Annotated in this window: 89 protein-coding genes and 5 pseudogenes (2 of these 94 running past the window's edge); 50 read left to right on the plus strand and 44 right to left on the minus strand. The window is 74.0% G+C overall.

Annotated features, from left to right (window positions below):
- From GA0070606_RS06680 to pseI, 4 genes and pseudogenes are all read left to right on the plus strand, one after another.
- Positions 1 to 859 carry the 3' portion of a polysaccharide pyruvyl transferase family protein gene (locus tag GA0070606_RS06680; RefSeq protein WP_091096016.1) on the plus strand. The gene continues 467 nt to the left of window position 1, outside the view, so the window shows 859 of its 1,326 coding nt (coding positions 468-1,326); its start codon lies beyond the left edge, outside the window; the stop codon is at positions 857 to 859.
- A gap of 89 nt (positions 860 to 948) precedes the next feature.
- Positions 949 to 2,022: pseudogene (locus GA0070606_RS06685) on the plus strand (glycosyltransferase family 2 protein); the annotation flags it as partial.
- Between the two features lie 299 nt (positions 2,023 to 2,321).
- A complete protein-coding gene (locus tag GA0070606_RS06690) occupies positions 2,322 to 2,855 on the plus strand; it encodes a GNAT family N-acetyltransferase (protein ID WP_091096018.1) in 534 nt (177 codons plus the stop codon).
- On the plus strand, positions 2,852 to 3,904 hold the full coding sequence (gene pseI, locus GA0070606_RS06695; protein ID WP_091096020.1) for a pseudaminic acid synthase: 1,053 nt from the start codon (positions 2,852 to 2,854) through the stop codon (positions 3,902 to 3,904). Before GA0070606_RS06690 ends, pseI begins: the two co-directional genes overlap by 4 nt.
- 57 nt (positions 3,905 to 3,961) lie before the next feature.
- Here the strand turns inward: pseI and GA0070606_RS06700 are convergent, their stop codons facing one another.
- From GA0070606_RS06700 to GA0070606_RS06720, 5 genes are all read right to left on the minus strand, one after another.
- The gene (locus GA0070606_RS06700; RefSeq protein WP_091096022.1) at positions 3,962 to 5,185 is read right to left on the minus strand and encodes an acyl-CoA reductase; all 1,224 of its coding nucleotides are present in this window, start codon (positions 5,183 to 5,185) and stop codon (positions 3,962 to 3,964) included.
- Positions 5,182 to 6,234, minus strand: a complete 1,053-nt coding sequence (locus GA0070606_RS06705; protein ID WP_091096024.1) for a LuxE/PaaK family acyltransferase — start codon at positions 6,232 to 6,234, stop codon at positions 5,182 to 5,184. The genes GA0070606_RS06700 and GA0070606_RS06705 overlap by 4 nt, the downstream gene beginning before the upstream one ends.
- Positions 6,228 to 7,622, minus strand: coding sequence for an AMP-binding protein (locus tag GA0070606_RS06710; protein ID WP_091107384.1), 1,395 nt, complete (start codon positions 7,620 to 7,622; stop codon positions 6,228 to 6,230). The genes GA0070606_RS06705 and GA0070606_RS06710 overlap by 7 nt, the downstream gene beginning before the upstream one ends.
- Before the next feature lie 140 nt (positions 7,623 to 7,762).
- Positions 7,763 to 8,533 (minus strand): SDR family NAD(P)-dependent oxidoreductase, encoded by a 771-nt coding sequence (locus tag GA0070606_RS06715; RefSeq protein ID WP_091096026.1) that lies wholly within the window; start codon positions 8,531 to 8,533, stop codon positions 7,763 to 7,765.
- A complete protein-coding gene (locus GA0070606_RS06720) occupies positions 8,514 to 8,756 on the minus strand; it encodes an acyl carrier protein (protein WP_091096028.1) in 243 nt (80 codons plus the stop codon). Before GA0070606_RS06720 ends, GA0070606_RS06715 begins: the two co-directional genes overlap by 20 nt.
- 246 nt (positions 8,757 to 9,002) lie before the next feature.
- Between GA0070606_RS06720 and pseB the strand changes: the two genes are divergently transcribed.
- The 6 genes from pseB to GA0070606_RS06750 all read left to right on the plus strand — a co-directional run bounded on the left by pseB (position 9,003) and on the right by GA0070606_RS06750 (position 15,796).
- Complete coding sequence (gene pseB / locus GA0070606_RS06725) at positions 9,003 to 9,986, plus strand: UDP-N-acetylglucosamine 4,6-dehydratase (inverting) (protein ID WP_091096029.1); 984 nt, start codon at positions 9,003 to 9,005, stop codon at positions 9,984 to 9,986.
- Positions 9,983 to 11,140, plus strand: a complete 1,158-nt coding sequence (locus tag GA0070606_RS06730) for a DegT/DnrJ/EryC1/StrS family aminotransferase (RefSeq protein WP_091096031.1) — start codon at positions 9,983 to 9,985, stop codon at positions 11,138 to 11,140. Before pseB ends, GA0070606_RS06730 begins: the two co-directional genes overlap by 4 nt.
- A 9-nt stretch (positions 11,141 to 11,149) precedes the next feature.
- A complete protein-coding gene (locus GA0070606_RS06735) occupies positions 11,150 to 11,986 on the plus strand; it encodes a hypothetical protein (RefSeq protein WP_091096033.1) in 837 nt (278 codons plus the stop codon).
- Positions 11,983 to 13,902, plus strand: coding sequence for a hypothetical protein (locus GA0070606_RS06740; protein ID WP_091096034.1), 1,920 nt, complete (start codon positions 11,983 to 11,985; stop codon positions 13,900 to 13,902). Before GA0070606_RS06735 ends, GA0070606_RS06740 begins: the two co-directional genes overlap by 4 nt.
- A 122-nt stretch (positions 13,903 to 14,024) precedes the next feature.
- A complete protein-coding gene (locus tag GA0070606_RS06745) occupies positions 14,025 to 14,747 on the plus strand; it encodes a glycosyltransferase family protein (RefSeq protein ID WP_281191067.1) in 723 nt (240 codons plus the stop codon).
- Positions 14,744 to 15,796 (plus strand): PseG/SpsG family protein, encoded by a 1,053-nt coding sequence (locus GA0070606_RS06750; protein WP_091107389.1) that lies wholly within the window; start codon positions 14,744 to 14,746, stop codon positions 15,794 to 15,796. The genes GA0070606_RS06745 and GA0070606_RS06750 overlap by 4 nt, the downstream gene beginning before the upstream one ends.
- A gap of 10 nt (positions 15,797 to 15,806) precedes the next feature.
- On the opposite strand, the gene GA0070606_RS32400 is transcribed toward GA0070606_RS06750, so the two are convergent.
- Complete coding sequence (locus GA0070606_RS32400; RefSeq protein ID WP_176737255.1) at positions 15,807 to 15,980, minus strand: hypothetical protein; 174 nt, start codon at positions 15,978 to 15,980, stop codon at positions 15,807 to 15,809.
- Positions 15,977 to 16,195, minus strand: a complete 219-nt coding sequence (locus GA0070606_RS06755; protein ID WP_091096036.1) for a hypothetical protein — start codon at positions 16,193 to 16,195, stop codon at positions 15,977 to 15,979. Before GA0070606_RS06755 ends, GA0070606_RS32400 begins: the two co-directional genes overlap by 4 nt.
- A gap of 456 nt (positions 16,196 to 16,651) precedes the next feature.
- On the opposite strand from GA0070606_RS06755, the gene GA0070606_RS06765 reads away from it, so the two are divergent.
- The gene (locus tag GA0070606_RS06765; protein ID WP_425413030.1) at positions 16,652 to 18,088 is read left to right on the plus strand and encodes a helix-turn-helix domain-containing protein; all 1,437 of its coding nucleotides are present in this window, start codon (positions 16,652 to 16,654) and stop codon (positions 18,086 to 18,088) included.
- On the opposite strand, the gene GA0070606_RS06770 is transcribed toward GA0070606_RS06765, so the two are convergent.
- Both GA0070606_RS06770 and GA0070606_RS06775 read right to left on the minus strand, forming a co-directional pair.
- Positions 18,089 to 18,655, minus strand: coding sequence for an NUDIX hydrolase (locus GA0070606_RS06770; protein ID WP_091096039.1), 567 nt, complete (start codon positions 18,653 to 18,655; stop codon positions 18,089 to 18,091).
- Positions 18,656 to 18,720: 65 nt separating this feature from the next.
- On the minus strand, positions 18,721 to 20,682 hold the full coding sequence (locus tag GA0070606_RS06775; protein ID WP_141721603.1) for a hypothetical protein: 1,962 nt from the start codon (positions 20,680 to 20,682) through the stop codon (positions 18,721 to 18,723).
- A 193-nt stretch (positions 20,683 to 20,875) separates the two neighbouring features.
- On the opposite strand from GA0070606_RS06775, the gene GA0070606_RS06780 reads away from it, so the two are divergent.
- The 4 genes from GA0070606_RS06780 (at position 20,876) to GA0070606_RS06795 (ending at position 26,308) form a co-directional block, all read left to right on the plus strand.
- On the plus strand, positions 20,876 to 21,484 hold the full coding sequence (locus GA0070606_RS06780) for an alpha-ketoglutarate-dependent dioxygenase AlkB (protein WP_091107393.1): 609 nt from the start codon (positions 20,876 to 20,878) through the stop codon (positions 21,482 to 21,484).
- Between the two features lie 380 nt (positions 21,485 to 21,864).
- Positions 21,865 to 23,544 carry a glycosyltransferase family 39 protein gene (locus tag GA0070606_RS06785; protein ID WP_091096044.1) on the plus strand — a complete coding sequence of 560 codons (1,680 nt, stop codon included), beginning with the start codon at positions 21,865 to 21,867 and terminating at the stop codon, positions 23,542 to 23,544.
- On the plus strand, positions 23,486 to 24,709 hold the full coding sequence (locus GA0070606_RS06790) for a glycosyltransferase family 2 protein (protein ID WP_091096046.1): 1,224 nt from the start codon (positions 23,486 to 23,488) through the stop codon (positions 24,707 to 24,709). The genes GA0070606_RS06785 and GA0070606_RS06790 overlap by 59 nt, the downstream gene beginning before the upstream one ends.
- A 252-nt stretch (positions 24,710 to 24,961) precedes the next feature.
- Positions 24,962 to 26,308, plus strand: coding sequence for a uracil-xanthine permease family protein (locus tag GA0070606_RS06795; RefSeq protein WP_091096048.1), 1,347 nt, complete (start codon positions 24,962 to 24,964; stop codon positions 26,306 to 26,308).
- A 376-nt stretch (positions 26,309 to 26,684) separates the two neighbouring features.
- On the opposite strand, the gene GA0070606_RS06800 is transcribed toward GA0070606_RS06795, so the two are convergent.
- From GA0070606_RS06800 to GA0070606_RS06810, 5 genes and pseudogenes are all read right to left on the minus strand, one after another.
- Positions 26,685 to 29,174, minus strand: a complete 2,490-nt coding sequence (locus GA0070606_RS06800) for a DNA gyrase/topoisomerase IV subunit A (RefSeq protein ID WP_091096050.1) — start codon at positions 29,172 to 29,174, stop codon at positions 26,685 to 26,687.
- Between the two features lie 29 nt (positions 29,175 to 29,203).
- Positions 29,204 to 29,839 (minus strand): annotated as a pseudogene (locus GA0070606_RS33850) (toprim domain-containing protein); the annotation flags it as partial.
- Positions 29,840 to 29,848: 9 nt separating this feature from the next.
- A pseudogene (locus tag GA0070606_RS33855) lies at positions 29,849 to 31,300 on the minus strand (Hint domain-containing protein); the annotation flags it as partial.
- Positions 31,295 to 32,713, minus strand: a pseudogene (locus tag GA0070606_RS33860) (ATP-binding protein); the annotation flags it as partial. The pseudogenes GA0070606_RS33860 and GA0070606_RS33855, both read right to left, overlap by 6 nt.
- A 208-nt stretch (positions 32,714 to 32,921) precedes the next feature.
- Positions 32,922 to 34,487, minus strand: a complete 1,566-nt coding sequence (locus tag GA0070606_RS06810; protein ID WP_141721604.1) for a hypothetical protein — start codon at positions 34,485 to 34,487, stop codon at positions 32,922 to 32,924.
- A gap of 847 nt (positions 34,488 to 35,334) precedes the next feature.
- Here GA0070606_RS06810 and GA0070606_RS06815 point away from each other — a divergent pair.
- Together GA0070606_RS06815 and GA0070606_RS06820 are read left to right on the plus strand one after the other, a co-directional pair.
- Positions 35,335 to 35,994 carry a class I SAM-dependent methyltransferase gene (locus tag GA0070606_RS06815; protein ID WP_091096056.1) on the plus strand — a complete coding sequence of 220 codons (660 nt, stop codon included), beginning with the start codon at positions 35,335 to 35,337 and terminating at the stop codon, positions 35,992 to 35,994.
- A 250-nt stretch (positions 35,995 to 36,244) separates the two neighbouring features.
- Positions 36,245 to 37,504, plus strand: a complete 1,260-nt coding sequence (locus GA0070606_RS06820) for an SGNH/GDSL hydrolase family protein (RefSeq protein WP_091096057.1) — start codon at positions 36,245 to 36,247, stop codon at positions 37,502 to 37,504.
- A 187-nt stretch (positions 37,505 to 37,691) separates the two neighbouring features.
- Here GA0070606_RS06820 and GA0070606_RS06825 read toward each other — a convergent pair whose 3' ends face one another.
- Positions 37,692 to 38,180 (minus strand): RrF2 family transcriptional regulator, encoded by a 489-nt coding sequence (locus GA0070606_RS06825; protein ID WP_091096059.1) that lies wholly within the window; start codon positions 38,178 to 38,180, stop codon positions 37,692 to 37,694.
- A gap of 101 nt (positions 38,181 to 38,281) precedes the next feature.
- Between GA0070606_RS06825 and GA0070606_RS06830 the strand changes: the two genes are divergently transcribed.
- The 11 genes and pseudogenes from GA0070606_RS06830 (at position 38,282) to GA0070606_RS06880 (ending at position 51,168) form a co-directional block, all read left to right on the plus strand.
- Entirely contained in the window at positions 38,282 to 39,562 is a 1,281-nt protein-coding gene (locus GA0070606_RS06830; protein ID WP_281191068.1) for a globin domain-containing protein, read from the plus strand.
- Between the two features lie 140 nt (positions 39,563 to 39,702).
- The gene (locus tag GA0070606_RS06835) at positions 39,703 to 41,355 is read left to right on the plus strand and encodes a carbamoyltransferase family protein (RefSeq protein WP_091096063.1); all 1,653 of its coding nucleotides are present in this window, start codon (positions 39,703 to 39,705) and stop codon (positions 41,353 to 41,355) included.
- Entirely contained in the window at positions 41,352 to 42,353 is a 1,002-nt protein-coding gene (locus GA0070606_RS06840) for a glycosyltransferase family 2 protein (RefSeq protein ID WP_091096066.1), read from the plus strand. The genes GA0070606_RS06835 and GA0070606_RS06840 overlap by 4 nt, the downstream gene beginning before the upstream one ends.
- On the plus strand, positions 42,350 to 43,990 hold the full coding sequence (locus GA0070606_RS06845; RefSeq protein ID WP_091107396.1) for an HAD-IIIA family hydrolase: 1,641 nt from the start codon (positions 42,350 to 42,352) through the stop codon (positions 43,988 to 43,990). The genes GA0070606_RS06840 and GA0070606_RS06845 overlap by 4 nt, the downstream gene beginning before the upstream one ends.
- Positions 43,991 to 44,044: 54 nt before the next feature.
- On the plus strand, positions 44,045 to 45,031 hold the full coding sequence (locus GA0070606_RS06850; protein WP_091096068.1) for a glycosyltransferase: 987 nt from the start codon (positions 44,045 to 44,047) through the stop codon (positions 45,029 to 45,031).
- A complete protein-coding gene (locus tag GA0070606_RS06855) occupies positions 45,016 to 46,233 on the plus strand; it encodes a glycosyltransferase (RefSeq protein WP_091096070.1) in 1,218 nt (405 codons plus the stop codon). The genes GA0070606_RS06850 and GA0070606_RS06855 overlap by 16 nt, the downstream gene beginning before the upstream one ends.
- Positions 46,233 to 46,862, plus strand: a pseudogene (locus GA0070606_RS33165) (D-sedoheptulose-7-phosphate isomerase); the annotation flags it as partial. The gene GA0070606_RS06855 and the pseudogene GA0070606_RS33165, both read left to right, overlap by 1 nt.
- Positions 46,863 to 47,185: 323 nt before the next feature.
- On the plus strand, positions 47,186 to 48,586 hold the full coding sequence (locus GA0070606_RS06865; protein WP_176737520.1) for a PfkB family carbohydrate kinase: 1,401 nt from the start codon (positions 47,186 to 47,188) through the stop codon (positions 48,584 to 48,586).
- Positions 48,583 to 49,278, plus strand: a complete 696-nt coding sequence (locus tag GA0070606_RS06870; RefSeq protein WP_091096074.1) for an SDR family oxidoreductase — start codon at positions 48,583 to 48,585, stop codon at positions 49,276 to 49,278. The genes GA0070606_RS06865 and GA0070606_RS06870 overlap by 4 nt, the downstream gene beginning before the upstream one ends.
- A complete protein-coding gene (locus GA0070606_RS06875) occupies positions 49,275 to 50,282 on the plus strand; it encodes a glycosyltransferase family 9 protein (RefSeq protein ID WP_091096075.1) in 1,008 nt (335 codons plus the stop codon). Before GA0070606_RS06870 ends, GA0070606_RS06875 begins: the two co-directional genes overlap by 4 nt.
- A 22-nt stretch (positions 50,283 to 50,304) precedes the next feature.
- Entirely contained in the window at positions 50,305 to 51,168 is an 864-nt protein-coding gene (locus GA0070606_RS06880) for an alpha/beta hydrolase family protein (protein WP_091096078.1), read from the plus strand.
- 113 nt (positions 51,169 to 51,281) lie between these two features.
- Here GA0070606_RS06880 and GA0070606_RS06885 read toward each other — a convergent pair whose 3' ends face one another.
- Positions 51,282 to 53,057 (minus strand): SpoIIE family protein phosphatase, encoded by a 1,776-nt coding sequence (locus tag GA0070606_RS06885; protein ID WP_091096081.1) that lies wholly within the window; start codon positions 53,055 to 53,057, stop codon positions 51,282 to 51,284.
- Positions 53,058 to 53,125: 68 nt separating this feature from the next.
- Complete coding sequence (locus GA0070606_RS32410) at positions 53,126 to 53,296, minus strand: hypothetical protein (protein WP_176737257.1); 171 nt, start codon at positions 53,294 to 53,296, stop codon at positions 53,126 to 53,128.
- Positions 53,297 to 53,537: 241 nt separating this feature from the next.
- Here GA0070606_RS32410 and GA0070606_RS06890 point away from each other — a divergent pair, with 241 nt between their 5' ends.
- Positions 53,538 to 54,161, plus strand: a complete 624-nt coding sequence (locus GA0070606_RS06890; RefSeq protein ID WP_091096082.1) for a hypothetical protein — start codon at positions 53,538 to 53,540, stop codon at positions 54,159 to 54,161.
- Between the two features lie 313 nt (positions 54,162 to 54,474).
- Positions 54,475 to 54,780 carry a hypothetical protein gene (locus GA0070606_RS06895; protein WP_245724593.1) on the plus strand — a complete coding sequence of 102 codons (306 nt, stop codon included), beginning with the start codon at positions 54,475 to 54,477 and terminating at the stop codon, positions 54,778 to 54,780.
- Positions 54,781 to 54,825: 45 nt separating this feature from the next.
- Here GA0070606_RS06895 and GA0070606_RS06900 read toward each other — a convergent pair whose 3' ends face one another.
- From GA0070606_RS06900 to GA0070606_RS06910, 3 genes are all read right to left on the minus strand, one after another.
- Complete coding sequence (locus GA0070606_RS06900; protein ID WP_091096084.1) at positions 54,826 to 55,356, minus strand: DinB family protein; 531 nt, start codon at positions 55,354 to 55,356, stop codon at positions 54,826 to 54,828.
- Positions 55,357 to 55,462: 106 nt separating this feature from the next.
- On the minus strand, positions 55,463 to 55,651 hold the full coding sequence (locus tag GA0070606_RS06905) for a hypothetical protein (protein WP_091096086.1): 189 nt from the start codon (positions 55,649 to 55,651) through the stop codon (positions 55,463 to 55,465).
- A gap of 154 nt (positions 55,652 to 55,805) precedes the next feature.
- Entirely contained in the window at positions 55,806 to 56,720 is a 915-nt protein-coding gene (locus GA0070606_RS06910; RefSeq protein WP_091107398.1) for a DUF72 domain-containing protein, read from the minus strand.
- 129 nt (positions 56,721 to 56,849) lie between these two features.
- On the opposite strand from GA0070606_RS06910, the gene GA0070606_RS06915 reads away from it, so the two are divergent.
- The 4 genes from GA0070606_RS06915 (at position 56,850) to GA0070606_RS06930 (ending at position 60,355) form a co-directional block, all read left to right on the plus strand.
- A complete protein-coding gene (locus tag GA0070606_RS06915; protein ID WP_091096087.1) occupies positions 56,850 to 57,353 on the plus strand; it encodes a DinB family protein in 504 nt (167 codons plus the stop codon).
- A 119-nt stretch (positions 57,354 to 57,472) separates the two neighbouring features.
- Complete coding sequence (locus tag GA0070606_RS32415) at positions 57,473 to 58,285, plus strand: hypothetical protein (protein ID WP_176737258.1); 813 nt, start codon at positions 57,473 to 57,475, stop codon at positions 58,283 to 58,285.
- Between the two features lie 484 nt (positions 58,286 to 58,769).
- Positions 58,770 to 59,816 (plus strand): NAD(P)-dependent alcohol dehydrogenase, encoded by a 1,047-nt coding sequence (locus tag GA0070606_RS06925; RefSeq protein ID WP_091096091.1) that lies wholly within the window; start codon positions 58,770 to 58,772, stop codon positions 59,814 to 59,816.
- A 23-nt stretch (positions 59,817 to 59,839) separates the two neighbouring features.
- On the plus strand, positions 59,840 to 60,355 hold the full coding sequence (locus GA0070606_RS06930) for a 2'-5' RNA ligase family protein (RefSeq protein WP_091096093.1): 516 nt from the start codon (positions 59,840 to 59,842) through the stop codon (positions 60,353 to 60,355).
- Here GA0070606_RS06930 and GA0070606_RS06935 read toward each other — a convergent pair.
- On the minus strand, positions 60,315 to 61,280 hold the full coding sequence (locus GA0070606_RS06935) for a DMT family transporter (protein ID WP_091096095.1): 966 nt from the start codon (positions 61,278 to 61,280) through the stop codon (positions 60,315 to 60,317). The genes GA0070606_RS06930 and GA0070606_RS06935 overlap by 41 nt on opposite strands.
- A 102-nt stretch (positions 61,281 to 61,382) precedes the next feature.
- On the opposite strand from GA0070606_RS06935, the gene GA0070606_RS06940 reads away from it, so the two are divergent.
- The 3 genes from GA0070606_RS06940 to GA0070606_RS06950 all read left to right on the plus strand — a co-directional run bounded on the left by GA0070606_RS06940 (position 61,383) and on the right by GA0070606_RS06950 (position 65,234).
- Positions 61,383 to 62,282 (plus strand): LysR family transcriptional regulator, encoded by a 900-nt coding sequence (locus GA0070606_RS06940; RefSeq protein ID WP_091096097.1) that lies wholly within the window; start codon positions 61,383 to 61,385, stop codon positions 62,280 to 62,282.
- A 217-nt stretch (positions 62,283 to 62,499) separates the two neighbouring features.
- The gene (locus GA0070606_RS06945) at positions 62,500 to 64,242 is read left to right on the plus strand and encodes an exo-alpha-sialidase (RefSeq protein ID WP_176737259.1); all 1,743 of its coding nucleotides are present in this window, start codon (positions 62,500 to 62,502) and stop codon (positions 64,240 to 64,242) included.
- Between the two features lie 146 nt (positions 64,243 to 64,388).
- A complete protein-coding gene (locus GA0070606_RS06950; RefSeq protein ID WP_091096101.1) occupies positions 64,389 to 65,234 on the plus strand; it encodes a S1 family peptidase in 846 nt (281 codons plus the stop codon).
- A gap of 49 nt (positions 65,235 to 65,283) precedes the next feature.
- Here GA0070606_RS06950 and GA0070606_RS06955 read toward each other — a convergent pair whose 3' ends face one another.
- The gene (locus GA0070606_RS06955) at positions 65,284 to 66,369 is read right to left on the minus strand and encodes a PIN domain-containing protein (RefSeq protein WP_091096102.1); all 1,086 of its coding nucleotides are present in this window, start codon (positions 66,367 to 66,369) and stop codon (positions 65,284 to 65,286) included.
- A gap of 163 nt (positions 66,370 to 66,532) precedes the next feature.
- Here GA0070606_RS06955 and GA0070606_RS06960 point away from each other — a divergent pair, with 163 nt between their 5' ends.
- The gene (locus GA0070606_RS06960) at positions 66,533 to 67,726 is read left to right on the plus strand and encodes an endonuclease (protein WP_091096105.1); all 1,194 of its coding nucleotides are present in this window, start codon (positions 66,533 to 66,535) and stop codon (positions 67,724 to 67,726) included.
- 69 nt (positions 67,727 to 67,795) lie between these two features.
- On the opposite strand, the gene GA0070606_RS06965 is transcribed toward GA0070606_RS06960, so the two are convergent.
- Positions 67,796 to 68,683, minus strand: a complete 888-nt coding sequence (locus GA0070606_RS06965) for an ion transporter (protein WP_245724594.1) — start codon at positions 68,681 to 68,683, stop codon at positions 67,796 to 67,798.
- 412 nt (positions 68,684 to 69,095) lie between these two features.
- Positions 69,096 to 69,728: a CG0192-related protein gene (locus tag GA0070606_RS06970; protein WP_091096107.1), complete on the minus strand. Its 633-nt coding sequence runs from the start codon at positions 69,726 to 69,728 to the stop codon at positions 69,096 to 69,098.
- Positions 69,729 to 70,018: 290 nt separating this feature from the next.
- Between GA0070606_RS06970 and GA0070606_RS06975 the strand changes: the two genes are divergently transcribed.
- The 8 genes from GA0070606_RS06975 to GA0070606_RS07010 all read left to right on the plus strand — a co-directional run bounded on the left by GA0070606_RS06975 (position 70,019) and on the right by GA0070606_RS07010 (position 80,939).
- Complete coding sequence (locus GA0070606_RS06975; protein ID WP_091096109.1) at positions 70,019 to 72,277, plus strand: catalase; 2,259 nt, start codon at positions 70,019 to 70,021, stop codon at positions 72,275 to 72,277.
- Positions 72,278 to 72,473: 196 nt separating this feature from the next.
- Entirely contained in the window at positions 72,474 to 72,866 is a 393-nt protein-coding gene (locus GA0070606_RS06980; RefSeq protein ID WP_091096111.1) for a hypothetical protein, read from the plus strand.
- A 110-nt stretch (positions 72,867 to 72,976) separates the two neighbouring features.
- The gene (locus tag GA0070606_RS06985) at positions 72,977 to 74,284 is read left to right on the plus strand and encodes a helix-turn-helix transcriptional regulator (RefSeq protein WP_091096113.1); all 1,308 of its coding nucleotides are present in this window, start codon (positions 72,977 to 72,979) and stop codon (positions 74,282 to 74,284) included.
- A gap of 243 nt (positions 74,285 to 74,527) precedes the next feature.
- Positions 74,528 to 75,142 carry a TIR domain-containing protein gene (locus tag GA0070606_RS06990; protein WP_176737260.1) on the plus strand — a complete coding sequence of 205 codons (615 nt, stop codon included), beginning with the start codon at positions 74,528 to 74,530 and terminating at the stop codon, positions 75,140 to 75,142.
- 185 nt (positions 75,143 to 75,327) lie between these two features.
- Entirely contained in the window at positions 75,328 to 77,472 is a 2,145-nt protein-coding gene (locus GA0070606_RS06995) for a hypothetical protein (RefSeq protein WP_091096116.1), read from the plus strand.
- The gene (locus GA0070606_RS07000; RefSeq protein ID WP_091096118.1) at positions 77,459 to 78,325 is read left to right on the plus strand and encodes a hypothetical protein; all 867 of its coding nucleotides are present in this window, start codon (positions 77,459 to 77,461) and stop codon (positions 78,323 to 78,325) included. Before GA0070606_RS06995 ends, GA0070606_RS07000 begins: the two co-directional genes overlap by 14 nt.
- A complete protein-coding gene (locus tag GA0070606_RS07005) occupies positions 78,322 to 79,548 on the plus strand; it encodes an OmpA family protein (protein ID WP_091096120.1) in 1,227 nt (408 codons plus the stop codon). Before GA0070606_RS07000 ends, GA0070606_RS07005 begins: the two co-directional genes overlap by 4 nt.
- Positions 79,549 to 79,568: 20 nt before the next feature.
- Positions 79,569 to 80,939, plus strand: a complete 1,371-nt coding sequence (locus tag GA0070606_RS07010; protein WP_091096121.1) for a hypothetical protein — start codon at positions 79,569 to 79,571, stop codon at positions 80,937 to 80,939.
- 49 nt (positions 80,940 to 80,988) lie between these two features.
- Here the strand turns inward: GA0070606_RS07010 and GA0070606_RS07015 are convergent, their stop codons facing one another.
- From GA0070606_RS07015 to GA0070606_RS07035, 5 genes are all read right to left on the minus strand, one after another.
- Positions 80,989 to 81,465 (minus strand): macro domain-containing protein, encoded by a 477-nt coding sequence (locus GA0070606_RS07015; RefSeq protein WP_245724595.1) that lies wholly within the window; start codon positions 81,463 to 81,465, stop codon positions 80,989 to 80,991.
- Positions 81,466 to 81,514: 49 nt separating this feature from the next.
- Positions 81,515 to 82,183 carry a M23 family metallopeptidase gene (locus GA0070606_RS07020; RefSeq protein WP_091096123.1) on the minus strand — a complete coding sequence of 223 codons (669 nt, stop codon included), beginning with the start codon at positions 82,181 to 82,183 and terminating at the stop codon, positions 81,515 to 81,517.
- Between the two features lie 109 nt (positions 82,184 to 82,292).
- Positions 82,293 to 83,534: an RNA polymerase sigma factor gene (locus GA0070606_RS07025; protein ID WP_091096125.1), complete on the minus strand. Its 1,242-nt coding sequence runs from the start codon at positions 83,532 to 83,534 to the stop codon at positions 82,293 to 82,295.
- 61 nt (positions 83,535 to 83,595) lie between these two features.
- Positions 83,596 to 83,961 (minus strand): YciI family protein, encoded by a 366-nt coding sequence (locus tag GA0070606_RS07030; protein ID WP_091096127.1) that lies wholly within the window; start codon positions 83,959 to 83,961, stop codon positions 83,596 to 83,598.
- Positions 83,962 to 84,003: 42 nt separating this feature from the next.
- Entirely contained in the window at positions 84,004 to 84,639 is a 636-nt protein-coding gene (locus GA0070606_RS07035; protein ID WP_091096129.1) for a DUF998 domain-containing protein, read from the minus strand.
- A gap of 152 nt (positions 84,640 to 84,791) precedes the next feature.
- On the opposite strand from GA0070606_RS07035, the gene GA0070606_RS07040 reads away from it, so the two are divergent.
- Positions 84,792 to 85,217, plus strand: coding sequence for a hypothetical protein (locus GA0070606_RS07040; protein ID WP_091096131.1), 426 nt, complete (start codon positions 84,792 to 84,794; stop codon positions 85,215 to 85,217).
- 132 nt (positions 85,218 to 85,349) lie between these two features.
- Here GA0070606_RS07040 and GA0070606_RS07045 read toward each other — a convergent pair whose 3' ends face one another.
- Positions 85,350 to 86,027, minus strand: coding sequence for a macro domain-containing protein (locus tag GA0070606_RS07045; RefSeq protein ID WP_091096133.1), 678 nt, complete (start codon positions 86,025 to 86,027; stop codon positions 85,350 to 85,352).
- Between the two features lie 262 nt (positions 86,028 to 86,289).
- On the opposite strand from GA0070606_RS07045, the gene GA0070606_RS07050 reads away from it, so the two are divergent.
- The gene (locus GA0070606_RS07050; RefSeq protein ID WP_091107404.1) at positions 86,290 to 87,906 is read left to right on the plus strand and encodes an ADP-ribosyltransferase domain-containing protein; all 1,617 of its coding nucleotides are present in this window, start codon (positions 86,290 to 86,292) and stop codon (positions 87,904 to 87,906) included.
- Positions 87,907 to 87,997: 91 nt separating this feature from the next.
- Here the strand turns inward: GA0070606_RS07050 and GA0070606_RS07055 are convergent, their stop codons facing one another.
- The 3 genes from GA0070606_RS07055 to GA0070606_RS07065 all read right to left on the minus strand — a co-directional run bounded on the left by GA0070606_RS07055 (position 87,998) and on the right by GA0070606_RS07065 (position 99,942).
- On the minus strand, positions 87,998 to 89,062 hold the full coding sequence (locus GA0070606_RS07055) for a GlxA family transcriptional regulator (RefSeq protein ID WP_091096135.1): 1,065 nt from the start codon (positions 89,060 to 89,062) through the stop codon (positions 87,998 to 88,000).
- Positions 89,063 to 89,261: 199 nt separating this feature from the next.
- Positions 89,262 to 95,504 (minus strand): RHS repeat-associated core domain-containing protein, encoded by a 6,243-nt coding sequence (locus GA0070606_RS07060; protein ID WP_091096137.1) that lies wholly within the window; start codon positions 95,502 to 95,504, stop codon positions 89,262 to 89,264.
- A 52-nt stretch (positions 95,505 to 95,556) separates the two neighbouring features.
- On the minus strand, positions 95,557 to 99,942 hold the full coding sequence (locus GA0070606_RS07065; RefSeq protein ID WP_245724915.1) for a LamG-like jellyroll fold domain-containing protein: 4,386 nt from the start codon (positions 99,940 to 99,942) through the stop codon (positions 95,557 to 95,559).
- A 662-nt stretch (positions 99,943 to 100,604) separates the two neighbouring features.
- Here GA0070606_RS07065 and GA0070606_RS07070 point away from each other — a divergent pair.
- A complete protein-coding gene (locus tag GA0070606_RS07070; RefSeq protein ID WP_141721609.1) occupies positions 100,605 to 101,315 on the plus strand; it encodes an HAD family hydrolase in 711 nt (236 codons plus the stop codon).
- A gap of 43 nt (positions 101,316 to 101,358) precedes the next feature.
- On the opposite strand, the gene argS is transcribed toward GA0070606_RS07070, so the two are convergent.
- The 10 genes from argS to GA0070606_RS07120 all read right to left on the minus strand — a co-directional run bounded on the left by argS (position 101,359) and on the right by GA0070606_RS07120 (position 113,876).
- Positions 101,359 to 103,077, minus strand: a complete 1,719-nt coding sequence (gene argS / locus GA0070606_RS07075; protein ID WP_091096142.1) for an arginine--tRNA ligase — start codon at positions 103,075 to 103,077, stop codon at positions 101,359 to 101,361.
- A 492-nt stretch (positions 103,078 to 103,569) separates the two neighbouring features.
- A complete protein-coding gene (gene pdxY / locus GA0070606_RS07080) occupies positions 103,570 to 104,421 on the minus strand; it encodes a pyridoxal kinase PdxY (protein ID WP_091096144.1) in 852 nt (283 codons plus the stop codon).
- Positions 104,422 to 104,509: 88 nt separating this feature from the next.
- Positions 104,510 to 105,520: an acetylxylan esterase gene (locus GA0070606_RS07085; RefSeq protein WP_091096146.1), complete on the minus strand. Its 1,011-nt coding sequence runs from the start codon at positions 105,518 to 105,520 to the stop codon at positions 104,510 to 104,512.
- A 74-nt stretch (positions 105,521 to 105,594) separates the two neighbouring features.
- Positions 105,595 to 106,281 carry an N-acetylmannosamine-6-phosphate 2-epimerase gene (locus tag GA0070606_RS07090; protein ID WP_091096147.1) on the minus strand — a complete coding sequence of 229 codons (687 nt, stop codon included), beginning with the start codon at positions 106,279 to 106,281 and terminating at the stop codon, positions 105,595 to 105,597.
- A complete protein-coding gene (locus GA0070606_RS07095) occupies positions 106,278 to 107,222 on the minus strand; it encodes an ROK family protein (protein ID WP_091096149.1) in 945 nt (314 codons plus the stop codon). Before GA0070606_RS07095 ends, GA0070606_RS07090 begins: the two co-directional genes overlap by 4 nt.
- A gap of 2 nt (positions 107,223 to 107,224) precedes the next feature.
- The gene (locus tag GA0070606_RS07100) at positions 107,225 to 108,163 is read right to left on the minus strand and encodes a dihydrodipicolinate synthase family protein (RefSeq protein WP_091096151.1); all 939 of its coding nucleotides are present in this window, start codon (positions 108,161 to 108,163) and stop codon (positions 107,225 to 107,227) included.
- A complete protein-coding gene (locus tag GA0070606_RS07105) occupies positions 108,160 to 109,236 on the minus strand; it encodes an oligopeptide/dipeptide ABC transporter ATP-binding protein (RefSeq protein WP_091096153.1) in 1,077 nt (358 codons plus the stop codon). The genes GA0070606_RS07100 and GA0070606_RS07105 overlap by 4 nt, the downstream gene beginning before the upstream one ends.
- Complete coding sequence (locus GA0070606_RS07110) at positions 109,233 to 111,191, minus strand: dipeptide/oligopeptide/nickel ABC transporter permease/ATP-binding protein (RefSeq protein WP_091096154.1); 1,959 nt, start codon at positions 111,189 to 111,191, stop codon at positions 109,233 to 109,235. Before GA0070606_RS07110 ends, GA0070606_RS07105 begins: the two co-directional genes overlap by 4 nt.
- Positions 111,191 to 112,147, minus strand: a complete 957-nt coding sequence (locus GA0070606_RS07115; RefSeq protein ID WP_091096156.1) for an ABC transporter permease — start codon at positions 112,145 to 112,147, stop codon at positions 111,191 to 111,193. The genes GA0070606_RS07110 and GA0070606_RS07115 overlap by 1 nt, the downstream gene beginning before the upstream one ends.
- A 103-nt stretch (positions 112,148 to 112,250) precedes the next feature.
- Positions 112,251 to 113,876: an ABC transporter substrate-binding protein gene (locus tag GA0070606_RS07120; protein WP_091096158.1), complete on the minus strand. Its 1,626-nt coding sequence runs from the start codon at positions 113,874 to 113,876 to the stop codon at positions 112,251 to 112,253.
- 141 nt (positions 113,877 to 114,017) lie between these two features.
- Here GA0070606_RS07120 and GA0070606_RS07125 point away from each other — a divergent pair, with 141 nt between their 5' ends.
- Positions 114,018 to 114,749, plus strand: coding sequence for a FadR/GntR family transcriptional regulator (locus GA0070606_RS07125; RefSeq protein ID WP_091096160.1), 732 nt, complete (start codon positions 114,018 to 114,020; stop codon positions 114,747 to 114,749).
- Between the two features lie 124 nt (positions 114,750 to 114,873).
- On the opposite strand, the gene GA0070606_RS07130 is transcribed toward GA0070606_RS07125, so the two are convergent.
- Positions 114,874 to 115,343, minus strand: the final stretch of a protein-coding gene (locus GA0070606_RS07130; protein WP_091107406.1) for an AraC family transcriptional regulator. It continues 511 nt past the right edge of the window; the window shows 470 of its 981 coding nt (coding positions 512-981); its start codon lies beyond the right edge, outside the window; the stop codon is at positions 114,874 to 114,876.

Below are 115,343 nucleotides of genomic sequence, written 5' to 3' on the forward strand. Positions count from 1 at the left end.
CCTGGGCTTCTCCGCCGTCGACGTGATCGGCTGCCCGTCGATGTTCCTGCACGGCGACAGCCTGCGGGTGGAGAAGCGGAAGGCGGCGCTCGCGCCGGAGGACCGGATCGCGCTCACCGTCTCGCCGTACGTCAAGTCGATGGCGAAGATCATCGCCCGGCACCACGAGCGGTACCCGAACCTGCGCTACCTGCCGCAGGACCTCAAGACGCTCGGCACCCTGCTCTACGGCGACGCCCCCGAGGACCGGGGCAGGTCCAGCGCCATCCCGATCCACACCTCGCACCCCCTGTTCACCGAGGACAAGGTGCGGATGTTCGTCGACCCGTGGACCTGGATGGACTACCTGTCCCGGTTCGACTTCGCGTTCGGCACCCGCATCCACGGCACCATCACGGCGCTGGTCGCCGGCACGCCCGGCTACCTGTTCGCGCACGACTCGCGCACCCTGGAGCTCGCCCGCTACTTCGACATCCCGCACCGGGTGATGAAGGAGGTGCCGGCCGACGTCGACGCCGCCCAGCTCTACGGGGAGGCGGACTACACGGCGCTGGTCGAGGGTCACAAGGCGCGCTACGAGACGATGCTCGCCTTCCTCGCCAGGCACGACCTCGGCAACGCCTTCGCCGACGGCGACAGCGCCGCCCGGTTCGACGCGCGGGTGCGGGCCACCACCTTCCCGCCCGCCGTGCGGCCGGCCGCCGCGACGCCACCGGACGTGCTGCTGGAGCGGATCCAGTGGCTGCACGACCGCAACACCCAGCTGCGCGAGGACGCGGAGACGCTGCGTGAGCAGCGCCTGCGCTCCCGGGTCAAGCGGGCCGTGGGCGGCCCGGTGCGCCGCATGCTGAACCGTTAACCCGACGCTGGGCGGCTGTTCAGGGACTTCACCTTCGCCGGCAACGTGAGGTTCCGGGGCCGTCCATCCACGCCGTCGATGGTGTCGGCGTGGTCATTGAGCCGACGCAAGCACCGCTGCTGAGCATCGTCGTGCCCGTGTACGGCGTCGAGCCGTACCTCTACCAGTGCCTCGAGTCGATCCGCGCCGACGTCCCGGCCGGCGAGGCCGACGCGGTGGAGGTGATCGCGGTGGACGACGCCTCCCCCGACCGCTGCGGGGAGATGCTGCGGTCGTACGCGGCCGGGCGGGCCGGGGTCCGCACGGTGCACCTGACCGGGAACGTCGGCCTGGGCCCGGCCCGCAACGCCGGCCTCGACGTGGCCGCCGGCGCGTACGTCTGGTTCGTCGACAGCGACGACTGGCTGCCGCCGGGCACGATCCCGGCGGTGCTGGACCGGCTGCGCCGGGCCCGGCCCGACGTGCTGATGCTGGACCACCTGCGGGTGCACGAGGGCGGCCGGCGGGAGGTCGACGCGAGCAGCCACCTGCTGCGCGGCGTGCCGGGCGTGGTCCGCCTGGCCGACCGGCCGCAGCTGCTGCGGGTACAGCACACCGCCTGGAACAAGGTGGTCCGTCGCGGGTTCATGGCCGAGCTGGGGCTGCGCTTCCACCCCGGCTGGTACGAGGACATCCCGTTCAGCCACCCCCTGCTCATCGGCGCCGAGCGGATCTCCGTGCTGGACCGGGTCTGCTACCTCTACCGGCAGGGCCGGCTCGGCGCGATCACCTCGACCCGCAGCCGGCGGCACTTCGACGCCTTCGACCAGTACGAGCGGCTCTTCGACTGGCTGGACCGGCACGCCCCCGACGACCGGCTGCGGGCCGAGCTGTTCACCCTGATGATCAGCCACTACCTGGTGGTGGCGGGCAACGACGGCCGGCTGCACCCGCGGCTGCGCCGCGCCTTCTTCCGCAGGGTGGCGGAGCACTACCGCCGCTACCTGCCCGGCGCCGGCTACTCGCCGCCGGCCGGGGTCGCGGGGCTCAAGCACCGGCTGGTCGGCCGGAACAGCTACCTCGCGTACGCGACGCTGCGCCGGGCCCACCGGGCCGCCGGCCGGGTCCGGGGCAACCGGCCGACCCCGCCGACCTCCCCCGCCCCGGAGCCCGCCCTCGCCCCGGAGCCCGCCCTCGCCCCGGACGCCGGACCGCCCACCGACGCCGCGCACGCCGGCACAGCTACCGACGCCGGGCACGCCGGCAGGGCCACGGACGCCGGGCACTCCGGGCCGCCCACCGGCACCGCGCACGCCGGACCACCCACCGACGCCGGGCGCACCGGGTCGGCCACCGACGCCGGGCGCTCCGAGGAGGCCGCGCACGGCGGGTCGGCCGCGCAGGCCGGGCCGGCACCGGAGGCCGGGCGAACCGCGACCGGGACGACGGCGACGGACCAGGCCGCCGCGATGGCGAGCCGGCGATGACCGGGTCGCCGACGGCCGGGCCGAGGGCGACCGGGCCGCTGCGGCCGGCCGACGACGGGGACCTGCGCCGGATGCTGCGCTGGCGTAACCACCCGCAGGTGCGCGCGGTGAGCCTGACCAGCCACGAGATCGGCCCGGCCGAGCACGCCGCCTGGTGGTCGCGGGTCCGCGTCGACCCGGACCGCCGGGTGCTGGTGCACCTGCACGACGGCGAGCCCGCCGGCGTGGTCACCTTCGCCGGGTTGACCTCCCCGGACCGCGCGCTCACCTGGGGCTTCTACCTCGACATCGCCGGGCTGGACGCCCGGGGAGAGCTGCTGCCGGCGTGGCTGTCGCTGGAGCGGGCGGCCATCGCGTACGCCTTCGACACCCTCGGGGCGCGGACGCTGGGCGGCGAGACGCTGGCCGCCAACCGACCGGTGCTGGCCCTGCACCGGCGCTTCGGGTTTCGCGAGGTCCGGCGCTACGAGCGGGACATCGACGGCACGCCGCACCAGGTGGTGTGGACGGAGAAGAGCAGAGGAAGATGACGGCGACAGTCAAGATCGGACCGCACGCGGTCGGCCCCGGCGAGCGGCCCCTCGTGGTCGCCGAGATGTCCGGCAACCACAACGGCAGCCTGGACCGGGCGCTCGCCATCGTGGACGCGGTGGCGGCCAGCGGGGCGCACGCGCTCAAGCTTCAGACGTACCGGCCGGACACCATCACCATCGACGTGGACTCCCCCGCGTTCCGCCTCTCCGACGGGCACGACCTGTGGGGCGGCGAGCGCCTGTGGCAGCTCTTCGAGCGGGCCCACACCCCGTACGAGTGGCACGCGCCCATCTTCGAACGGGCCCGGCGGCACGGCCTCACCGTGTTCTCCTCGCCCTTCGACGCGACCGCGGTGGAGCTGCTGGAAGGGCTGGACGCGCCCGCGTACAAGATCGCCTCGTCGGAGCTGGTCGACCTGCCGCTGATCCGGCTCGTCGCGGCCACCGGCAAGCCGCTGGTCATCTCCACCGGGATGGCCACCGTCGGCGAGATCGACGCGGCCGTGCGCGCCGCGCGGGAGGGCGGCGCCGGCGGCATCGTGCTGCTGGCCTGCACCGCGTCCTACCCGGCGCCGCCGCAGGACAGCAACCTGCGCCGGCTGCCCGTCCTGGCCGACACCTTCGGCCTGCCGGTGGGCCTGTCCGACCACACGCCGGGCATCGGCGTCCCGGTCGCCTCGGTGGCGTTCGGCGCCTGCCTGATCGAGAAGCACGTGACGTTGCGCCGGGCCGACGGCGGCGTCGACTCCGACTTCTCGCTGGAGCCGGCGGAGCTGACCGCCCTCACCGTCGAGTCGGAGCGGGCCTGGGCGGCACTGGGCGGCACCGCGATCGGGCCGACCCCGACCGAGCGGGAGGGGCTGCGGTTCCGCCGGTCCCTGTGGGTGGTGGAGGACGTCCGGGCCGGCGATCCGGTCACCCCGGCGGTGGTCCGCTCGATCCGGCCGGCCGGCGGGCTCCCCCCGGCCGACCTCGACCGGGTGCTCGGCCGCGCGTTCGCCCGGGACGTGCCGAGGGGAACACCGCTGAGCTGGGACCTCGTCTGACCGACGGGCGACGCGAGGGGGCCCGGTCCGCGCGGACCGGGCCCCCTCTTCGGCGCGTCAGTCGGCGACCGTCACCAGCCGGACGAACTCGTGGAGCAGGTCGTAGCCGTCCCAGACCGGGGCGAAGGTCAGCGCCGCACCGAACGGCACGATCCGGTCGATGCCCCGGCCGCCGAGCCGCCGGGCGAGGTCGAGCAGCTCGGCGCGGGCGAAGCCGAAGTGGGTCAGCGTCTGGTCCCGGCGGCGCACGAACGGCGTCAGCTCCGCCAGCTCCGCCAGGGTGACGAAGCCGAACGTGCCGGCGCCGAGCCACTGTCGGGGCGCCGCCGCCGGCCCGTCCAGCTCCAGCGTGGCGACGAGGTTGTCGTGGAACGCCATCCGGGCGACTCCCCCGTCTGCGGCCAGCCCGTACGCGCCGACCCGCTTCTCCACCGCCATCGCCGCGTCCACGTCGAAGCCCCGCTCCCGGACGGCCACACCGAGCAGGGCGACGAACTCGGCGCGGACGGCGTCGGCCCGGCGGGCGTCGCCGACGAGGAACACCGCCCGGGGCGACGAGCACGCCGCCTGGTCGAACCAGTAGGCGTCGTTGGCGAAGCGGGCCACGGCGTCCCGCCGCGCGGCGAGCGGGGCGGCCTCCCAGCCGGCCACCGACAGGGCCGCGAAGGACGACCGGTCGGGAAAGGTGAGGTCGCGGGCGGCGGGGGCCAGCGGGTGCCGGCGCACGGCGGTCACCGCCCGGTCCCCGCCCCAGATGACCCGCACGTCGCAGCCGGCGCTGAGCCGGGCGGTCACCGCGTCGTCGTGGCCGTAGGTGACCATGCGCTGGGTGCGGGCAACGACCGGGTCGGCGGCGTCCAGGCTGTCGTTGAGCACGTCCAGGATCGCGTCGGCGGCCGCCGCCGAGCGGGGCGAGATCCGCACGACGTTGGTGTTGCCGGCCAGCGCTGACAGCGCCCAGGAATAGACGAAGACGGTGTCCACGTTGGCGGGCGGGATGTGGAACGCCACGCCCCGGGGGAAGGCGAGCACGCCGTCGTCGAGCCCGGCGTGCAGCCGCTGCACGCCGCGCACCAGCTCCCGGCGGCGCAGGAAGAAGCCGAGCGAGCCCAGTTCCGGGTGGCGGCGGGCGAGCGCCGGGGCCAGCAGCCGCCGGGAGACCGAGGTCAGGAAGTCCACGATCCGTTCGTCGCCGACGGTCAGCGGCGGATCGGCGGCCGGGGGCAGCAGGTCGTCCACCGGCACCTCGGGGCCGGCGGGGAAGCGCATCCGTACCGTCATGCCCGACCTCCGACGTAGGTGTCGCTGCAACCCCGGGCCTCGGCGCGGGGCAGCCGGCCCAGGACGCTGAACCGCTTGCCCGGCCAGTGCCCGTCGTCGATCCCGTGCACCACGCCGAGGTCCTCGGTGAGCAGCACGTTGCCCGGGTACGAGGTGGGCAGGGTGCTGAGCACCTCGATCACGCCCGGCGTGCCGACCGGGGCCTCCGCCCAGGTGACCGGGTCGCGGACGATGACGTCGGCGAAGTCCGGGCAGTAGAGGGAGCCGCCGTCGGGCCCCTCCAGGAAGACCGTGCCGATCTGCTCGACCATGCCGTAGAAGTTGTGGATCCGCTCCAGGCCGGTGTCCGCGCCGAGCCGGCGCCGGAACTCGGCGTTGTCCACGGCCTGGTCGGCGAGCTTCTTCCAGCCGCCGGAGTGCACCAGGATCCCCCGGGACAGGTCGAGGCCGTGGTCGCGGGCCACCTCGTAGAGGTAGCGCCACACCATGAAGGTGAAGCCGAAGACCAGGAACGGCGCGTCACCGTGGCGGGCCAGGAAGTCCTTGAGCGCCGCCACGTCGGGCCGGTCGTCGGCGTCGAGCAGCCACAGGTGGTCGCGGCCGAAGTTCACCATGCCGAGCGCGCCCGCCCCCCGGGCGGAGTAGGAACGCCGGTCGCCGACCACACCGGCCCGGTCCACCACCACCATCGGCAGCCGGCGCGGGCCCAGCACCGTGCCCAGCGTGCGGGCCAACATCCGCGACTGGGTGGCCGCCGCCGCCCGGTCCAGGTGGATCCGGCTGACCTCGCCCGTGGTGCCGCTGGAGGTGAGCACCCGGATCACCTCGTCGTCGGGCACGCTGGCCAGCTTGCGGGTCTTGAACAGCCGCACCGGCAGCCACGGCAGGTCGGCCAGCGTCGCGGCGTCGCCGTCCGCGCCGCCCAGGGCGTCCAGGATCCGCGCGTACGGCGGGCAGTGCCGCCGGTGGTGGGCCAGCAGCCCGAGCAGCTCGGCGCGGAGCCGCTCCTCCTTCTCGGGCTGGGTGAGCGTGAACACGTCGGTCAGCACTGTGCCTCCAGCGCGCGGTAGTCGGGCTTGCCGGCCGCCGTCAGCGGCAGGGCGTCCACGCCGCGCACCTGGACTCCCGAGGAGTGGGTGCCCAGCGCCTGCGCCACCTCGGCACGGATGCGGGCCAGCCGGTCGGCGTCGGCGCCCTCGGCCACCACCACCAGCCGGTCCGCTCCCGCGATCGCGGCGACGGGCCCGTGGTGGCCGAGCGAGCGTTCGACGTCGTCGAGGTTGACCCGGACGCCGAAGACCTTGGCGATCCGCTTGAGCCGGCCGGTGACGTGCAGGAAGCCGTCGGCGTCCAGCCGGCCCAGGTCGCCGGTGGCGAGCACCCCGCCCAGCTCGTCGGGGCGGGCGAGGTCGGCCGCGGTCTCGGCGTAGCCCATCATCACGTTGGGTCCCCGGTAGACGATCTCGCCGGTCCGCCCCGGCGCGGTCGTCTCCATGCCGTCGTCGGCGCGCACCGACAGCGCCCCGCCGGGCACCGGCGGCCCCACCGAGCCGAGCTTCTCCGGCAGCCGGTCGGGCGGCAGCACCGTCATCCGGGCGGTCGCCTCGGTCTGCCCGTACATGACGAAGAGGCGGCCGTCGACCCCGGCCATCCGGGCGTGGAAGTCGGCCACCAGCTCCGGGCGCAGCCGGCCGCCGGCCTGGGTGAGGGTACGCAGCCGGTCGTGCCGGGCCGGGTCGAAGCGCAGCCGGCGCAGCATCTCGTACTGGTAGGGCACGGCGGCCAGGGACGTGACCCGGTGCCGATCGACGGCCGTCCAGAACTCGCGGGAGGTCAGGCCGGAGCGCTCCAGCAGCACGGTGGCGCCGGCGTGCAGGTGGCTGGTGAGCACCGACAGCCCGTACGTGTAGTGCAGCGGCAGGGTGGTCGGCGCCACCTCGTCCCCGTCGATGCCCAGCGCGGTGGTGATGGCCGCCGCGTTGGCCCGCACCGCCGTGCGGGAGAGCCGGACGAGTTTCGGGTTGCCCGTCGAGCCGGAGGTGGTGAGCAGCAGCGCCAGGTCGGGGTGGGGCGCGGGCCCGGCGGGCCCGGTGCGCCGCCACGCCGCGCCGAGGCCGACCGGGGCCGGCTCGTAGCCGTCGACCGGCTCCGGGCCGGTGAGCAGCACGGCGGGGCGGAACCGGTCGACCAGTTCGCGCAGCGCGCCCGGCGCCACCTGCGGTTCGACCAGCGCGACCGGGCGGCCGGCCTGCCAGGCCGCGAGGATCCGCAGCACCGCGTCGATCTCGGCGGGGGCGGCGGCGAGGACGACGCCCGGCGGCTCCCGGTCGAGCAGGGCGGCGAGGTCGGCGACCCGGGTGGCCAGTTCCGCGCCCCCGACCTGCCGGCCGGTCGCCGCGTCCACCAGTCGGGCGTCGGGGTGCGGCACGAAGGGCACGTCGGAGTCCGGCGGCGCGACCTGGTCGGAATGCGGCACGAAGGGTGCGGCGGGGTGCGGCGACGCGGCCCGGTCCGATCGCGGCACGAACGGCCCGTCGGAATGCGGCGGCGCGGCCCGGTCGGCGGGCGGCAGGCCGGTCACAGGGTCAGCCCGCCGTCCACGCCGACCACCTGACCGGTGACGAAGGCCGCGGCCGGGGAGAGCAGGAACGCGACCACCTCCGCCACCTCCGCCGGCTCGCCGAGCCGGCCCAGCGGGGTGGCCTCCGCGCGGGCCCGCCGGCCCGGCTCGTCGAGGCCGGTCAGCAGGTCGGTGCGGATGAAGCCCGGGGCGACCGCGTTCACGCGGATGCCGGCCGGTCCGAGTTCCTTGGCTGCGGACCGGGTGAGCCCCTCGACGGCGGCCTTGCTCGCCGCGTAGACGGCCTGGCCGGCGGCGCCGGCCGAGCCGACCAGCGAGGCGGTGAGCACCACCGCCGGCCGGTCGCCCCGGCGCAGCAGGCGGGACCCCTGTTGCAGGGTGTGCGCCGCGCCGGCCGCGTTGACCGCGAACAACCGGGTCACCGTCTCGTCCGGCACCGAGCCCAGCAGCCCCGCCTCGTGCGCCCCGGCGTTGACGACCAGCGCGTCCAGGCCGCGCCAGCGCGCGAAGACCGTGCGCATCGCCGCCCGGACCTGCTCGGGCTCGGCCACGTCGCCGTGCACCGCCAGGTGCGGCCCGCCGGGCAGGTCGGCGGCCACCTCGTCGGCGACGCCGGGCGACCGGCCGTGCACCGCGACCGCCCAGCCCCGCTCGGCGAGCAGTCGGGCGACGGCCCGGCCGATGCCCCGGGTCGACCCGGTGACGAGGACCCGGCGGGCGGTCGCGTCCCGGCCGGACGCCGCGGCGTCAGTCGGTGAGGACGACACCGTGCTTCTCCAGGATCTGCCGCGCGCGGTCGAAGGAACTGAGGTCGATCACTTCGTCGGTGTCCAGCATGACGCCGAACTCGTCCTCGACGGCGGCCACCAGGGACATGTGCGCGAGCGAGTCCCATTTCTCGATTCCGCGATATTCGAGACCGTCCACAACGGCGTCGTCGGACAGTTCCAGTGCCGTGCGGAAGACGACTCTCAGCCGCTCAAGTTCCACCGCTTTTTCCTCCGTGTCTGGTCCGCACGCCTCGACGTGCGGGCCGAGTGTAGCCGAGGTGAAAGGGCTTTCAACCTGGCCCTGAGCAGGCGAAAAGTGTTTGCCTGCAAGGCGTTTCGCATTCACTCCACGCGCGGCGACCGTTCACCGAGGGGCGTCGGGGTGTTAACCCGGCCGGTCTAGCGTCTCGATCCGGCCGACCGGGCAAGGTCGCCACGGAAACGACCACGACCATGGGAGCACCAATTGAGCGAGTTGAATGGGTCTTCCATTCTGATCACGGGTGGGACCGGTTCCTTCGGCAGGACCTTCCTCCGTCACGTCCTCGCCGAGGCGGACCCGGCCCGGGTGGTGGTGTTCTCCCGCGACGAACTCAAGCAGTACGAGCTGCGCCAGCAGCTCGGCGACGACCCGCGGCTGCGCTGGTTCATCGGTGACGTCCGGGACCGGCACCGGCTCACCCGCGCGATGCACGGGGTCGACCACGTGGTGCACGCCGCCGCGCTCAAGCAGGTGGACACCGCCGAGTACAACCCGTCGGAGTTCATCGCCACCAACATCACCGGCTCGCAGCACGTGGTCGACGCGGCGATCGAGGCCGGCGTCAAGAAGGTCATCGCCCTCTCCACCGACAAGGCGTCCAGCCCGATCAACCTGTACGGCGCGACGAAGCTGGTCGGCGACAAGCTGTTCATCTCGGCCAACCACTACGCCGCGCAGCACCCGACCCGGTTCGCGGTCGTCCGCTACGGCAACGTGGTCGGCAGCCGCGGCTCCGTGGTCCCGCTGTTCCGCCGGCTGGCCGCCGAGGGCAGGAGCCTGCCGGTCACCGACAAGCGGATGACCCGGTTCTGGATCACGCTGGAGCAGGCCGTCCAGTTCGTCATGGACTCGTTCGACCAGATGCAGGGCGGCGAGCTGTTCGTTCCGCGGATCCCGAGCATGCGCATCCTCGACCTGGTCGAGGCGGTCGCCCCCGACGCCACCACGCACGAGGTCGGCATCCGCCCCGGCGAGAAGCTGCACGAGGAGATGATCGCGCCGGACGACAGCCGCCGGACCCTGCGCGCGAAGGACCGGTTCATCGTGCAGCCGACCATCGCCACCTGGGGATACCAGCCGCCCGTCGGCTGCGAGCCGGTGCCGGACGGGTTCGCGTACCAGTCGGACAGCAACGACGAGTGGCTCAGCGTCCAGCGGCTGCGCGACATGCTCGGCGTCACCGCATGACGGGGCTGCTCCCGTACGGCCGGCAGTCGGTCACCGACGACGACGTCGCCGCCGTGGTCGCGGCCCTGCGCAGCGACTGGCTCACCACCGGCCCGCAGGTCGACGGCTTCGAGGCCGACCTGGCGCGCTGGACCGGCGGCGCCGGCTGCGCGGCGGTCTCCAACGGCACCGCGGCGCTGCACGTGGCGTACGCGGCGGCCGGCGTCGGCCCCGGCGACGAGGTGATCGTGCCGCCGATGACGTTCGTGGCGACCGCCAGCAGCGCGGTCGCCCTCGGCGCGAAGATCGTCTTCGCCGACGTCGAGGACGAGACGTTCACCCTCGACCCGGCGGCGGTCGCGGCGGCGACGACCGGCCGGACCCGCGTGGTGTCCGCGGTGGACTACGCCGGCCACCCCGCCGACTACGACGCGCTGCGGGCCGCGACGGCCGGCACGGACGCCCTGCTGCTCGCCGACGCCGCGCACTCGATCGGCGCCACCTACCGGGGGCGGCCGGTCGGCTCGCTGGCCGACCTGACGACGTTCTCGTTCTTCCCGACCAAGAACCTCACCACCGCCGAGGGCGGCGCGGTCGCCGCCACCGACCCGCACCTGCTCAAGCGGGCCCGCCGGTTCCGCAACATCGGCCTGGTGCGGGAGCGCGACGAGCAGCGCTGGCCCGACGAGGGCGGCTGGCACCAGGAGGTGCACGAGTTCGGGCTCAACTACCGGCTGCCCGACGTGCTCTGCGCGCTGGGCCGCAGCCAGTTGCGCCGGCTCGGCGACTTCCTCGCCGCGCGGGCCCGCCTGGTCGCCCGCTACGACGAGGCGCTGGCCGACCTGCCGGGCGTGCTGACCCCGGGCCGACGGTCCTGGGCCGCCCCGGCGTGGCACCTCTACCCGATCCGGGTGCTCGACGGGCGGCGCCGCGAGGTGTACGACCGGATGCGCGCAGCCGGCATCGGGGTGCAGGTCAACTACATCCCGGTGCACTGGCACCCGGCCTTCGCCGACCTGGGCTACCGGCGCGGCTCCTGCCCGGTGGCCGAGTCGTTCTACGCCCAGCAGCTGTCCCTGCCGCTCTTCCCGGACCTCACCGAGGCCGACCAGGACCGCGTCGTCGACGCCCTCGGCACGGCGCTGCGCGCCGCCACGGCGCGATCCGCCGCCTGAGGGGACCCGATGCACCACGCGAACCACTTCTACGGCCACGCCCACGTGCTGGCCCGCTACGCCGGGCTGGGCGACGGCCACCCGCCCCGGATCAACGGGTACGTCCAGCACGGCTGGAACATCGGCGACGGCCTCGCCCCCGGCCACCCGTACGCCGAGCGGACCCCGAGCCTGCTCTGGTCGGAGCAGACGCGGCGGCGCGCCTGGTCGGTGGGGCGACGCAACGTCACCGTCATCGGCGCGCCGTTCGCGTACCTGCTGGCGATGCGGCCCGAGCAGCCGGCGGCGGCGCGGCGGGAGGGCACCATCTGGTACCCGTTCCACGGCTGGGAGGGCCAGCACGTGCGGGGCGACCACCGGGAGCTGATCGCCCGCATCCGGGACACCGAGCCCGGCCCGGTCACCGTCTGCCTCTACTGGCACGAGTACGGCATGCGCCGCGTGCGCCGGCTCTACGAGAACGCCGGCTTCCGGGTCATCTGCCACGGCTACCGCGGCCACTGGTGGAAGGACACCGACCCGCTCTTCCTCGACAAGCAGCTCACCGAGCTGCGCCGGCACCGCCGGGTGGCGTCGAACCGGCTGACCAGCGCCATCTTCTACGGCATCGCGGCGGGCTGCGAGCCCGCCGTCTACGGCGACCCGATGGTGCTCGCGGACGAGGACCCCACCTTCGGCGGGACCGCCCGGATCCGCCGCCAGTGGCCGGAGCTGCACGGCGAGCGGGTGGATCTGCCCACCGCCGTGGAGATCGCCCGCGCCGAGCTGGGCACCGACCACCGCTGCACGCCCGCCGAGCTGCGCGAGCTGCTCGGCTGGGCGAACCTCCAGGAGGAGACGAGTTGACCACTGAGACGGCGCCCCGGATCGCGCTGCCGGGCGGGGAGATGCTGGCCTGGTCCGACCTGCCGGAGGAGCGCCTGGCCGAGGGCGGGCCGCTGGCGGCGCTGGCCGCCCACGCCGTGCCCGCCGGCGCCCGGGTGCTGCTGGCCGGCCCGCACGACCCCGCGCTGCTCGACCGGCTGGCCCACGCCGAGGTGACCTGCCTGCTGCGCAGCCACCCCGACGCGGTCGCCCTCGCCGACCGCGCCGCGCGCGTCGTGGTGGCCGGGCCGGCCGGCCTGCCGGCCGACGAGCGGTACGACGTGGTGATCGCCGGCGCCGGCCTGGACGCGGTCGAGTCGGTGGAGGGCGCCCGGCTCGGCTGGGCCGGCGTGCTGGACCGGCTGGCGGCGGCGCTGCGCCCCGGCGGCACGCTGCTGCTGCGCCTGGACAACCCGCTCGGCCTGCACCGGCTCGTCGCCGCCTCCCCCTGGTACGCCCGGCGCGACGACGCCGCCTGGACGATCGGCGGAGTGCTGGACGCGGACCGCCCGGCCAACCTGGAGCAGTTGCGCGGCCGGCTGGGCGACCTGGGGCTGCGCGCGGACGCCTGCTTCGCCGCGTACCCGCACCCGGCGACACCGACCGCGCTGGTCGACGCGGACGCGCTGGCCCGGCGGACCACCTCCGGCTTCCTCGACGCGGCGCTGCACGGGGCCTGCTCCGGCCCCGCCGCCCGGGGCACCGTGCTCCAGGACCCGGCCCGGCTCGCGGTCGACGCCCTGCACGCCGGCCGGGCCGCCGAGCTGGCGCCCGCCTGGCTGGTCCTCGCTCACCGGACGGGCGACCCGGCCGGCCCGGACCCGGCTGCCGCCGGCCGGACCCACGCGGCCCCGGCCGGCGTGCGCCAGGCCGCCCCCCGGCCGGCCGCCGCGGCCGCCGCGGACGGCACGGCCGGCGACGCGGCCGCCAGGTCGTCCGGCGGCCTGCCCGTGGCGCTGGTGCAGACCGGGCCGCCCGGGGCCGGCGTGGTCGAGGTGGTCGACGGCCCGGACGGCTGGCGGTGGCGGGCCGAGACGTCGGAGGTACGCGGCGGGGCGGCGGCGCCGTTCGCCAGCCGGCTGGCCGCGTACCGGGACCCGGGGGCGCTCGCCGGGCCGGTGCCGGAGGGCCGGCTGCTGCGCACCCTGCTGCTCGACGGCTGCCTGCGGCGGGACACCGACACGCTGCGCCGACTGCTGCGCGGCTACGCCCGCTGGCTCGCCGGGCAGGTCGACGCCGACGGTCGACTCGCCGGCCCGTACGGGCTGGCCAGCGTGGACAACGTCGTCGTGGCCGGGGACGCCTACGCCGTGCTCGACCCGAGCTGGCGGGCCGCCGAGCCGCTCGCCGTCGACGTGGTGCTCGCCCGGGGCCTGTGGCGCTTCGCCGCCGAGCTGCTCACCGGCGGGTACGCCCACCCGTGGACCTCCACTCTCGACGTGGCGGGCCTGACCGTGGTGCTCGGCGGGGTCGCCGGCCACGACCTGGACCGCCCCACCGTCGCCGCCGCCGTGGAGGCCGAGGCGGCCATCGCCGCCGCCCTGCACGGGCTGGACGCCGACGGGCGGGTCGCCCTCGCCACCGAGCTGCGCGCCGTCGAACCCACCGACCCGCCCCGGGGCAGCCGCAGCTACCAGCAACTGCGCGAGGCGTGGCTGCGCCAGCGCGAGGAGCTGACCCGGCTGGCCGCGCTGCTGAAGTGGACCGAGGAGCTGCTCACCTCCCGCGAGCGGGCGCTGCGCCGCGCCGACGCGACGATCAACCTGCTCAGCGGCTCGCTGAGCTACCGGGTGGGCCGACTGGCCATCGCCCCGGCGCGGATCGCCAAGCGGGGCGCCCGGGCCGCCAAGCGACGGGCCCGGCAGGCCCTCGCCCCGAAGCCGGAGGAGACCCGGTGACCGACACACCGACCGCCGGCAGCCCGCCGGCACCCGACCGGGCCGCCGCCGGCACCCGACCGGCGTCCGGCCCGACCGACCCGGGCCACCGACCGACGGAACCGGCCGGCACCGGCCCCCGGATCGTCGGCGTCGTGCAGGCCCGGATGGGCTCGTCGCGGCTGCCCGGCAAGGTGCTGCGTCCGCTGGCCGGGCGCAGCGTCCTCGGCCGGGTGGTGCGGGCCGCGCGGGAGAGCGGCGTACTCGCCGATCTGGTGGTCGCCACCAGCACCGAGGCCGCCGACGACGCCGTGGTGGCCGAGTGCGACCGGCTGGGCGTGGCGTGGCACCGGGGCCCCGTCGACGACGTGCTCACCCGCTTCGTCGGCGCGCTCGACGCCCACCCCGGCGACGCGGTGATGCGCTTCACCGCCGACTGCCCGCTGCTCGACCCCGAGATCATCGCGCTGGTCGCGGCGGTCTGGCGCGCGGTGCCCGGCCTCGACTACGCCAGCACGTCCATCGCCCGCACCCTCCCCCGGGGCCTGGACGTCGAGATCGTCCGGGCGGAGACGCTGCGGACGCTGGACCGGCTCGCCACCGAACACCACCGGGTGCACGTGACCTCCTACGCGTACTCCCGCCCGGAGCTGTTCCGGGTGCTCGGGGTGACGCTCACCCCGGACCGGTCGGACCTGCGGCTCACCCTCGACACCGAGGCGGACTGGACCCTGGTGCGGGCGGTGACCGACCATTTCGGGGACGTCAGCGTGCCGCTGGCCAAGCTCGCCGACTGGCTCGACGGGCAACCGGCGCTGCGCGCCGTCAACGCCGGCGTACGACAGAAGCGGCTGGAGGAGTCCTGAGCACCCTACGCGTCGGACTGCGCTGCGACGCCGGGCCGCGCCGCGGCGTCGGTCACCTCGTCCGCTGCCTCGCCCTCGGCGAGGAGTTCCTCGCCCGGGGGGCCTCGGTCGAGGTGTTCGGCACCGTCGAGCGGGTCGGCTGGGCGGGCGCCCAACTGGCCGCCCGCGGCATCCCGCTGCGCCCCGGCCCGCAGACCCCACGGGACCTCGCCGGGACCGCGCGCCGGCACGCGCTGGACGTGATGGTGCTCGACTCCTACGAGCTGGACCCGGCCGGGGCGGGCGCGCTGCGGCAGGCGGGCGTGCTGACCCTGGCCGTCGTCGACGGAGACACCCGGGGGCAGGACGCCGACCTCTACCTCGACCAGAACTTCGGCGCGTCGACCGCCGCGCCGGCCGGGCGGCTGCTCGCCGGCAGCGCGTACGCCCTGCTGCGGGACTCGGTGGTGGCCGCCCGGCCCGCGGCGCCCCGGCCCCCGACGGCGGTGCGGCGGCCCCGGGTGCTGGCGTTCTTCGGCGGCACCGACGCGGTCGGCGCGGCCCCGGTGCTGACCCGGATGCTGCTGGCCACCGGGCACCCGATGGACCTCACCGTCGTCGTTGGCCGGCCCGAGGTGGAGGCGGAACTGGCGGCCGTGCCGCCGGGGCGGGGGCAGTCGCTGCGCCCGGTGCCGCCCACCGACGAGCTGCCCGCGCTGATCGGCGCGGCGGACCTGGTGGTCAGCGCGGCCGGCACCTCCACCTGGGAGCTGTGCTGCCTCGGCGCGCCGTCGGCCCTGGTCTGCGTGGTGGACAACCAGCGCGAGTCGTACCGCCGGGTGGTCGAGGCCGGCCTCGTCGCCGGCCTCGGCGAGCTGCCGGAGCTGGCCGCCGCCGGGATGCCGGGGCGGGCGGCGCGGGCCGCCGCCGCCCGCACCCTCACCGGCCTGCTCTCCTCCCCCGAACGCCGCACCGCCCTCTCCGCCCGCGCCTGGTCCACCGTGGACGGGCTGGGCCGGGGCCGGGTGGTCGACGCGGTGCTGGCCGCCCTCGCCGCCGCGCCGGCCTGATCCGCCGGGCTCAGACCAGGCGTCGGACGCGCACCCTGGGCTGCTCGTTGCGCAGGTGGCCCAGCTTGTGCTGGCGGACCTGCTCGTCCCACACCTCCTGGTCGTAGTCCGGGTCCGGCGGGATCCACCTGTGGGAGCCGTCGCTGTAGTGGAACTTCTCGTCGCCGGCCCGCAGGATGCTCACCGCAGCCAGCCGAGGAAGCGCCGGTGCAGCGTGCCGGCCGGCGCCCAGGTCAGGTCCTCGGCGGCGCGCACGAACTGCGCGCCCATGTAGAGCGCCAGCGACATCGGCGCTCCCGCGAACTCCGCCCGCAACTCCTGCCGGCGGGTCCGGCAGGGCCAGGGCGCGCCGCACCCACCGCAGCTCCAGACCGGCAGCACCGGGCCGTGGGCGGTCACCGTGGACCACTGAGCAGAGGTACGTAGTGCGCCCGCTTCCGGATCCATTGCCGCCGTTCGGGGCAGGGGTGGAGCCGGCCGCACCCGCACAGGCCCAGCCCCACCTCGACGTGACGGGCGAGGATCGCATCGGCGGTCTCGACCTGGACCTGGGCGTACCTGATGAGGGCGGTCACGCCGTGGCTGACGCCCGCGGTCAGCCCGCCGCAGCTCTGTGGTGGCGAGTGACGGCTTTCCCGCCATGCGCGGAACAGGCGCCGCAGCAGCCCGTGGCTGCGGCCTCGGGCCGGCTCGACTGGTGGGTCCTCGGGGTCGAAAAACATGCCCGAGACGATCCCGGCGACCGTGGCCTGGCGGCCATGTCGGCTGGCCATGTCACTGTGCCATGAGCGGGCTCGACCTGCACGGATACCACTTCTAAGCTCCTGACCGAGCACCATGGGTAGTCACGTCACGATGCTGAGGGCTGCTGTGCCGCTCGATCATCTTCGGATTCCCGGCGAGTTCTGGTCGCGCGAGCGCGTCCGTGACGTGCTACGGGTCCGCGACATCGGCGTCCTGTTCCGGCTCCTCAGCCGGCACACCGGGGCAAGCCAGACGCGAATCGGAGCCGCCGTCGGTTTGGAACAGGGCTACGTCAGCCGGATCATCGCCGGACGAAAGGTGACCTCCATCGACGTGCTGGAACGGATCGCCGACGGGTGCGGCATGCCCGACGAGGCCCGGATGATGCTCGGCCTCGCGCCCCGTCAACGTTCATGTCACCGGGACATGGCCGTCGGCCCCAATGGTCGAGAGAGTGACGTGCCGGTCAACCAGTCCTGGCGCGAGGACATCCGCGCCGCCATGCAGCTGTGGGAAGGCGACGTGAACCGCCGAGACATGCTCCGTCAGGCAGTGTTCAGCTCCGCCGGTTACACCCTCCCGGCCCTACGTTGGTTCACAGCCCCTACCTCGCAGCCCGTCGCGCAGAACGGCCGGCGGACGGTCGGTCAGCCTGACATCGACACTATCCAGGAGATGGCCACCACCTACCGGCGACTCGACAACCAGTACGGCGGCGGCCACAACCGCGATACCGTTGCCCGCTACCTCCACCACGAGGTGACGCCTCTGGTGACCGAAGGCCGCTACGACCCGACGACCGGCCGCAGGCTGCTCGCCGCCGTCGTCGAACTGGCTCAGCTCGCCGGCTGGCAGGCGTACGACATGGCCGAACACGGTCTCGCCCAGCGCTACCTCACCCACGCCCTTGACCTCGCTCGGGCTACCGAAGACGTTGGCCTGGGTGCTGAGATCCTCGCCGCCATGAGCCACCAAGCCACCTACCTCGGCCACACCGCAACCGGCGTTGACCTCGCCCGTGCCGCCCGGCAGACGGCACACCGCGCCGGCCTCACCGTGCTCGCAGCCGAGGCGCTGGTCATGGAGGCCCACGCCCACGCCGCCGCCCGCGACGAACGCGCCTGCGCCACTGCACTGCACCACGCAGAACGAGCCCTTGACCGGGCCGACCGCAGCAGCGACCCGCAATGGCTGGGCTACTTCGACGAGGCGTATCTGTTCGCCAAGTTCGGCCACTGCTTCCACGCCCTCGGCCAAAATCAGCGGGCCGAACGTTTCGCCGCCCGCTCCCTGCGCATGGACGAGCGCTACGTACGCGGCAAAGCCTTCAACCTGGTCCTTCTCGCCTCCATCCACGCTCAACAGGGAGAGCCGGAACGCGCCAGCGCCATCGGAACCGAGGCCCTCACCCTGACCTCGCAGCTACGGTCGGCCCGGGCCGTGCGCTACCTGCGCGACCTGCAAACCCAGCTCACGACGCATCGTCGCCTGCCGGCGGTACGGCACTTCGTCACCCGCGTCGACGTGGTCCTTGGCCATCGTCGCTGATCACAGCTCGCCCCGAGCTTTGCGCGCGACCAGCTCCAACACCGCCATCACCGTGCCGGCACCCACGATCTCACCCCGGGACACCAGATCCCGCGTCTCCTCCAACGGGATCCAGGCCACCCGCTCGGCCTCGTTGACATCCACCGGAGCGCCGACGTGCACCGCGTCGCGGGCCAGGAACAGCAGGTTCTCCGCGTCCGCCGTGGCCACCCACGGTTGGAACGACAGCAACGGTTCCACGGCAACCGGACGCCAACCGGTCTCCTCCTCAACCTCCCGGATCGCGCAAGCCGCCGGCTGCTCACCATCGTCGACATAGCCACCCGGCAACTCCCAGACCCACCGGTCGAACACGAACCGATGCCGGCGCATCAGCAGCAGACGCTCCCGCTCGTCGAGCACGGCGACCATCGCCGACCGGGGTGCCCGGATCACGTACTGCTCGAATCTGACGCCGTCCGGCAGCTCGACGTCGGCGATGCTCAACCGCGCCCGGCGGCTGCCGTCCACCACCCGCTCGCCGTGAATCGTCCACCGGGTCGACTCGTTAACCTGCTCCTCCGCCACTCGACCAGTATCCCGATCACCCGGCCCGCTGCACCGTCCTTCGTGGTCGGCGGTGACGGACGTCGTCAGGGCAGGAGTTCGAGGGTGACGCGGGAGCGTAGCTCCGGGCGTTCGGCGAGGAGCCGCTCGACGACCGCCGCGGCCTCCGGCCCGGTGGCGAGGAAGCGGATCGGCCGCCGCTCCCGTTCCATCAGGGCCGCAGAGCGGGCCGGCTCGGCCAGCGGCATGTTGTAGAACGCGGGCGCGGAGTCGCCGTGGGTGCCCTGGAGGGTGGCGAGGAAGAGCGTCTCCAGGTAGCCCTCCCGCCGGTGCTCGCTGACCACGACGGTGACCGCGCCGGCGCGTACCGGCGCGTGGGCCAGCGCGCGCACGGTCACGTCGGCCTGCCGGGGCCGGTCCAGCAGGCCCGACCACCAGGCCGCCGCCCAGGTGGTGCTGCGGACGCCGAACGGCTGGGCGAAGATCCCGCCGCCGCGCGCCAGGCCGGCCGCCCCGGCCGTCGCCGCCACCAGCGACAGCGCGACCAGTGACCGGGCGACCGGGCCGGCCCGGCCCGGGTTCCGCCGGACGCGCCACGGGACCGGCCGCAGCAGGAACACCGCACCCACCCCGACGAAGAGGATCACCAGCAGCAGGTGCAGCGTCTTGCCGTAGTAGTAGCGCGGGTCGCTGCCCTGGAGGGTGAACCAGAGGTGGAAACCGGCGGCGAAGGCCAGCGCGGCGCCCAGCGCGCCCGCGTACCGGCGCCACACCGGCAGCCGCAGCCCGCCGGCGAGCAGCCCCGCGCCGACCACGCCGACAAGCGCCAGGTAGGCGTCGTAGCGGGGGAAGACGCCCCCGCCGGTGGCGGCGTTGTCGACCTGGTCGGTGAAGACCAGCCCCGCCACGCTGGGCAGCGGCGTCAGCACGGCCGTGGCCGCCGCCACCGTCGCGGCCAGCCAGGGCCGCCGGCGCACGGCCCGCCGGTGCCGGACCAGCCACGCCAGCACCAGCGCACCAACCACCGGCAGGAACATCAGGTACGCGAAGCCGATGCCGACGCAGAGCGCCCCGAGCAGGCAGAGCTGGGTGCCGGTGCGGGCCACCGGCCGGCACACCAGCGCGACCAGGATCGCGGTCAGCGCCAGGCCGAGGCTCTCCCCCGGGTAGCCGTACACGACGAAGCGGGCCAGCTCCGAGCCCAGGGCGAGGGCGGTGACGGCGGCGGCCAGGGCGACGGCGCGCAGCGGGTCGAGCAGCCGGCCGGCGATCCGCCCGGCGGCCCAGACCACCGCGAGCACCAGCAGGGCGTACGCGGCCAGCGACCAGCCGAGGTAGTGCTCCAGCGTGCTGGCCGGCGAGCCGGGCGCGGTCGACGAGCGCAGGAACCCGTCCAGCAGCGCGGCGGTGACGTGGAAGCCCTGCGGATACCAGACCATCGCCTCGGGGGCGATCCGCGCCGCGCCGTCCGGGTCGGCGAACAGGTAGCCGCCGACCGCGCGGACGCCCTCCACGGCGGCCAGGTGCCGGCTGTTGTCCTCGCCCGTCATCGCGTACGCCAGCCGGCCGGCCAGGCCGTCGGCGCGCAGGTACGGCCAGGCCAGGGCCAGCGTCGCCAGCATCGCCGCGACGACCGGGGCCGCGTCGGCCGGCGCCGGACGCGGCAGGCGCGGCCGGGCGCCGGTGACCAGGGCGAGGCCGAGCAGCGCGGTCAGCGCCGTGCCGGCCACCGGCACCGGGTGCAGGCCCCACGGCCACACCGAGAAGAGCAGGGCGGCGGCGCAGAGCGCCCCGAGCAGCAGCGCCGTGGCCAGCACCAGCCGGTCCAGCAGGGTGCGCCCGGCCCGCAGCAGCGCGGCCGTCAGCACGAGCACGAGCGGTGGGAGCACGGCGGCCACGCCCAGCGCGTACGCCAGCAGCGGGACGACCCAGGCGGCGGCGAGCCACCCGACGGCGGTTGCCGGACGGCGGACCCGGTTCGCCCGGGCCGGCTCCGGCGGGGCCGCCGGGCGGGGCGCCACCGGCACTCGGGTGGAACTGCTCTGCACTGGTCGTCTCCTCGGCGCGCGGCCCGCCCGGGCCCGGACGCAGCCGCCTCACGGTAGGGGCGGCCCGCCGACGTTTGACGACGCCGACGTGTGCGCCAGGTGACGGGCGGGCGACGAGCTGCCCCGCGTCGTACACGTGTGCCAACCCGGCGGGTAGGCTGGGCGGGTGACCGGGGCCGCCTACCAGCCGTCGATGCTGGACCTCACCGTCGCGGGGCCGTCGCTGGGGCCGCTGGCCGGCCGGCTGCGCCGGCATCCGCTCACCCGGGGCGCGTGGGTCGACCACCTGCCCGGCTGGGTCGCCGGCTCCGACGAGGTCTTCGACACCCTGCTGCGGGACGTGCCGTGGCGGGCCGAGCGCCGCACCATGTACGACTCCGAGGTCGACGTGCCGCGGCTGCTCTGCTGGTATTCCGGCCAGCGCCCGCTGCCGCATCCGCTGCTGGCCGAGGCGCGCGCCGCGCTCACCCGGCACTACGCGCCCGAGCTGGGCGAGCCCTTCGTCACCGCCGGCATGTGCCTCTACCGCTCCGGCCGCGACAGCGTCGCCTGGCACGGCGACACCCAGGGCCGCTCCGCGCACACCGACACCATGGTCGCCATCGTCTCGTTCGGCTCGCCCCGCACGCTGCTGCTGCGCCCCCGGGGCGGCGGCGACAGCCTGCGCTTCCCGCTCGGGCACGGCGACCTCGTGGTGATGGGCGGCTCCTGCCAGCGCACCTGGGAGCACGCGGTGCCGAAGACCGCCCGTCCCGTCGGGCCCCGCGTCAGCGTCCAGTTCCGCCCCGCCGGCGTCGCCTGACCGACCCGGCGGCCCTGGCTGCCGCCGGAGCGGCTCGGCCGGCGGCTGGACCTGGCACGGCTCTTCCTGCCCGAGCCGACCGGGCGCGCCCGGACTCGTTCGCCGCGCAGCACGCCGTCGCCCTCCCCGGGCGGGGCCGAGCGGGCGGGCCGAGCGGGCGGCCGAGCGGGCGGAGGGGACCGGCCGATCGGCGTCGGCCACCCCACCGTTCGACCGAGGGCCGGCAGGGTGGAAACCTGCGGCATAGTCTGGCGTGGATCGATGTCGATTGTCTTATGTCGAATGTCGCCTTCTGGGTCGAGTCGGTGCCCCCACCGTCACGGATCGTCGTGTTAGCTTGACGATCCAATCACTCTCCGCTGTCTCCTTGGAGCATTCCCGTGCCCGATGGACGTCCGACCGCGCGGCCGACCGACGCTCGTGCCCCGTTCGGCCTGCTTCGTCGCCACGTCGGGCTCGTCGTCGTGCTCGTCGCGGGTCTCGCGCTGCGCATCGCCATGATGGTCGCGTATCCGCCCGCGTTGTGGTTCCAGGGCGACTCCGGCACCTACCTGCGGCACTCGGCCGAGTGGCCGGCGATGCCGGCCCGGTGGACGTACCCGTGGCTACTCAAGGCCTTCGAGTGGACCGGCACCGTCGCCTCCGTGGTGGCCCTGCAGCACCTCGCCGGGCTCGCCCTGGGCGTCGCGTCCTACCTGCTGCTGCGCCGCCTGGGCGTCGGCCCGTGGCCGGCCACGCTCGCCGCGACGCCGATCCTGCTCGACGCCACGCAGCTCACGCTGGAGCAGTACCTGCTCACCGAGACCCTGTTCACCACCGCGCTGGCCGTCGCCGCGCTGCTGCTGGTGCGGCGCGAACGGCCCGGCACGCTCGCCGCCCTCGGCGCGGGCGTCGCCGTCGCCCTGGCCATGGCGACCCGACCCACCGGCGTGATCGCCGTCGGCGCCCTGCTGCTGTTCCTGCTCGTGCGGTGGCGGGGCTGGCGGGCGCCGGCCGCGTACCTGCTCGGCATCGCCGTCTTCTTCGGCGCCGCGTTCGCCGGCATCGGCACCGTCAAGGGCGCGCTCGGCCTGGAGGGCGGCAAGTTCCTCTACGGACGGACGGCGCAGATCGCCGACTGCGACCGGCTGGAACTGCGCCCCGGGCTGCGCAAGCTCTGCCCGACGCAGCCGCTGGACCAGCGCCCCGCCCGGCCCGACTGGTTCATCTGGAACCGGGACAGCCCCATCCGCAACGCCGAACGGCCGGAGGATCTCGACGAGTTCGCCCGCGAGGTGCTGCGCCAGCAGCCCGGCGACTACCTTGCCGCCGCGGCGTCCGACACCGCCCGGTACTTCTGGCCGACGCCGCTCGCGCCGACCGAGTCGTGCCTGGCCACCTGGTGGCGACCGCAGCCCGCGCCGACGAACTGGGCCGCGGACTACGACTGCGTACCACGCACCGCCGGCCCCGACTACCAGTGGCGGCCGGCGCCCTCGCAGGACGTCGAGCCGAACGCGGCCAGCCGGTTCCTGCACGCCTACGGCCGGTACGGGGTGACCCCGCCGCCGGTCCTGGCCGCCATGGTGCTGCTCGCGCTGGTCGGGGCGGTGTGGCCGCGCCGTGGCCGGCTTCGGCTGAGCCTGATCGCCCTGCTGTACGCCGGCATCGGCCTCGGGATCATGGTCTTCTCCGTGGCCACGTCCATGTTCGAACTCCGCTACGGCCTGCCGGCCCTGGCGTTCCTCCCGATCGCCGCCGCGCTCGGCTGGCAGCGGCTGCGGTCGACACCACATCCGACGGACCGGCCCACGCCGGCCGACGGGGAACCGGTCGGGCCCACACCGGCCGACGGAAAATCGGTCGGGCGCACACCGGCCGACGGAAAACCGCACGGGCTCACACCGGCCGACGGAAAGCCGCACGGGCTCACACCGACCGGCGAGGACCCGCACGGACCCACGCCGGCCGACGGCGAGCCGGAACGGCCCGCCTCCACCACGGCAGAAAGCAACGGGGATCATGACGAACGAACCGGAGATCGAGGTCACGGTGCTTCTGCCGTGCCTCAACGAGGCTGAGACGCTCGAGGTCTGCGTCCGCAAGGCGCTGCGCTCGCTGCGGGAGTGCGGAGTCGACGGGGAGGTGCTGGTCTCCGACAACGGCTCCACCGACGGGTCGCAGGAGATCGCCGAACGCGCCGGCGCCCGCGTGGTGCACGCCCCTGTCCGCGGCTACGGCGGCGCCCTCCAGTTCGGCATCGACCAGGCGCGCGGCCGGTACGTCATCATGGCCGACGCCGACGACTCGTACGCCCTGTCGGAACTCGGCCCGTTCGTCGAGGCGCTGCGCGCCGGCCACGACGTGGTGATGGGCAACCGGTTCCGGGGCGGAATCGCGCCGGGTGCCATGCCACCCCTGCACCGCTACCTGGGCAACCCCGTCCTGAGCTGGCTCGGCCGTCGGCTGTTCGGGCTGCGCGAGGTGCGGGACTTCCACTGCGGCATGCGCGGCTTCAACACCGAGCGGATCCGCGCGCTCGGGCTGTGCATGCCCGGCATGGAGTTCGCCTCCGAGCTGGTGGTGCGCGCCGCGCTGGCCGGGTACGACATCGTCGAGGTGCCGACCACGCTCTCGCCCGACGGCCGGTCCCGCCCACCGCACCTGCGTACCTGGCGGGACGGCTGGCGGCACCTGCGGTTCCTGCTGGTCTTCGCGCCGCGCAAGACCCTGGTCCGACCCGGCGCCACCCTGGCCGCGCTCGGGCTGGCCGGGGTGGGCGCGCTCACCCCGGGCCCGCTGAGCCTCGGCCCGGTCCGCCTCGACGTCAGCACACTGGTGTACGCCTGCCTGATGGTGCTCGTCGGGGTGCAGCTCGTGCTCTTCGGTGGCCTCGCCGAGATCTACGGACGGCAGGAGCGGCTCGCCCCGCAGCGCGCGTCGGACCGTTGGATCCGCCTGCTGCGGCTGGAGACCAGCGTCACCGTCGGCCTGTTGTTGCTCGTCGCCGGCACGGCCGGCACCGTCGGGGCGGTCGCCTACTGGGGGCTGGACGGGTTCGGCGACCTCAACCCGCACGACACGCTGCGCGTGGTGCTCCCGTCGGCCACCGCGATCGCGCTCGGTGTGGTCGTGCTCTTCTCCGGCCTGGTGGGCAGCCTGCTCACGCTGCGCCCCACGCACCCGACTCCGCCGATCACCCGCCAGCCCACCCCCACCCACGACCGCCTCGTCACCAACCACTAACCCACCCACCCTCTCCCCCGCCCGCCCCCACCCGCTCGCGGCGATCTTGCACTTCCTGCCCCGACAAAGTCGGCATATCTCGCATAGCGTGGGCACAAAGTGCAAGATCGCCGCGCGGGGCGGCTTTGAGGCGCCGCCGCGCGGTGCGAGGAGTGCAGGGGTGAGGGCGGGGGTGGGGTGGGGTTCTGCTAGAAACGACTCCTGGGTTTCGTCACCGCCCCCGTCACCTCTTGACGACGCGAAGGGCCACCCATGACAGAAGCTCCCACCGAGCCGCGCTCCCGCTGGTCCGCCTGGACAATCCACGGCGACGGCCGGTCCGTCCGCCCCGGCGACGTGGTCCACCCCGGCGAACGGCTCTCCTGGCCGCGCACCCTCGGCATCGGCGTGCAGCACGTCGTGGCGATGTTCGGCGCCACGTTCACCGTGCCGCTGATCACCGGCTTCCCGCCGGCCACCACGCTGTTCTTCTCCGGGATCGGCACGCTGCTGTTCCTGCTGATCACCGGCAACCGGCTGCCCTCGTACCTCGGCTCGTCGTTCGCCTTCATCGCCCCCGTGCTGGCCGCGAAGGCCGGCGGGGACATCGGCCCGGCGCTCGGCGGCATCGTCGTCGCCGGCGTCGCGCTGGCCGCCGTCGGGCTGGTCGTGCAGCTCGCCGGGTCACGCTGGATCGACGCGCTGATGCCGCCGGTGGTGACCGGGGCGATCGTCGCGCTCATCGGCCTGAACCTCGCCCCGGTCGCCTGGGACGGCGGGGGCAGCGGCACCGGGGTGAAGGCCCAGCCGCTGATCGCCGTGGTGACCCTGGCCGCGATCCTGCTCGCCACTGTGGCCTTCCGCGGCTTCCTGGCCCGGCTGTCCATTCTGCTCGGCGTGCTGGTCGGTTGGCTGCTCGCCGCCGCGCTCGGCGACCTGGACCCGAAGGCCGTCGACGGGCTGCGCGACGCCGCCTGGATCGGCCTGCCGGAGTTCCACGCGCCGAGTTTCAGTCTGCGCGCGGTGGTGCTGGTCATCCCCGTGATCCTGGTGCTGATCGCCGAGAACGCCGGACACGTCAAGGCAGTCGCCGCGATGACCGGCCGCAACCTGGACAGGGACATGGGCCGGGCGTTCATGGGCGACGGCCTGGCCACCGTGCTCGCCGGCTCCGGCGGCGGCTCCGGCACCACCACCTACGCCGAGAACATCGGCGTCATGGCCGCCACCCGCGTCTACTCCACGGCCGCGTACTGGGTGGCCGGGCTCGCGGCGGTGCTGCTCGGACTCAGCCCGAAGTTCGGCGCGCTGATCCTCACCGTGCCGGCGGGCGTGCTCGGCGGCGCCACCACCGCCCTCTACGGCCTCATCGCCATCCTCGGCGCCCGGATCTGGATCGAGAACCGGGTGGACTTCCACGACCCGGTGAACCTGATGACGGCGGCGGTCGCGCTGATCGTCGGCGCGGCCAACTACACCCTCACCGCCGGCGATCTGTCCTTCAACGGCATCGCCCTGGGCACCGCCGCCGCCCTGGTCATCTACCACGGCATGCGCCTGGTGGCCCACCTGCGCGGAACCACCCCCGAACCCCGCCAAACCCCCGACCCCGAACTCTGACCCACCACCCACCCCGGCCTCGCCCCGCCGGCCGACCGGCCGGCTGGCCGACCGGCCGTCGGCCGTCGGCCGTCGGCCGTCGGCCGACCCTGTTGATCATGACGTTGTCGGCAATCGCCACGGCGTATCGCGACGACAACGTCATGATCAACGCTAAGCGGCCAGTGCGCGGAGCCCGGGCCGCGCGGGAGCCCGGGCCGCGCGGGAGCCCGGGCCGCGCGGGAGCCCGGGCCGCGCGGGAGCCCGGGCCGCGCGGGAGCCCGGGCCGCGCGGGAGCCCGGGCCGCGCGGGAGCCCGGGCCGCGCGGGAGCCCGGGCTCCGGGCGCGGAGGATGGGCGCGCGCCCCGGACCTCGGGTCCGGGGCGCGCGGGGGGGGTCAGTCGCGTTCGACCTGGTGGCCGACGACGGTCGGGCCGAGCATGACGGCGAAGCCGGAGCCGTCGCGGCGCGGATCCGCCGCCGGCAGCTCCACCGGCTCGCCCGTGGCGGTGGCACCCACCGGACGCGGCCCCACCCAGGCCACGACCACGTCGGTCTCACCCTTGAGGAACCGGTGGGCACGCACCCCGCCGGTCGCCCTGCCCTTCGCCGGGTACGCCTGGAACGGCGTCACCTTGACCGTCGCGCCCGTGGAGGTGACCACCATCGGCTCACCGTGCGCCGGGTCGTCGGTGCGGACCGCGCCGAAGAACACCACCCGCGCGCCGGCCGGCAGGTTGATGCCCGCCATGCCGCCGCCCTTGAGGCCCTGCGGGCGCACGAGCCCGGCGGCGAAGCGCAGCAGCGACGCCTCGGAGGTGACGAACGTGAGCGTCTCCGCCCCGTCGGTCAGCCAGGTCGCCCCGACCACCTCGTCGCCCTCGCGCAGGCCGATCACCTCGAACTCGTCGGAACGGACGGGCCACTCCGGCGCGCAGACCTTGACCACGCCCTGCCGGGTGCCCAGCGCCAGCCCCGGGGAGCCCTCGGCCGTCGGCCCGAGCGGCGCCAGCCCCACCACGGTCTCGCCGGGCTCCAGCGGCACCAGCTCGGCGGCGGCCATCCCGCCGCGCAGCGACACCGTCCCGGCCTGCTCGGGCAGCACCGGCAGCGGCAGCACGTCGACCTTGAACGCGCGGCCTGCGCTGGTCACCAGCAACACCCGGCCCCGGGCGGTGGAGTGCACCACGGCGCGTACGGCGTCGTGCTTGACCCGGCCGTGCCGCCGGCGACCCTCGGACGCCTCCTCCGACTCCGCCGCCGTCCGGGCGACCAGCCCGGTCGCGGACAGGATCACCTGGCACGGGTCGTCGGCGACCTCCAGCGGGCCGGCCGGCGCGGACGCGGCCAGCACCTCCTTCAGGTCGCCGTCGACGAGCGTGGTGCGGCGCGGGGCGCCGAACTGCTTGACGACGGCCGCCAGCTCGTCGGAGACGACCTTCTTCAGCACCTTCGGGTCGTCGAGGATCGTCGAGAGCTGGGCGATCTCCGTGCGCAGCTTCTCCTGCTCGGCCTCCAGCTCGATCCGGTCGTACCTGGTCAGCCGGCGCAGCGGAGTGTCCAGGATGTAGGTCGCCTGGATCTCGGAGAGCCTGAACTTCTGCATCAGGCCGTCCTTGGCGGCCTGGGCGTCCTCGCTGGCCCGGATCAGCTTGACCACCTTGTCGATGTCGAGCAGGGCGATCAGCAGGCCGTCGACCAGGTGCAGCCGCTCCTCGCGCTTGCGGCGGCGGTAGGAGCTGCGCCGGGTCACGACCTCGTAGCGGTGGGCCAGGAAGACCTCCAGCAGCGCCTTCAACCCGAGGGTCTGCGGCTGCCCGTCGACCAGCACCAGGTTGTTGACGCCGAACGACTGCTCCAGCGGGGTGAGCCGGTAGAGGTCGGCGAGCAGCGCCTGCGGGTTGACGCCGACCTTGCACTCGATGACCAGGCGGGTGCCGCTCTCCCGGTCGGTGAGGTCCTTGACGTCGGCGATGCCGGTGAGCCGCTTGGTCTTGTTGACCTCGTTGGTGATGGCCGCGATGACCTTCTCCGCGCCGACGCCGTACGGCAGTTCGACGACGGTGATCGCCTGCCGGCCCCGGCTGCCCTCCAGCGGGCCGATCTCGACCTTGCCCCGCATGCGGACCACGCCGCGCCCGGTCTCGTAGGCCCGGCGCACCTCGTCGAGGCCGAGGAGCAGGCCGCCGGTGGGCAGATCGGGGCCGGGGACGAACTCCATCAGCTTGTCTAGCGTGGCGTCCGGGTGGTTGATCAGCCAGCGGGCGGCCGAGACGACCTCGCCGAGGTTGTGCGGGATCATGTTGGTGGCCATGCCGACCGCGATCCCGGACGCGCCGTTGACCAGCAGGTTGGGGAACGCGGCGGGCAGCACCGTGGGCTGGGTCAGCGAGCCGTCGTAGTTGGGCTCGACGTCGACCGTGTCCTCGCCCATCTCGCCGACGAGCAGCATCGCCTCCCGGGACATTCGGGCCTCGGTGTAACGTGCTGCCGCCGGTCCGTCGTCCTGGCTTCCGAAATTTCCATGCCCGTCGATGAGTGGCACGTTCAGCGAGAAGTCCTGCGCCAGCCGGACCATCGCGTCGTAGATGGCGGTGTCGCCGTGCGGGTGGTAGCGGCCCATCACGTCACCGACCACCCGAGCCGACTTGACGTGGGCGCGATCGGGGCGGAAACCGGACTCGTACATCGACCAGAGGATGCGGCGGTGCACCGGCTTGAGGCCGTCGCGGGCGTCGGGCAGGGCCCGGGAGTGGATCACCGAGAAGGCGTACTCCAGGTAGGAGTCGGAGACTTCGGTGACCAGCGGATTGTCGAAGACCCGCGCGCCGGCCTGGTCGAAGGCGGACAGGTCCACCTTGGCGCGGTCGTCCTTGCGGCGTGCCATCGTTCAGTTTCCCTTTCGGCGGACGGTGCTCATGCGTCGATCGCCTCGCGGTCGACCCGGTCGGCGGAGTCGATCAGCCAGTTGCGGCGCGGCTCCACCTTCTCCCCCATCAGCAGTTCGAGGATCCGCTCGGCGGCGTCGACGTCGTCGAGGGTGATCCGGCGGACCGCCCGGGTGGCCGGGTTCATCGTGGTCTCCCACAGCTCGTCGGCGTCCATCTCGCCGAGGCCCTTGAAGCGCGGGATCGGGGTGACGATCTGCTTGCCGGCCTTCTCCAGCTTGCGGACCGTCGCCTCCATCTCGGCCTGGGTGTAGGTGTAGATCGTCTGCGGGTTGCGCCCCTTCGTGGTGATCTTGTGCAGGGGCGGCATCGCGGCGTAGAGCCGGCCAGCCTCGATCAGCGGCCGCATGTAGCGGGCGAAGAGCGTGATCAGCAGCGTGCGGATGTGCGCGCCGTCCACGTCGGCGTCGGCCATGATCAGCACTCGGCCGTAGCGCATGGCCGACAGGTCGAAGGTGCGGCCGGAACCGGCCCCGAGCACCTGCACGATCGCCGCGCACTCGGCATTGTCCAGCACCTGCTGGAGGTTGGCCTTCTGCACGTTGAGGATCTTGCCCCGGATCGGAAGAAGCGCCTGATATTCGGCCGTGCGTGCAACCCGCGCACTGTTGTGGACGAAGACTCCGGCCTCAAGGGCGAAGTTGTGGTGACCCTCGACCGTCAGGTCATACACGTCTGCGGTCTCATCGAGCCGCTCCACCGATACGACATGGTGGTTGACCAGGCCGACCGACTCCCGCAGACGGGTGTAGTCGCCGTCGTAGAGGGCGAGGAGCCGGTCGAACCGCAGACCGGTGCGCGCGCTCCGGAGGCGCTCGGCCTCGTACGCTTGCGCAAGTTCGGCGTCCGGCAGCCCCAGCAGCGGGGCGAGGCGCCGAAGCGCTGCCAGGCGCCTGCCCTCCTGCTGACGATCCACCCGTTCCGCCCGGGGCACGTTGGCCACGTACGCGGCCCGGCCCGCCTGGGCCTTGGCGAGGTGACCGGTAGCCGGGTCCGACATTCGCCGCTTCATCAGGCGTGAGTGGCGTTCGCCGAATTCCGGATTGTCCTCGTGCCAGGCCAGCACCGCGTTGCGCTGGCGTTCCCGCTCGGCGGGATCGGCGAACTGCTCGACGGTCTTTCGCGAACGCCAGGCACGCAACCCGGGATCGTCCCACTGCCGCACTGCACGGTCACGCCACTCCTGGCGACGAGCGGGATCGGCAAAATACCTGCGGACGCGGTCGGCGGCGGCCTCTCGGTGCTCAGGCTTCGACCAGTACTGCGCCTGTCGGTCGCGCATCCGATCGGCGTAGGCGCGCCGCTCGTCGTCGCTGAGCGCGTTGTACCAGTCCTGGAAGGCCTGTTCGATCTTCGCCCGGAACGCGGGTGACTCGTTGAGCGCGAACAGCCGGGCAAGGCATGCCTCACGGAAGGCAGGATCACGCCACTGCGCGGTGAGCATGGCGGACTTGAATTCCCGGCCACCGTTGTCGAACCACTCCCGCCAGCCCGCCTGGACGTGTTCGCCCATCATCGCGGCGTGCAGTGCCGAATGATCGGCCCAGGTCATCCGCTGGATGTTCCGCGGATCGTTGTTGCGCTTGTTGATGTCGACGTGGTGACGGACGTTGCCGTTGGCGGCGCTGTCCCTTCCGTGACGGAGATTCCACGCGTCCGCGAGGTAGTGGGTGTAGACCCACTCCTCGCGATCGTTCATCCAGACCCGTTCGTATCCGTGCAGTTTATGCCCCTCGGCCTTGCTGGAGACGCTTCGATAGAGCGGCATCAGCGATTCGCCGGGGGCCAGGGCGTCGGCGCGCCGATAGGAGCCGTCACGTAGCCGGAAGAGGTGGTCCGGTGTGCACCGCACCGACTCACCGTTGTCGAGGACGACTCGGACGAGCGGAGCGTTTCGCTTGGTCAGACGCGGTTCCACCAGAGGAGCGATCACCACACGGCCAGCCTTGTTGGTCGTGTAGCCGAAATGGGTCACTCCCTGAGCCCAGTCGGCTGCCAGATCGGCGAAGGACCTGGCCTCGCCCGAGGCGAGCGCCACCATGGTGTCGCCGGTAAAGCACCCCAACGCGCTGTCACCCTCGACGATGAACAGCTCGCTGCGATCGACCCCGGTGGCGCGGCAGTCGACCAGCTTGGGTGGCATCGACGCGCCCTCCAGGGCGGTCTTGCGGCGGGCGGCGTCCTTCTGCTGCTTCTGGGTCAGCCGCACCCGGGCCGCGTCGACGATCTTCTGCAGGACCGTACGCGCCTCGGCCTTGGTCCTGCGGTCCTCCAGCCAGGCCTTCAGGTGCTGCTCGACAAGCGACTGGATCACCTTGGTGATGCCGGCGGTGGAGAGCTCGTCCTTGGTCTGCGAGGTGAACTGCGGCTCCGGGATCCGCACGTGCACGACCGCGGTCATGCCCTCCAGGACGTCGTCCAGGGTGGGCGGATCCTCCTTGGCCTTGAGCAGGCCACGGGTGTTGCGGACGGCGTCGGCGAGGGTGCGCGCCAGGGCCCGCTCGAAGCCCTTGCGGTGGGTGCCGCCGTGCGCGTTGCGGATGGTGTTGGTGAAGCATTCGACGGTGCGCTCGTAGCCCGTGCCCCACCGGAAGGCCACCTCGACCTCGGCCCGGCGCTGCACGTTGGACTGCATCACCCCGTTGGCGTCGGCGGCGTTCTCGCGGTAGGTGCCCTCGCCGGTGACCATCAGCGTGCCGGAGACGGGCCGGTCGCCGGCCGGGGCGAGGAACTCCACCATGTCGGTCAGCCCGTTGGGGTAGTGGAATTTCTCCTCGGTCGGCTCCTCGCCGGTGTGGTCGCGCAGCGTGTAGCTGACGCCGGGGACCAGGAACGCGGTGTTGCGCAGCTTCGTCCGCACGGCGTCGGCGTCCAGCGCGGCACCGGTCTCGAAGTAGCGCGCGTCATGCCACCAGCGGATCGAGGTGCCGGTGCGCTGGCCGCGCTTCATCGCGCCGACGATCTGGAGCCCGGGGCCGGGGGTGAAGGCGGCGTCGGGGCCGTCGCCGTCGAAGATGCCCGGCACGCCGTGCCGGAACGACATCGCGTGGATCTTGCCGCCCCGGCGGACGGTGACGTCGAACCGACGGGACAGGGCGTTGACCGCCGAGGCGCCCACGCCGTGCAGGCCGCCGGAGGTCTTGTAGCCGGAGCCGCCGAACTTGCCGCCGGCGTGCAGCCGGGTCAGCACCAGCTCGACGCCGGAGATGCCCGACTTGGCGTGCACGTCGGTGGGGATGCCGCGCCCGTCGTCGTCGACCTGGACCGAGCCGTCGACGTGCAGCGTCACCTCGACCTTCGTGGCGTGGCCGGCGACGCCCTCGTCGGTCGAGTTGTCGAGGATCTCGTTGACGAGGTGACCCACGCCACGGCTGTCGGTGGAGCCGATGTACATGCCGGGCCGCTTGCGGACGGCGTCCAGCCCTTCGAGGTGCGTGAGGTCGTCGGCCCCGTACAGGGTCTCAGGCTCTGCGGTCAACTGGTCGTACTCCCGGGTCTCGGCGGTGTGGTGCCGCGTCCGACATCGTCGGTCGGCCGGCGCGCCGGAGCGAGCCTAACCGGGAGATGCGACAGGACGACGGCGCCCCGCAGCGAGGCCCGCACCACGTCGCGGTGCGGGCCTCGGCGGCGTCGTCGCGCGGTGTGTCCGGATCCGGCGCCGACCGGCGCCGTGACCGGTTCGCGGGTCAGCCGGCCGCGGGTGGGTCCACCTGGACAACAACCGAGCCGTACCCGACGTTCCCGACGCTGTCGACGGCCGCCACGTAGAGGGTGTTCGTGCCGTGGGCCGGGGTGGTCAGGGTCACCGACACCGTCCTGCCGGGGTAGCCGAGGGTGGTGCCGGCCTCCGCCTCCTCGGTGGGCGGGCTGCTCCAGCCGTACCGGAAGCTCACCACGTCGGAGTCGGGCGAGCGGAGCTTGTACGTGTAGAACTGCCCGGGCGGGGCGGGGTTGGTGACCGGGTCGACGGTCACCGTGGGAGCCGTGTCGTCGACGGTGAACTCGCACCACGGCGACCAGGGGCTGACCATGCCGTAGGGCGCGGCGTCGGTGCTGCGGGTCCGCCAGGCGTACGCGCCGCCGCCGTTGACGCCGGTCACGGGCGCCGTGGTGGACCGTGCGCCGGCGGTCACCGTCGCGCCGGCCGGCGGGGTCAGTCGCGGCGTGCTGCTGTCGTAGCTGCCCGAGGCGGGGACCTCCAGCAGCTCGTACGTGGTCTGCAGGGTCTGGCCGGCGTCCGCGTCGGGGAAGACGGCGGAGAGGGTCGGCGCGGTCGGCAGGGCGACCCGGCCGCCGGCGACGCAGTCCTGCCCGCCGGCCTGGAGGCCGGTCGGCTGACCGGGCAGGGAGTCGTAGTCGACCAGCAGGCGGGCCTCGTCCGGGTAGAACTTCTTGTACCGGTTCTGGTCGCTCTCGCCGGTGCCCGTCGAGTCGCTGCACGCGCAGAAGCCGAAGGTGATCGAGGCTGCTCCGGTGCCGGCCTGGGTGCGGACGGCCGCCGTGACGTTGCTGCCGGTGAAGTTCATGACGGCGTCGGGCTGCGGACCGGTGGCGCAGGCGCTGGCGCTGGCGCTCGCCCTGAGCGCGGTCAGCGCGGGGGCCCAGGCGGTGCGGGGGGTGCTCGCGACGGGTGCCGACTGGTGCATGTAGGTCGGCGTGGCGAAGCAGCTCCAGGAGTGGTCCAGCTTCATCCGGACGTACGCCGACTGGATGTGCTTGCCCGCGAGCACGCCGGTCGGGAACTCGAAGTACGAGCGGTAGGTGCGGTTGCTGTCGGGGGTGTAGCCGACGATCGCCCGGGTGGTGTCGCTGTTGGTGAAGTTGTCGCTGGTGGCGTACGCCCAGCGGCTCCTGACGGCCGACCACGACGGGTCGATGTAGACCGGGAAGGCGGCCTTCGCCGGGTCGAGCAGGCCCGGCGTGGGGCGCAGCACCAGGTCGCCGGCGGCGTCGATGGCGGTGGCGACCGGAGCGGTCCGGGCCCCCGCGCCGGGGCCGGCGGCGGAGGACCGTCCCGCCGCCGACCTGCCGGTGACGGAGGCGGAGTCCCACATCTCCGCAGGCGCGCTGCGCGCCACCTCGACGGCGCCGGCGTGCGCCCGCAGCGAGCCGTCCGCGTCGCGCCGGACCCGCACGTCGCCGCCGAGGTCGAAGCGGATCTCCCGCAGGGCGGGGTCGGCGGCCGCCTGCGGGGTCTTCACCGTGAGGACGTGCGTGAATCCGGTGCGGGTGGCCCGCAGGACCAGGTCCACGCCGGGCAGCACCTCGGGATAGGTGGCGGCGTCGCCTTCGACGACCGGCGCGGGAAGCGCGTGCGGCCAGGACAGGGTCAGGGACTTCCCACCGTTGGTCAGCGTGGTGGCCGGGCCGCGCCCGCCGGCCGGCCGAGAACCGAACGTCGGCCGGGGAGACCGCCGGACGGAACCCGTCGGCGCCGTCGCGGCGCAGGGTGAGGTCGATGTCGGCCCACGACCCGTCGGCCCGGCGGACCCGCTGCGGGACGGCGGCGGATTCGGCCACGAAGCCGCCGGAGGGCTTGGCGAAGACCTGGGTCAGTTCGGTGCGGGCGGCGAGCACCTCCACCCGCCGGCCGGTCCGCGCGGCCGTCGCGGTGGCCCGCTGCGCCTCGGCGGCGGCGCCCGTGCCGGCGGCGGTCGGCTGCGGCGCGGCCGACGCGGGCGCGGCCAACGCGGTGGCGCCGAGCGCCACCACCAGCCCGGCCGCCGCGAGACGACGGACGGATCGGTTCTGGATCAGGACAGCGTGCATCGAGCGGCCAGCGGCCACCGCAACCCCCGTGGAAGTAGGAAGCCGGACGCCCGGAACTGTAGAGACGGACTTCGACCGGTGTCCATAGCCGTCACATCCTGTGAGCACAAGCGGGACATAGGCCCTCACGACCGCCCCGCCGTCGCCGCTCGGTCGACGCTCCGTCAGGCGACGCTCGATGCCTCGTGCCCCGGAGGGAGCGCCGGAGGACGGAACGGCCCGGCGGCGTCGGCTGCGGGTCTGGCGTGCCGGCCGGCGGATGTCGGTACCGGCCCCTAGGCTCGTGGCGGTCGCGCCGGGCGGGAGCGCCGACGTCAGTTGGGGGCTGGGATGGGCGGCGAGGATCGGGCCGACAGGTTGTCGGCGGAGTCGCTCGCGGCGGGCGATCCGACCGGCTGGTTCGAGCGGCTCTACACCGAGGCGCAGCGGGGCGACGCGGTCGTGCCGTGGGACCGGGAGGCGCCGCACGGGATGCTCGTCGGGTGGGCCGCCGCGCGGGGGCTGGCGGGGTCGGGCCGACGGGCGGTCGTGGTGGGCTGCGGCTACGGGCGGGACGCCGAGCACGTCGCCGGGCTGGGCTTCGCCACGGTGGCCTTCGACGTCTCCCCCACCGCCGTCGAAGGGGCGCGGCGGCGGCACCCGCGTTCCGCCGTGGACTACCGGGTCGCCGACCTGTTCGACCCGCCGGCGGGCTGGCGGCACGGCTTCGACCTGGTGGTGGAGAGCATGACCGTGCAGGCGTTGCCGGTCGAGCTTCGCGGGGCCGCGACCGCCGCCGTGGCCTCGCTGGTCGCGCCGGGCGGCACGCTGTTGGTGATCGCCGCCGGGCGCGGCGACGACGAGGCCCCGCCGGCCGGGCCGCCGTGGCCGCTGAGCCGTGCCGAGGTGGCCGGGTTCGCCGTCGACGGCGTAACGCCCGTCGAGGTCGAGGCCCACGAGGACCCCGCGGGCGTACGCCGCTGGCGCGCCGAGTTCCGCCGGCCCGCCTGACCCGTCCCACCCGACTTCCCCCGCGGCCAGCCGTGGGTCGGATCCGCCCGCCGCGACCCGCCGCGACCCGCCGCGCGCCGGTCGCGCGCCGGTCGCGCGCCGGTCGCGACCGGATGGTGACCCGGCGACCCGCCGGACGTTCCTCCCGCCGAAAGTTTTCGTGACAAGCCATTGACGTCCGTCGCACGCCGGTGATGTGATCGCGGCCCCAGAGGATCTTTCACATTTCGATGGACAGTTGGAGGACGTCATGTCCAGGATCCGTCGTACCGCTCTCGCGGCGGCGCTCGCCGTGGCCGCCGCAGCCCTGTCGACCGCCGTCGGGCTGCCCGCCCCGGCCACGGCGGCGCCGCCCACGGCCGCGGTGGCGCTCGGCGACAGCTTCATCAGCGGCGAGGGCGCCGGGGCGTACACCCCGGTGGTCGACGTCAACGGCACGGCGCAGGGCTTCCCGGGCTGGACCGCGCCGAACAGCAACGCGTTCTTCTGCCACCGCTCGGCGAACGCCTCACTGCACCGGGCGAGCCTGCCGGGCATCCAGGACCGGTTCAACCTCGCGTGCTCCGGCGGCCAGCCGCACGACATCGCCGCCGTCTCCTCCGCCCGCACGGGTGGCCGGCAGGTCGCCGCCCAGCTCGACCAGCTCCGCGCGGTCGCCCGTACCCACGACATCGACCTGGTGCTGCTCGGCCTCGGCTCGAACAACAGCTCGTTCACCTTCGGCGACGTCGCGGAGAAGTGCGCCAACCGCTTCATCGCCGACGCCTGGACCGGCTGGTGGGAGTTCTGGGCCTATCTGGGCGGGCCGGTGGAGCAGGAGCCCTGCACGGACGCCGACCTGGCCACCGCCGCCCAGTGGAACGCCGCGACCGCGGAGACCACGGCGGCGGTACGCCAGCTGCTCACGACGCTGCGCGAGATCGACGCCGACGGCCAGCACCGGATCGTCTTCCAGGACTACACCAACCCGCTGCCGTTCGACCTCGAACCGGCGTTCCACAGCGAGGACAGCCGGGACGACACGCGGGACAAGTTCCGGGCGCTGGGCGCCGAGCGGTACGCGGCCGGCTGCCCGATCCACCGGGCCAGCCTGCTGCCGGGGCACCGCTTCTCGCAGGGCCTGGGCACGCTGGTGAGGTCGGCCCGGGACAGCATGGCCGCCGAGTTCCCCGGCGCGGACCTGGTCTACCTCAACGTGCAGCGGGCCTTCGACGGCGCCCGGCTCTGCGAGTCGACGACCAGCCCGGCCGGTGCGCTGGCCACCCCGATCCGGCTTCAGGACAACCCGCCGAACGGCACCTTCGTCACCAGCCTGGAGGGCAAGGACAAGATCGCCATCCAGCGGATCGCGAACACCTGCGTGACCTACTTCCAGACCTGCCAGGAATCCTGGCACCCGAACGCCGCCGGCCACCAGGTGCTCGGGCAGTGCCTGAGCGGGGCCGCCGCCACCGGCGCCCGCGCGGTCTCCTGCGTCCGCGCCGGCGACGGCTCGATCACCGTCTCCTGACCCGGGCGGCCCGCACCGGGCCCCGTGCCGTCAGGCGCGGGGCCCGGTAGCTGTCCGGCACGGGCCCGGTAGCTGTCCGGCACGGGCCCGGCAGCTGTCCGGCACGGGCCCGGCAGCGGACGGCACGGGCCCGGTGAGGTCCGGCCCGGGGCCCGGTGACGTCTCGTCCTCGGCCTGCCCCGGGCCGTCAGGCGCGGGGCCCGGTGACGTCTCGCACCGGCCCCGTGCCGTCGGGCACGGGGCCCCGGGCGCGGGGCAGGCCGAGGGTGAGCAGCACGGGGCCGACCGGCCCGTCGACGAGGCCGCCGAGGGTCACCCCGTCCAGCACCGCGAGGAACGCGTCCCGGGCACGGCGCAGTTCCCCCCGCAGCCGGCAGGCCGCCCGCAGCGAGCAGGCCGGCTCGTCGCAGGACACCACCTCGTCGTCGCCCTCGAAGGCCCGGACCACCCGGCCCACCGTGATGTCGTGGCCGCCCTCGGCGAGGGCCACCCCGCCCGAGCGGCCCCGGATGGTGACCAGCACCCCGATCCGCTGCAACCGCTGGACCACCTTCGCGACGTGGTTGCGGGGCAGCTCCAGCTGGTCGGACAGCTCGTCCACGGTCATCCGGCGCGGGTTCGCGGCGGCCAGCATGGCGATCCGCAGCGCCATGTCGGTGGACCGGTTGAGCTTCACGTACCGACCCTAGCCAGCGCGGACACCGGCCACCACGGGCCGACGGGCCAGGTTTGTGATCCAGGCGACCCTCGACCCGGGACCTTCGACCCTGAAGAGGTATCTCGAATTCCTGTTTTGCTGACAGGGCCCGAGCGGTTCAGCCCAGAAGGAGACAAGTCGTGCTCTCGGAGTCCTCAGCAGCAGTGGTGACGGCGACCCTGCCCGCCGTGCAGGCGCACGGCGAGGCGATCACCGGCCGGTTCTACCAGCGGATGTTCGACGCCCATCCCGAGCTGCTCGACATCTTCAACCGCGGCAACCAGGCCACCGGGGCGCAGAAGGCCGCGCTCGCGGCGGCCGTGGTCGCGTACGCGGAGCACCTGACCGGCGGCAGCGACGCGCCGTGGGGCCCGATCCTCGACCGGATCGCGCACAAGCACGCCTCCCTCGGCATCACCCCCGCCCAGTACACGATCGTCGGCCGCCACCTGCTCGCCGCCGTCGGCGAGGTGCTCGGCGACGCGGTCACCCCGGAGGTCGCCGCCGCCTGGGACGAGGTGTACTGGCTGCTGGCCTGCGAACTGGTCGCGCGGGAGGCCCGCCTCTACCTCGGGGCCGGGCTCGACGAGGGCGGATCGGTGTGGCGGGACTGGCGGGTCACCGGCCGGGTCGCCGAGGCCCTGGACGTCGTCTCGTTCACCCTGGTCCCGGCCGACGGCGGCCCGGTGCCCACCTTCGTCCCCGGCCAGTACGCCTCGGTCGCCGTCGACCTGGACGGCGGTCGCGGGCAGCAGATCCGCCAGTACAGCCTCTCCGGCCGGCCCGGGGCCGACCACTGGCGGATCACCGTGAAGCGGGTCCGCGGCGTCGACGGCGCCCCCGACGGCATGGTCTCCACCTTCCTGCACGAGCACGTTGCCGAGGGCGACGTCCTGCGGCTCAGCCCGCCCTTCGGCGAGGTCTGCGCGGTCGCCGGCGAGGGCCCGCTGCTGCTGGTCAGCGCCGGGATCGGGCTGACCCCCGCGATGGCCGCGCTGGAGCACCTGGCGGCCACCGAGCCGCAGCGCCCGGTGGTGCTGGTGCACGCCGACCGGGCCGGCGCGGCGCACGCGTTCCGCGGCGAGCTGCCGCGCCTGCACGCCGCGCTGCCCAACCTGCGGACCGCGCTCTGGTACGAGGACGTCACCGACGCCGAGGTCGCCGGGCTGACCGCCGAGGTGGCCGGCGGTCGCGTCGACCCGGCCCTGATCCCGCTCTCCCCCGACGCCCACGTGCACCTCTGCGGGCCGCTGCCGTTCATGAACGTCGTCCGCGGTGGCCTGCTGCGCCGGGGCGTGCCGGCGGAGCGGATCGCCTACGAGGTGTTCGGGCCGGGCATGCTCCGCGACGACCGGGCCTGACACATCGTCGCGTCGCGGTGACGGGCGGTGGGGCGGTTCGCCCCGCCGCCCGCCGACCGGTCCACAACCGACTGAGCCGCCCGTCAGGAGAAGTCGATGATCTAGAGGTTAGGAGGAGAAGTCGAGGGTAGGGACTTCGCATGCGGGTCCTTGGCATCAACGCGATCTTTCACGATCCGGCGGCTGCTCTGGTGGTCGACGGCCGGGTGGTGGCCGCCGCCGAAGAGGAGCGGTTCAGCCGTCGTAAGCACGGCAAACGTCCCCTCGCGTTCTCCGCGTGGGAGCTGCCCGAACTCTCCGCCGCCTGGTGCCTGGCCAGCGCCGGGATCGACGTTGACGACCTCGACGCGGTCGCGTACTCCTTCGATCCCGGGCTCTGCCGCCCCGCGGACAGCCTCGGGCTGAGCGACCCCTGGGACTGGCTGCGCGTCGAGTACGCCCAGCGCGCCCCGCAGTTCCTCGCCGCCGCACTGCCCGGGCTGGACCCGGCGAAGGTGCGGTTCGTGCCGCACCACGTGGCGCACGCCGCGTCCGCCGGCCTGGCCGCCCCGAGCGGCGGCGACGACACGGCGGTGCTGGTCCTGGACGGGCGCGGCGAGGTCGCCAGCCACCTGGCCGGCGTCTACACCGACGGGCTGCTGCGGCCGCTGCACTCCCAGGAGCTGCCGCACTCGCTCGGCCTGCTCTACGAGGACCTCACCCGACACCTCGGCTTCCTGCACTCCAGCGACGAGTACAAGGTGATGGCGCTGGCCTCCTACGGCCGGCCTAAGCACCTCGGCCTGCTGCGCGAGCTGGTCCGGGTCACCCCGGAGGGCGGCTTCGCCGTCGACCGGATCGACTGGGGCGGCATGGCCAAGGCCCGCGCCGCCGACGACGAGATGACCGACGACCACGCCGACCTGGCCGCCAGCGTGCAGGCCCGGCTGGAGGAGGTGACCCTCGACCTGGCCCGCTGGCTGCACGACGCCTCGGGCGGCGCGTCCACCCTGGCCATGGCCGGCGGGGTGGCGCTCAACTGCGTGGCCAACGCGCGCCTCGCCGCCGAGGGCCCGTACCGGAACGTCTGGGTGCAGCCCGCCGCCGGGGACGCCGGCACGGCGCTCGGCGCGGCCCTGCACGTCGCCCGCGACCTGGGCGACCGGGCCACCCCGATGGCCGGGGCGGACCTCGGGCGGGGCTGGACCGACGAGAAGCTGGAGGCGGAGCTGCGCCGCGCCGCGCTGCCGTACTTCCGGCCCGACTCGATCGCCGCCGAGGCCGCCCGGGTGCTGGCCGACAACGGCATCGTCGCCTGGTACCAGGGCCGCAGCGAGTACGGCCCCCGGGCGCTGGGGCACCGCTCCCTGCTCGCCCACCCCGGCGACCCGGCCACCACCGCCCGGATGAACGACGTCAAGGGGCGCGAGCAGTTCCGCCCGATCGCCCCGATGGTCCGCGCCGAACGGTTCGCGGAGATCTTCGAGGGCGTCTTCCCCAGCCCGTACATGCTCTTCGTGCACCGGGTGAAGCCGCAGTGGCGCGACCGCATCCCCGCCGTCACCCACGTGGACGGCACGGCCCGGGTGCAGACCGTGCACGACGAGACCGAGCCGCTGGTCGCCGAGATGCTGGCCGGGTTCGAGCGGCTGACCGGGCTGCCCGTCGTGGTGAACACCTCGCTGAACACGGCGGGACGGCCGATGGTCGACACCCCGCGCGAGGCGATGGAGCTGTTCGGCTCGGCCCCCGTGGAACTGCTGGCGCTCGGCCCCTTCGCGGTGCGGCGCGGCGCGCTGGGCGGTGCCCGGTGATCAGCATCGTGGTGCCCACCCTCGGCCGGCCCAGCCTCGCGGCGCTGCTGGACGCGCTCGCCGCCCAGGTCGGCGAACTGCCCGACCCGGAGATCCTGCTCGTCGACGACCGCCGCGAATCGACCGACGAACTGGCCGTGCCCGAGGCGCTGGCCGCGTACGCCAAGGTGCTGACCGGCCCCGGCGCGGGGCCGGCGGCGGCCCGCAACGTCGGCTGGCGCGCCGCCCGTTCCCCCTGGATCGTCTTCCTCGACGACGACGTCGTCCCGGCGCCGGACTGGGCCCGCCGGCTCCTCGCGGACCTGCGGGTCGGCGACCTGGTCGGCGGGGTGCAGGGCCGGGTCCACGTGCCGCTGCCCGAGCACCGGCGGCCGACCGACTGGGAACGCGGCACCGCCGGGCTAGCCGAGGGCGAGTGGATCACTGCGGACATGGCCTACCGGAGGGACGCGCTGGCCGACGCGGGCGGGTTCGACGAACGCTTCCCGCGCGCCTACCGGGAGGACGCCGAACTGGCCCACCGGGTGCGGCGCGTCGGCTGGGACCTGGTCCGCGGCGAACGGGCGGTGACCCATCCGGTGCGCCCCGAGGACCGCTGGGTGAGCCTGCGGGTCCAGCGCGGCAACGCCGACGACGCGCTGCTGCGCCGGCTCTACGGCCCGCACTGGCGCACCGACCTGCGGCTGCCGACCGGCCGGCGGCACCGACACGTCGCCGTCACGGCGGCCGGCGCGCTCGCCCTGGCCGCCGCCGCGCTGCGGCCCCTCGCCCGCGGCACGAACCGCACCGTGCTCGGCGGCGCCGCCGTGGCCGGGACGCTCGGCTGGGCGGCCGGCACCGCCGAATTCGCGCGCGCCCGGATCGCACCCGGCCCCCGGACCGCCGACGAGGTCGCCACCATGCTGGTGACCAGCGCGGCGATCCCGCCCCTGGCGGTGACGCACTGGGTACGCGGCTGGTGGCGCAGCCGCGCGCAGCGCCCGGGGACGGGCCGATGACGACCACCTCCCCCGCCCGGTCCGGCCTGGGCGGCGCCGGTCGACGCCTGTTCGACGCGGTGTTGCTGGATCGGGACGGGACGTTGATCGAGGACGTGCCGTACAACGGTGATCCGGAGAAGGTGCGTGCGGTGCCGGGTGCGCGGGTGGCGTTGGATCGGTTGCGGGCTGCGGGGTTGCGGTTGGCGGTGGTGACGAATCAGTCGGGTTTGGCGCGGGGGTTGTTTTCGGAGGGGCAGTTGCGGGCGGTGCATGCGCGGGTGGAGCGGTTGTTGGGGCGGTTCGACGCGTGGTTGGTGTGTCCGCATGAGGAGGGTGCGGGGTGTGGGTGTCGTAAGCCGGCGCCGGGGTTGGTGTGGGCGGCGGCGCGGGAGTTGGGGACGGTGCCGTCGCGGTGTGTGGTGGTGGGGGACATCGGTCGGGATGTGGTGGCGGCGTCGGCGGCGGGGGCGTCGGGGGTTTTGGTGCCGACGGCGGTGACGCGGGCCGGTGAGGTGGCGGCGGCGGCGCGGGTGGTGGGGGATTTGTCGGGGGCGGTGGCGGAGATTCTGGGTCGGCAGGCGGCGGTGGATCCGGCCAGTTACGGGGGTGTGCGGCGGGGGGTGGGGACGGTGTTGGTGGTGCGGTCGGATTCGGCTGGGGATGTGTTGGTGACGGGTCCGGCGGTGCGGGCGGTGGCGGCGGGTGCGGGGCGGGTGGTGATGTTGTGTGGGCCTCGGGGGCGGGCGGCGGCGGAGTTGTTGCCGGGTGTCGATGAGGTGATCGAGCATCGGTTGCCGTGGATTGATCCGAGTCCGGGGGTGGTTGATCCGGTCGACATGCGGTTGCTCGTGGATCGGTTGGCGGCGGTGGGGGCGGACGAGGCGGTGGTGTTCACCAGTTTCCATCAGTCGCCGTTGCCGTTGGCGTTGTTGTTGCGGTTGGCGGGTGTGTCGCGGGTCAGTGCGATCAGTGACGACTATCCGGGTTCGTTGTTGGACGTGCGGCATCGGGTTCCGGTGGGGGTGCCGGAGCCGGAGCGGGCTCTGTCGTTGGCCGCCGCGGCGGGTTTCGCCCTGGCGCCCGACGACGAACCCGCCCTACGCCTGCGCCCCGAGGTCCTCGACCGGCCGGACGGCGACGTGCCGCACCCGGCGCTCGCCGAACCCGGCTACGTGGTGGTGCACCCGGGCGCGTCCGTGCCGGCCCGGGCGTGCCCGCCGCGCCGGTGCGCCGAGATCGTCGCCGCGCTGGTCGCCGCCGGTCACCGGGTGGTGGTCACGGGCGGACCGGACGAGCGCGAGCTGACCGCCCTCGTCGCCGGGGACACCGCCGTCGACCTCGGTGGGCGGACCGGGCTGGCGGGGCTGGCGCGGGTGCTCGCCCGGGCCGGCTGCGTCGTGGTCGGCAACACCGGGCCCGCCCACCTGGCGGCCGCCGTCGGCACGCCGGTGGTCAGCCTCTTCGCGCCGACCGTCCCGTTCGGGCAGTGGGGCCCCTGGCGGGTGCCGACCGTACGGCTCGGCGACGCCGACGCCCCCTGCCGGGACACCCGGGCCGCCCGCTGCCCCGTGCCCGACCACCCCTGCCTCACCGGGCTCGACCCGGCCGAGGTGGTGGACGCCGTACGCGTCCTGACGCCCCCGTCCCCCACCTGAGCGCCGTCCGGCTCCGTCCGCCCACCACCCGTGTTCCACCTGCTGAGGAGAGGCATGAACATCCTGCTCTGGCACGTGCACGGCTCCTGGACCACCTCGTTCGTGCACGGCCGACACCGCTACCTGATCCCCGTCACACCCGACCGCGGCCCCTACGGCCTCGGCCGCGCCCGCACCTACCCCTGGCCCGACAACGCCACCGAAGTGACCCCCGACGACCTCGCCACCACCGACATCGACCTGATCATCCTGCAACGCCCCGAAGAACACGACCTCGCCCACCAATGGCTACACCGCCGCCCCGGCCACCACATCCCCACCATCTACGTCGAACACAACACCCCCAAGGACGGCAACGTCCCCCACAGCCGCCACCCCATGGCCGACCGCGACGACCTCCTCATCGCCCACGTCACCCACTTCAACCACCTCTTCTGGGACACCGGCACCACCCGCACCACAGTGATCGACCACGGCATCGTCCCGCCCCGGGTCGAGTGGAGCGGCGAGACGGAGCGGCTGGCGGTGGTGACCAACGAACCGGTACGCCGCTGGCGGGTCACCGGCACCGACCTCATGCCGCGCTTCGCGCGGGTCGCCCCCCTGGACGTCTTCGGCATGGGGGTGGCCGGGCTGCCCGACGCGCTCGCCGCGACCGGCGCGGCCGGCCTGCCGGTGACCGGGTACGACGACCTGCCGCAGGACCGGATGCACGTCGAGGTCGCCCGGCGGCGGGCGTACCTGCACCTGTGCCGGTGGACGTCGCTGGGGCTGAGCCTCATCGAGGCGATGGCGATGGGAATGCCGGTGATCGCGCTGGCGACCACCGAGGCGGTGGACGCGGTGCCGCCCGACGCGGGGGTGCTCTCCACCCGGGTGGACACCCTCGTCGAGGCGGCCCAGTGGCTGATGACGGACCACGACGCGGCAACCCGGCTGGGGTCGCGGGGTCGCGAGGTGGCGAAGGAACGCTTCGGACTCGACCGCTTCCTGGCGGACTGGGACCGGCTGATCGAGGAGGAAACATGCGCATCGCGATGATCTCGGAGCACGCCAGCCCACTCGCCGTTCTCGGCGAGGAGGACGCCGGCGGGCAGAACACGCACGTGGCGGAGCTGGCCGCCGCGCTGGTCGGCGAGGGGCACGATGTACGTGTCTACACCCGCCGGGACTCCCCCGCCCTGCCCGACACCGTGCCCACGGCGGAGGGCTACCGGGTGTGCCACGTGCCGGCCGGCCCGGCGCTGCGGGTGCCGAAGGACGAGCTGCTGCCGCACATGGGTGAGTTCGGGCGCTGGCTGGCCGGCCAGTGGCGCGACGGCGACTGGACGCCGGACGTGGCGCACGCCCACTTCTGGATGAGCGGCCTGGCCACGCTGCACGCCGGCCGGCGCACCGGCGTGCCGGTGGTGCTGACCTACCACGCCCTCGGCGCGGTCAAGCGGCGGCACCAGGGCCACCGGGACACAAGTCCACCAGGCCGGATCGGCTACGAGCGGGCCCTGGGACGGGCTGCCGACCGGGTCATCGTGCAGTGCCAGGACGAGATCGGCGAGCTGGTCCGCCTCGGCGTGCCCCGGTCCCGGATGGCGCTGGTCCCCTCCGGGGTCAACCAGGAGATGTTCCGTCCCGACGGGCCGGCCGTCCCCCGCGACCCGGCCCGCCCCCGGATCATCACCGTCGGTCGGATGGTGGAGCGCAAGGGCTTCCAGGACGTCGTCCGGGCCCTGCCGGCCGTACCCGACGCGGAGTGCGCGGTGGTCGGCGGCCCGCCGGCCGAACTGCTCCCCGCCGACGGCTTCGCCCGCCGGCTCGGCACGCTGGCCGAGTCCTGCGGGGTGGCCGACCGGGTGAAGCTGGTCGGCGCCGTGCCCCGCGAGGAGATGGGTCGCTGGTACCGCTCGGCCGACATCCTGGTCGCCGCCCCCTGGTACGAGCCGTTCGGGCTCACCCCGCTGGAGGCGATGGCGTGCGGCGTGCCGGTGATCGGGTCGAACGTGGGCGGCATCGCCGACACGGTGGTCCACGGGCTGACCGGCGACCTCGTGCCGCCCCGGGACCCCCGGGCGCTGGGCACCGCGATCCGTCGGCTGCTCGCCGACAAGGTCCGCCGCTTCGCGTACGCCACGGCGGCGCTGGACCGGATCCGCAGCCGGTACTCGTGGAAGCGCTGCGCCGAGCAGCTCGGCGCGGTCTACGCCGCGGTCAGCACCGTCGGCCGTCCCGCCTCGGCGGTGGCGTGATGACCATGTCGCTCTCCACTCTCGACACGCACCTGGCCAACCTCGCGGCGGCGCTGCTGCCGTACCGGCAGGAGGCCGAGCGGCTCAGCGCGTGGGGCACCGAGGTGGCCTGGACCCTGGCCCGGGGCGGCCGGCTGCTGGTGGCCGGCAACGGCGGCAGCGCCGCCGAAGCCCAACACCTCACCGCCGAACTCGTCGGCAAACTCCGCGACGACCGCCAACCCCTCTCCGCCATCGCCCTGCACGCCGAAACCAGCGCCCTCACCGCCATCGGCAACGACTACGGCTACGACGAAGTCTTCGCCCGCCAGGTCCGCGCCCACGGCCGCCCCGGCGACATCCTCCTACTCATGTCCACCAGCGGCACCAGCACCAACCTCCTCACCGCCGCCCACGCCGCCCACGACACCGGACTACGAACCTGGGCCCTCACCGGACCCACCCCCAACCCCCTCGCCGACGCCTGCCACGACGTCCTCGCCGTCCCCTCACCCGACAGCCAGGTCGTCCAGGAACTCCACCTCGTCACCAGCCACCTCCTCTGCGAGTACGTGGACCAGGCGCTGCCGATGGTGCGCGGCCTGCCGCGGCTGGCCCCGCCGGCCCCGCGCGGCGTCGGCCCCGCCGACCGGTTCGGTCTGGACGGTCGCGCGCTGACCGCCGCCGGCCGCGGCGCCAACGGCCACGGCCGCAACGGCCACGGCGCGAACGGCAACGGCCCAGCCGGCAGCACCGCGAACGGCCGAGCCGCGAACGGCGGCGCCATCGACGGCCACGGCCCCGACGGACACGCCGTGATCGGCAGCGCGACGAACGGCCACGGCCGGAACGGCAATGCCACGAACGGACGCGACCCTGACGGCCACGGCCCGAACGGCAGCGCCGCGAACGGCCACGGTCCGAACGGCTCCGGGCGCCGGCGCGACGGGACGGCGTCGTGAGCGGCGCGCTGGTGGTGGTCGGCGACGCCCTGCTGGACCGGGACGTGGTGGGCGCGGTCGACCGCGTCTGCCCGGACGCGCCGGTGCCGGTGCTCGACGAGCGGTCGGCCACGGACCGGCCCGGCGGGGCGGGGCTCGCCGCGCTGCTCGCCGCCGCCCAGGGAGCCGACGTCGCCCTGGTGACCGCGCTCGCCGACGACCCGGCGGCCGCCCGCCTCGCCGAGCTGCTGACCGCCGCCGGGGTGCGGCTCCTCCCGCTGCGGATGCCCGGCGCGACGCCGGAGAAGATCCGGCTGCGCGCCGGCGGGCAGACCCTGCTGCGCCTCGACCGGGGCGGCGGGCCGCAGGCCCCCGCCGAGCCGCCCGAGGCGGCCCTGGAGGCGATCGCGGGCGCCGGGGCGATCCTGGCCAGCGACTACGGGCGGGGCCTGCTGCGGCAGCCGACGTTGCGCGCGGCACTGGCCGAGGCGTCCGCGCCGGTGGTCTGGGATCCCCACCCCCGGGGGCCGGCGGCGGTCCCCGGGGCCCGGCTGACCACGCCGAACCTGGCCGAGCTGCGCCAGCTCACCGGGGACGCCGGGGGCGGCACCCCGCTCTCCACCGCCACCCGTGCCGGGCAGGAGCTGCGCCGTCGGTGGCGGGTCGGGGCGGTCGCCGTGACGATGGGCGCGGACGGTGCGGTGCTCTGCCACTCGGGCGGCACCCCGCTGGTGGTGCCGCCGCCCTCCGGAGTGGACGAGGCGGAGGACACCTGCGGCGCCGGGGACCGGTTCGCCGCCGCCGCGGCCACCGCGCTGGCCGGCGGGGCGGTGGCCGCCGAGGCCGTCGCCGAGGCCGTCGCCGCCGCGTCGGCGTACGTCGCGGCGGGCGGGGCGGCCGGGCTGCACCGCGAACCTCCACCGTCCCGCCCGTCGGCCGCGGCGCCGGGCCCCGCCGACGAGCTGGTGGCGAGGGTACGCGCCGACGGCGGCACCCTGGTCGCCACCGGCGGCTGCTTCGACATCCTGCACGCCGGGCACGTCGCCACCCTCCAGGCGGCCCGACGGCTCGGCGACGCCCTGGTGGTCTGCCTCAACTCCGACCGCAGCGTGCGCGGGCTGAAGGGACCGGACCGCCCGCTGCACGGCGAGGCCGACCGCGCACGGCTGCTGGCCGCGCTGGACTGCGTCGACGCGGTCGTCGTCTTCGACGAGCCGACCCCGCACGCCGTGCTGTCCCGGCTGCGGCCCGACGTCTGGGTCAAGGGCGGCGACTACGCCGGCGACGACGCCCCGGAGTTGCCCGAGGCGGAGCTGGTACGCGGCTGGGGCGGCCGCGTCGTCACCGTCCCGTACCTGGCCGGCCGGTCGACCACGGCCACCATCACCGCCGCGCGCCGGCGCGGCGGCCAACTCACCAGAGGAGCGGCATGAGCAAGGATCTGAACGGAATGGCGGTGCTGGTCACCGGCGGGTCGAGCGGGCTCGGCGCGGCCGTGGTGACCGCGGTGGCGAAGGCCGGCGGTCGGCCGTACGTGCTGGACCGGCAGCCGCCCGCCGACGGGGTGCCCTGGATCGAGTGCGACCTGGCCGACACCCGGGCCGCCGAGGCGGCCACCCGGCAGCTCGCCGAGCGCTCCGGTGGGCTGGACGCGGTGGTCACGGCGGCGGGGGTGGACGTGCCGGGCCGGCTGGCCGACGTGCCGGGCGAGACCTGGGACCGGATCGTCGCCGTCAACCTGACGGGCACCGCCGCGGTCGTGCGGGCGGCCCTGCCGTGGTTGGAGCGCTCGCACGGCACCGTGGTGACCGTCGCGTCCACGCTGGGGGTCAAGGCAGTCAGCGACGCCACCGCCTACTGCGCCGCCAAGTTCGGCGTCGTCGGCTTCACCCGCGCCCTCGCCGCCGAACTCGCCGGCACCATCAACGTCACCCTCCTCATCCCCGGCGGCATGCACACCCACTTCTTCGACGACCGCGACCCGGCCTACAAACCCGGACCCGACGCCAACCTCAACAACCCCGCCGACACCGCCAACGCCATCATGTTCGCCCTCACCCAACCCACCGGCTGCGCCGTCCGCGAAATGATCGTCTGCCACGAACAAGAAACCTCCTACCCGTGATCCTCACCCTCCGCGCCCTCGGCGTCGGCGACCTCACCACCGCCACCCCCGCCCTGCGCGCCCTACGCACCACCCACCCCCACGAAGAACTCGCCCTCGCCGCACCCCACTGGCTCACCCCACTGGTCGACCTCATCGGCGGCATCGACACACTCCTCGACACCCCCGGCCTCGGCCCCATCCCCTGGACCGGCCCACCCCCACACCTCGCCGTCAACCTCCACGGCCACGGCCCCCAGTCCCACCACATGCTCGCCCACACCCGACCCGACCGACTCCTCGCCTACACCAACCCCGACGCCGGCCACCACGACGGACCACACTGGCGAGACGACGAACACGAAATCCACCGCTGGTGCCGACTACTCAACTGGTACGACATCCCCACCGACCCCACCGACCTCACCCTCCACCGACCACCACCGGACGGGCTGCCGACCGGAGTGAGCATCGTCCACCCCGGCGCGAAGGCGTCGGCGCGACGCTGGCCGCCGGCCCGGTTCGCGGCGGTCGCGCGGGAGCTGAACCGTCGGGGGCACCGGGTGGTGGTCACCGGGACACCGGGCGAGCGGGCGATCGCGGTGGAGGTGGCGCGCGGCGCCGGGCTGCCGGACACCGCCGTGCTGGCCGGGGAGACCGGGATCGGCGAGCTGGCCGCGCTGGTCGCCCACGGGCGGCTGGTGGTCAGCGGGGACACCGGCATCGGGCATCTCGCCACCGCGTACGGCACGCCGTCGGTGCTGCTGTTCGGTCCGGTGTCGCCGGCGCTGTGGGGCCCGCCGCCGGGCCGGCCCCGGCACCAGGCCCTCTGGGCGGGACCAGTGGCGGGGCGGGCGGACGCCGTACCCCATCCGGCGCTGGCGGCGCTCGACGTGCCCGACGTCCTCGCGGCCGTGGACCGGGCCGAGCGCGGCGCGGCCGACGGGCGGGTCCCGGCGGCGCGGGCCGGCTGGTCGGCGGCCCCGTCGCGTGAGGCGCGCCACCCCACGTTTACCGACCGGTAGCTTCGGGCCGTAGCCTGGGGCGATGAGCGCGACGGGGGAATACCGGCAGGAGTTCGTCGAGGTCGACGGGGCGCGGCTCGGACTCCAGGTCCACCCCGAACCGGACGGCGTCGCCGACGCGCCGGTCGTGCTGATCACGCCCGCGATGGGCGTCCGCGCCCGCTACTACCGGCCGTTCGCCGCCGCCCTGCGCGCCGCCGGCCTCGCCGTCGCGGTGGCCGACCTGCGCGGCACCGGGGAGAGCACCCCGGCGCCGAGCCGCGCCTGCCGCTACGGCTACGCCGAACTCGCCACCGACGTCGGCGCCGTGCTGGCGGCGCTGAAGTCCCGGCGGGACGGGCGGAAGACGGTGCTGCTGGGGCACTCCCTGGGCGGGCAGGCCGCGCTGCTGCACCTCGCCGTGCACGGCGGGCACGACGTCGACGGGCTGGCCCTGGTCGCCGTGGGCGTGCCGTGGTGGCGCAGCTACCCGGGCCTGCGCGGGTACGGCGTCCTGCCGTACACCCAGGGGATCGCGGCGACGGCCCGGCTGCTCGGCGTCTGGCCCGGCTGGGGCTTCGGCGGCCGGCAGGCGCGCGGGGTCATCCGGGACTGGGCGCACACCGCGCGGACCGGCCGCTTCCCCCGGCTGGACGGGGTGGACGCCGAGGCGGCCGTGCGCGACCTGCGCACCCCCGTGCTCGCCGTCAGCGTGGACGACGACCAGTACACCCCGCACGAGACGGTCGACCACCTCTGCGCGAAGCTGGCCGCGGCGCCCGTCGCGCGCGAGCGCTACACCGCGGCGCAGGCCGGCGCCCGGATGGACCACTTCACCTGGGTACGCGCCGGCGCGCCGCTGGCGGCCCGGGTGGCCCGTTTCGCCGCGGACCTGCCGGCCCGCTGACGCGGGTCCACACCCGTCGGGCCCTGCCGGGGCGCTGACCACGCGTCCGCGTCCGACGGATCCCGTGGGGCGCGTCGACCGCTTCCTCGCGGACCCGCGGCTGACGCGCGTGCTCAGTCGACCCGCAGCGCGAGCAGGGCGATGTCGTCGCCCGGTTCGGCGGCCAGCTCCGCGAGGAGCACGTCGCAGAACTCCTCCAGCGGCAGGTGCCGCAGCCGCCCGGCCGCCTCCCGCAGTCGGTCGATCCCCGCGTCGATCGGGGCGGCGCGGCGCTCGACCAGCCCGTCGGTGTAGAGCACCAGGGTCGCCCCCGGGTCGAGGAACAGCTCGTGGTCGGCGCGGCCGACGGGCCCCACGCCGAGCAGCGGGTCCGGGTCGGAGGCCAGCAGCCGCGCCGCGCCGTCCGGTGGCACCAGCACCGGGGGCGGATGTCCGGCGTTGCACCAGGTCAGGTGGGCCCGGTCGGGCTCGCCGGAGGCGTCCGGGGTGCGGATGTGGCCGAGCACGGCCGAGGCGAGGGTGGTCACGCCCAGCCCGTGCAGGGCGCGCTCCAGCCCGGAGAAGATCGCCGCCGGCCGCTCCCCCAGCACGTACGCCACCCCGCGCAGGGTGCTGCGGATCTGCGCCATCGCGGCCAGCGCGGCGCGGTCGTGCCCGGTGACGTCGCCGATCACCACGGTGGTGGCCCCGTCGGCGGCCCGGAAGGCGTCGTACCAGTCCCCACCGACCTGCTCGTGCTCCACCGCCGGCAGGTAGCGCACCGCGACGGCCAGACCGGCCACCGCCGGCGGGTCGGAGAGCAGGCTGCGTTGCAGCGTCTCGGAGGTCTGCCGCTGCGCCCGGTGCACCCGGATCCGGTCGAGGGTCTGCGCGCACTGCGCCGCGAACGCGCCCAGCACCTCGACCTCGGCCGGCTCGAACGGGTGCGGGTCGCGCCAGCCGACGGTCAGCGAGCCGAGCAACCGCTCCCCCACCCGCAGCGGCAGCGCGGCCCACGACTGCAACCCGGTCGAGGCGACCACGTCGGCCATCGCGTCGGCGAAGCGGAGGGCGGCGGCCCGGTCGGGCAGGAGGACCGGCTCGCCCACGTTCGCCGCCACGCAGGCCGGCAGCGGATCGCTCAGGGGCAACTCGCCGGAGCGGGCCCAGGCGCCGCCGAGGCCGTCGGTGACGGTGAGGCGCAGCAGATCGGCGTCGTCGCGCACCGCGACGGCTCCCCCGTCGGCGCCGAGCGCGACGAGGCCCCGCTCGACCACCACCTCCGTCAGCTCGGCGACGCTCTCGCAGGCCGCCAGTTGGGCCGCCAGTTCGACCAGGGCCGCGAGGCGGCGGTTCGCCACCGCCTGGGCGTCCAGGGCCGTACGCAACTCCCGCGCGCGGGCGTACAGGTCGGCCTCGGCCGCCGCCATCCGCCGCCGGAAGCTCTCCCCGCGGGCCCGCTCGTCGCGGGCGCGCCGCCGCTCCTGCACGAAGTCCGTGACGTCCTCGGGCCGGTGCAGCAGCAGCGCGACCCGGCCGCCGTCGTCGAGGACCGGCACGTTCACGGGGCTCCAGTACCGCCGCGCGAAGCCCCCCGCGCCGTCCGGGATGTCGTAGCGCTGCACCGCCATGGTGTCGGGCCGGCCGGTGTCGCGGGCGCGCAGCAGCGACGCCCGCAGGTTGGGCACGCCCGTGCCGTCGGGGTCGTCCGGGTTCGCCGGGAACGCGGCGAACAGCTCCCGGCCGATCAGCTCCTCCCGGGTGCGCCCCGTGGCGCGCAGGTAGGCCCGGTTGACCTCGACGATCACCAGCTCGGGGGTGAGTACCAGGTACGGCGACGGCGCGGCGTCGAACAGGCTCGCGTACCGCACCCGCGCCGGCCCGTCCACCAACTCCCGCACGTCGCCCATCTCCCACCGACCTCGCCCACCCGCCCGTACGCGCCCCGGGCGGCGTGCCCCGCCGCCCGGGGGCCCGCTCACTCGTCGGTCTCGACGGGCACCATCTCGCCGTCGCGTTCGACGCGGGTCTCGCCCCGCTCGGGCGGCGGCGGCACCTGGGCGGTCGTGACGCGCGGGTCGTTGCCGGGGTGCATGAGCACCGCGTCGGTGGAGGCGGTCTTCTCCCGGCTCTCGTCGGGCTGCGACATCCTCTTCCCCTCTCGCTCGGCTCGTCCGTCAGGGATCTACCCGCCACCGGCCCCGCCGACTCCTCTCCCGCCGGTCCCGGTCGCCGGTCCGGCCGGATCGGCTCCCGCCGGGCGGTGACGCCACCGGCTCCCGGTCTTCCCCGGTATCCGTGCGGCCGCGCCGTATCAGCGGGTGACCGACGGGATTAGCGGACCGGGCGGCGGGTATGCCGCACCGCCCGACACGGTGGAAGGGGATCAGATGTCCGAACGGCACACCGCATTGCGCTCGATGCACGATCTGGGCCTGGCGGCCTGGTTCGGGGGCTCCCTGATGGGAGCGTTCGGGGTCAACGGCGCGGCGGCACAGATGAACGACTCGACCCAGCGGCTGCCGATGGCCTCGGCCGGCTGGGCCCGGTGGACCCCGGTGAACGCGGCCGCGATCGGCGCCCACCTCGCCGGTGCCGTCGGCGAGCTGGTGACGGAGAGCCCTCGGGTGGCGGCCCAGGCGGGCGTCGCCCGGGCCAGCACGCTGAAGACCGCGCTGACGGTCGGGGCGCTGGCGGTGACCGGCTACAGCCGACTGCTCGGCATGAAGCTGGAGAAGGCCGGCGGCCCACCCGTCGAGGGAGTCACCGAACCCAACTCGCAGACGCCGTCGAACGTGGCGTCGAGCCAGCGGCAGATGCGGATGCTCCAGTGGGCGGTCCCCGCGTTGACGGGGGCGCTCATCGTGGTCACCGCCTACATGGGCGAGCAGCAGAAGCCCGGCGAGGTGTTCCGGGGGATGCTCGGCCGCGCGGGCGGGATGCCGAAGGGGATGGGCGCGCTGATGGCGATGGGCGCGGCCAAGAAGAAGCGGATGTCGATGTCCGGCCGCTGACGCGGGCGACGCGCCGACCGGCGTCCCGCCGACTCCTCGGCGGCGGGACGCCGCTCGGCGTGTCCCGCGCCGGTTCCTCCGGAGCGGGACACGCCGCCCGGCGGGTCCGACGCCCGCCCGGCGGATTCAAAACGCCCGCCGGCCCGGTTCGGCGGGCAGGCGGCCGGTTCGGCGGGTGCCGGACGCAGGCATGACCCGCCCCGGGACGGGCAATCGGGTCCGGTACCGGCGGGACCGACCCAGCGAGGTGACCATGGCGGCAGGAGACGGACGAAGCCGGAGCGGACGCACACCGGAATCGGTCACCCCGTGGGTGACCAGGGACGGCCTGGACTCGGAGCCGCCCTGGGGCACCGGTGAGCACGATCCGATGGACGAGGGCAGCGAGGAGACCGCCGTACCCGAGGGTCGGCGCGGGGACCGGCGCGCCGGCGAGCCGGCGGGACCGTCCGGGCCGGCGGGCCGGCACGGCTTCGGATCGGTCGAGCCGACCCCGACGATGCCCGCCGGTCCCGGCGCGCCGCCGGACCCGGCGCCGTCCCGGCGGTCGTTCCCGGAGGCGGCCGACGTCGAGGAGCGGACGGAGGACGCGCTGCGCACCAGGGGACGCCGCTCCTGAGGGACCCGACTCCTCGCCCGAGGCCGGCCTCCGGCCGGCGGGCGGTCAGGCTCGGGGAGCGGCCGCGCGCAGCAGCCGGAGTTGACCGATCTCGGCGACGTTCTTCATCAGCTCGGCGTTGGCCCAGGCGACCATGTGCGTGACCGTGTGCCCGGAGTCGTCCTGCCAGGGAAACGGGGCGGTGCGGTCGAGGTCGGCGTCGGTGAGGCCGTCGAGCACGTCAAGCCACTCCGTACGCAGCCCACGCAGCCAGGCGACGGTGGGCCCGCCCGCACCAGGCCAGGCGACGTCGGTGCGCTGCCGTACGGTTCGACCCCGCAGGTGGTCGACGGCCACCGTCCACCACCAGCCGATGTGCCAGGTCAGCCAGGCGATCGTCGGAACCGGGACCGGATCGGGCTCGGTGTCTGCCCAGTCGGGCACCAGGTCGCCGTTCGCGTCGCGGCGCACCGTCCAGCAGTGTTCGGCCGGCTCCCAGAGGAAGTCGGCCGGTTCGAGGCGCTCCAGGTGGTGTTCGAACAGCGCCCAGGTCAGGTCGAACTGCCAGCGCAGGAGCGCGCGAGAGGATTCCGGCACCGGCCGATCATGTCGCAGGACACGCGGCCGGGTCGACGGAATATGGACCGGAGCCCGGGGTCGACGGCCACGCTCCGCCCGGGGCTCCGGTCCGATGTCTCCGGGCTCAGCCGCCGACGGCGTCCTCGGGGGTCCGCGTCGGCGCGGGCGCGACCGGGTGACCGGTGTCGTCCACCAGGCCGGGCGCCATGCTGCCGCCGTGCGCCTCCTGCGCCTCCCGGGTCTCGCGCGCCGCCGCGTCCTGCGGTACGCCCGGCATCTCGTCACCGGGCCGCTGCTGCCGCTGCTCACTCATGGGTCGCTCCTCCCGTCGGTCGACGCCACCGGCGGTACCCGGCCCGTCCCGGCGAAAACCTGACCGACGGGGTGGGACCGCCCACTTCGACACCGGGCTGTGCCGCCGGTCCAGTCGTGCCGGCTGCCGTCCCGGCCGGCCGGGACGGGCGCCGTCAGGCGGACGACGCCGCCTCCGCCCGAGCCGGTCGCCCCACCGGCTCGACGCCCAGCAGCCGGGCCAGCCGTTCCGCGTCGCGCTGGGCCTGGTCGCCGCAGCAGTTGTTGAACAGGACGTGCAGCTCGTCGGCCTGGCCGGCAAGCTCGGTCAGCAGCTCCGACCAGCGGCGCAGCTCCTCGTCGCCGTACGCGTAGCGGAACTTCTCCTGCTTGTCGCCCGTCCCCCACGCGGTGCTGTGGCCATGGAAGCGGACAACCGCCAGCTCCGACGTGGCGAACAGGATGGGCGGCACCGACGACGGGTGCCCCTGGGGCATGTCCACGCAGACGAAGGAGAGGCCGCGCTCCCGCAGGAAGCCCAGCGTCTCCAGCGCCGCCGTGCCGTCGAACCAGGACCCGTGGCGCAACTCGACGGCGACCCGCCACGGCCGGCAGCGCTCGGCCACCTCCGCGATCCGTCGTTCGGCGGCGGCGCCGCGGGCCAGCCACGGCGGGAACTGGAGCAGGACCGCGCCGAGCCGGTCGGCCGCCGCGATCGGCTCGAGCGCCGCCCGGAACCGGTCCCACAGCTCGTCGTACGCGGCCGTCGGCAGGTCCCGGCGGCGGACGCGGCCCTGGCCGCCGGCCGGGCGCAGATCGCGGGGCAGCATCGCCACCGGCGTCGGGTGGCCGGTGAAGAGGCTGAACGCCTTGACGTCGAAGGTGAACCCCTCCGGCGTGGCGTCGACCCAACTCTGGGTCGTCTCCGGCACCGGCACGGCGTAGTAGGAGGTGTCCACCTCGACCATGGGGAACCGCTCGGCGTAGAAGTTGAGCCGGCCGGCCGGAGTGTTCGCCCGGCGCGGGTACCAGCCCGAGCGCAGCAGCATCTGGTCCGCCCAGGATGACGTGCCCACCTTGATGACACCCATGTAGTTCACTGAACCGCGTACCGGACGAATCGGCAACCGCTGGCGGAAACCGGCGTACGCCCGCGCCTTCCTGTCGGTGGTCGCGCCTAGGGTGACTCCCGTCTGGACGACCGGAGAAGGGTGGCAGGGATGACGATGTCCGAGCAGCTGACCGGGGAGCGGGCCGAGCTGACGCAGACCCTGCGCCTGCACCGCGGGTTCCTGCGGCAGACCGTCGCGGGGCTCACCGACGAGCAGGCCGCCACCCGCAGCACGGTCAGCGAGCTGTGCCTGGGCGGCCTGATCAAGCACGTGGCGACGGTCGAGCAGCGGTGGGCGCGGTTCGCGGTCGGCGGCGCCGACGCGATGAACAGCGAGCCCCTCGACTGGGCCGGGCAGTTCCGGATGACCGACGGCGAGACGCTGGCCGGGCTGCTCGCCCACTACGACGAGGTGGCCGCCGCGACCGACGAGCTGATCGCCACGCACGACCTCGACGCCGCCCACCCGCTGCCGCAGGCGCCCTGGTTCGAGCCGGGCGCGACGTGGTCGGTCCGCCGCGTCCTGCTGCACCTGATCGCCGAGACCGCCCAGCACGCGGGACACGCCGACATCCTCCGCGAGTCGATCGACGGCGCCAAGACCATGGGCTGAGCTGCCCGGGGGCATCCTCCGCGCCCTCTCCGGCCCGGCGCTTGTCGGACGTCACACCCGATCCGTGTGACGCCCCGACGGTGGGTGGCGCTGAGGGACACGAGATGAAAGCACACCGGATGGACCAGGAAACCGTCGAGCGGCTGCTCGGCGGTCCGGTCGTCGACCCGCAGGACGTTTCGCGACCGGTCGCGTCGCTCCTGACCGCGGTCCGGGCCGCACCCCTCCCCGGTGAGCTCACCGGGGAGGACGCCGCGGTGCGGGCGTACCGGCTGGCCCGGGCCGGCACTCCCGTCGGCACGCCGGCGCGCGGCCGGTCCCCGATGCTCGCCAGGCTCGGCGTCCGCGCGGCGATCGCCGGTGCCGCCCTCGTCGTCACCGGCGGGGTGGCGTACGCCGCCACCGGTGGCACGCTGCCCGGGCCGCTGCGCGGCCCCGCCCCGTCCACCGCGCCCGCCACCGCGCCCGCTCCGCATGGCTCCGCCCCGGCCGCCTCCCCCACCCGGGCCGAGGGCCGGCCCGCCACGCCCGGGTCCACGGTGGACGTCCCGCCCGAGCAGCGGGCGGCGGTGACGAAGCTGTGCCGGGCCTACCGGGCCGACGGGGACGACCCGGACCGCGCCCTGGACAAGCCGGTCTACGACGGCCTCGTCCGCGCGGCCGGTGGGCGCGGCAAGGTGACCGGCCTCTGCGACCGCCTGCTCAGCGAGGCACCCGAGAGCCCGGGAGGGTCCGGCACACCGACCGACCGCCCCGGGGTCGAACCGACCGCCCGGCCGACCGGGCGGCCCGCGATATCGCCGTCGGTGCCGGCCGGGCTGCCGCCGGTGCCCGGCGTCCAGGTGACCCCCGGCATCCAGGTCACGCCCGGCGGCGTCCAGCTCTCGCCCGACCGGGATCGGCGCCCCCCGAGCAGCGGCGACGAGCGCTGACCCACGCCCCCGCCCGACCCCGACCCCGGGCGGGCCGCGGGCATCGGGCGGCGAGCCGCAGGCGGCGGGCGGCGGGCGGCGGGCGGCTGGCGGCTGGCGGCTGGCGGCTGGTGAGGCGATCTCACCCGGACGGGGTGACTCCCACCGCCCGGAGTCCGAACGCCCGAACCGCGCCTCGGCCGCCGACGCGGCCTGGGCCGGATCACACCCACCTCGCCGAACTGCCCTGCGCAACGCCCGCAGGGTCGGCCCGGCGCCCCCACGGTCTGCCCGGCGCCCTCAGCGGTCGGCCCGCCCACCGATCGGCCCGCGACCTAAGCGGTCGGCCCGGCACCCTCACGCCCACCGATCGGCCCGCGACCTCACCGGTAGGCCCGCGCTCGCGCGGTTGGCGCGGCACGTGGGAGCGGCAGCGGCCGTTTGACCTGGTGCTGAGCGGGCAGGCGAGGAACCGGAGACGAGAACCGGAGAACAGGAGACGGCCATGCGCGCGCTGCGGTTGCCGAGCTGGAAGTCGGAACCCGAACTGGTCGAGGTCGACGAGCCCACCCCGGGCCCGGGACAGGTGGTGGTGAAGATCGGCGCTGCCGGGGCGTGCCACTCCGACCTGCACCTGATGCACGACTTCGAGGCCGGCGCGGTGCCCTGGAATCCGCCGTTCACGCTCGGCCACGAGAACGCCGGCTGGGTGCACGCCGTCGGCGACGGGGTGACCGGGCTGACGGTGGGCCAGCCCGTGGCGGTGTACGGACCGTGGGGCTGCGGCACCTGCGCCCGCTGCCGGGTGGGGGTCGACCCGTACTGCGAGAACATCGCCGAGGCGCCGGTGCCCGGCGGGGGCGGCGGCCTCGGCCTGGACGGCGGCATGGCCGAGTACATGCTGGTGCCGCAGGCCCGGCAGGTGGTGCCGCTGCCCGACGGGCTCGACCCGGTGCTGGCGGCGCCGCTGACCGACGCGGGGCTCACCCCGTACCACGCGATCCGGCGTTCCTGGCCGAAGCTCGGCCCGACCAGCACCGCCGTGGTGATCGGCGTGGGCGGCCTGGGGCACGTCGGCGTGCAGATCCTCAAGGCCACCACCTCGGCCCGGGTGATCGCGGTGGACACCCGCGAGGAGGCGCTGAAGCTGGGCGAGGAGTGCGGCGCCGACCTCACCATGCTCTCCGGCGAGGGCACCGCCGAGGAGATCCGCCGGGCCACCGGCGGCCGGGGCGCGGACGTGGTCCTGGACTTCGTCGGCGCCGACCCCACCCTCGCGCTCGGCGTCGCCGCCGCCCGCACCGTCGGCGACCTCACCATCGTCGGCATCGGCGGCGGCACCCTGCCGGTGAGCTTCTTCTCGGTGCCGTACGAGGTGAGCATCCAGACCACCTACTGGGGCAGCCGGCCGGAGCTCATCGAGGTGCTCGAACTGGGCGCCCGTGGCCTGGTGAAGCCGAAGGCGACCACCTTCGGGCTCGACGAGGCGGTCGTCGCGTACCGGAAGATGGCCGACGGCACCCTGGAGGGCCGGGCCGTCGTCGTGCCCTGACCGCCGCGTCCTAAAGTGATCATGTGGTCGCGGCGCTGGAGCTCTACCTGGACACCGACGCCACCCGACGGATCCGGGTGCTCTGGGACGCGCTGGAGTCCGAGGGTGTGCAGAGCATGCGCTCGCTGCTGGAGCAGCGGCACCGGCCGCACGTCTCGCTCGCCGTCGCGCCCCGCTTCGATCCGGAGCGGGTGGCGGCGGCGCTGCGCGGCACGGTGGTGGCCGCCCCGCTGCGGCTCAGCTTCCAGCACGCCGGCCAGTTCGTCGGCCGGGTGCTCTGGCTGGGCCCGACCCCAACCGCCGAGTTGCTCGCGCACCACGCTCGGGTGCACGGGCGGCTGGCCGAGGCCGGGATCGGGCTTGTCGAGCACTACCAGCCGGGGCGGTGGGTGCCGCACTGCACGCTGTCGATGCGGGTGCCGAACGCCCTGATGGCCGCCGCCGTACGCCGTTGCCTGGAGATGCTGCCGCTGGAGGCGACCGTGGTCGGCGCGGCCCTCACCGACCACGCCCGGGGCCTGTCCCTTCCGTTGCCCTGAGGGTGGCGACGGGGGTGCGGGTGGCGGCCTCCGCGACCGGCGTGGGTGGTGGCGCCGCCCCGCGTCGCGTCAGGGCCACCCCGGCGAGCACGACGACCATTCCGGCGACCGTCCGTGGGGTCAGGCTCTCCCCCAGGAAGACGGCTCCCAGCGCCACGGACACCACCGGCAGCAGGTATCCGACGGCGGCGGCGTTGGTCGCGCCCTCCTCCGCGATGACCCGGAAGGTGAGGTGGAAGGTGACCGCCGTGCAGAGCACGCCGAGGACGAGGACGGCGATCGCGGTCGCCGGAGTCGGCCGGGGCGCGGTCAGGCCACCGGCGGGCAGGGCGAGCAGGCTCCACCCGGTGGCGGCCACGAGTTGGGCGGCCGACAGCGCGATGGTCGGGACGCCCCGACCGGCCAGCTCGCGGCCCATCCAGGCGAAGCCGACCGCGTAGCTGGCGGCGGCCCCCAGGATGGCGAGCGAGTCCACGCTGACGAGGCCCGCCCGCCCCCAGGGCGCGAAGATCAGCGTCACGCCGGCGAAGCCCAGCAGCAGGCCGGTCAGCCGGATCGGGCGCGGCGTCCGCTCCGCCCCGAGTGCGATGCCGAGCAGCAGCGCCCAGAACGGCGTCGTCGCGTTCAGCACGCCGGCCACCCCGGAGTCGACGGTCCGCTGGCCGACGCTGAACAGCGCGAACGGCAGGGCGTTGCAGAGGAAGGCGGCCACGACCAGGCGGCTCCACGTCGCCCGGTCGCGGGGCAGGCGGTGCCCCGCCCAGCGGCAGGCGGCCAGCAGCGCGGCGGCGCCGAGGGCGCACCGGGCGAACGTGACCTGGGCGGGCGACAGCTCCGCCAGGGCCACCTTGATCCACAGGAAGGTCGAACCCCACAGCAGGGCCAGTACGCCCAGCCGCGGCACCGCCCACGGTCCCGCGCCCATCGCCGCCCCCGTCGTCGGTCGCTCATCTGTCGCGCTCCACCGTCCCCCGGCCGACTCGACAGGACAAGTGAATGTTTCTGCGCGACTGTTAAGGTCTGCTGCATGCTCGACGTACGGCGGATGCAGGTGCTGCGCGCGGTGGTGACCGGCGGGTCGGTGACGGCGGCGGCGGCCCACCTGGGCTACACGCCCTCCGCGGTCAGCCAGCAGATCGCCGCGCTGGAGCGGCAGGCGGGCGCCGCGCTGCTGGAACGGTCCGGCCGGGGCGTCCGCCCGACGGCGGCCGGGCTGCTGCTGGCCGAGCACGCGGCCGTCATCGGCCGGCACCTCGCCGAGGCGGAGACGGCCCTGGCCGAGTTGCGGGCCGGGCGCACCGGGCGGCTCGCGGTCCGCTACTTCGCCACCGCCGGCGCCGCCCTGGTGCCGCCGGCGCTGGCCCGCTTCCGCCGGGACCACCCCGACGTCCGCGTCGACCTGCGACTGGTCGACCCCGACGACCCGCTGCCGGAGGTCGAGCGGGGCGAGGCCGACCTGGCCGTCGTGGTGCACCCCCGGGGCCGGGCGAGCCGCGCCGGCGTCCGCCTCGTCCACCTGCTCGACGACCCCTACCTGGCCGTCCTGCCCCAAAGGCACCGACTGGCCGGCAGGCAGGTGCTGGACCTGGCCGACCTGGCCGACGAGCCCTGGGTGGGCAGCGAGCCCGCCGGCCCGTGCCGGGAGGTCGTGCGCGACGCGTGCGGCGCCGCCGGCTTCAGCCCTCACGTCGCGGTCGAGAGTGAGGACTACCCGACCACGCAGGCGTTCGTGGCCGCCGGGCTCGGGGTGGCGGTGGTCCCGCACACCGGTCTGGACAGCCCGCGTCCCGACGTGGTCGTGCGCCCCCTGCGCAACCCGAGCCCGACGCGCGCGATCCACGCGGCCGTGCGGGAGTCCACGCTGGACCAGCCCGCCCTGCGCGGCCTGGTCGACGCGCTCCGGCACGCGGCCGCGGCGCGCCGCTGACACACGGGGCCGCCGCGCGCCGCTGACACGCGGGGGCCACCGCGCGCCGCCGACACGCGGGGGCCGCCGCGGCCGCTGGCGCGTCCGCCCGTCAGGGACCGCCGGGGCGGGCGATCGACACACCACTATCCGTCGATGTCTTGACCGGGCGCGGCACTACCCTTACGTTCATCGGACGTCGTACGTCTTACGACTACCGTCCCCTGGAGGTGCCACCGTGCCCCTGCCCCGATCCCTGACCCTCGCCGTCGCCCTGGCGCTCGCCGTCACGGCCGGCACGTTCGCCGTCCCGCAGGTCGCGTCGGCGGCGCCCGCCGGCGTGACCGCCACCGTCGGCGCCGACTGCATCACCAGCCGGCTGACGCTGCTGCTCGACAACCGCAGCACCGCGACGCAGACCTTCACCGTCACCTGGCCGAACCGCAGCGGTTCACCGTGGACCCGCACCGTCGCCCCCGGCGCCACCAGCGAGCTCTACTGGACCCTGTCGCCGGGCACCCCGTACACGCTGCGTACGACCACCCCGACCGGGCTGGACGAGGAGGTCGGCGGCATCTTCCACTGTGGCACCGGCATGTCCGCGCTGGTGAGCGTCGACTGCACCGCCGGCCGCCTCCAGCTCGCCCTGGAGAACCGCACCACCACCAGCCGGACGTTCACCGTCACCTGGCCCGGGCGGTCCGGGTCACCCTGGACGCGCACCGTCGCCGCCGGCGGCAACGCCCTGCACTACTGGACCGTCCCGCCGGGCACCGCGTACGAACTGCGCACGACCGCGGCCGGCTTCGACACCACCCACCGGGGCACCGCCACCTGCGGCCTCACCCCCGGCACGCCGCGGCTCAACCACACCACCCTGATGAGCAGCAGCACCGTCATCCGCGGTCTCAACGGCCCGAACGGCCGCTACGACGGCACCGTCGCCTCCGTCCGCATCCCCGGCATGGCGGTCACCGGCAACGGCACGATCATCGCCGTCGCCGACGCCCGGGTCGACGGCTCGTACGACCTCGGCGGCGGCACCAACAACATCCAGCTCGCCATGACCCGCAGCACCGACGGCGGCCGCACCTTCGAGCAGCCCCGCGTCATCCTGGCCCCGCCGACCACCAGCGAGGGCGTCGGCGACCCGAGCCTGCTCGTCGACCGGACCACCGGGACGGTCTACTGCTTCTACACCTACTCCCCGCGCCCGGGCATCAGCTTCTGGTCCGGCTCGTCGGGCAGCAACGCGGCCGACGACCCGAACAGCATGCACCTGCGGTACATCACCAGCACCGACCACGGGGCGACGTGGAGCGCGCCGGTGGAGCTGAACCCGACGGTCAAGGACCCCACCTGGCGGCAGGTGTTCTTCTCCTCCGGGCACGGCATCCAGACCAGCAGCGGCCGGCTGGTGCAGCCGATCGCCTACCGGGACGCGGCCGGCACCAGCCACGCCGCCAACGTCTACAGCGACGACCACGGCCGCACCTGGCGGCGCGGCGGCTCCGCCGGGGCGAACATCAACGAGAGCAAGGCCGTCGAGCGCGGCACCGGGGCGGTCGTGCAGAACATGCGGCACAACGGCACCCGGTACCGCTACTACTCCACCTCCACCGACGGCGGCGCCACGTTCGGCGCGGCGACGGCCAGCGCCTCGCTGACCGACCCGCTGTGCAACGCCGACGAGATGTCGTACCTGACCCCGGCACAGGTCGGCGCGAACGGGGCGCCGGTGCGCACTCGCACCGTGCTGTTCAGCAACAACGCGCACCCGACGGCGCGGGAGAACCTGACGGTGCGGCTCTCCACCGACGACGGGGCGACCTGGCCGGCGCGCGCGCTGGTCCGACCCGGGGCGGCCGGCTACTCGACGATGGCCGTGCTCGCCAACGGCGAGGTGGGCAACCTCTACGAGATCGGCGCGGGCCAGGTCGTCTTCGCCCGGTTCACAATGGACTGGGTGCGCGGCGCCTGACCCGGCGCGGTCCCGGCACGTTCGGCGTGCCGGGACCGCGCGACCGCGGCCGGCGGCGCGAGCTCCGCCGGCCGCGGGTTGTCCTCGCGGCGGTCGCGGGTGGATCCTGTACGGGATCGACCGAGGCGAATCTATCGGAGGTTCGGATGCGTCGTCTCTCGCTCGCCCTGCTCCTGCTCGCCGCGCTGCTGCTCGGCCTGCCGGCGCCCGCCCACGCCGACCGCGCCGACCCCGACCGCGCCGCGGTCGCGCTCGCGGCGGTACGCACCGCCGGCACCGCCTGGGGGCTCGACCCCGCCACCGGGCGAATGACCCTGACCGTCGACGACACCGTGTCCGCCCGGGACGTGGCGGCACTGCGGGCGACCGCCGAGCGCGCCGGAGCGCTGCTGCGCCGGGAGCCGGGGCGGCTGCGCGTCCTCATCGCCGCCGGCCAGGCCGTCTACGGGGGCGGCGGGCGCTGCTCGCTCGGCGCCAACGTCCGCAGCGGCACCACCGCCTACTTCGTCACCGCCGGCCACTGCACCGCCGCCGCCTCGACCTGGTACGCCGACGGCGCGCAGACCACCGTCCTCGGCACCCTGGCCGGCAGCAGCTTCCCCGGCAACGACTACGGGCTGGTCCGCCACACCAGCCGGATCGCCCACCCCAGCGCCGTCTACACCCACCCCGGGCTGCTGACCGTCCACGGCGCCGGCAACGCGTACATCGGCCAGGCCGTCTGCCGCAGCGGCGCCACCACCGGAGTGCGCTGCGGCTCGGTCACCGGGCTCAACGCGACCGTCAACTACGCCGAGGGCAGCGTCACCGGGCTGATCCGGACCAACATCTGCGCCGAGCCCGGCGACAGCGGCGGACCGCTCTACGTCGCGGCCACCGGCACCATCATCGGCATCCTCTCCGGGGGCAGCGGCAACTGCACCACCGGCGGCACCACCTACTACCAGCCGATCACCGAGATCCTCGCCGCGTACGGCCTGACGATCCCCTGACCGGCCGGGCCGGCCCCGTCCGCGCCACGGGGCCGGATCGTGCCGCAGGTCAGCCGGTGCGGGGGGTGAGCAGGTAGTCGTCGGCCTCCGTGCTCCAGCGCAGGTCGACGACGCCGCTGGTGGCGGCGGCCTTGCAGAACTGGAGGAAGCTGCGGTAGCCCAGCTTCTTCTCGCTGAAGTCGGGGCGCGCCCGGCGCAGTTGGTTCTTGAGGCCCGACAACGCCACCGCCCCCTCGTCGCCGGCCAGATCCGACACCACCGAGCCGAGCAGCCCGAACGCGACCTCGCGGTCGCCGTGCTCGGGCAGGCCCACCTCGGGGTCGCCCTTGGCGGGGCCCTCCCCCAGCTCGACGACGTTGTGCTGGGCGAGGTGCCGCAGCAGCTCCCCGAAGGTGCGGAACCCGTAGTCGGACTCGCTGAACGTCGGGTCCTTCCTGAGCAGGGTGCGCTTCAGCGTCGAGGCGGTGACCTCGCCGCTGGAGCTGCCCTGGAGGCCGGCGACGGTCTGCGCCACCAGCACGGCGAGCGTGTCCACGTCGCGCGCGGCCTCCTCCTCCGCCGCCGGCTGCGCCTCGGGCTCCTGCTCCGGTTCCGCCGGGGGCAGCTCCGGCCCCGACGGCCGAACGGGACGGCCGCGCCGGCCGCGCGGCGGAGCGACGTCGACGCCCTCCAACCGGTCGTAGTAGAGGAACTCGTCGCACGCCGGCGGCAGCAGCGCCGAGGTCGACTTCTCCACCCCGACGCCGATGACGCGCTTGTTCAGCTCGCGGAGCTTGTGCACCAGCGGCGTGAAGTCGCTGTCGCCGGTGCAGATCACGAAGGTGGAGATGTAGGCGCGCTCGAACGCCAGCTCCACCGCGTCGACGGCCATCTTGATGTCGGCGGCGTTCTTGCGCGAGGCGCCCATGCGCTGGGGGATCTCGATGAGCTCGACGTGCGACCGGGTGAGCATCCGGCGGTCCTCGTCGAAGTACGACCAGTCGGCGTACGCCCGGCGCACCACCACCCGGCCGCGCTCGGCGAGGGCGTCGGCGATGGGCCGGAGGTCGAAGGCCGCGCCGCCGAGGTGGTCGCGCGCCCCCAGCGCGAGGTTCTCGTAGTCGAGGAACAGGGCGATACGGTCCTCTTGATCCACGCAGCCAGCCTACGCCCGCCACGGTGCCCGCACCCGGCGACCGGGCGGGCCCGCCGCCGCGATTTCCTGCCCCCCGCGGCCACCGTGGCGGTCCCGTCGGTAGTCGAAAAGTTGCCCTCCCGCTGTGCCGGCGTTCACCCGCATCCCATTAACATCGCTGCCCATGAATACAAAGAGCAGTACCCGCTCGGGACCCGGCAGGCTCGCGCTGGCGTTCGCGCTGGCCGCCGTGCTGGTGGCACCCGTCGTGGTGACGGCGACGGTGGCGTCGGCCGCCACCACCCTGACCGTGGCCCAGGCGCTCGCCGCGCAGGACGGCCGGACGGCGACCGTGACCGGCTACGTGATCGGCCAGCCGACCAGCGCCACGACCGTGCTCCGGTCGGGCTTCACCTCGGACACCGCCATCGCCATCGCCGACACGGCGGCCGAGACCGGCACGAGCAGGATGCTCTACGTCCAGGTCACCACCGCGTACCGGAGCACCTTCGGGCTGCTCACCAACCCGGGCCTGCGCGGCCAGCGGGTCACCGCCACCGGCACGCTGACCGCGTACTTCAGCCACGGCGGACTGAAGAGCCCGACGGCGATGAGCCTCGGCGGCACCACCCCGTCGCCGAGCCAGTCGCCCACGCCGAGCCCGACCGGCACCGCGCCCGGGGGCGGGTACGACTCCACCTACTACGCCAGCGCGATCGGCAAGACCGGCCCGGCCCTGCGCAGCTCCCTGCACTCGATCATCAAGGTGCACACCAGGCTCTCCTACGACCAGGTGTGGGAGGCGCTGCGGGACACCGACCAGGATCCGGCGAACGCCAACAACGTCGTCCTGCTCTACACCGGCCGGTCGCAGAGCAAGACCAGCAACGGCGGCGGCGTCGACGACTGGAACCGCGAGCACGTCTGGGCCAAGTCGCACGGCGACTTCGGCACCGCCACCGGCCCGGGCACCGACGTCCACCACCTGCGGCCGACCGACGTGTCGGTGAACTCGACGCGCGGCAACAAGGACTTCGACAACGGCGGCAGTCCCGTCGCCGAGGCGCCGGGCTGCTACACCGACGCCGACTCGTGGGAGCCGCGCAACGCGGTGAAGGGCGACGTGGCCCGCATGATCATGTATATGACGATCCGGTACGAGGGCACCGACGGCTGGCCCAACCTGGAGATGAACCAGTCGGTCAACAACGGCACGGCGCCGTACCACGGTCGGATGTCGGTGCTGCTGCAGTGGAACCAGCTCGACCCGCCGGACGCCTTCGAGAAGCGCCGCAACCAGCGGATCTACGAGCGCTGGCAGGGCAACCGGAACCCGTTCGTCGACCACCCGGAGTGGGCCACGGCCATCTGGGGCTGACCCGTCCACGCGCCGACGCCGCGGCCGGTCCCTCCGGGGGACCGGCCGTTCGTCGCCGCACCACGCGCGCTACCGGCCGCCCGTGCGCTCGCCGTGGCGGTGACGCGGCAGGCCGTGCCCGTCCTCCCGGTCGATGCGCAACTCGCGTTCCAGCTCGGCGATGACCACCCGCAGGTCGTCCAGCCGCTGGGTGAGGGCGATCCGGTCCACCTCGTCCGGCACGCCGTCACCGTCCTCGTCGTAGTCCGGCGCCAGCCGCTCGGTCATCTCCAGCCGGCGCGCCTCCTCCATGGAGTTGACGATGACCGCGATCAGGATGTTCAACAGCAGGTTCACCGTGATCATCACGAAGCTGACGTAGTAGAGCAGCGTCCACGGCGACACCGCCATGCCCTGCTCGATGAGGTCCGGCAGGGTCTCCAGTGACAGCAGCACGAACAGCGTGAGCAGGGAACGGCCGATGTCGCCGTACTGCTCCGGATACCGATCCCCGAAGATCAGCCAGCCCGCCATGCCGTAGACGTAGAGGGTCACCGCGGCCAGCGCGAGGAAACCGGCGACGCCGGGGATGCTGCGCCACAGCGCCGACACGATCGTGCGCAGACCCGGGGAGAAGCGCACCAGCCGCAGCACCCGGGCGACCCGCACGAAGCGCAGCAGCGCCGAGTCGCCGTGCAGGCCGGGTATGAAGATCGCCGCGGTCACCAGGAAGTCGAAGACGTTCCAGCCGTGCCGGAAGAAGTCCTGCGGCCGGCGCCCGTACGCCAGCACCCGGATGGCGATCTCGGCGACGAAGACCAGCCGGAAGAGCCACTCGAACCAGCGCAGGGCGCGGCCCGTGGCGCCGAGGTCCGGGTAGGTCTCGACGCCGAGCACCACCCCGTTGGCCATGATGATCACGACGATGGCCACCTCGAACGGGCGCGACCGGGCGATCCGGGCGCACCGTTCCGCCACGCTCGTCCGGCCCTGGCCGGGGGTCGCCGGCGGAGCCCCCCGCTGTCCGGGCACGGGCGGGCGGCTCACCGCCACCGCGCCCGCGCACCGCCCCGGGCGATGGCGAACCGGTCGTCGGGCAGGTGCGGGGCAGGCATGCGGACAGCCTAGAGCGCGCCCTGGCGACGGTTTCCCGCCCCGGTCAGGCGTCCGCGTAGCGGCGCGACCCGTCGATGTCGGCCCGGATCAGGCGGCCCCGCGCGACCAGCAGCTCCAGGTGCGCCGCGGCCCCTGCGACGGCGAGCATCCGGTTGAACGGGCCGAGGTCGCCCAGCTCCCGGACGCGGTCCAGTCGCCGGGACCGCCGTCGTCCAGGATCATGCCCCGACGACAGGCCCGGCCGTGGCCGTGGGCCGGGCGACGCGGGCGGGCCTCAGCGCGGGCGGGCGTACGCCAGCGGCAGCGGGGTCGGCTGGCCGTCCCAGGTGCCGGTCAACGTGGCCCCCTCCGGGTGGCTCCCGTCGTCGAGGCGACGGACGACGACCAGGTCGACGGTGTCCGTGACGACGAGCGTCGGGTCGTCGGGCACCACCTGACGCACCGCGCCCACGGCGGGCGCCTCGCCGCCGGACGCCCCGCTGCTGGTGACGGTCATGCTGCGCGGCCGGTGCTCCATCCGGCCGTCGATCTCGATGTACTCCTCCGCCTGGGCAGTGCCGGCGAGCACGGCGCTCGCCAGCGCCGCGGCGTAGACGGGGTCGCCGCACGCGTCGTACACCCAGCGCCGCCCCAGCACCGAGTGCTCGGTGGTGCCGACCAGCCACTCGTCGCCGCCGTCGAGGGGGGCGCCCCGGTACGTCAGCGGCACCTGGTGGATCGGCCCGTCGCCGGCCCGGACGAGCAGCGTCTCCATGCCGACCTCGCCGGCCGGGTCGTCGAACCGGTAGGCCGCCACCCGGACGACGTCCGCGCCGGGCGTCCCCCGGAACCACGGGCGGCCGGGCAGCCACGCCGCCACGAGTTCGAGTTTGGTCGGACGAAGTTCCGCCTTGTGCAGCAGCGCCATACGCGAATCGTAGAGGCCGCCTCGCGATCCGCGGCAGCGGCCGGCGGGACGCGGCAGCGGCCGCCGTTCCGGCCGTGCCGCAGCCGACACGGTGGGCGGCGGGACGGCCCGCGAGCCACCCGCCTTCCGGGCGGCGGCGGGTCCGACCGACCGGCCACCCGCGCGCCTCCGCGCCGCGCTGAGGGAGACGCATGTCGCCCATCTCCCGGCGTTCCATCCGTTTTTGTCCCTTGACCCGGGGGTAGGGGCCCAGGTGCCTGCTCCTGTCCGCTCCCTGGAAGGACCACCAGATGGATTCCCGCAAGCCCGTCAAGGCGGTCAAGGATGTCGTGGAGGCCGCCGCCGAGAAGATGGCCGGCGTCCTGACCTCGGAGGTGCCCGGCGCGCCGGGCAGCGCCCCACCGACCGTCGACGAGCCGACCACGCCGCACGACCCGCTGCCGCCCAAGGCGGAACAGGGCGCCCCGGAGGCCCGCACGCCCACCGGCGCGACGACCGGCGCCCCGACGACCGCCAACGGTCAGCAGGGCGCCTTCCTCACCACGTCGCAGGGGGCGCGGCTCCGCGACACCGACCACTCGCTCAAGGCCGGGCCGCGCGGCCCGGTCCTGCTCCAGGACCACCACCTGCGCGAGAAGATCACGCACTTCGACCACGAGCGCATCCCCGAGCGCGTCGTGCACGCGCGCGGGGCCGGGGCGCACGGCGTCTTCGAGGCGTACGGCACGGCCGAGGGCGTGACGAAGGCGGGCTTCCTCAGGAAGGGCCGGACGACCGACGTCTTCGTCCGCTTCTCCACCGTCCTCGGCTCGCGCGGATCGGCCGACACCGTCCGCGACACCCGTGGCTTCGCGACCAAGTTCTACACCGACGAGGGCACCTTCGACCTCGTCGCCAACAACATCCCGGTCTTCTTCATCCAGGACGCCGTCAAGTTCCCGGACGTCATCCACGCCGGCAAGCCGCACCCCGACCGGGAGATCCCGCAGGCCCAGAGCGCGCACGACACCTTCTGGGACTTCGTCTCCCTGCACACCGAGGCGCAGCACCACACGATGTGGAACATGTCCGACCGGGGCGTTCCGCGCTCGTACCGGATGATGGAGGGCTTCGGCGTCCACACCTTCCGGCTCGTCAACGACGCCGGCGAGACCGCGCTGGTCAAGTTCCACTGGAAGCCGAAGCTGGGCGTGCACTCCCTGACCTGGGAGGAGACGCAGATGCTCGGCGGCATGGACCCGGACTTCCACCGCCGGGACCTGTACGACGCGATCGAGGCCGGCGCGTTCCCCGAGTGGGAACTCGGCCTCCAGGTCTTCCCCGACACCCCCGAGGAGACCTTCGCCGGGATCGACCTGCTCGACCCGACGAAGATCGTGCCCGAGGAGCTGGCACCGGTGCAGCCCGTCGGCAGGCTGACGCTCAACCGGACGCCGACGAACTTCTTCGCCGAGGTCGAGCAGGTCGCGTTCCACCCGGGCCACCTGCCGCCGGGCATCGACGTCACGAACGACCCGCTGCTGCAGGGCCGGCTGTTCTCCTACGTCGACACGCAGCTGACCCGGCTGGGCGGGCCGAACTTCTCGCAGATCCCGGTGAACCGTCCGCACGCCCCGGTCAACGACATGCTGCGCGACGGCTTCCACCAGCAGGCCGTCCACGCAGGCGTCGCGCCGTACCGGCCGAACTCGCTCGACGGCGGCAACCCGTTCCCCGCCGGTGACGGCGACGGCGCGTTCGTCGACGTGCCGGTGACGGTGGCGGAGGCGCCCAAGGTACGCGCGAACCCCGTCTCGTTCGACGACCACTTCAGCCAGGCCCGCCTGTTCTGGCTGAGCATGTCGCCGGTCGAGAAGGAGCACATCATCCGCGCGTACACCTTCGAGCTAGGCAAGTGCCACCACCAGGCGATCAAGGAACGCCAGCTCCGGTGCCTGGCCAACGTCGACCCGGTGCTGTGCGCCGAGGTCGCCACCGGCCTGGGCCTGCCCGCGCCGGAGCCCACCGTGCCGCTCGCCGACGTCGCGCCCAGCGCCGCGCTGTCGCAGGTCGGCAGGCAGTGGCCGGCCGACGGCCGGACAGTGGGGATCGTCGTCGACCCCGCCCGCCTCGACGACGTCGCCGAGGTGCGCCGGGCGGTGTTCGGCGCCGGCATGGTGCCGCTCCTGGTCGCCCCGCACGGCGGCACGGTCGGGGACCTGCCCGTGCAGCGGACCTTCGCCACCGGGCGGTCGGTCGAGTTCGACGTGCTCCTGGTCGCCGGGGCACCGGCGCCGGCACCGGACGCGCTGCCCGCCCGCGACGCCAAGGCGGGCGCGGCCGACTCGGCGAACGTAGACCCGCGCGTGCTGCTCATGGTCGAGGAGTGCTGGCGGCACGCCAAGGCGATCGGCGCGTGGGGCGCCGGCGTCACCGTGCTGCGGCAGGCGGGCGTGACCGGCACGCCCGGCGTCGTCACGGGTGACTCCGGAGGCGAGGTCCTCGCCGCCGTGCAGCGGCTGATGGCCGCGCACCGGGTCTGGGAACGGTTCCCCGCCACGGTCGCCTGACACGTTCGTACGCCACGAGGGGCCGTCCTCCGCCATCCCCGGCGAGGGCGGCCCCTCGTGGTCGGCGACCACGCCCGGGTGGCCGCTCCGGGTTGATGGTGGCTGGGAGAATCCGGGGTTGTTGGTGGCTGGGAGAATCCGGGGTTGTTGGTGGCTGGGAGAATCCGGGGTTGTTGGTGGCTGGGAGAATCGTGCGGTGGCCGAGGACGCGTACCTGCAGATGATCCAGTCGGTGATCACCCGGTTGGCGACCCAGTCGACAGCGGTGAAGACCTGGTGCGTGACGGTGACAGCGGCCCTGCTCGGGTTCGGAGCGAAGGCCGAGACGGCCATCGTCGTGTTCATCGCGTTCTACGTCATCGTCGCCTTCGCCGTGCTCGACGCCTACTACCTCTGCCTGGAACGCGCATACCGCACTCTCTATCGCGACGCTGTCAGCCAGGCGACTGCGAGCTGGACGCTCACGATAAATGGGCCGGGGCTCGCCGATGTCCTCCGCGGGCTACGCAGTCCGTCGATCGCACTGGTCTACGGATCGTCCATTCTGGCGATTCTCGGCGTCGGTACCTATGTCGCGCTCGCCGGTTGAGTCACACCTTCACTGGCCGATCGGGCAACCGCTCTCGACCGCGTCACCCGTCGCCACTACCGTTGTCCGCGTCCCTTTCCGGTTGTGCGACGGAAACACGGTGACCCGGCATGGAAGAAAACCCGTCCAGTCCGCATAATTTCGGCAACGAGCTGCGCCGGCTCCGCCTGGAGTCGGGGTATTCGTTGAGTGATCTCGCCCGAGAGATCAATTACACCAAGGGGCACCTCTCGAAGATCGAGTCGGGACACAAGCGACCCAGCCTCGAGATGGCCCGACTCTGCGACGCGTTCTTCGCCGCCGACGGCACGCTCCTCCGGCTCGTCTCGGCGCGGCGCGCGCCCGAGGCCGGCGACACCGCCGGAGCGGATCGGAGGGACGAGGGATTGACCATTCACACCCGTCCAGACGGCTCAGGCGAGTTCCACGCGGTCAGCCGCCGCGCGCTGCTCGCCTCCGGCACCGTGGCGATGATGTCCTGGACGGCCCGCCCGGTGGCCGCCGCACCACCGGCCGCGGTCCTCCAGGACGGTTTCGACGCCTACCGCCGCCAGCTGACCAACCTTCGGGCACTCGGCCAGACCAGTCCGCCGGCCGAGGTCTTTCCGCAGGCCGCAGCGGTGGTGAGCGCGTTGCGCGGTCGCGCCGTGCGGGCATCCGGCACCGAGCGGGCGCAGGCGCTCTTCCTGGCGGCGCGGTTCGCCGAGTACGCGGGCTGGATGGCCCAGGAGAACGGCGACGACACCACCTCCACCTGGTGGACGGCGCTCGCGGTCGAGCTGGCCGAGGCGGGCGACGACCCCGAGATGGCGGGCTACGCGCTGGTTCGCGCAGCCGAGATCGCGCTCTACCGGCAGGACGCGATCGGCGTGCTGGACGCCGGCCAGGCGGCGTTGGCCCGGCCCGCCGGGGCGCGGGTGCGGGCCTTCGCGCTCCAGCGGATCGCGCAGGGCCACGCCCTCGCCGGTGACGAGGTCCGCTGCCTGCGCGCGCTCGACCAGGCCGAGGAGCTGGTCGACCCGATCGGCGTCGAGGCCGTTGCCGGGCCGCCGCTGGGCACCAGCACCGTCCACAACCCGATCCCGTTCGTCCGCGGCTGGTGCCTGCACGACCTGGGCAGGCCGGCGAAGGCCGCCGAGGTGCTCGTGCCCGAGTTCGACCGCATCCCGGCGTCGGCGTTCCGCGCGCGGGCCCGCTACGGCGCGCGGCTGGCGCTGGCGCTGGCCAGCCAGCGGCAACTGGACCACGCGTGCGCCGTGGCCGAACAGACGATCGCCGCGGCCCAACTGGTCGACTCCGCCACCGTCCGGGTCGACCTCCGCCTCCTGCGGCGGACCCTCGGTCGCTGGCGGGACGCACCCGAGGTCCGCCGGACGAACCAGGGCCTGACCGCCGTGCTGCACGTCGGCGGCAACTGACGACAACGATCCGGCGGAGCACGCGGTACCAGGTGTTCCGTTGTCTGTCCGATCGGGCGAGGGAAACGCCATTGTGTTCCCTCGATGGTTGGTGAAACTCTTGTTCCGCCGAACCGATTGACGCATCGGCCGCGGCTCGACACGCGACCCGAGACCGTCTTCACCGCAGTTTCTTCGACCTGTCCGCCGATGACCTCACCTGCTCATCGGTCGGGCCGTCAACCTTCTCGAAAGGCGGGGCCGATGGCCGGCGCATTCATCAATTACCGGACGGGCGACGGCCACGACAAGGCCGCGCTGCTCAACGAGAGACTGTGCGCCGTCTTCGGCAAGGAGCAGGTCTTTCTCGACTCCACCGGCCTGCCGGCCGGTCGACTGTTTCCGCCGGAGTTGAAGCGACGCCTCCGCGAGAGCAGCGTCCTGCTCGTCCTCATCGGCAGAAACTGGCTCGACGTCCGGGACGCGAACGGACTCCGACGGATCGACGACCCTGACGACTACGTGCGCTACGAGATCCGTAAATCGATCAAGCGGCAGAAGGTCGTGCTGCCGGTCCTGCTGGACGGGGCGCCCCTGCCGTCCCCCGTGGACCTGCCCGGGGACATCGTCGACCTGCCGAGCTTCCAGTACCGGCACCTGCGCACGCGCGAGGAGGCCAAGGACCTCGAAGAGATCGTCAGGGTCCTCCGCCCGCACATCCTGGAGCGCGGCGGGTCGAGCAACGCGGCAGTCACCACGAACAATTCGTACGCGCCGAACGGCGCCGCCGCCAGCGGCTCCAACGCGTCGGCCGTCTACAACAACCACAACGCCCCGGGGTCGCGGGCGGACCGCTTCGACGCGGGCGGGAACGAATGAGCGAGACGACCGACCGCCCGGAGCCGGCCGGCGAAACGGAGCAGCCCGGCACTGCGCCACCCGTCGTCGGAGAGCCGCCGGTGCCCCCTACGGCCCAGGCGGCGCTGCCGATCGCGCCGGAAGGGCCGCCCGTGCCCGCCCAGCGTCGCCCCGAGCCGCCGTCCGCACGACCTGCGGACGATCCGGTGGCCGAGAAGGTCCGCAAGGACTTCGACGCCGAGTCGACCAAGGGCAAGCAGCCGACCGCGCCCGGCGCGATGGACGACGACGACAGGGTCGACTACGACCCCGAGGAGCAGCAGCAGCGCGAACGCTTCCAGAAGAACCAGAGCAGGGCCGACCGTGGCGCGGCGGCCTCCGGGCCGAACGCCCGGGCGTACTACCACGACCGGCGCGTCTACCACGCCTACTTCGGCGGCCGGAGGTTCACCGTCCAGTACGGCGTGTTCGGTCCGGCGTACGTCGCGGCGGAGGTAAGCACCTACGTACCCGTACCGAACGCCGACGTGATGCGGGAGGCGCTCGGGAGGCAGCACCTCATCCGCCTCTGCGGCGAGGACGGCAGCGGCCGCCGGACCACGGCGATCAAGCTCCTCGACGAGGTCGGCTGCCGGCGCGACCGGATCGGCACGGTCGAGGTCGACGACGACCTGATCTTCTCGGTGCTGGCCGAGGACTGCGTGATGGAGCGCGGGGCCGGCATCATCATCGACCGCGACGACCGTCCGATGCGGGACGGGGCGGTCGACGCCCTGCGCCGGCGAGCCCGGGACGCGGGCGCCTTCGTCGTCATCCTGGACAGCACCGGGCGCGCGAACGCGGAGGCCTCCTTCGCGCACGAGCATCCCGACCACCGGGAGGTGCTGGGACGCCACCTCTGGGTGCTGCTGGCCACCGGCGCGGCCCCGGCACGGACGAGGGACACGGACCAGGCCAACCGGGCCTACCACGACAGGGCCGTCCAGCACCCCGCCGTGACCAGCAGGATCCGGCTGGCCACCTCGGTCCGCTACGTGGTCCGGCTCGCCGAACACCTCGCGGGCAACCCGGACCGGGAGGGCGACCTCGACCAACTGCTGGCCGAGTGGGACAACCAGTCCCGCACGCTCGCGAAGGACATCCTCTCCCCCGCCGAGAAGACCGGGGAGAAGGCACACCTGATACCGCACCGGCAGGCGTTCCGGATCGCGTACGCGGTCTTCGCCGGTCATCCGCTCTCCGACGTGTTCCACGCCGGCGAGCTGCTCAGCCAGCAGATCATCCCGCGCTACGAGACGCGCGGCACCACACCCGACCGGCTCGTCTTCGACGGCAACATCGACAGGCTGATCCACCCGTCGATGGTGGCGCCCGCGCGCGGCGACGAGCAGCGGCCGGGCCCGCGCTGCGCCGAACTGGCCGACGAGACCCTGATCCGGGCGATCCTCGACGTCGCCTGGCACGACTACGACACCCTGCGTGGTCCGCTGATGGCCTGGCTGACGGTGCTGGCCGGGAACCGTTCCTGGCAGGTCCGGCTGCGCGCCGCGCAGATCGCCGGGATCCTGGCCGGCTTCGACTTCGACCAGGTGTACCGCGTCCTGATCGGGGTCTGGGCCCGCTGGCAGGCGACCTACCGGCGCTCGGCGGCCCTGGCCATGGACATGGCCTACGTGGACGCGAGGCTCACCCGGCGCGTACGGCGGCGGGTGTACGACTGGTCGCGCAGCCCCGACCCGCTGCTGCAGGACAGCGCGGCCCGCGTCTACGGCATGCGGCTGGGCGAGGAGGACGTCCCCCGGGCCATCCGCGAGCTGGCCCGGATGGGTCGCCAACCCGAACTGGCCGCCAGCAGCTCGGTCGCCGCGGCGATGAGCATGCTCTTCCTCTCCGGCGCCGCCGACGACGTGATGGACGAGCTGGCGGACTGGGTGGCGTCGCCCAACGAGCACCTTCCGCAGCACGCCGTACGGGCCCTGGTCGTCCTCGCCCGCCAACCCGGCAGCGTCGATCGGCAGGGTTGGCCCGCGCTGCCCGAACTCGCCGAACGCCGGGAACGGTGGCAGCGCGCCCTGGTCGACCTGTGGCGCAACGCGCTCACCAACGCCGAGACCTCACGTCGCGCCTGGGAGCCGATGCGCAAGTGGCTGCTCGCCGCCGACCACGACGGGAAGCTCCGGGCCTTCGTCGAGCCGCTGGCGATGGAGATCTTCGCGAGGCCGCTGGACAGTCGGGCCCGCTTCAACCTCCGGCTCTGGCGGAACCGCCATCCGGACGCGGTGCTCATCGCCGCGCTCATCCGCCGGCTCACGCCGGGAACGACTCGGGAGGCAACCGATGGGGATATCTGACGGCTTCTTCCGCCGACTCTGGCGACGGATCCGGGGTGACGGCGGCGACCGGGCCCCGATCCAGCCCAGGCCCGCGGAGGTCTACGAACCCCCGGCGAGCGACGCCCCGCTCGTCGTACCGGCCAGGGGCGACGTCTACGACTTCCACGTCTACGCGCACCTGCGGTGGGACAGCCCGTCCCGGCACTTCGACATCTACGAGATCGAGGAGGAGGCTGCCGCGTACCAGGACGTCGCGCGGGAACGGACGATGCAGACGGTGTGGCGTCATGCCCGGTCGCTCGACCCGCTCGACCCGGCGGGAGCCGAGCTGGTGCTCAACGACGCGCTCGCCACCGGCTTCTGCTGGCCGAAGGCGAGCCCGGACCTGCGGTGCCGCCCGTCGGTGCGGGTGTTGATGGATCCGCGGCTGCGCGAGCAGAAGGCCCCGCTGGAGCTGCGGCGCGTCGAGCAGCAGTTGGCGTTGGCGCGCGACGAGGTGGTCCGGGCCCGCACCGAGCAGTGGCTGCGCGGGTTCCAGGAGCTCGAACAGTTCCACCACCTCGGCAAGGACGAGCGGCAGTTCCTGCTTCCGTTCGCCGCCAGCCTCGTCGACGGCGAACTCGCGACGGTGACCCGCGCCCTCGCCGACGAGCGGCGGGCCCGGTACGACGAACTGGTCGGGGTGCTCGCCCAGGCCGTACGCGACCACGAGCGGGTCGGCCTGTTCGAGTTCGCGAACGCGTACGACAAGGCGCTGCGCGCGTTCTGCCGCCAGATGGGCGTCGACCTGGGCAAGTGGCATCTCGCCGACTTCGGCGAGGCGGTCGAGCCCGTCGAGCTGGGCGACGGGCATCCGGGAGCCGCACGGTGAGCGGGGGGCGCCGGAACGCGGCGCTGTCCGCCGTGCTGCTGCTCGCCGTCGCGCCGCTGGTGGCCGGTTGCGAGCCGAAGATCCGCGAGACGCCGCCGTGCGATTGGCTGGCCGAGTCGCCGCGGTCGGGGGCCGGACGGCTGGCCGTCCTCGTCGACGTCTCCACCTCGACCCGGTCCGCGTCGGGGGTGGGCTCCGTGGACTATCCGTCCGCCCTCCGCGAGGAGATCGAACGGGCGGTCACGGACCAGCGGACGGTCGCCCTCTCCGCGTTCAGCGGCCCCGCCAGCGACCTCAGCCTGACGATCCGGTCGACCAACTGGAAGGAGCAGGCCAGGAACGCGGAGAACCAGGCCGGCAAGCGGGAGGACGCCCGCGACTGTCTGACGGACGACGTACGACAGCTCCAGCAGGTCCAGCCCACGGCAGGCGGCACCGACATCCTGCGCGCGGTCAGTCAGGCCTCGGCGTGGCTGCGCATGGACTCGACGGCCCCCTCCCGGCATCTGGTGATCGCGACCGACGGGCTGGTGACCCACGGCTGCGCCGACCTCACCCGCTCCAGGTTCCGGGGGCAGCCCGAGATCGACGCCATCGCCGGGGAGTGCCTGAAGGGCGAGATCCAGCCGAAGGAACTCGAGGGCATCACCGTCACCATGATCGGCGTCGGACGTCCCGCCGCCGATCAACCGATCCCCGGTACGGCACAGGCGAGCTGGCTGCGGGCGCTGTGGGCGCGGCTCTGCGCGGAAGCGGGTGGGACCTGCGCTCCCGACGCGGGCACGGTGCCTCGCAGCACGGCGGCCGGGCCGGCGGCCGGGACCGACGCGGCCGCCCAGGACCCCCCGGTGAGCTTCGGCCCGGACCTGACGAGCTTCTCCGTTCCCGGGGCGCTCTTCGACACCGGCAGGTGGACGCTCCGCCCGGAGGCGGCCCGGGTGCTGACCCGGATCGCCGTGCAGATCAGGTCCAGGCCCTACACGAAGGTCGTCGTCGAGGGGTACGCCGACCCCCGGGCCGGCGGGGACGTGGACAACCAGACCCTGTCCGAGAATCGGGCACGGGCGGTCGCGGAGGCGCTCGCCGCCGACGGGGTGCGGTCCCCGCAACCGAGGGGCATGGGCCCGACCACCACGTGCTTCGACGGCACCGCTGTCGCACAGAGCGACAACTCCGACGCGGCGCTGCAGTGCCTGCGCCGCGTCGACATCACCGCGAGCTGAACGATTCTGTGGAGGATCGCATGGCGGAGGGCAGCACTCAGACCAACGGTCGCCGACCGAGATGGGTCGCACCCGCACCGTGCGCCGGCGCACCCGGCGACCCGATCGGCCTCGGCCCGACCCGCTACGCCGAGGAGAATCCGAACGACCTCGAGGCGGCCGCGCTGTTGCGGGCGTTCACCGCCGGGAACGCCTCCCTGCGGCAGTCGCAGGATGCGGTCAACGCGGCAGGCGCCGACATGGTCACCCGCTACCACGTGGCGCGGGCCCGGATCGACGACGTCAACCGCTTCCGGGCGGTCGGCAGCGTCGTCGAGGCGTGCGAGGAGAACGACCGGATCGTGCGGCGGCACACCAGGGACGGTCCGGAGGACCGCCGCAGGCGCCTGATGCCGCCGAAACTGCTCTGGGTCGTGCTCGGTGTGTCGGCGCTCTTCGACGCCTCCTTCATCGGCGATCTGATGCAGCAGATCTTCGACGTGGACTGGCGGCATCCGCTCTACTACTTCGCCTACCTGCCGGGCATCGGCATCGCGGTCTGCCTCTACGCGGCCGGGGTGGCCCTGGCGACGCACCTCTTCCGGCGCCAGGACCGGTTGAGCCGGCGGCGGAAGGTGCCACGGCTCAACCCCGCCGTGGCGCTGCGCCGCCTGTTCTGGGACTGGCGGCCCGGTCCCCTGGAGCGGCGGGAGGACGATCTGCCCTGGTCGCGTCTGCCCGGCCCGGTCCTGGCCGCCTCGCTGGTCCTGGCGCTGCTCGGTGTCGCCGCGTTGGTCCGCGCGCAGTACGCGGCCGAGGAGTTCGACAGCCTGGCGGTCTTCCAGCCGGTCTTCGTGGTGCTGCTCATCCTGCTGAGCGTCGGCGCCATCGCGATCAAGGTGCAGTCGCACAACCCGTACGCGGACAGCAGCGAGCGTGCCCGCGACAAGGTCAGTACCGCCGAGAAGCAGGCCGCCGACCTCATCGGGAAGGCGCGTGACGCGGTGGCGGCACACGCCAAGGCCTGGGACGCGCTCCGGTCGTCGATCTCCACGGCCACGGCGACGGCCCGCGAGGTCGTGGAGGAGGCCTGCGCCGTCATGCTGGAGACCCGGGGTCGCCGGACGCCCCGCGACAGGGTCGACATCAACCTGCCGCTGGTGTGGCTCGCCTGGCCGACGGAGAACGACGCCGGCCCTCGGGCCGACACCCAACTCCCCGGCCTCGACCTGAAGCTCCTCGACTACGCGACCGACGTCGCCGAGCGCTACGAGCCCAAGGAGCTGGACCGGCACCTGCAGGAGGCGATCGACAGGTTGAACGGCCAGTTCGAGCTGGACCGTCGTGCTGCCGACAGCCAGGCGGGCACGCGGGACGAGCCGGGGGGCGTCACGGACGACGAGGAGCGCTGAGCCGCACCGGGCGCGGGCTCGGCGCTCCTCCCCGGCCTCGCCGGTGCCGTCACCCGTGGTCGTACACCGTCACGGCGACGTCGCGCTCGCAGAGGGTACGCACGATGATCGGCTCCATCCGGGTCCAGGTGCCGCCGGCGAGCCCGCAGCCGATCCTGGGCATGTGCACGGACGCCCCCAGCGCCTGCGCGTGGTCGGCGAGCGACGTCAGGCAGCGTTCGACGGCGTCGTAGCGGATCGGTGGCCCGTTGCTGCCGGTCCTCGTCCCGCGCTGGCCGACCATGTTCGCCACACACAGGTCGGGCGCGACCCGCACCAGCCGGATCGCGCCGAGCGCGAAGTCGTTGCCCGCGCGATGCCGGTGCCAGTCGCGGTAGTCGCGTTCGGGCTGCGGCCAGCGCTTGGAGACGGCCAGCACGAAGCCCTTGCCCCAGCCACCCACGTCGTTGCAGACGTGCGCGACCACCTTCGGCCCCTTGGCCTGCGGGCTGGTCGCGTCGCCCTTGATGATCCTCAGCGGCGTCACGCCGGCCAGCATGCCAGCCGCGTACGACGGCCTCGGCCCATTTTCGGCGTCACCCGGGCGGGCAGTTGTTGCTCTTGCGCTTGACGGTGTATTCGGTGTCGTCGTGCGTGATGCCCGACGGGACGCCGTCGAAGTGGCTCTCCACCTTCTCCCAGCCCCGGCGCTGCTCGTAGTGCAGGTGCGGCGCGCCGGAGTTGCCGGTGCTGCCGAGCCGCCCGATCTGCTCGCCCTGGGCGACCCGCTGACCGACCCGCACCAGCGGCGGTTCGAGCAGGTGCAGGTACTGCGTCTCCCACTTTCCGCCGTGGTCGATCTTCACCCAGTAGCCGCCGCCACGGCCGCGCGGGCCGTTCGGGTTGTCGGGGGTGCGGCCGCCCAGCGACCCGTTGATCCCCGCCACCGTGACGGTGCCGGCGTAGGAGGCAAGCACGGGTCGCCCCCACGCCTCGCCCTCGGTGGGAAACAGGTCGACGTCGTAGTCGTCGTGACCGGGATAGGTGCCGAGCTGCCAGGTCTCGCCGCAGGCGACGGGAAGCTGGAAGAGCGGGCGCGGGCCCGCCGGGCGCAGCAGCGGCACGACGAACACGGCGCAGACGTAGACGACGGCGGCGAGCACGGCCGCGACCGCGCCGATCAGGACGGCCCTGCGGGCACGGCGGGGGGCGCGGCGGTGGCTGCGGGGGGTGGTCGGCTGGCCGGTCGTCACCGTCCGAAGCATGGCAGACGCCGGCAAGGCGTCCGCCGCCGGACGACCCGCGCCCGGCGGCCCGCGCCCCACCCGGGACGGCGGCCTGGGCGGGGGCCACGCCGCCAGGCGCCTGGCGTCGTCAGCCGAGGCGGTCGGCCCGCCCCAGCAGGTACCGCCGCTCGACCTGGTTCTCCGTCAGGGCTGCCGCCTGACGGTAGAGCGTCGCCGCGCCGGCCGCGTCGCCGGTCTCCTGGAGCAGGTGGGCGCGCACCGCGCGTTCTCGTTGCCGGGTCAGTGGCTCCTGGTCGAGTCGGAAGCGCCGGTTCAGGTCGTCGAGCAGCGCCAGCCCTCGGGTCGGCCCGTACGCCCGGGCCACCGCCACCACCCGGCTCAGCCGCACCGGCGCGGAGGGGGCGAGCCGTTCCAGCCACAGGTACAGCGCCGCGATCTGCGGCCAGTCCGTCCGCTCCGGCGACCCCGCCGCGGCGTGCACGGCCGCGATCGCCGCCTGCAACTGGTACGGGCCCACCTCGTGCCGGTTCCAGACGCCGTCGATCAGCTCGGTGCCCTCGCGGATCAGGGCGGGATCCCAGCGCGACCGGTCCTGCTCGTCCAACGGCACCAACTCGTCGTCGCCCCCGGTGCGGGCGGCCCGCCGTGACTCGGTGAGCAGCATCAGCGCGAGCAGGCCGGTCACTTCGGCGTCGTCGGGCACGGCGTCGTGGAGCATCCGCGTCAGCCGGATCGCCTCGCGGGTCAGGTCGACGCGGGCGAGTTCGTCGCCGGCCGACGCCGTGTAACCCTCGTTGAAGATCAGATACAGCACCCGCGTCACGGCGGCCATCCGGCTGTCCCGGTCGGCGTCGGTCGGCGGGTTGAAGCGGGCGCCGGCGCGGGCCAGTCGCTGCTTGGCGCGACTGATGCGCGTACCCATGGTGGCCTCGGTCGTGCCGTGGGCGTGCGCGATCTCGGCGGTCGTCAGGCCGCCCACGGCGCGCAACGTGAGCGCCACCTGGGAGGTGGCGCTCAGCGCGGGGTGGCAGCAGAGCAGCAGCAGGGTCAGGCTGTCGTCGACCTCCTGCGGGGCGGACGGCCGGCGGGCCGGCTCCCGCATGGCCAGCTCGGCCAATCCGGCCTCCTGCTCGCGGCGGCGGCGGGCCTGGTCGGAGCGGAGCATGTCGACCATCCGGCGGTAGCCGACCCGGATCAGCCAGCCGCGCGGGTCCGCCGGCACGCCGTCGGCCGGCCAGGCCCGGCTCGCGGTGAGCAGCGCCTCCTGCACCGCGTCCTCGGCGATGTCGAAGCGGCCGAACCGGCGCACCAGCGCGCCGAGCACCTGCGGCGCCTCCGTGCGCAGCAGGTGCTCGACGTACGCGGTCATGCCGGACCCGCCTCTCCCGCGCGGCGCGCCGGCCGTGCGGGACGCCGGTGGACGCGTCGCGTCATGCCGCGAAGTCCGCGCCCATGATCGGCCGGATCTCGATCGGCTCGCCCAGCACCTCGACGATGCGCGCGGCGATCTCGACAGCCCGCTCGTGGCTGGCCACGTCGATCACCGCGAAGCTGGCCAGGACCTCCTTGAGCTCGGCGAACGGTCCGTCGGTCGCGACCACGCCGTCGCCGGTACGCCGGACGGTGGTGCTGACCGCCGGGTGGCCGAGGCCCTCGCTGCCGACGAACTCTCCGGTCCCGACGAGTTCCCGCTCGAACTCCTGGTACGTGGCGAAGGCGGCCATCGCCTCCTCCGACGGGGTGTCGGCGGCGTCCCAGGCGGCGGTCGGCGTGTAGCCGAGGAGCAGATACTTCATGGTCATCCTCTTCGTGGTCGGCTCCGGTGACAGTAGCCAGGGTCAGGCGAAGCGGCGCAGCGACAGCGCGAGAACGGTCGTCCAGGAGAACGCGACCAGGCCGTTCACGGCGACCTGGACGCTCATGTGATCCGGCGACACGGGCGTGAGCAGGACGAGCGCCACGATGCCGTGCGCCACGGCCGGCAGCACGCGCCGGCGGCGGGCGCACCGGACGGCCAGCACGACAGCGGCGACGGCCAGCGCCGTGAAGGCGACGGCTGCGGCGACCGAGTGCGCGACGCCGTGCCAGGACATCTGCGCGACCGGCCCGTCGGGGGTGCCGGCCGGGAAGCCGTGCTCAGGGTCCATCGGGAACACTCCGGCGGCGACCAACCCGACGCCGAAGGTCCCGACGAGGACCGGCACCGCCCGCCGGCCGACGCCGACGGTGAGCGTCCGCCGGATGCCGGCGGCCAGCGCCGTGGCGCCGAGTCCGGCGAGCACGAACGTCGCGATCTGGATCCAGCCGAGGCCGCCGGTGGAGAGCTGGCTGATCGGATGCCGGGTGATGTCGAAGCCCTCCCGGGTGAGCATCTGGGCGACGGCCGAGGTGAAGAAGACCGGACCGGCAAGGGCGCCGGCGAGGAGCAGGCGGTCGAGCCGGGGGCGGGCGGCGGGGACGGCGAGGGTGGCCATGACTTCCTCCTCTTAGCGGGGTCACTGCTGACACCTCGGAGCCGGTGCGCGATCTTCGACGTCGCCCGCCTGTGACCGTCGTCACGACGTGTGGTTGTCGAGGACCGGGGGCCGGCTCCGAGGTACCGGCAAGCACCCACCAAGGAGGAGAGATGTCCGAGACTCACCAGCCGAGCGCCGAACTCAAGGCCCTGGAACGCCTGGTCGGCACCTGGGCGGTCACCGGCGGCGCCGAGGGAACCGTGACGTACGAGTGGATGGAAGGCGGGTTCTTCCTGCTCCAGCGGGTCGCGCTCACCCAGTTCGGCCAGCCCGTCACCGGCCTGGAGGTCATCGGGAACCTGCGCCCGTTCGGCGAACCGGTCGGCGCGGACGTGGTGTCGCGGTTCTACGACTCGGCCGGCAACACCCTCGACTACGTCTACGAACTGACCGGCGACACGTTGACCATCTGGGGCGGCGCAAAGGGCAGCCCGGCCTACTACCGGGGCACGTTCAGCGCCGACGGCACCACGGTCACCGGCGAGTGGGTCTACCCCGGCGGGGGCGGTTACCCCTCGACCATGACGCGGGTCTGACGTCGACCGCGCGCCGGCCGGGCAATCGTGGCCCTCTCCCCATCACGGAGGACCACCGCTCGCCCGGCCGGCGCCCGCCACCGCTCCCCCCGGCCGGCACCCGGCGGCCGGCCGGCGCGACGGGCTGCTCCGTCAACGGCGGGAGCCGGGGCGGGTGGGGGCCGTCACCCGCACCCGCTCCTCCTCCGGGCGGCTGTCGATGTCGTCGAGCTGCTCGCAGACGACCTTCCGCAGCTCGTCGTAGTCGTCGAAGTAGTAGTCGTTGAACAGCGTGTAGCCCGTCCACATCAGGTTGGCGCAGACGCGAGCCGGCACCCGCCCGGTCGCCGCGCCCATGCCGACCAGCGCCACCGACCCGATGCTGCCCGGCTCCCGCTCGTTCTGGGCGTGGACGGCCTGGAAGGCGGCGGCGCACGCCAGCGCCACGTTGAGCGTCTCGCTCACGTTCTGCACCGACTGCTCCATCGTCGGCGTCGAGATCAGGAACTTCGGGTTGGTCGCGCCGGACGGCACGCAGACGGCGCTGCCCACCGGCATCGACCCGCCGAACTGGTCGCGGATCGCCCGCTGGACGCGCAGCTGGATCCCCGCTCCGAGGTGCCGCTTGATGGCCGCGTCCACGCCGCCGTCCATGCGCCCCCGGGAGTTGGTCGGGCTGACCCAGGCGTCGACCTCGCGGGTCAGGATCGAGCCCTTGTGGATCTCGACCTCGGGGGTGTCCGCGAACGCGGCCCGCCACGCCTGCACCACCTTCGCGTTGACGTCTGTCAAAACCACTCTGAGCAGCGGCTTCGCATGGTCGATGGGCATGGCTCACTCCAACGGTGTAGCGGGGGATGTCCGACGTGGATCAAGGTAGCGCCACCCACCGACATCCCGGTCCTTGAGGGATCGCCGTGACCGGGTGAGCGCGGTCTCCGCGGCTGTCGGCCCGGCGGCACGGGTGGCGTGCCCCTCGACCGGTGGTCCCCGGCTCCGGCGCCGGGACTGTCACCCGTGGACGGCACAATGCCCCCACCCTTGATCATCCGTGCCGTCGGACCGGCACGGTCCGCCACACCGGGAGCCCGCGATGAGCGACACCACCGCCACCACCCCGCCCGACCCGAACGACCCGCTGGCCCTCGCCGATCTCTTCAACGGCGGTGGCGAGCCGTGGCTGCCGCTGCTCAAGCCGGTCATCGAGGCGCAGCCGGGCGCGGCCACGTTCATCGGCCCCGGCCGCAGCCCGCAGGTCGTGCCCGTCCGCGAGCTGACCTTCCAGGCGCTCAAGCCCAACCCGCCGCACAGGTGGAAGGTCGTCGTCTTCGGCCAGAACCCCTACCCGCGACCCGAGAGCGCCACCGGCATCGCCATGTTCGACAACACCTTCCACGACTGGAAGGACAGCCAGTTCGGCCGGGTGGTGAGCATCCGCTGCATCATCAAGGCGGCGGCGATGTGGAAGTACGGCATCCCCAAGAAGACCCCGATCGCCGACATCCGCGCGCTGCTGCGCGAGCACGACACGGTGCAGCCGCCGGAGTGGTTCCAGGCGATGCTCACCCAGGGCGTGCTGCTGCTGAACGCGGCCCTCACCGCCAGCGGCGACGGGGCCATGGCCACCGACCGGCACACCGCGTTCTGGCGGCCGGTCGTCGAGGCGCTCGTCGAGGAGATCCTCAAGGCCAAGCAGCAGGCCGACGAGGCGGATCGGGGGGTGGTGTTCGCCTGGTGGGGGGCGCACGCCCGCAGCCTCAGGCAGGTCGTCGTCCGGCTCGCGAGGAAATACCCCGAGGTCGAGGTCCGGCACATCGACCACCCCAACCCCGCGGCGCAGGGCGACATCTTCTGCGACGGCAACCACTTCGCCGACGTCAACGCGGCGCTCCGGACGCTGGGCGCCGACGAGATCGACTGGCTGCCCAGCAAGGGCTGGAGCGCGTCGGCGGCGCACTCCGGCGGCGCGGACGCGAACGCGGCCGACCGCATGGGCGAGTTCATCGCCTCGACGATGGAGCTGCACAAGCTCTACCTGGAGCGGCTCGCCAGCGTCAAGGACGAGGGGCTCGTCCTGCCCGCGATCACCGGTGTCTTCGACACCCCGCTGATGGACTTCCGCACCGCCGTCGCGCCGGTGGCGAGGCTGTTGTCGGGGCTCGGCTGGCACGTGGAGCAGTCGCACCGGTTCGGCGAGAAGCAGACGGAGGGCGCGGCCGACGGACTCACCGCGGACGAGGCCGCCGCGCTCTACCTCTACACCTGCGAGTCGGCGTTCTACCGCCGAATCAACGCCACCCTGCGCGACCCGGACCGCAGCCGCATCGTCCCCTACCTGCCGTACCTGCGACTGCTCTTCGCCGCGGTGTCCCGGCTTCCGGTCCGCACGGAGCCGCTGTGGCGCGGGGTGTCGCTGGACCTGCGGGCGCAGTACCCGCTGGGCCAGACCGTGACGTGGTGGGGCGTCTCCTCGTGCACGTCGAAGCTCGGCGTGGCCAGGGCGTTCCTCCGTGGCCGCGGCAAGCGGACCCTCTTCGAGGTGCTGCCCGCGCGGGCCGTGGGCATCCGCCGGTTCTCCGCGTTCACCGGAGAGGAGGAGTTCATCCTCGCCCCGGGCACGCAGCTCAGGGTGACCGGCGTGAAGGCGGAACGGGGCGGCCTCTGCACCGTCACGCTCGAAGAGCTGGACGGGAAGCGCCTGGTGGCGTGAGCGGCCGGCGTGCCGGCCGCCGGACGGTCGCGCCCGCTGCCCCCGCTGCACACCGCCTGGCTCGAGACGCGTGACGATCGGAGCCGGCGCTTCAGCGGGTACGGCGGGGCGACCCGCCGACGCCACGCGCGCCGGCACCCGCCGTCGTGCCGCCGCAGCTTCCCGCCGTGCAGGCTGTGGACGTTCGCGCCGTCGTGCGGCGGGCATCGAAGGCCCGCCGGTACGCGCGGGGCGGAATGCCGCGCCGCTTCACGAACTGCCCGCGCAGCACGGCGGAGTTGGCGTAGCCGACCCGCCGCGCGATCTCGTCCAGTGGCAGGGCGGTGCTTTCGAGCAGTTCCTCGGCCCGGGCGAGGCGCTGCTGAAGCAGCCAGGCGTGCGGCGTCGTACCGGTCGCCGCCTTGACCCGGCGGAGGAAGGTACGCGGACTCATGACCGCGCGGGCGGCGAGTTCCTCGACCGGGACGAGCCGGTGCAGGTTCTCCGCCGCCCAGGCGAGCACCTCGGTCAGGAGTTCGTCGTCCCGACTGGCCGGTACGGGTGCCTCCAGGTACTGCGGCTGGCCGCCGGTGCGCGGCGGGGGCATGACGGTCCCGCGGCCGAAGGCGTTGGCGACGGAGATTCCGTGCTCGCGCCGCAGCAGGTGCAGGTACATGTCCGGAGTGGCGCCCGAGCCGGCGCCGGTGACCAGTTGACCCTCGTCGACGAAGAGGTCGTCGGGGAGCACCGTCACGGCGGGGTGTCGGGCGGCGAACTCCTCGGCGTGCTTCCAGTGTGTGGTGGCGCGCAGCCCGTCGAGCAGGCCGGTGGCCGCGAGGAGGAAGGAGCCGACGCAACTGCTGGCGATGACCGCGCCCCGGGCATGGGCCTCCTGGATCGCGCCGACGATCTCCGGCGAGGGCTCGTCGCGGAAGTGGTCCCCGGGCAGGATGAGGACCAGTTCGCCCTTGGCGAGGCGGTGGAGGTCGTGCGCGACGGGCAGGGACAGCCCGAGATCGGTCCGCACCGCTCCGGGCCGCTCCGCGCAGAAGGCGAGTCTGAAACCGGGGGTGCGGGAGGAGCCGCAGAGCGCGCCGAAGAATTCCCCGGCCAGCCCCACGGCAAGTGTGCTGACCCGATCGGGGACATAGGCGGTCACCGACAGGAATCCACTCATGGGACCGTTTCCTTGTCTCTACGCCAACGACGGGCATCGCTTCCCGCTGCGCCCGACTCCTCATCACGTGAATCGACACCGTTCATGATCTAAGGCCGGCGCGATCCGAACAAGTGTCGGAGGGGCACCCCGACTGTCGTCAATGCGACGCCGGCCGTCGGCCCCGTCGGGGCCGACGGCCGGCGCGCGTCGGAATCCGTCAGCCGCTCGCGCTGAGCAGGTTGCCGGCGACGTACCACCGCTCCCGGAAGTCCAGGATGATCCGGCCGGGATCACCGGCGGGGAACCGGTCGAGCCCGGCGACGGCCGTCATCCAGTCCCGCTCGCCGCCCGTCTGACTGCCGATGCCCATGTTGTAGCCGATCCGGATGATCTCGTTCCGGGAGATCGTCGGGTTCGACGGCGCGGGGTGGGTGTTGTCCACCCGGTCGCCGAGGAACTTCAGGTAGTAGGCGGCGGCCGTGACCGAACGCTGGATGTTGCCCAGGTCCTTCAGGTTGTGGGTGTCCCGTCGCCCGAAGTCGATCGCCCCGCCGGAATGGGCCACCGCCCGCACGAACGCGTCCATCTGGAGGTTGGCCAGGCCCACACTGGCCACCCGGATGCTGTCATCGTCCTTCTCCGCGCAGTGGCAGTCTCCGCTCTCGGCGATCAGGACCGCGAGCAGCAGCTGCGGATCGATGCCGGCCTCGGTCGCGGACCGCTTCACGTGGTCGAGGAACTCCGGGGTGGCGTTGTCGCCGAGCCAGTTGTAGACGATCTTCTGACCGCTCCGCCGGTCGGCGCAGTCCGTCACCTGACACAGGTTGGTGGCCCGGCTCGTCGACCCGCGGGCGGCGGCGCAACTGCTCACGCCGTCCGGACAGTTGGCCCGGTTGCGGTTCACCGTCTGGTGGCCGCGACCGCCGGCACCCTTGCGGACGGGAGGGTTGTAGGAGGTGGCCGGGTTGTTGGCCCGCTTCGGCGGCCCGATGCCGCTGCTGCATTCGCCGTCCGGGCAGGAGCGGGGGACCAGCCCGTCCGGATCGCTCAACGTCACCGGGTTGTTGTTGCCGTAGTTGTATCCGTTGATCTGCTGCGGATCCGTGATGTTGATGACCGGGTCGACGGAGAGGAAGCGGCCCAGCGCCGGGTCGTACTCGCGGGCGCCGAGGTGGGTCAGGCCGGTGGGATCCTTGGTGCCTCCCACGAAGCCCTTGTCCAGGTTCGCCGGCCAGGCCACGGCGGCGCCCCGCTGCTCGCCGAACGGTGTCTGGCGACGGATCGCCACGGTCTGCCCCACCGCGGTGACGGCGGCCTGGGTGGTGCCGTGGTGGTCACCGGCGAGCCAGGTCACTCCGTTCGGGCTGCGCGTGGCCACCGGTTGCCCCGCGTGCGTGTAGTACCGGGTCGCCGTCGCGCCGCCCCCGGTGACCCGGATCTCCTGGCCGGGCAGGTACAGCGTCCGGCCCGCCGGATCGCGACGGACCAGCCGGTTTCCGTCGGCGTCGTAGACGTACGACGTGGGGCCCGCCGCGTCGTCGGTGCTGGCCAGTCGGCGCTCCCGGTCCCAGACGAGGCTCTGGGCGCCGCCGGCAGGCGCCGGGCGGGTGTTGACGTTGCCGGACCCGTCGTACCCGAAGGCCGCTGTCCGGATGCCGGCCGAGTCCGCCGTACTGGTCCCGGTGACCCGGTGGCCGCCCGCCGCGATCGTGTACGTGGTGGTCCGGTCTCCGGCCGGGGTGCCGTACGCGGTCATCGTGGTCCGGCTGCCGGCCGGGTCGTAGCCGTAGGCGTGCCGGTACGCGGCCGGCCCACCCAGTGCCACCGCCGGCCCGGCGGCACAGTTCCCGTCGGCCGGCGTCCACGCGTCGGTCAGCCGCTGGGCATGGTCGACCGCGAAGCACTGCCGGTCGTCGCTGGTGTCGTCCGTGATCGAGGTGACGTTGCCCGCCGGGTCGTAGCCGTACCGCAGGTCGGACACGTCGGTGGCGACGCCGGCCGTGGGCCGCTGCCGGGTGGTCCAGATCTGCGCCAGCCGTCGGGTGTCCGTGGCGTAGGTGCGGGTGATGTCCACCAGGTCACCGTCGTTGTGCCGCAGGTGCAGCGCGCCGAGTTCGGAGAAGCTGGTGTAGTCGGTGCCGGTGACGTAGGTGCCGCCGAGCGACGTCTTCAGCGCCGACGGTCGGCCGAGGCCGTCGTACTCGTGGGTGAGCGTCTCCATCGGCAGTCCGCCCGCCGCCGGGAGGCGGACCGTCCTCGGAGAGCCGTCCTCCGGGTGGTAACCGTGGACGTACTCGTAGCTCGTCTGGCCGGTCACCCCGGCCGGTACCGTGTACCGGACGGCGGTCGGCTGGTAGCCGACGGTGTAGCCGCGGATCTCGCGGGTGTACGCCTCAGTGCCGACGTACCGGGTGCTGCGGCCGAGCTGGCCCCGCACCGTGGTGCCGGCCACCTCGTCCCAGACCCATTCGGCCCGCTTCGGCCCGGTCACCGAATCGTCTCGCGTCGACGTCTTGCGACCCAGCAGGTCGTACGTGTGGGCGATCGTCTGCCCCTCGGCGTCGGTCTGCGTGACGAGGTCGCCGGAGTCGGCATGGCTACTGATCACCGTGCCGAGGTCGGGGTCGACGGTCTTCACCGTCCGGCCGCGCAGGTCGTACCCGTACGACCACGTCGCCCCGACCGCGTCGGTCACCCGAACGAGCTGCCCCTTGGCGTCATGGTGGTAGGTCGTCCTGTCGAACCCACCGCCCCCGCCGGCCGGCTGCCCCGCCCGGTACTGGCGCAGCTCGACCACCCGTCCGGCGGCGTCGCGCAAGGTCGAGGTGACCGCGCCGCCCACCGGCGGAGTGGTGTCGACCCGGTCACCGCCATAGCCGTACCGGGTCTGCGCGACGACCGTGCCGCCAGGGCTGTGCGCCGGGACGTCGCGCAGGTGCGTCTCGGCCGCCGTGCGGCCGGCGCCGTCGTACCGGGTCGTCCGGGCCGACGGCACCGTGCCCGGCACGGTGAACAGCACCCCGCTGAGCGTGTGGTCGGCGGGCACGTACGGGTCGAGGACCCGGGAGACCCGGCCGGCCGTGTCGTAGAACGTGTCGGTGATGACCGCGCCGGCGCCGCCGGCACCGTCGGGCGCCTGCGTCTGACGTACGCGGGACAGGTTGTCGTGGATGGTGTGGCTGGTCAGGTAGCCACCGCCGGGCTTGAGCCGGCGGGTCGTCACCGTGCTGCCCAGGTTGTCGTTGCGGACCTGGTAGTCGTACTCGATGCTGGCGTCCCGCGGCCAACTCACCCGGTCCCGGCCGGGCAGCCACACCGAGGTCAGCCGGCCCAGCGGGTCGTAGGCCAACTCGGTCACCCGGTCGTTGGCGTCGACGAGGCGCACCGGCTGCCCCCAGGCGGGGGCCAGGGTGGTGGCGGTGGTCCACCCGAGGGCGTTGGTCGCCGTCACGCCCGTCACCGGTCCGCCACCGACCGGGGTGTACGTCGTGGTCGTGGTCGCCCCCCGCACGTCCGTGCTGGCCGTCACCCGGCCGTACGCGTCGTGTGTGAACTGCTGCTCGGTGACGTACGCCTTCCGGCTGTCGTCGTCGTGGTACGTCTTCAGCGTCTCCACCCTGGACACCAGCCCCCGGGTGGGGACGGCGTCCCAGCCCGCCCCGTCGTACGAGGTGCGGACGTCGCCGACCACCTGGGCGTCGGTCAGCCCACCGGCCTGTTGGCGGGCGCAGTCCACGGCGAAGGTGCGCTGCCGGGCCACCCGGTCGACGATCCACGCCTCGGTGTTGCGGCGGTACGTGGTGAGCACACACCGCTGGTCGTCGTCGCGGGCCTCGTCGCCCTGGTCGTCGACCCGGTCCGGCATGCCGTACTCGTCGTAGCCGGTGGTGACCCTGGTGGTCCGGTGACCGCGACCGCCGTCCAGGGCGGTACGGGTGTGCTGGGCACCGGGACCCACCATCCGGGCGTGCACGGTCACCCCGTCCAGGGTGCGCGACGCCGTCGGCGCCGACCGCCACGGCACGGTGACGTTGGCCGACACCTCCGCCTCCCCGTCGTACGTGACGGCCTCCCGGACCATCCCGGCGAACTCGTCCTCGTCGGCCACCGCCGGTACGTCGCCGACGGCGACGGCCGGCAGGGTCACCTGGCGCGTGCCGGTCGGCAGCTTGTCCCCGTGCATGCCGCGGAAGAACCGGGTCCGGGTGACGGTCTGCTCCCCCGCGTCGCCGGTGGTGGTGACCACCTCCCCGTAGCCCCGCCACACCGACCAGGTCTTGAACTCCGCCTTGACCAGGCCGTCCTCGTCGGTGAAGTGCCACGCCGGGGCGTCCTGGTAGGCGTACCGGACGCGGGTCCGGGGTGAACCGCCGGTCAACTCCGCCTGTCCGACCTCGGTGACCACGTACTTGTGGAAGAAGTCGTCGATCGGCGCGGTGTTCCCCTCCGGCCGCCACCTGACCGGATAGCAGCGCAACGCGTTGAGGTGCAGGTTGTTCCGGTCCGGCACGCGGGTGCCGGCGACGCAGTCCGCTGGGGAGTACGTGACGTCGGTGACGCCGCCGGTCTCCGACCGCACGGTCTTGATCCGGAACCGGCGCATCGCCGGGTACTGGTCGTTGTTGGTGTCGACCCGGTTAGTCAACGCCGTACCGGCGAACTCCACGTCGGGCAGGGCGACCGTGCCGTCCCCCGCCTCGCCGGTGTGCGAGATCCTCGCCAGCCACAGCACCGGGCCCACGCTGTCGGTCGGGTCCGGGAACGCGTGCGTGAACGTCCACGACTCGACCTCGTCGTAGCCGGCGCCGTCGCGGATCCAGGTGGTCACCGCGCTGAGCCGCTTCTTGGTCCAGAAGGTGGGCGCCACCTGGGCGAACCCGCAGGGGCTCGCGGCGCACTCCCGGTCCTTGGGCAGGTCCGGCCAGTTCGCCGGGTTGCCGCAGTCGACGAGGCACCGGTCCGCCGTCGCGAAGGTCACCCTCATCGGCGCGGGGTCGGCCGAGTCGGTCCGGGTGCCGTACTCGATGACCTCGGGATGCCCGGCACGGTCGTACGGCGCGGCGTCGGTCAGCACGGCGTTGCGGGCGTACCGGTTGGTCTCCTTGGCGTACCCGATCCGCATGGTGTTGCCGTGCCGGTCCACCACGTGGTCGAGCTGCCAGCGGTAGCCCTGCTGACAGTTGGACGCGGCGAACGTTCCCCGCGCGCAGGGTTCGCCGGAGTGGTTGCCGAACACCGGCACGGTCAGGGTCGCCTGCGACCCGGCCCGTCCCCCGTACCAGTACGTGGTGCCGTCAGTGGTGGTGACCAGCCACCACTCCCCGTTGTCGTCGCCGTTCGCCGCGCCGGTCCGGCGCTCGATCCGGGTGCCGTCGTCGACCCGCAGCCGCCACCGGTCGGCACCCGACCCGTCCCGGATCAGCTCGCCGGCGTGTCCCGGCATGGTGAGCACCGCGTTGTCGGTCCGCCAGCACAGGTCGCCCCTGCGCTCCGTGTTGGTGGCGCCGCCTCCCATGTCGTCGGCACACGGCACGTAGCGCCGCTCGACGAAGCCGGGGTGCCAGTCGAACCCCTCGCCCAACCAGGACGGCTGGTTGTTACCGGCCGCCATCCGGCCGTCCACGCCGGCCGAGGAGTAGTTCAGCGTGATCTCGGGTGCCGGCCCGTTCAGCGCCGGCGGCGTCCGCAGGGGATAGCTCCACGAGAAGCCGCCGGAGTTGCCGCCCGCGTTCCAGGTGGCCGACGGGGACAGCGACGTGGCCGCGAAGTCCCCGGCCGCGCCCGAGGCGTCCGCCGCCAGCGCGACCAGCGCGCCGCTCGGGGCCGTCCCCGTCACGGCGCCGGGCACCTCCACCCGCGCGCTCACCGTGGCCTTCGCGGCGTCGATCCGCGACGGCAGTGGTGTGGCCCGGCAGTCGGAGGGCCGCCCGGTCAGGCAGTCCTCGGTGAGCGACCACAGCCGCAGGCGACTCGCCCAGTCCCCGCCGTAGGCCGTCCGGAACCGGCCCGCGTCGATCGTCACCCGGGCCGGTGCCCCGGCCCGCGTCCCGTCGGTCCGGTCCATTCGCAGCACGACCCGGTCGCGGCCCACCTGCCGGACCCGTACCCGGCGCAGCGACTCCCTCCCGTCGGGCATTCCCTCGATCCACACCGGCAGGTCGCCGGCCCGCACCGGCGCGGCCGGCCCGGCCGCCGCCGTGCCCGCCGGCCGGGCCGCGGGCACCGTCACCTCCGCCGTGGCCTGGGCCGGCCAGACTGGCGGGGTCGCCCGCCAGTCGGGTGCGGTGGTCAGCGGCGCGACCGGCGTGGGGACGGCCCGCCGCCCGGCGACCGTCGGTTCCCGCTGCGCCGACCCGTGCGCCTGCGCACCGCCCGGACGTTCGGCGGCCGCGGCCGTGCCGGGCACACCCGTCAGTACCGTCGTGGCCAGCGCCATGATCAGCAAGTACGCCGACCCCACTCGCCAGCGTGTGCTGCCAGTCAATGGACTCCCCTTCGTCGTGTGCGAGCCGTCACTTGGCCCAGATGACCCGGCCGTCGAGGGCGTAGAGGACGAGGTTGCCGTCGTTCTGCACGGCGAGCAGTCGGGCGTCGGTCCCGTGCGTTCGCGTCGACCAGAGCGCGGCCCCGTCGGCGCCGTAGACCACCAGGTTGCCGTCGGTCTGCATCTGCACGAAGGCGCCGGGGTTGCCCTGGGTGTTCGAGGCCCAGACGGCGACGCCCTCCTCGTACTGCACCAGGTTGCCGTCGCCCTGCATGATCAGCCGGTGGTTGTCCAGCCGGGACCACAGGTACTGACCGGCGGTGAGCCGCTGCCCGACCGTCAACGTGTCGGTGCCGTGGAACAACCGGGTGGGGTCCGGGACCACGCCCTGGAACGCCCGCACCTCGTCGACGTCGCCGCGGACGAAGGTTCCCGAACCCGACGTGCCGATCACCAACGGGCCGGTGGCGTCCCACGGCCGCCATGCCGCGTTCATCGCCGCGGTCGCCCGAGCGGCGCCGTCCACGTACAACCGCAGTTCCCCCCGCTGCGCGTCGAACACGCCGACCAGGTGGTGCCAGCCGGTCGGGCTGGTCGCCGGGGTGGTCGCGTACGTGCCGTGGGCCGCCTCGGTGGCGGAGGCCTGCATCGCGAACAGCCACTCGCCGCCGTTCGCCGCCCCGTACTGCAGGTAGAAGCCCGGGTACGCACCGGCGCTGCGTTGCGAGACGAAGGTCTGCGAGACGGTGCTGTCCGACATTCGGACCCACGCCGACACGGTGAACGACTGGTCCGTGCGCAGCACCTGCCGGTCGGTCGTGGCATGGTCGTCGACCCCGTCGAGCCGCAGGCCGGCGCCGGTGTGCCCGGCCCCGCTCGCCGGGATCTGCATCCCCCCGTGGAAGTTCAGGTCGTGGGCGAGCTCCGACGAGTCGTACGCCGGCCCCTGACCGACCTGCTCGAAGTGCCAGTCGCCGACCCGACCGGTGGTCAGGGGCTCGACGAGTTCGACCACCTCGGAGGTGGTGATCAGCCGGTTCCACACCCGCACGTCGGCGATCGAACCGTGGTACGGGGCGCCGGTGCCGGACCGACCGACGAGGAACTGGCCGTTCCCGTCCCAGGTCGTCGCGCCGGTGGTCAGGCCCTCCTCCACCCCGTTGACGTACAGGCGCAGTTCCTTGGCGTCGGCGAGGTAGGTGCCGGTGAGATGGGTCCAGACGCCGATCCGCGGCGCCGACGTGGACCGGACGCTCCACCAGGCGGCCGGGTCGGCCGGGCCCGACGGCGTCAGGAAGGCCCACCGGTCCTCGTTGGCGAGGTAGCGCAGGTGGAACGCGGAGTACTGGCCGGCGCCGCCGGCCTGGGCGACCACCGTCTGGTCGCCGGCCCCCTTCGCGCCGAGCTTGACCCAGGCCGAGACCGAGAAGCTGCGGCTGGTGTCGAGGAAGTCGGCTCGGGCGGCATGGTCGTCGACGCCGTCGAGCAGCATCGCCGACCGCGGCGCCCCGTCGTTGCCGGGCGCCAGCCGGCCGGGTGCGCCGAGGGCGGCGCCGCCGGCAACGGTCAGGCCGCGCCCGTTGCCGCTGTCGTCGGCCAGCACGGTGGCGCCGGCGTCGTCGGCGAGCTTCCAGCTCGCCACCGGGCCCGCCGGCGCGGCGACCACGAACTGGTAGGTCCGCCGGGACTCGTTGCCGGCCCGGTCGACCGCGTCGACGTACAGCGTCCGCGCGCCGCCCCAGGTCGGCGTCCAGTGCACCGTCACGGGGCCGCCCAGGGCGGCCGGGGTGGCCACCGTGGTCGGTGGGTCGGTGAAGCCCCAGCGGTACGAGGTCACGTCGGGCGAGCTGGCGAAGGTGAACCGGCCGGTCTGTCCGACCGATCCGCACGGCCCGCCGTCGCAGGCGCCGGCACCCGGCTTGTACACGTCGGCCGTCACCGTCGCGGGGGCGGGCTTGACGATGTCCACCGTGAACTCGCACACCCCGGAGTCGGCGCCGCTGACCCGACCGTCGGAGGCGTACGCCCGGTAGAGGTAGGTCCCGTCGTGGGAGAGGCCACGCGCCGCGACCGTCCAGCGGGCACCGCCCTCGCCGCCGCGTTGCCCGAGGCCCGGGTACACGGTCCAGGTCGTGGTGTCCGGCGGGGCGGCGACGATGTCGCTGGTGCCGTTGCCGTCGACGTCCGGGGTGGTCAACGCCCGGTAGTTCCACCAGCCGGCGCCGATCTGCGCGCGGGCAGCGTCCGAGTGGGACCGGCCGCCGCTGCCCGGGTACAGCCACAGCTGCCCCGACGACGGGTCGCGGGCCACGACGTCGGGCCTGCCGTCCCGGTCCCAGTCCGGGGTGCCGAAGTAGGTGTAGCCGAACCAGCCGGTGCCGATCGAGGCGCGTTCCTGCGTCGCCTGTCCCCGCCTGCTCTCTCCCGGGTACACCCACATCACGCCGCCGCTGTCGCTGGCGATGACGTCCATGTGCCCGTCCCGGTCCCAGTCGGCGAGCCCGGCGTAGGTGAAGTCCTGCCAACCGCCGCCGAGCGGGAACCGGGCGTCGGAGAAGCCGCTGGCGGTGTCCGCCCCGGCGTACATGAACAACTCGCCGCTGGGGTTGTACCGGACGACCACGTCGAGGAACCCGTCCCCGTCCCAGTCGGCGACCCCGGCGACCTGCCAGGCCCAGCCGTGCCAGCCGGAGCCGATCTGCCGGCGCGACTGCAACCCGGTGCCCCCGGGCAGGCCGGGCCAGACGTACAGGTAGCCGTCACCGTCACGACCGAGCACGTCCGGCACGCCGTCGCGGGTCCAGTCCGCCGTGGCCACGAACTCGTCGCCCTGGTCCAGCGCCCCGGCCGGCAGGGTCACCTGCGCGGTCGTCCCCGAAGGCACGCCGTCCTGGGCGGTCTCCGACTCCGGCCCCTGCGAGGCGTCGGACCGGATGCGCTTGCGCTTGACGACGGTCCGCAGCGAGTTGCCGTCCGCGTCCGAGACGTACGCCCGCACCGTCGGGCTCGCCGTCGGCACGTACGGACGGCCGGGGCCGGTGGCGCAGGGGCGGCCGTCGACGGTCAGGTTGGTCGGTGCGTCCGGGTACGAGTTGAGGTTGACGATCAGCCTGGCCGTGGTGGCGTCGAACTTCTTCCACCCGGCGCTGGACCCCTCGTCGGCCGCGACCAGCCCGAACGTCACCCAGCCGTGGTGCTCCGCGTGCCGCAGGGTGGCCGCGGTGAGCGGGAATTCGCTGCCCTTGCGTACCGAGCCGCAGGAGCTGTTCCTCGCCGCCGCGCCGTTGTGGCCCTCGAACGCCCCGGCGGTGTTGTACCAGTCGGTGTCCGCGTTCAGCGTGGCCCGCACGACCCGCAGCTCGGTCCAGCTGTCGGCGCAGCTCGCCGAGTGCAGCAGGTCGATCGTGAACTCGGGCGCGAGGTCGCCCTCCAGGATCTGCTTGCCCTGCCAGGCCCCGTTGGGAAACTGGAACATCGACCGGTAGGTGACCGGGTTGTAGTAGCCGACCTTCGCGCACTCGGTGCTGTACGGGCCGGTGCAGTTCCACTTGTCGTAACTCCAGTACGACTGGTCCGGAGAGTTCTTGTTGATCATCGTCCACGTCGCGTAGCCGATGGTGGGGTCGACGACCAGTGGAAAGGTCGCCTCGGGATCGCGCAGCAGCCCGGCGTCCGGAGCAAGCACGACCTTGCCGGCGGTGGACACGCTCAGCCCCACCGCCGCGTCGCGCGCACCTTGCCTGGGCCCGTCGACGGCCACGCCTGACGCGGCCCGTTCGCCGGCCGGTGCGCCACCCGCAGCCCCGTCGCCGACCGTCGCCCCGGTGGCGGCGCCCGCGTCCCACATCCGGGGCGCGGTCGCGGTCAGAACCGCCCGGCCGGCCGCGTCCACCACCCGGGTGCCCTGCCACCTCAGCCCGGTGAGCCTGCTGCCCAACGCGAGGCGGCGCAGCCCCGGGTTCGCCGCCGCCGCCCGGTCCTTCACCACCAGCACGAACGAGAACCCGGTGCCGCGCGCGGTGGCCACCAGATCCACCCCGGGCAGCACCTCTACGTACGTGGCCCGGGCGCCGTCCAGCCACGGCTTCGGCAGCGTTCCCGGCCAGGACAGCGCCACCTCGCCGCCGTCGTGGCGGACCCGGACGAACTCCGTCGAGCCGCCGCCGGAGAACGCCACGTCGACGGCGGACGCCGCCGGCCTGACCGTGCCGTCGTCGGCGAACGACAGCGTCGCGTCCAACGCTGTCCAGCCACCGCCCGCCCGCCGGGCGCGCTGGGGAAAGGCGTACTGCTCGACGGTGGCCGTCCCGTCCGGGTTGACGTACACCTGAGTGGTCTCGGTCCGCCGGGACGTCACCTCGACCCGGCGGTCGCACTCGGCGGCCATGCTCGCGGCGGCCGGCGCGTGTGGCATCTCCGCCACGCAGCTCTGTTCCGCGGCGGAGGCCGCGGATTGTCCGAACGGTGCCGTCAGCGACGCGGCCACCGCCACCGCCACGCAGGCGGCCGCGAGCAAGCTTCGTCGGCGCATCGATCCCCCCGAAGACGTAGGACAGCAGTGCGACGGGCCGAACGACGGCTGGCGCCGAGCCGTCCGTCACCTGCGACCTGAAGTATGTGCATCGATCGCCGTTCATGGCCGCCGTGAACGGGCCAATCTCCGCAGCTATCGCGTCAACAGTCGGGCCGCCGGCCTGCTCTCCGGCCTCTCCGCCAACTGGTCGCTGGCTACCCGACCGCCCGCAGGCCGGCGGTCGGACGTGGTGTGAGCGGCAGGCCGGCCCGCCGGTGAGCCGTCGGACGCACCCGATACGGTGCTTCGGGCGACCGACCGCCCGCAGCCCGGCCCAGCGCCCGAGCGGCAGCTCAAGCAGCAGGTAGCTCCTGCGACAGGAATTCGTCCCCACCTCGCTGGAGGCTCCGAACAGTGCCCGGTCACCTGATCGCAGAGATCGCGTGGGTCCAGCTCGTCGACGGGCGGAGGCACCCGCGCGTTCCGTCGTTCCCCCACCAGCGTCTCGCCACCGGCCACCCGACGGTGGTCCGGCTGTGCGCGTCGGCGACGCGGACCCGCCTGTGACCCGCCGGCCCCGCCGTCGCCCGGCCGCCGTCGTGTTCGACCTCGACGGCACCCTGGTCGACTCGATGACGATCGCCCCCGCCGTGTACGCCGACACGATCCGCGCCCTCGGCGGGCCGGTGGTCTCGCCGGCCGACGTCGTCGCCACCTGGCACATCGGCGCCACGCCGGCGGTGTTGGCCCACTTCCTGGGGCGGCCCGTCGCCGCCGGCGACCTCGACTGCTTCCAGCGCCACTTCGAGGCGGCCACCGGGGACGTACAACCGTTTCCCGGCGTGCTCGACCTGGTCGACGCCCTCGACCGAGCCGGCTGCCGGCTCGGTATCTTCACCGCCGCCTCGCGGCGGACCACGCCCCTCCTGCTGGCAAGTACGGGGCTGGACCGGCTGTTCCCGGTCGTGGTCTGTGGTGACGACGTGGCCGCGCCGAAGCCCGCGCCGGACGGGCTACGGCTGGCCTGCCGGCGCCTGGGCGTCGACGTCACCGAGACCGCTTACGTCGGCGACGCCGCGGTGGACCTCGGGTGCGCCGAGGCGGCGGGTGCGCTGGCCGTGCACGCCCGCTGGGGCGTCACCTCCCCCGCCGTGCCGGAGGCCCGGATGGTGGCCCACCGCCCCGCCGACGTCCTCGACCTGCTCTCGGTGCCGCCGTCCGACCCGGCCGACGCCCCGGGACGTCCCGCGACATCCCGGGGCGATCACCGCTGACACCCGCCCCGGACCGGACGGTAGACGCCGTCGGCACGGGACGTCACATCCGTTCCAGAGTGCGGATGCCGAGCAGGTGCAGGCCCTGGCGCAGGGTCCGGGCGGTCAGGTCGGCCAGCAGCAGGCGACTCTCCCGCAGCTCGTCGGGGGCGCGCAGCACGGGGCAGCGCTCGTAGAACCCGCTGAACGCGGTCGCGAGTCGGTGCAGGTGGCCGGCGAGGTGGTGGAACTCCAGGCTCCGCTCCACCCTGCCGACCACGCCGGCGAAGCCGAGCAGTTCGATCGCCAGCGCCCGCTCCGACGGCTCGGCGAGCACGATCGGCGCGTCCGGCCGGGCGACCGCCCCGGCCCGCCGGAACACCGACCGGATGCGGGCGTACGCGTACTGGAGGTAGGGCGCGGTGTTGCCGTCCAGGGCAAGCATCCGCTCCCAGTCGAGCACGTAGTCCCTCGCGCGGTCGGTGGACAGGTCGGCGTACTTGACCGCGCCGATGCCGACAACCCGGCCGATCTCGGCGGCGGTCGCGGCGTCCAGGTCGGGATTCTTGGCCCGGGCCAGGTCGGTGGCGCGGGCGACCGCCTCTTCGAGCAGGCCGACGAGCTTCACCGACCCGCCGGTCCGGCTGCGCAGCATCCGCCCGTCGCTCCCGAGGATCGAGCCGAAGCCGAGATGCTCGGCCCGGGCCGGCGGGCGCAGCCAACCGGCCGCTCCGGCGACGGCGAAGACCATCGCGAAGTGCTGCTGCTGCGGCAGCCCGACGACGTACAGCAGCCGCGTCGCGCCCAGTTCCCCGGTGCGCTGCCGCAACGCGGCCAGGTCGGTGGCCGGATAGCCGAAGCCGCCGTCGCTCTTGCGCACGATCAGCGGCAGCGGCTCGCCGTCCCGGCCGGTGAACCCGGGCGGGAACACGCACCGCGCCCCGCCGCTGGCCGCCAGCAGCCCCAGCCGGTCCAGGTCGTCGACGACGTCGGCGAGCAGTTCGTTGTAGGCGCTCTCGCCCCGGAAGTCCGCCCCGGTCAGCGTCACGTCGAGCAGGTCGTACACGGACAGGAAGTACCGCTCCGACTGCTGCACCAGGAGTCGCCACAGCCGCCGGGTCGGCGCGTCGCCGCCCTGCAACGCGACCACCCGGCGCCGGGACCGCGCACGGAACGCCTCGTCGGCGTCGAACTTCGCCCGGGCCGCCTTGTAGAACGAGTCGAGGTCACCCACCGACAACTCGTGCGCCGCCTCCGTCTCGCCGAGGTCGGCCAGGTGCTCGATCAGCATCCCGAACGGTGTGCCCCAGTCGCCGAGGTGGTTGACCCGCACCACGCGGTGCCCGAGCCAGTCCAGCAGCCGCACCGCCGCGTCGCCGATGACGGTGGAGCGCAGGTGTCCGACGTGCATCTCCTTGGCCACGTTCGGCGCCGAGTAGTCGACCACGACGGTCTCCGGCGCGCGGGCCGCCGGCACGCCCAGGCGGGCGTCCCCCGCCAGCCCGGAGACCAGGCCGGCCAGCGCCCGGTCGGAGACGGTCAGGTTGAGAAAGCCCGGCCCGGAGACCTCCGCCGACGCGCACACGTCGTCGAGCGCCGCGTGTTCCAGCACGTCGGCGGCGAGGTCGCGCGGGGAGCGGCCGAGCCGCCGGGCCAGCGCCAGCGCCGCGTCGGACTGGAAGTCCGCGCGCGGCGAACGCCGCACCACCGGGTCGACCGGGGCGCCGGCGACCGCCGCGAACGCCGGCGCCAGCCGGTCGGAGAGCAGCCTTTCAAGATCCATGGGTACGCCGATCTCACTCGGACCCGCGCTGCCACGCGAGTCACTGGGACGGGAGAGGCACGGGCGGACCGAGGACGATCGGCGGACGACCGGCGGCTCGATCCGCCGGTCGCCGGGAACAGGTCAGCGCGGGCGGGCGACGGATCGCCGGCGTCGCTCGGCACCGACCTGGACGTCGTACGACGTTCCGGTGCGCTGAGCGGTCACGCTGGTCATGCGGGGCAGCGTAGCGGACCGCCTCGGGGCGGGACAGCGCGATTCCGGCAGGCTTCGAGTCGCACGAATGCGACCCCCCTCGTCCCGGACCCGGTGCCGGTCTCGCCCGACGCCGTCGCCCCCGACCTCAGGTACGCGGACAGGGGATGGGTCGCCACCCTCGGGGAGCTGCGGCGGCACCTCCGGTGGCTCTGGGCGGAGCATCCGACGTTGCTCCTCCCCGAGGCTCCCGCCTGAGGATGCGACCCACCCGCGACGGCCCTCGCGAGGGGCGGGTCAGCGCAGCCGGCGGGCGGCGAACCTGGCCGGCGGCTCGGCGATCGCGTCCTGGGCCGCGATCAACTGGATCTCCCGGGTGCCCGCCGCGAGGGTCGCCTCGAGCACGGCGAAGACGGAGGCGACGGTGCGTTCCAGCGCCGTCGCGGGCGAGCCCGTCGTCAGCAGGTGCGCGAGGTACAGCGCCGCGGTGACGTCGCCGCCGCCGTTCGGACTGATCGGCAGCAGCGGCGTGGTGACCGCCCAGGCACCCTCGTCCGAGACGGCCACCACCTCCAGCGACCCGGCCGGCAGGTCGGCGTGGAGCACGCTGGTGACGAGGACGTGCCGCGGCCCCGTCTCGCGCACCACGTCGACCGCCGCCAGGACCTCGGGCAGCGAGTTCGTGCCGCGGCCGGCGAGGAAGTCCAGCTCGAAGTGGTTCGGGGTGATGATGTCGGCGCGCGGGACGACGACGTCCCGCATGTACTCCGGGATGCCGGGCCGGACGAACATGCCCCGGCCGGCGTCGCCCATCACCGGGTCGCAGCAGTACACCGCGTCGGGGTTGGCGGTCTTGACCTTGTCCACCGCGTCCAGGATCACCGCGCCCATCGCCGGGTCGCCCTGGTAGCCCGAGAGCACCGCGTCGGCGCTGCCGAGGACCCCCCGGTCCGCGATGCCCTCGATCACCTCGGCCACGTCGGCCGGCGCCAGCAGCGGACCGCGCCACGCGCCGTACCCGGTGTGGTTGGAGAAGTGGACCGTCAGCACCGGCCAGACCTCGTGCCCGAGCCGCTGGAGGGGGAAGGCGGCCGCCGAGTTGCCGACGTGGCCGTAGGCGACCGATGACTGGATGGACAGGATCTTCACCCGCTCATCATGGCGGTTCCCGCCGGGGCCGCGCCCACCCCCTGCCGATTCTGTCGGCTGACCCACTCGGGCCGATGTCACAGACGACTCAGCTCGACAGCGCCGCGCGATCCTCTCCCCCACCCGCCGCGACGCCCGGGCCGAACCTGTCGCGCAGCCAGGCGAGCTGCTCGATCTGGTGGTGGCCCTCGCCGCCCTCGTGGTCGTTGAACTCGTACACGCGCAGCTCCTTCTCCCCGCCGTAGCGGTGGTAGCCGGCGAAGCAGGTCGAGGGCGGGCAGACCTGGTCCATCATCGCGACGGAGAACAGCGCGGGCGCGGTGGCGCGGGGCGCGAGCCCGGCCACGTCGAAGTAGGACAACGTCCGGAACACCTGGTCGGCCCGGTCGCGGTGCAGCTTGAGGTACTCGGCGATCTCGAGGTACGGGCCACGACCGGCGACCCGCACGCCGCGCCGGAAGTCGCACAGGAAGGGCACGTCGGGCATGGCCGCCGCGACGCCCGGGAACAGCGCCGCCACCGCCAGCGCGAGGCCCCCGCCCTGGCTGATGCCGGTGACCGCGACCCGGTCGGCGTCGACGGCGGGGTGCTCCCGGGCGGCCCGGGCGAAGCGTACGGCGTCGGTGACCAGCCTGCGGTAGTAGAAGGTGTCGGGGTGGGTGACGCCACGGGTGAGGAACCCGGGGACGGTGCCCGCCGGGTACGGGTGCGGGTCCGGGGTGAGGCCGGGCGCGGCGCTCCAGCCCTGCCCCCGGGTGTCCATGATCAGGTGGGCGAAGCCGGCGGCGGCCCAGAACAGCTTCTCGTGGGGCAGGCCCCGGCCGCGCCCGTAGCCGAGGTACTCCACGACGCAGGGCAGCGGCCCCTCGGCGTACGCCGGCAGGTGCAGCCAGCCGTGCACGGGTTCACCCGCGTACCCGGGCACCGTGACGGAGAACGTGCGGATCTGGGTGAGCCCGGTGTCGACGGGCTCGTACGCCGCGGGGCCGGGCTCGTCGGCGCCCAGCGTCCGCGCCCAGAAGTCGTCCAGGTCCGACGGCACGGCCAGTTCGGGCCGGTACGTCTGGCACTCGGCCAGGGTGAGGTCGGTCAGGGCCACGGGTAACCTCCGGCACGGCGATGTCGATGGCGGCGGGACGCCCACCGGGGCGCCCTGCCGGGGAAGTCGGCGGGTCAGGCCGCCGCGGCGTCGGCCACGGCGGAGGCGAACCAACCCGTGATGGTGGTCGGGTGGGTGATGGCGGTGCCGACGACGACGGACCACGCGCCGGCCCGCAGCGCCTGGGCCGCCTGGGCCGGGGTGTGTATCCGCCCCTCGGCGACCACCGGCACGTCGACGGCCGCCGCCAGCCGGGCGACCAGGTCGAGGTCGGGGCCGTCGCCCTTCACCGTGTAGGCCGTGTAACCGGCCAGCGTGGTGCCGACCAGGTCCGCGCCCGCCTCGGCCGCGGCGACGCCCTCGTCGAAGGTGGAGCAGTCCGCCATGACGAGGGCGCCGGTCCGCTCGTGGACGGCGGCGATCGTCTCGGCGAGGGTGCGGCCGTCCGGCCGTGGCCGGGCGGTGGCGTCGAGCGCGACGATGTGGGCGCCCGCCCGGGCCACGGCCACCGCGTGGTCGAGCGTTGGGGTGATGAAGACGTCGTCGTCGCCGTCCTTCCACAGCCCGATCACCGGGAGGTCGACCGCGTCACGGATGGCGGCGATGTCGTCGAGCCCCTGCGCGCGGATGCCGGCGGCTCCGCCCCGGGCGGCGGCGAGGGCGACGCGGCGCATCGTGTCCGGGTCGCGCATCGGCTCGCCCGGGTATGCCTGGCAGGAGACCACCAGCCGGTGGCGGAACCGTTCGATCAGCAGGTTCACGACAGGGTCTCCCAGGCGAGCGAGGCGGCGCCGAGCAGGGGTGCGTCCGCGCCGAGGGCCGAGGCCAGGACGGGCACGGCGTCCAGGCCGGGCAGCGTCTCCCGGGTCACCGCGGCCCGCAGCGCCCGCCACCAGGGCTCGCCGAGGCCCGTGACGCCGCCGCCGATCACGACGACGTCGGGGTCGAGCATGTTGACCAGCCCACCCACGGCGGAACCGACGGCGGTCCCGCCCAGCCGGACGACCTCCCCCGCCGCCTCGTCGCCGCCCTCGGCGAGCGCGGCGACGGCCCGCAGGTCCTCGACCGGCCGGCCGGTGCGCCGGGCGTACTCGTCGACGAGCCCGGGCCCCGACGCGATCGCCTCCAGGTGCCCCCGCCGGCCGCAGGTGCAGGGCAGCGACCCGGCGTGCCGGGAGGGCTGGTGACCGGCGTGGCCGGCGGCGGAGTGCGCGCCGACGAGCACGGTGCCGCCCACGACGAACGAGGCGCCGACGCCGGTGCCGACGGCGACGAAGAGCACCGTCTCGCACCCCGCCGCGGCACCGTGCCGCGCCTCGCCGAGGGCGTGGGCGTGCACGTCGTTGACGACCGCCACGGGCAGGCCCAGCAGCTCGCGCAGCCTCCCGCGCAGGTCGGTGCCGGCCCAGCCGGTCAGGACGTCGGTGGCCGAGAGCACCCGCCCCGTCGTACGGTCGATCACTCCGGCGCTGCCGACGCCGAGCGCCCGGACGGACGTCCCCGCCGACCGCGCCCTCAGCCGGTCGACGAGGCCGGCGGCGGTGTCGAGGACGGCGGACGCGCCCGCCCTGCCGGGCGTCGGGGCGGTGGCGCGGTCGACGACCTGGCCCTGCCTCGTCACGAGGGCGGCCGTCGTCTTGGTGCCGCCGACGTCGAGCGCGGCGACCGCCTCGACGGCGCGCGGCGTGCTTGCCTCGGGCATGGTCAGAGCAGTCCCGCCAGTTCGAGCTGGGTGCGCACCCTCGCCGTCTCGTCGGCGTCGAGCGGCCGCAGGGGAAGGGAGACGGCGTTGCTGTCGATGACGCCGAGCAGGGCGAGGGCGGTCTTGAACGCGCCGACGCCCCTGGTCGCCCCGGCCGCCGTGGCGGGGTCGGCGGCCTCGACGATGCGGAACAACCGGGTCAGCCGGTCCTGCTCGCGGCGGGCGGCGTCCCAGTCGCCGCCGACGCAGGCCCGGTGCAGCCGGACGTAGCCGGCCGGGTCCACGTTGCCCAGCCCGGGCACGGAGCCGGAGGCGCCGGCCAGCATCATCGCGTCGACGACCACCTCGTGCCCGGTCAGCAGGCCGAAGCCGGCGTCCGGCGCGTGTTCCGCGACCGCCAGCACCAGCTGCCGGAAGGCCACGTCGTCGCCGCTGGAGTCCTTGACCCCGGCGAGCACCCCTTCCGCGGCGAGCCGGGTGAGCAGGCCGGTGGAGAGCTTGGTGTGCACGCAGACCGGGATGTCGTACGCGAGCGTAGGCAGTTCGGCCGACGCGGCGACCGACCGGAAGTGCCGCTCGACCTCGTGCGGGCCGACGATGGCGTAGAAGGGCGCGGTCACCACCAGCGCGTCGGCGCCCAGCCGCGCCGACGCCTCGGCCCGGTCGAGCACCCGCCGGGTGGTCGGCTCGATGCAGCCCGCGATGACGGGTACGACGCCCCCCACCGTCTTGACGATGGCCTCGAGGGCCTGGTCCCGCTGCCGGTCGGTGAGGAACACGGTCTCGCCCGAGCTGCCCAGCGCGAAGATGCCGTCGACGCCGGCGGCGAGCATCCGCTCGACGAGCCGTTCGAGGGAGTTGACGTCGACCTCGCCCTCCTGGGTCAGGGGGGTGACGGTCGGCGGCACGACTCCGGCGAACCGCGGGGCTGGGGTGGTCACGCTGTCTCCTCGACATGTAGGGGGGTGGTGCGGCCCGTCGCCGCGCCGGCGAGCTCGACCAGCTCCGCGTTGCTGGTCCCGGCGGGGACGGGGTGATGGCACCGGAACTCGTGGGCGTCGTCGCCGTCGGCGTCGGCCCGCTCAGGCGGTGGCATCTCGGTGGCGCAGTGGTCGGTGGCGTTCCAGCACCGGGTCCGGAAGGGGCAGCCGCTGGGCGGCCGGGTGGCGGAGGGAACGGGCCCGACGAGCGGAATGGGGTCGATCGGCGAGAGCAGACCCGGCGTCGCGGAGAAGAGCGCGCGGGTGTACGGGTGCCGGGCGCCCTCGGGGAGCAGGGCGGCCGGCGCCTGCTCGACGATCCGGCCGAGGTACATGGTGATCACGCGGTCGCTGATCCGCTTGACGGTCTGGATGTCGTGGGAGACGAAGACCATCGCCAGCCCGAGCCGGTCCTTGAGGTCCAGCAGCAGGTTGAGGATCTGGGCGCGGACCGAGACGTCGAGGGCGCTGGTGGGCTCGTCGGCGATGACCAGTCCCGGCTCCAGGGCCAGGGCCCGCGCGATGGACACCCGCTGCCGCTGGCCGCCGGAGAGCTGGCTCGGCAGCACCTCGGCGACGGAGCGCGGCAGTCCCACCAGGGCCATCAGCTCCGCGACCCGTGCCTCGCGCTGCGCCCTGGTGCCGCGGCGGTGCACGTCGAGCGGGTCGCGCAGGATGTCGCGGACGGGCATGCGACGGTTCAGCGAGGTCGCCGGGTCCTGGAAGACCATGCCGACGCCCGCGCCGATGTGCCGGCGGCGTTCCGCCGCGCTCATCGACCACACGTCCTTGCCGGCGAAGCTGACCACGCCGCTGGTCGGCCGTTGGAGCCCGACGAGGACCTTGGCCAGGGTGGACTTGCCGCAGCCGGACTCGCCGACGATGCCGACGGTCTCGCCGGGGCGCACGGCGAGGTCCGCGCCGGTGAGGGCGTGCACCCGCGCCCGGTTGAACAGGCCGCCGCCGCGGGTGCGGTGCTGCACGTGCACGTCGTGCAGCTCGACGATCGGCTCGCGCAGGGGTGTCCCGCTCATCGGATCAGTTCCTTGTCGCTGACGGTGACGGCCGGGTGGTGGCAGGCGTACCCGTGCCCGGCGGTGCCGGTCAGCCGGGGGACCGTCTCCCGGCACATCTCGGTCGCCTTGGGGCACCGGTCGGCGAACCGGCAGCCGGACGGGAAGTCGGCCGGCGACGGCACCACGCCACGGATCTGGGTGAGCCGCTCGGCGCCGGACTCCAGGGAGAGGACGGACCCGAGCAGTCCCCGGGCGTAGTGGTGCGCCGGCGCCTCGATCACGTCGGCGGTCACCCCGGTCTCCACGATCTGCCCGCCGTACATCACGACGACCCGGTCGGAGACGTCGCTGACCAGCGCGAGGTCGTGGCTGACCAGGATCAGGGCGAAGCCGAGCTGCTCGCGCAGCCGCAGCAGCAGCTCCATCACCTGCGCCTGCACCGTGACGTCGAGCGCGGTGGTCGGCTCGTCGGCGATGATCAGGCTCGGGTCCCGGGACAGGGCCATGGCGATGACCACGCGCTGCCGCTGCCCGCCGGAGAGCTCGTGCGGGTACGCGGTCAGGGTGCGCCGGGGGTCCAGGCCCACCAGTTCCATCAGTTCCTCGGCCGACCGGGTGCCGCCGCGGCGGATCATCTGCGCCAGTTGGGCGCCGACGCGCAGCGCGGGGTTCAGCGCGGAGAGGGCGTCCTGGTAGACCATCGTGATCTCCCGGCCCATCAGGGCGCGCCGGCGCTTCGTGCTCATCGCGAGCAGGTTCTCGCCCCGGAAGTGGATCTCCCCGCGTACGCGCGCCCCCTGCGGCAGGAGGCCCATGACGGCCAGGGCGGTCAGGGACTTGCCCGAGCCGGACTCGCCGACGAGGCCGACCACCTCGCCGGGACGGACGTCGAACGTCATCCCGTCGACGATGTCGACGCCCTGGTGACGCCCCTCGAAGCCGATGGACAGGTCCTTGATCCGCAGGACGGGCTCGCCCTGCGGAAGGGGCCGGGCGCGCTCGCGGAGGCGCTGCGCCGCGAGGTCGAGACCGGGCAGGGGCACGACCTCGCCGGTGCCCGGCTGCGCCCGCTCGACCGGGTCGGCGGCCGACGCGGCGGTGGCCCGTCGGGCCGCCGGGGCGGCCCAGGCGTCCGACATCCCCTCGGAGAGCACGTTGAGGGCGAGCACGGTGAGCAGGATCAGCAGGCCAGGGAAGAAGGTGGCCCACCAGCCGCCGATCTGCACCATCTCCTTGCCGAAGGCGATCACCGAGCCCCACGAGGACTCGGCCTCCTGGGGCGCGAGCCCGCCGCCGATGAACGAGAGGGACGCCTCGAAGACGATCGCGTCGGCGACCATGACGGTGACGAAGACCATGATCGGGGCGGCGCAGTTGCGCAGCACGTGCCGCCAGAGGATGTGGGGCCGGCGCGCCCCGATGATCCGCTCGGCCGAGACGTAGTCCTCGCGGTACTGCGAGAGCACGTTGGCCCGGACGATGCGCGCGATGGACGGGGTGAAGACGAAGCCGATCGCGAGCACGAGGACCAGCAGGCTGTTCTTGCCGAACGAGATGATCAGCAGGGCGGAGAGCACGATGGCGGGGAACGCCATGACCACGTCGAGGCAGCGCATGACCACCTCGTCCACCGCGGTCCGGCTGGTGCCGGCGATCGCGCCGAGCATCCCGCCGACGAGCAGGGCGATGCCGGCCGCGCCGAACCCGACGATCAGGGAGCGGCGGGTGCCGGCGACCAGCCGGGAGAAGACGTCGCGCCCCAGCTTGTCCAGGCCGAACCAGAAGTCGCCGTTGGGGCCGGTGAGCGCGGGGCCCAGCCCGGCCTGCGCCGGGTCGTGTCGGAGCAGGAGCGGCGCGAGGAGGCCCACCACGACGATGAGCAGGACGAAGCCGAGCGCGATCCGGGCGGTGAGGCCGAGCCGTCGGAAGGCGACGCCGGGGCGCGAGAGTTGGGCGGTGAGCGTCCGGCGCATCAGTGGCCTCCGCGCAGTCGGGGGTTGGCGAAGAGGTAGAGGATGTCGACGATCAGGTTCACCACGACGAACCCGAGGGCGATCGTCAGGACGGTTCCCTGCGCGAGCGCGGTGTCGTTCTGCTGCACCGCGCTCATGATCTGGGTGCCCATGCCGGGCAGCGAGAAGATGGCCTCGATGACCACGGTGCCGCCGATGAGGTAGCCGATCCGCAGGCCCAGCGCGGTGAGCGGGTTGACCAGCGCGTTGCGCAGCACGTTGCGGCCGATCACCACGCGGGGCGGCAGGCCGGCGCCGATCGCGGTGCGGACGTAGTCCTTGTCGAGTTCCTCGACCATGGACGTCCGCACGATCCGGGCGAGCGAGCACCCCACGGGCACGGCGAGCGCGAGCGCGGGCATGACGAGCGACTGGAACCAGAGGCTGGGCGAGTCGGCCGGGTTGACGTATCCGCCGGTGGGAAAGATCGGGCGGCGGACGGCGAGTTCCTGGATGAACAACAGTGCCAGCCAGAAGGACGGCATGGCGATACCGGCCATGGAGACGAACCGGATGACCTGGTCGGGCCAGCGGTCCCGGTACAGCGCGGCCGGGATGCCGAGCGCCAGGGCGATGACCAGCGCGCCGAGCACGCCCAGCGCCGTCAGCTGGATCGTCAGCGGCAGCGCGGTGGCGATCTTGTCGGCGACCGGCACCGAGGGCGGGAAGGTCATGCCGAGGTCGCCCCGGAGCAGGTCGCCCAGGAAGTGCAGGTAGCGGAGCGGCAGCGGGTCGTCGAGGCCGTTGGCGGCCTTGAACGCCGCGACCTGCGCGGGGGTCGCTTGGTCCCCGAGGACGGACAGCGCCGGGTCGATCGGGGAGAACTGCATGATCACGAAGACGAACAGCGTGATGCCCAGCACCAGGGGAATCAGGGTCAGGAGTCGTCGCGCGACCAGGCTCAGGACGGTCAGCATCGTGTCTCTCTCTCGTCACGGGGCGCCGGAGGCCCCGCCCCGCCCCCGGGTGGCCGGGGCGGGGCGGGACGCAAGGGGTGGTTCCGGACCCCCGGTCCCGGACTCAGCCGCTGCGGCTGCTGTCCAGGAAGTACAGACCGGTGGTCGCCGCGCCGGAGAATCCGGTGATCTTCGCGGGGTCGTAGGCCGTGACGACCTTCGTGTGCAGGATCGGGTAGAGCGGAACCTCGTCGGCCACCATGTCGAGGGCCTGCTTCCACAGGGCCTTCCGGGCCGCCTCGTCGGAGGTCTGCGCCGCCTTGTCGAGCAGCGCGGCCATCGCCTTGCGGTCGGCGTCGTTCCAGCGGTAACGCTTACCCGGCCAGGTCTCGCCGTAGTAGAACCAGCGCATCAGCAGGTCGGTGTCGACGCCGAAGACGCTCGGGTCGCCGGTGGCCATCAGCACCCGGAAGGTGTCCTTCGGGACGACGTCGCCGTAGATGGCCGCGGACGGCACCGTGTTGAGGCTGGCGTTGACGCCGATCTTCTTCCACTGCTCCACGACCAGCGGGGCGACGTCCTTCACGACGGAGTTGTCCGTGGTGTCGAGCTGGATCGACAGGTTCTTGACCCCGGCCTCGGCGAGCAGTGCCTTGGCCTTGTCGAGGTCGTGGTCGTAGACCGTGGCGGCCTTCTGGTAGCCCTTGTTGCCCTCGTCGAGGTAGCTCGTCGCCGGGCTGCCGTACCCGTTGAGCGCCGTCTTGATGACGGCTTCCTTGTCGATGGCGTAGTGCAGCGCCTGGCGCACCCGCTTGTCGTTGAACGGCGCCGCCTGGGTGTTGAACATGAGGAAGACCTGGTTGAAGGCCTGCTTCACGTCGACGGTGTACTTGCCCTTGAGCGAGTCGACGTTGAGGTACGGCACCGACTCGATCGCCTGCACCCGGCCGCCCTGCAGGTCGGACACCCGGGCCGCCGCCTCCGACGTGGTGTTCCACGTCATCGTGTCGACCTTGGTCGGGCGGGGGCCGTTGTAGTTCGGGTTCCGGCTCATCTTGATGCCGGACTCCTTCGACGCGCTGTCCAGCTTCATCGGGCCGGAGCCGATCGGCGCGGTGTCGAAGGCCTTCGCGGCGGCCGCGTCGGCGGTCTTCGCCTTGGGCACGATCTTGATGACGGAGATGCGCTCGGCGAATAGGGCGAACGGGTACTTCAGCTTGAACTCGGCCGTCGACGCGTCCTTGGCGGTGACCGTCTCGATGAACGGGATGAACCCCTGCATCAGCGGCGGTGCCGCCGGGTCGGCCGGCTTGAGCACCCGGTTGAACGACCAGGCGATGTCCTCGCCCGTGACCGGGGTGCCGTCGGAGAACTTGGCGCCGTCCCGCAGGGACACGGTGTACGTGCGACCGTCGGCGCTGGGCGTCGGGAAGGCCTTGGCCAGCGCGAGGTAGGGCTCACGGGTGATCGGGTCCAGGTCGACGAGGCCCTCGAAGATGTGCTGGTTGGCCGCCGTGGCCACCGCCGACGAGGCGTTGCCGGGGTCGAACCCGCTGGAGAGGGTGAAAGCCATCGTCGCCTCGATCGACTTTCCGCCCTTGCCGTCGGAGACGGCGTTGGTCGACGCGGGGCCGCCGCTGCAAGCTGCCAGCCCGAGCGCCAGGGTCGCCGCGGTGGCCGCCGTGGCCAGCGGGCGGATCCGGCGCGGCGCGCCGAACCGCCCCCTCGACGGCTTGTGGGTGGTGCTCACGTGATTGCCTCCATAGGCTCTTCATGCGCTCCGCGTGACCGCTCAGCGCTGCGGGGGATTCGAGTGTATGGGGTCTGACGTCTGACGTCTGATGCCGATACGCTGAGCGTGACAGATCCGTGAACGAAGGGCAAGGGGCAGATGACGACGATCGACGCGAGTCCGCTACGCGGGCAGGAGCGCCCGGGTCCCCGCCGGCAGGAGGTCGTTACCGGGATCAAGGACTACATCCTGCGCAATCGCCTCAAGCCCGGCGACCTGCTGCCCACCGAGACGGAGCTGTGCGAGGCGGTCGGCGCCAGCCGGTCCAGCGTCCGCGAGGCGGTCAAGATCCTCTCGGCCCTCGACATCGTCGAGGTGCGCCACGGGCACGGCACCTTCGTCGGCCGCATGTCCCTCAACGCCCTCGTGGAGAGCCTGGCCTTCCGCGGCCTGCTCAGCGGCGAGGAGGACCACCACGTACTCGGGCAGGTCGTGGACGTCCGGCAGACCCTCGAACAGGGACTGGCGGCCGAGATCATCGCCGTCCTCGACGGGGACCACCGCGCGCAGCTCTCCGCGCTCGTCGACCAGATGGAGGACCTGGCCGCCCAGGACAAGGACTTCCTCGAGGTCGACCGGGCCTTCCACGTCAAGCTGATGGAACCCCTGGGCAACGACCTGATCCTCCAGCTCACCGAGGCGTTCTGGCAGGTGCAGGCCATCGTGGCCCCCACCCTGCGCACGGAGCCCGAACACCGGGTCATCACCGCCCAGCGGCACCGCGCCATCGTGGACGCCGTCACCGCCGGGGATCCGGCGGTGCTGCGGGCCGCCGTCGCCGAGCACTACGCGCCCATCCGCGAGAGCATCGCCCGCGCCGTTCAGGGGTGACCCGGCACCCGTCCAGGGGTGAGCCGGCACGAGGCGGGGCGACGGGTCACCAGCCTGCCGTCGCCCGGCCTCCGGCGGCGACGCCGGAACGCTCCGCCCGAGGACGAGTTGGGTTCGCTGCAGATCAGCATGAGAGAGCCGCGTCCGGATGCTCGGTGGTTTGTCGGGGTGATGTGCGGGTGCGGCGGTATTCGCCGGGCGTCACAGCGAAATGTCGCCGGAAGGCCAGGTGGAAGCCGACGGCCGAGCGGTAGCCGACCCGTCCGGGGAGCACGCCGAGCGGCAGGGCGGTCTCGTTCAGGAGGCGGGCCGCCTCGCGCATCCGGCGGCCGGTCAGGTGGCGGGCCGGGGCCTCGCCGACGAGGCGGGTGAATGTGGTCGCGAACGCCGACCGTGACATGTTCGCCTCCCGGGCCAGTGACTCCAGCGTCCACGGCTCGTCGAAGCGGGTCTGGATCGCCAGCAGGGCACGGCCGATCGCCGAGTGTCGCAACGCCTGCAGCGCGGGCGAGGCGTCGGCGAGCCTGCCCACCGCCACCCGCAGCGCCAGCACGAAGACCAGCTCGAACGAGCGCAGCGCCACCAGCTGGGCGC

The sequence above is a fragment of the Micromonospora citrea genome (assembly GCF_900090315.1).
GTDB classification, from domain to species: Bacteria; Actinomycetota; Actinomycetes; order Mycobacteriales; family Micromonosporaceae; genus Micromonospora; species Micromonospora citrea.

Coding starts and splice junctions, on each gene's coding strand:
- GA0070606_RS06780 (WP_091107393.1), top strand. CDS start 20,876: ATGCTGGACCTCACCGTCGCGGGGCCGTCGCTGGGGCCGCTGGCCGGC.
- GA0070606_RS07020 (WP_091096123.1), bottom strand. CDS start 82,183: ATGCTTCGGACGGTGACGACCGGCCAGCCGACCACCCCCCGCAGCCAC.
- GA0070606_RS06855 (WP_091096070.1), top strand. CDS start 45,016: ATGCGCATCGCGATGATCTCGGAGCACGCCAGCCCACTCGCCGTTCTC.
- GA0070606_RS07000 (WP_091096118.1), top strand. CDS start 77,459: ATGGGGATATCTGACGGCTTCTTCCGCCGACTCTGGCGACGGATCCGG.
- GA0070606_RS06800 (WP_091096050.1), bottom strand. CDS start 29,174: ATGGCACGCCGCAAGGACGACCGCGCCAAGGTGGACCTGTCCGCCTTC.
- GA0070606_RS06910 (WP_091107398.1), bottom strand. CDS start 56,720: ATGGGTGTCATCAAGGTGGGCACGTCATCCTGGGCGGACCAGATGCTG.
- argS (WP_091096142.1), bottom strand. CDS start 103,077: ATGGATCTTGAAAGGCTGCTCTCCGACCGGCTGGCGCCGGCGTTCGCG.
- GA0070606_RS06970 (WP_091096107.1), bottom strand. CDS start 69,728: ATGGCGCTGCTGCACAAGGCGGAACTTCGTCCGACCAAACTCGAACTC.
- GA0070606_RS07025 (WP_091096125.1), bottom strand. CDS start 83,534: ATGACCGCGTACGTCGAGCACCTGCTGCGCACGGAGGCGCCGCAGGTG.
- GA0070606_RS06845 (WP_091107396.1), top strand. CDS start 42,350: ATGACGACCACCTCCCCCGCCCGGTCCGGCCTGGGCGGCGCCGGTCGA.
- GA0070606_RS07030 (WP_091096127.1), bottom strand. CDS start 83,961: ATGAAGTATCTGCTCCTCGGCTACACGCCGACCGCCGCCTGGGACGCC.
- GA0070606_RS07105 (WP_091096153.1), bottom strand. CDS start 109,236: ATGAGCGGGACACCCCTGCGCGAGCCGATCGTCGAGCTGCACGACGTG.
- GA0070606_RS07010 (WP_091096121.1), top strand. CDS start 79,569: ATGGCGGAGGGCAGCACTCAGACCAACGGTCGCCGACCGAGATGGGTC.
- GA0070606_RS06990 (WP_176737260.1), top strand. CDS start 74,528: ATGGCCGGCGCATTCATCAATTACCGGACGGGCGACGGCCACGACAAG.
- pseI (WP_091096020.1), top strand. CDS start 2,852: ATGACGGCGACAGTCAAGATCGGACCGCACGCGGTCGGCCCCGGCGAG.
- GA0070606_RS06790 (WP_091096046.1), top strand. CDS start 23,486: ATGACGAACGAACCGGAGATCGAGGTCACGGTGCTTCTGCCGTGCCTC.
- GA0070606_RS06850 (WP_091096068.1), top strand. CDS start 44,045: ATGAACATCCTGCTCTGGCACGTGCACGGCTCCTGGACCACCTCGTTC.
- GA0070606_RS06985 (WP_091096113.1), top strand. CDS start 72,977: ATGGAAGAAAACCCGTCCAGTCCGCATAATTTCGGCAACGAGCTGCGC.
- GA0070606_RS06815 (WP_091096056.1), top strand. CDS start 35,335: ATGGGCGGCGAGGATCGGGCCGACAGGTTGTCGGCGGAGTCGCTCGCG.
- GA0070606_RS06885 (WP_091096081.1), bottom strand. CDS start 53,057: ATGGGCGACGTGCGGGAGTTGGTGGACGGGCCGGCGCGGGTGCGGTAC.
- GA0070606_RS06730 (WP_091096031.1), top strand. CDS start 9,983: ATGACGGGGCTGCTCCCGTACGGCCGGCAGTCGGTCACCGACGACGAC.
- GA0070606_RS06890 (WP_091096082.1), top strand. CDS start 53,538: ATGTCCGAACGGCACACCGCATTGCGCTCGATGCACGATCTGGGCCTG.
- GA0070606_RS06950 (WP_091096101.1), top strand. CDS start 64,389: ATGCGTCGTCTCTCGCTCGCCCTGCTCCTGCTCGCCGCGCTGCTGCTC.
- GA0070606_RS07045 (WP_091096133.1), bottom strand. CDS start 86,027: ATGCCCATCGACCATGCGAAGCCGCTGCTCAGAGTGGTTTTGACAGAC.
- GA0070606_RS06835 (WP_091096063.1), top strand. CDS start 39,703: ATGCGGGTCCTTGGCATCAACGCGATCTTTCACGATCCGGCGGCTGCT.
- GA0070606_RS07050 (WP_091107404.1), top strand. CDS start 86,290: ATGAGCGACACCACCGCCACCACCCCGCCCGACCCGAACGACCCGCTG.
- GA0070606_RS06700 (WP_091096022.1), bottom strand. CDS start 5,185: ATGACGGTACGGATGCGCTTCCCCGCCGGCCCCGAGGTGCCGGTGGAC.
- GA0070606_RS06935 (WP_091096095.1), bottom strand. CDS start 61,280: ATGGGCGCGGGACCGTGGGCGGTGCCGCGGCTGGGCGTACTGGCCCTG.
- GA0070606_RS07035 (WP_091096129.1), bottom strand. CDS start 84,639: ATGGCCACCCTCGCCGTCCCCGCCGCCCGCCCCCGGCTCGACCGCCTG.
- GA0070606_RS06880 (WP_091096078.1), top strand. CDS start 50,305: ATGAGCGCGACGGGGGAATACCGGCAGGAGTTCGTCGAGGTCGACGGG.
- GA0070606_RS07110 (WP_091096154.1), bottom strand. CDS start 111,191: ATGCGCCGGACGCTCACCGCCCAACTCTCGCGCCCCGGCGTCGCCTTC.
- GA0070606_RS07095 (WP_091096149.1), bottom strand. CDS start 107,222: ATGCCCGAGGCAAGCACGCCGCGCGCCGTCGAGGCGGTCGCCGCGCTC.
- GA0070606_RS06690 (WP_091096018.1), top strand. CDS start 2,322: ATGACCGGGTCGCCGACGGCCGGGCCGAGGGCGACCGGGCCGCTGCGG.
- GA0070606_RS07055 (WP_091096135.1), bottom strand. CDS start 89,062: ATGAGTGGATTCCTGTCGGTGACCGCCTATGTCCCCGATCGGGTCAGC.
- GA0070606_RS06905 (WP_091096086.1), bottom strand. CDS start 55,651: ATGAGTGAGCAGCGGCAGCAGCGGCCCGGTGACGAGATGCCGGGCGTA.
- GA0070606_RS06765 (WP_425413030.1), top strand. CDS start 16,652: ATGCTGAGGGCTGCTGTGCCGCTCGATCATCTTCGGATTCCCGGCGAG.
- GA0070606_RS06820 (WP_091096057.1), top strand. CDS start 36,245: ATGTCCAGGATCCGTCGTACCGCTCTCGCGGCGGCGCTCGCCGTGGCC.
- GA0070606_RS06960 (WP_091096105.1), top strand. CDS start 66,533: ATGAATACAAAGAGCAGTACCCGCTCGGGACCCGGCAGGCTCGCGCTG.
- GA0070606_RS32415 (WP_176737258.1), top strand. CDS start 57,473: ATGGACCAGGAAACCGTCGAGCGGCTGCTCGGCGGTCCGGTCGTCGAC.
- GA0070606_RS06940 (WP_091096097.1), top strand. CDS start 61,383: ATGCTCGACGTACGGCGGATGCAGGTGCTGCGCGCGGTGGTGACCGGC.
- GA0070606_RS07065 (WP_245724915.1), bottom strand. CDS start 99,942: ATGCCACACGCGCCGGCCGCCGCGAGCATGGCCGCCGAGTGCGACCGC.
- GA0070606_RS06925 (WP_091096091.1), top strand. CDS start 58,770: ATGCGCGCGCTGCGGTTGCCGAGCTGGAAGTCGGAACCCGAACTGGTC.
- GA0070606_RS06975 (WP_091096109.1), top strand. CDS start 70,019: ATGGATTCCCGCAAGCCCGTCAAGGCGGTCAAGGATGTCGTGGAGGCC.
- GA0070606_RS07115 (WP_091096156.1), bottom strand. CDS start 112,147: ATGCTGACCGTCCTGAGCCTGGTCGCGCGACGACTCCTGACCCTGATT.
- GA0070606_RS06795 (WP_091096048.1), top strand. CDS start 24,962: ATGACAGAAGCTCCCACCGAGCCGCGCTCCCGCTGGTCCGCCTGGACA.
- GA0070606_RS06735 (WP_091096033.1), top strand. CDS start 11,150: ATGCACCACGCGAACCACTTCTACGGCCACGCCCACGTGCTGGCCCGC.
- GA0070606_RS07125 (WP_091096160.1), top strand. CDS start 114,018: ATGACGACGATCGACGCGAGTCCGCTACGCGGGCAGGAGCGCCCGGGT.
- GA0070606_RS06915 (WP_091096087.1), top strand. CDS start 56,850: ATGACGATGTCCGAGCAGCTGACCGGGGAGCGGGCCGAGCTGACGCAG.
- GA0070606_RS32410 (WP_176737257.1), bottom strand. CDS start 53,296: ATGTCGCAGCCCGACGAGAGCCGGGAGAAGACCGCCTCCACCGACGCG.
- GA0070606_RS06870 (WP_091096074.1), top strand. CDS start 48,583: ATGAGCAAGGATCTGAACGGAATGGCGGTGCTGGTCACCGGCGGGTCG.
- GA0070606_RS07040 (WP_091096131.1), top strand. CDS start 84,792: ATGTCCGAGACTCACCAGCCGAGCGCCGAACTCAAGGCCCTGGAACGC.